At 62.9% G+C, this 80,963-nt stretch carries 66 protein-coding genes, 3 tRNA genes, 1 pseudogene and 1 riboswitch; of the genes and pseudogenes, 31 read left to right on the top strand and 39 right to left on the bottom strand.

Annotated elements, in window-relative coordinates:
- Window positions 1-353, top strand: a 353-nt coding sequence (locus BN1121_RS20110; RefSeq protein WP_231552980.1) for a hypothetical protein, incomplete at its 5' end; no start/stop codon positions are given.
- On the opposite strand, the gene BN1121_RS01050 is transcribed toward BN1121_RS20110, so the two are convergent.
- Window positions 350-910 carry a single-stranded DNA-binding protein gene (locus BN1121_RS01050; protein ID WP_005350835.1) on the bottom strand — a complete coding sequence of 187 codons (561 nt, stop codon included), beginning with the start codon at window positions 908-910 and terminating at the stop codon, window positions 350-352. The two genes, BN1121_RS20110 and BN1121_RS01050, sit on opposite strands and share 4 nt — an antisense overlap.
- 119 nt (window positions 911-1,029) lie before the next feature.
- Complete coding sequence (locus BN1121_RS01045; protein ID WP_005350833.1) at window positions 1,030-1,764, bottom strand: substrate-binding periplasmic protein; 735 nt, start codon at window positions 1,762-1,764, stop codon at window positions 1,030-1,032.
- Window positions 1,765-1,880: 116 nt separating this feature from the next.
- Between BN1121_RS01045 and BN1121_RS01040 the strand changes: the two genes are divergently transcribed.
- Window positions 1,881-4,163 (top strand): zinc/cadmium/mercury/lead-transporting ATPase, encoded by a 2,283-nt coding sequence (locus tag BN1121_RS01040; RefSeq protein ID WP_043157330.1) that lies wholly within the window; start codon window positions 1,881-1,883, stop codon window positions 4,161-4,163.
- Window positions 4,164-4,212: 49 nt separating this feature from the next.
- Here BN1121_RS01040 and metF read toward each other — a convergent pair whose 3' ends face one another.
- Window positions 4,213-5,106 (bottom strand): methylenetetrahydrofolate reductase, encoded by an 894-nt coding sequence (gene metF / locus BN1121_RS01035; protein WP_005350828.1) that lies wholly within the window; start codon window positions 5,104-5,106, stop codon window positions 4,213-4,215.
- Between the two features lie 322 nt (window positions 5,107-5,428).
- Here metF and BN1121_RS01030 point away from each other — a divergent pair, with 322 nt between their 5' ends.
- Entirely contained in the window at window positions 5,429-6,220 is a 792-nt protein-coding gene (locus BN1121_RS01030) for a GNAT family N-acetyltransferase (RefSeq protein ID WP_005350827.1), read from the top strand.
- Window positions 6,221-6,258: 38 nt separating this feature from the next.
- Here BN1121_RS01030 and BN1121_RS01025 read toward each other — a convergent pair whose 3' ends face one another.
- The 3 genes from BN1121_RS01025 to BN1121_RS01015 form a co-directional block, all read right to left on the bottom strand.
- Window positions 6,259-7,689 (bottom strand): ABC transporter substrate-binding protein, encoded by a 1,431-nt coding sequence (locus tag BN1121_RS01025; protein WP_005350826.1) that lies wholly within the window; start codon window positions 7,687-7,689, stop codon window positions 6,259-6,261.
- Between the two features lie 8 nt (window positions 7,690-7,697).
- A complete protein-coding gene (locus tag BN1121_RS01020) occupies window positions 7,698-9,665 on the bottom strand; it encodes a methyl-accepting chemotaxis protein (RefSeq protein ID WP_005350825.1) in 1,968 nt (655 codons plus the stop codon).
- A 175-nt stretch (window positions 9,666-9,840) separates the two neighbouring features.
- On the bottom strand, window positions 9,841-11,676 hold the full coding sequence (locus BN1121_RS01015) for a M3 family metallopeptidase (RefSeq protein ID WP_005350824.1): 1,836 nt from the start codon (window positions 11,674-11,676) through the stop codon (window positions 9,841-9,843).
- A gap of 203 nt (window positions 11,677-11,879) precedes the next feature.
- Between BN1121_RS01015 and BN1121_RS01010 the strand changes: the two genes are divergently transcribed.
- On the top strand, window positions 11,880-13,493 hold the full coding sequence (locus BN1121_RS01010; RefSeq protein ID WP_005350823.1) for a methyl-accepting chemotaxis protein: 1,614 nt from the start codon (window positions 11,880-11,882) through the stop codon (window positions 13,491-13,493).
- Window positions 13,494-13,561: 68 nt separating this feature from the next.
- Here BN1121_RS01010 and BN1121_RS01005 read toward each other — a convergent pair whose 3' ends face one another.
- The gene (locus BN1121_RS01005; RefSeq protein ID WP_005350822.1) at window positions 13,562-14,470 is read right to left on the bottom strand and encodes a 1,4-dihydroxy-2-naphthoate polyprenyltransferase; all 909 of its coding nucleotides are present in this window, start codon (window positions 14,468-14,470) and stop codon (window positions 13,562-13,564) included.
- A 174-nt stretch (window positions 14,471-14,644) separates the two neighbouring features.
- On the opposite strand from BN1121_RS01005, the gene BN1121_RS01000 reads away from it, so the two are divergent.
- The 10 genes and pseudogenes from BN1121_RS01000 (at window position 14,645) to BN1121_RS00955 (ending at window position 27,016) form a co-directional block, all read left to right on the top strand.
- On the top strand, window positions 14,645-15,961 hold the full coding sequence (locus BN1121_RS01000) for an isochorismate synthase (protein ID WP_005350821.1): 1,317 nt from the start codon (window positions 14,645-14,647) through the stop codon (window positions 15,959-15,961).
- Window positions 15,962-15,975: 14 nt separating this feature from the next.
- Entirely contained in the window at window positions 15,976-17,676 is a 1,701-nt protein-coding gene (menD, locus tag BN1121_RS00995; RefSeq protein ID WP_005350820.1) for a 2-succinyl-5-enolpyruvyl-6-hydroxy-3-cyclohexene-1-carboxylic-acid synthase, read from the top strand.
- Window positions 17,669-18,421: a 2-succinyl-6-hydroxy-2,4-cyclohexadiene-1-carboxylate synthase gene (gene menH / locus BN1121_RS00990; RefSeq protein ID WP_005350819.1), complete on the top strand. Its 753-nt coding sequence runs from the start codon at window positions 17,669-17,671 to the stop codon at window positions 18,419-18,421. Before menD ends, menH begins: the two co-directional genes overlap by 8 nt.
- Entirely contained in the window at window positions 18,414-19,274 is an 861-nt protein-coding gene (menB, locus tag BN1121_RS00985; protein WP_005350818.1) for a 1,4-dihydroxy-2-naphthoyl-CoA synthase, read from the top strand. The genes menH and menB overlap by 8 nt, the downstream gene beginning before the upstream one ends.
- Window positions 19,274-20,203 (top strand): o-succinylbenzoate synthase, encoded by a 930-nt coding sequence (gene menC, locus BN1121_RS00980; RefSeq protein ID WP_005350817.1) that lies wholly within the window; start codon window positions 19,274-19,276, stop codon window positions 20,201-20,203. The genes menB and menC overlap by 1 nt, the downstream gene beginning before the upstream one ends.
- Complete coding sequence (menE, locus tag BN1121_RS00975) at window positions 20,196-21,575, top strand: o-succinylbenzoate--CoA ligase (RefSeq protein ID WP_005350815.1); 1,380 nt, start codon at window positions 20,196-20,198, stop codon at window positions 21,573-21,575. Before menC ends, menE begins: the two co-directional genes overlap by 8 nt.
- A gap of 171 nt (window positions 21,576-21,746) precedes the next feature.
- Window positions 21,747-24,497, top strand: coding sequence for a collagenase (locus tag BN1121_RS00970; RefSeq protein WP_407921478.1), 2,751 nt, complete (start codon window positions 21,747-21,749; stop codon window positions 24,495-24,497).
- A 102-nt stretch (window positions 24,498-24,599) separates the two neighbouring features.
- Window positions 24,600-25,298 (top strand): annotated as a pseudogene (locus BN1121_RS00965) (SanA/YdcF family protein); the annotation flags it as partial.
- Between the two features lie 135 nt (window positions 25,299-25,433).
- Complete coding sequence (locus BN1121_RS00960; protein WP_005350808.1) at window positions 25,434-26,339, top strand: lipase family alpha/beta hydrolase; 906 nt, start codon at window positions 25,434-25,436, stop codon at window positions 26,337-26,339.
- Window positions 26,336-27,016: a lipase secretion chaperone gene (locus tag BN1121_RS00955; protein WP_005350806.1), complete on the top strand. Its 681-nt coding sequence runs from the start codon at window positions 26,336-26,338 to the stop codon at window positions 27,014-27,016. Before BN1121_RS00960 ends, BN1121_RS00955 begins: the two co-directional genes overlap by 4 nt.
- 25 nt (window positions 27,017-27,041) lie before the next feature.
- Here the strand turns inward: BN1121_RS00955 and BN1121_RS00950 are convergent, their stop codons facing one another.
- From BN1121_RS00950 to BN1121_RS00925, 6 genes are all read right to left on the bottom strand, one after another.
- On the bottom strand, window positions 27,042-27,734 hold the full coding sequence (locus BN1121_RS00950) for a hypothetical protein (protein WP_005350804.1): 693 nt from the start codon (window positions 27,732-27,734) through the stop codon (window positions 27,042-27,044).
- Complete coding sequence (locus tag BN1121_RS00945) at window positions 27,731-28,132, bottom strand: acyl-CoA thioesterase (protein WP_005350802.1); 402 nt, start codon at window positions 28,130-28,132, stop codon at window positions 27,731-27,733. Before BN1121_RS00945 ends, BN1121_RS00950 begins: the two co-directional genes overlap by 4 nt.
- 132 nt (window positions 28,133-28,264) lie before the next feature.
- Window positions 28,265-28,891 carry an outer membrane protein OmpW gene (ompW, locus tag BN1121_RS00940; protein WP_005350800.1) on the bottom strand — a complete coding sequence of 209 codons (627 nt, stop codon included), beginning with the start codon at window positions 28,889-28,891 and terminating at the stop codon, window positions 28,265-28,267.
- 182 nt (window positions 28,892-29,073) lie between these two features.
- Window positions 29,074-30,750 (bottom strand): GGDEF domain-containing protein, encoded by a 1,677-nt coding sequence (locus BN1121_RS00935; RefSeq protein ID WP_005350794.1) that lies wholly within the window; start codon window positions 30,748-30,750, stop codon window positions 29,074-29,076.
- 120 nt (window positions 30,751-30,870) lie between these two features.
- Window positions 30,871-33,696, bottom strand: coding sequence for an excinuclease ABC subunit UvrA (gene uvrA / locus BN1121_RS00930; protein WP_005350793.1), 2,826 nt, complete (start codon window positions 33,694-33,696; stop codon window positions 30,871-30,873).
- A gap of 248 nt (window positions 33,697-33,944) precedes the next feature.
- Window positions 33,945-34,736, bottom strand: coding sequence for a LuxR family transcriptional regulator (locus BN1121_RS00925; RefSeq protein ID WP_005350782.1), 792 nt, complete (start codon window positions 34,734-34,736; stop codon window positions 33,945-33,947).
- Window positions 34,737-34,798: 62 nt separating this feature from the next.
- Between BN1121_RS00925 and BN1121_RS00920 the strand changes: the two genes are divergently transcribed.
- Together BN1121_RS00920 and BN1121_RS00915 are read left to right on the top strand one after the other, a co-directional pair.
- On the top strand, window positions 34,799-35,455 hold the full coding sequence (locus BN1121_RS00920) for an acyl-homoserine-lactone synthase (RefSeq protein ID WP_005350779.1): 657 nt from the start codon (window positions 34,799-34,801) through the stop codon (window positions 35,453-35,455).
- Window positions 35,456-35,727: 272 nt separating this feature from the next.
- Window positions 35,728-36,285, top strand: coding sequence for a metal-independent carbonic anhydrase family protein (locus BN1121_RS00915; RefSeq protein ID WP_005350776.1), 558 nt, complete (start codon window positions 35,728-35,730; stop codon window positions 36,283-36,285).
- A gap of 109 nt (window positions 36,286-36,394) precedes the next feature.
- Here the strand turns inward: BN1121_RS00915 and BN1121_RS00910 are convergent, their stop codons facing one another.
- From BN1121_RS00910 to rpsU, 8 genes are all read right to left on the bottom strand, one after another.
- Entirely contained in the window at window positions 36,395-37,837 is a 1,443-nt protein-coding gene (locus BN1121_RS00910) for a chitinase (protein ID WP_005350772.1), read from the bottom strand.
- Between the two features lie 239 nt (window positions 37,838-38,076).
- Window positions 38,077-39,465: an ATP-dependent RNA helicase DbpA gene (gene dbpA, locus BN1121_RS00905; RefSeq protein WP_152424651.1), complete on the bottom strand. Its 1,389-nt coding sequence runs from the start codon at window positions 39,463-39,465 to the stop codon at window positions 38,077-38,079.
- Between the two features lie 134 nt (window positions 39,466-39,599).
- Window positions 39,600-40,100 (bottom strand): hypothetical protein, encoded by a 501-nt coding sequence (locus tag BN1121_RS00900; protein WP_005350767.1) that lies wholly within the window; start codon window positions 40,098-40,100, stop codon window positions 39,600-39,602.
- Window positions 40,101-40,691: 591 nt separating this feature from the next.
- A tRNA-Ile gene (locus tag BN1121_RS00895) sits at window positions 40,692-40,767 on the bottom strand.
- A 136-nt stretch (window positions 40,768-40,903) separates the two neighbouring features.
- Complete coding sequence (gene rpoD, locus BN1121_RS00890) at window positions 40,904-42,772, bottom strand: RNA polymerase sigma factor RpoD (RefSeq protein ID WP_268744116.1); 1,869 nt, start codon at window positions 42,770-42,772, stop codon at window positions 40,904-40,906.
- A gap of 217 nt (window positions 42,773-42,989) precedes the next feature.
- Window positions 42,990-44,777: a DNA primase gene (gene dnaG / locus BN1121_RS00885; RefSeq protein ID WP_005350760.1), complete on the bottom strand. Its 1,788-nt coding sequence runs from the start codon at window positions 44,775-44,777 to the stop codon at window positions 42,990-42,992.
- A 75-nt stretch (window positions 44,778-44,852) separates the two neighbouring features.
- Complete coding sequence (locus tag BN1121_RS00880; RefSeq protein WP_005350758.1) at window positions 44,853-45,296, bottom strand: GatB/YqeY domain-containing protein; 444 nt, start codon at window positions 45,294-45,296, stop codon at window positions 44,853-44,855.
- Window positions 45,297-45,311: 15 nt separating this feature from the next.
- Window positions 45,312-45,527: a 30S ribosomal protein S21 gene (gene rpsU / locus BN1121_RS00875; protein ID WP_005350755.1), complete on the bottom strand. Its 216-nt coding sequence runs from the start codon at window positions 45,525-45,527 to the stop codon at window positions 45,312-45,314.
- Between the two features lie 180 nt (window positions 45,528-45,707).
- Between rpsU and tsaD the strand changes: the two genes are divergently transcribed.
- From tsaD to BN1121_RS00860, 3 genes are all read left to right on the top strand, one after another.
- Window positions 45,708-46,721, top strand: a complete 1,014-nt coding sequence (tsaD, locus tag BN1121_RS00870) for a tRNA (adenosine(37)-N6)-threonylcarbamoyltransferase complex transferase subunit TsaD (protein ID WP_005350751.1) — start codon at window positions 45,708-45,710, stop codon at window positions 46,719-46,721.
- Window positions 46,722-46,923: 202 nt separating this feature from the next.
- Window positions 46,924-46,999, top strand: a tRNA-Phe gene (locus tag BN1121_RS00865).
- Between the two features lie 7 nt (window positions 47,000-47,006).
- Window positions 47,007-47,082, top strand: a tRNA-Asn gene (locus BN1121_RS00860).
- A 157-nt stretch (window positions 47,083-47,239) separates the two neighbouring features.
- On the opposite strand, the gene BN1121_RS00855 is transcribed toward BN1121_RS00860, so the two are convergent.
- Entirely contained in the window at window positions 47,240-47,773 is a 534-nt protein-coding gene (locus BN1121_RS00855; RefSeq protein WP_005350748.1) for a TIGR00645 family protein, read from the bottom strand.
- 134 nt (window positions 47,774-47,907) lie between these two features.
- Here BN1121_RS00855 and BN1121_RS00850 point away from each other — a divergent pair, with 134 nt between their 5' ends.
- Both BN1121_RS00850 and BN1121_RS00845 read left to right on the top strand, forming a co-directional pair.
- Window positions 47,908-49,173 (top strand): alpha/beta fold hydrolase, encoded by a 1,266-nt coding sequence (locus BN1121_RS00850; RefSeq protein ID WP_005350745.1) that lies wholly within the window; start codon window positions 47,908-47,910, stop codon window positions 49,171-49,173.
- Between the two features lie 76 nt (window positions 49,174-49,249).
- Window positions 49,250-52,822: an ATP-binding cassette domain-containing protein gene (locus BN1121_RS00845; RefSeq protein ID WP_005350742.1), complete on the top strand. Its 3,573-nt coding sequence runs from the start codon at window positions 49,250-49,252 to the stop codon at window positions 52,820-52,822.
- On the opposite strand, the gene BN1121_RS00840 is transcribed toward BN1121_RS00845, so the two are convergent.
- The 5 genes from BN1121_RS00840 to trmB all read right to left on the bottom strand — a co-directional run bounded on the left by BN1121_RS00840 (window position 52,819) and on the right by trmB (window position 57,980).
- Window positions 52,819-54,426 carry a methyl-accepting chemotaxis protein gene (locus tag BN1121_RS00840; RefSeq protein WP_005350739.1) on the bottom strand — a complete coding sequence of 536 codons (1,608 nt, stop codon included), beginning with the start codon at window positions 54,424-54,426 and terminating at the stop codon, window positions 52,819-52,821. The two genes, BN1121_RS00845 and BN1121_RS00840, sit on opposite strands and share 4 nt — an antisense overlap.
- Before the next feature lie 183 nt (window positions 54,427-54,609).
- Window positions 54,610-55,908 (bottom strand): rhodanese-like domain-containing protein, encoded by a 1,299-nt coding sequence (locus tag BN1121_RS00835; protein WP_043157331.1) that lies wholly within the window; start codon window positions 55,906-55,908, stop codon window positions 54,610-54,612.
- A gap of 28 nt (window positions 55,909-55,936) precedes the next feature.
- Window positions 55,937-56,851: a glutaminase B gene (glsB, locus tag BN1121_RS00830; RefSeq protein WP_005350736.1), complete on the bottom strand. Its 915-nt coding sequence runs from the start codon at window positions 56,849-56,851 to the stop codon at window positions 55,937-55,939.
- Window positions 56,852-56,916: 65 nt separating this feature from the next.
- On the bottom strand, window positions 56,917-57,249 hold the full coding sequence (locus BN1121_RS00825; protein WP_005350734.1) for a YggL family protein: 333 nt from the start codon (window positions 57,247-57,249) through the stop codon (window positions 56,917-56,919).
- A gap of 17 nt (window positions 57,250-57,266) precedes the next feature.
- Window positions 57,267-57,980: a tRNA (guanosine(46)-N7)-methyltransferase TrmB gene (trmB, locus tag BN1121_RS00820; protein WP_005350733.1), complete on the bottom strand. Its 714-nt coding sequence runs from the start codon at window positions 57,978-57,980 to the stop codon at window positions 57,267-57,269.
- A 345-nt stretch (window positions 57,981-58,325) separates the two neighbouring features.
- Here trmB and BN1121_RS00815 point away from each other — a divergent pair, with 345 nt between their 5' ends.
- Both BN1121_RS00815 and BN1121_RS00810 read left to right on the top strand, forming a co-directional pair.
- On the top strand, window positions 58,326-59,396 hold the full coding sequence (locus BN1121_RS00815) for a M28 family metallopeptidase (protein ID WP_005350732.1): 1,071 nt from the start codon (window positions 58,326-58,328) through the stop codon (window positions 59,394-59,396).
- 170 nt (window positions 59,397-59,566) lie between these two features.
- Window positions 59,567-60,748: an aminotransferase-like domain-containing protein gene (locus BN1121_RS00810; protein WP_005350731.1), complete on the top strand. Its 1,182-nt coding sequence runs from the start codon at window positions 59,567-59,569 to the stop codon at window positions 60,746-60,748.
- 61 nt (window positions 60,749-60,809) lie between these two features.
- Here BN1121_RS00810 and ilvN read toward each other — a convergent pair whose 3' ends face one another.
- The 6 genes from ilvN to BN1121_RS00785 form a co-directional block, all read right to left on the bottom strand.
- Window positions 60,810-61,304, bottom strand: coding sequence for an acetolactate synthase small subunit (gene ilvN, locus BN1121_RS00805; protein ID WP_005350730.1), 495 nt, complete (start codon window positions 61,302-61,304; stop codon window positions 60,810-60,812).
- Entirely contained in the window at window positions 61,304-63,022 is a 1,719-nt protein-coding gene (locus BN1121_RS00800) for an acetolactate synthase 3 large subunit (protein WP_005350728.1), read from the bottom strand. The genes ilvN and BN1121_RS00800 overlap by 1 nt, the downstream gene beginning before the upstream one ends.
- A 358-nt stretch (window positions 63,023-63,380) precedes the next feature.
- Complete coding sequence (locus BN1121_RS19640; RefSeq protein WP_005350725.1) at window positions 63,381-63,542, bottom strand: hypothetical protein; 162 nt, start codon at window positions 63,540-63,542, stop codon at window positions 63,381-63,383.
- Window positions 63,543-63,584: 42 nt separating this feature from the next.
- Window positions 63,585-64,691, bottom strand: coding sequence for an MJ1255/VC2487 family glycosyltransferase (locus BN1121_RS00795; RefSeq protein ID WP_005350721.1), 1,107 nt, complete (start codon window positions 64,689-64,691; stop codon window positions 63,585-63,587).
- Window positions 64,691-65,191, bottom strand: a complete 501-nt coding sequence (locus tag BN1121_RS00790; protein WP_005350719.1) for a phosphatase PAP2 family protein — start codon at window positions 65,189-65,191, stop codon at window positions 64,691-64,693. Before BN1121_RS00790 ends, BN1121_RS00795 begins: the two co-directional genes overlap by 1 nt.
- Window positions 65,192-65,301: 110 nt before the next feature.
- Window positions 65,302-65,928 (bottom strand): TetR/AcrR family transcriptional regulator, encoded by a 627-nt coding sequence (locus BN1121_RS00785; RefSeq protein ID WP_005350718.1) that lies wholly within the window; start codon window positions 65,926-65,928, stop codon window positions 65,302-65,304.
- 408 nt (window positions 65,929-66,336) lie between these two features.
- Here BN1121_RS00785 and leuA point away from each other — a divergent pair, with 408 nt between their 5' ends.
- Genes leuA through BN1121_RS00760 form a run of 5 tightly spaced genes read left to right on the top strand, consistent with a single transcriptional unit; the run spans window position 66,337 to window position 72,010 of the window.
- Window positions 66,337-67,899, top strand: coding sequence for a 2-isopropylmalate synthase (gene leuA, locus BN1121_RS00780; RefSeq protein WP_005350717.1), 1,563 nt, complete (start codon window positions 66,337-66,339; stop codon window positions 67,897-67,899).
- Window positions 67,900-67,901: 2 nt separating this feature from the next.
- Window positions 67,902-68,987 (top strand): 3-isopropylmalate dehydrogenase, encoded by a 1,086-nt coding sequence (gene leuB / locus BN1121_RS00775; RefSeq protein ID WP_005350716.1) that lies wholly within the window; start codon window positions 67,902-67,904, stop codon window positions 68,985-68,987.
- A 30-nt stretch (window positions 68,988-69,017) separates the two neighbouring features.
- On the top strand, window positions 69,018-70,415 hold the full coding sequence (leuC, locus tag BN1121_RS00770) for a 3-isopropylmalate dehydratase large subunit (RefSeq protein WP_005350715.1): 1,398 nt from the start codon (window positions 69,018-69,020) through the stop codon (window positions 70,413-70,415).
- Between the two features lie 10 nt (window positions 70,416-70,425).
- Entirely contained in the window at window positions 70,426-71,025 is a 600-nt protein-coding gene (leuD, locus tag BN1121_RS00765) for a 3-isopropylmalate dehydratase small subunit (protein ID WP_005350713.1), read from the top strand.
- Window positions 71,026-71,080: 55 nt separating this feature from the next.
- Complete coding sequence (locus BN1121_RS00760) at window positions 71,081-72,010, top strand: hypothetical protein (protein WP_005350711.1); 930 nt, start codon at window positions 71,081-71,083, stop codon at window positions 72,008-72,010.
- Here BN1121_RS00760 and BN1121_RS00755 read toward each other — a convergent pair.
- Window positions 71,974-72,264 carry a PilZ domain-containing protein gene (locus tag BN1121_RS00755; protein ID WP_043157328.1) on the bottom strand — a complete coding sequence of 97 codons (291 nt, stop codon included), beginning with the start codon at window positions 72,262-72,264 and terminating at the stop codon, window positions 71,974-71,976. The genes BN1121_RS00760 and BN1121_RS00755 overlap by 37 nt on opposite strands.
- Window positions 72,265-72,320: 56 nt before the next feature.
- Window positions 72,321-72,411: riboswitch (TPP riboswitch) on the top strand.
- A 43-nt stretch (window positions 72,412-72,454) separates the two neighbouring features.
- On the opposite strand from BN1121_RS00755, the gene thiB reads away from it, so the two are divergent.
- From thiB to thiQ, 3 genes are read left to right on the top strand one after another with little or no spacing between them, the layout of a single operon-like run.
- Window positions 72,455-73,432 (top strand): thiamine ABC transporter substrate binding subunit, encoded by a 978-nt coding sequence (gene thiB / locus BN1121_RS00750; protein WP_005350707.1) that lies wholly within the window; start codon window positions 72,455-72,457, stop codon window positions 73,430-73,432.
- Window positions 73,432-75,030, top strand: coding sequence for a thiamine/thiamine pyrophosphate ABC transporter permease (thiP, locus tag BN1121_RS00745; RefSeq protein WP_043157326.1), 1,599 nt, complete (start codon window positions 73,432-73,434; stop codon window positions 75,028-75,030). The genes thiB and thiP overlap by 1 nt, the downstream gene beginning before the upstream one ends.
- Window positions 75,014-75,715: a thiamine ABC transporter ATP-binding protein gene (gene thiQ, locus BN1121_RS00740; RefSeq protein WP_005350704.1), complete on the top strand. Its 702-nt coding sequence runs from the start codon at window positions 75,014-75,016 to the stop codon at window positions 75,713-75,715. Before thiP ends, thiQ begins: the two co-directional genes overlap by 17 nt.
- A gap of 50 nt (window positions 75,716-75,765) precedes the next feature.
- On the opposite strand, the gene BN1121_RS00735 is transcribed toward thiQ, so the two are convergent.
- The 5 genes from BN1121_RS00735 to BN1121_RS20105 all read right to left on the bottom strand — a co-directional run.
- Entirely contained in the window at window positions 75,766-77,136 is a 1,371-nt protein-coding gene (locus BN1121_RS00735; RefSeq protein ID WP_005350702.1) for a PhoH family protein, read from the bottom strand.
- A gap of 147 nt (window positions 77,137-77,283) precedes the next feature.
- Window positions 77,284-77,910, bottom strand: coding sequence for a TSCPD domain-containing protein (locus tag BN1121_RS00730; RefSeq protein ID WP_005350697.1), 627 nt, complete (start codon window positions 77,908-77,910; stop codon window positions 77,284-77,286).
- 10 nt (window positions 77,911-77,920) lie between these two features.
- A complete protein-coding gene (locus tag BN1121_RS00725) occupies window positions 77,921-80,041 on the bottom strand; it encodes an adenosylcobalamin-dependent ribonucleoside-diphosphate reductase (RefSeq protein ID WP_043157325.1) in 2,121 nt (706 codons plus the stop codon).
- Window positions 80,042-80,177: 136 nt separating this feature from the next.
- A complete protein-coding gene (locus tag BN1121_RS00720; RefSeq protein WP_043596972.1) occupies window positions 80,178-80,621 on the bottom strand; it encodes an early set domain-containing protein in 444 nt (147 codons plus the stop codon).
- A gap of 113 nt (window positions 80,622-80,734) precedes the next feature.
- Window positions 80,735-80,963 (bottom strand): hypothetical protein (locus tag BN1121_RS20105; RefSeq protein WP_231552979.1); only part of this gene is annotated, 229 nt, incomplete at its 5' end.

Raw genomic sequence — 80,963 nt, 5'->3', positions numbered from 1 at the left:
GATTCAATTTGTTAAAGAACAGTGCGATTTGCATCGCAACGGGAGTGGCATTCTACGCTTCCCGCTTGATGAGTCAAGCCTTATTTTTCAAGGCTTTTTCTCACATCGACCGGCTCGCTGCTGTGGCGGCGTTGCCCTGTCGATGGAGGCGCATTATAGGGACCCTGCGAATTCTAGCAAGCGCTAAATCGAGAAAAAGTACCATTTTTGGTGCGTTCGACCAAACACAAAGCAAAGACACAGATTATCACCAGAATTATCCACAGAAGTGGCTCGTGAAAGCCCGAGAAAAGGCATATATAAAGAAAAAGCCTCGCGATGCGAGGCTTTTGTCGGTCTTCGTCAGGACTTAGAACGGAATGTCATCGTCGAAGTCCATCGGGGGTTCGTTGTAAACCGGCGGGGCGGACTGGGGCTGCGGCGCCGGGCGGCTGTAACCACCCTGCTGTTGCATGCCTTGGCTCGGTGCCGGGCGGCTGGCTTGCTGCATGGGCTGCTGAGGTTGACCCCAGGCCTGCTGGCCACCGCTTTGATTCATGGGCTGACCGGCCCCTTGCGGGCGACCACCCAGCATCTGCATCACGCCGGTGAAGCTGTCGACCAACACCTCGGTGGTGTACCGCTCTTGGCCACTCTGGTCCTGCCACTTACGAGTTTGCAGTTTACCTTCCACATAGACCTGCGAACCTTTACGCAGATACTCCCCTGCGACTTCGGCCAACTTGCCCATGAACACAACGCGGTGCCATTCGGTACGCTCTTTCTGTTCACCGGTCTGCTTGTCGCGCCAAGTCTCGGAGGTGGCCAGGGTAATGTTGGTCACCGCTCCGCCGCTAGGCATGTAACGTACCTCGGGGTCTTGCCCAAGGTTACCGATCAGGATCACTTTATTGATGCCGCGACTGGCCATAATTATCTCTCACTCTATCGCTATGCCAGGCTCGACCTGGACTCAATCTTTGCCTTGGTGGACATTCACCCTGTGTAGGGGAAATAGTCTGCCACAATCTGCCCCATCTTGGTAATGTGCTATTCGGCGGAGGCAAATCCCTCACGGAGTATCCGATCGTAACGGCCATCCGCACGCAGTGAGGCTAACGCCGTATTAAAGCGCTCTATAAAGGTGGCGGCATCGGGATAACTGCGCGACATGATGAGATAGAAAGAGTCTGTCTGTGGATAGAAAGGAAGCCGCTGCAGGCACTCTCTGTGTCGGTACCCCTGCATACAGGCTTCGGCAATGACTCTCTCGTTCATCGCGATCAGATCGGCACGCCCCACCATCATGAGCTCAAGACAACGCTCCAGCTCGAGGGGCTGCTCCAGCTTGAGGCTATAACGTTCCATCGCCTCCTTGGCATGAGCCGTATTCCACCCCTTGGGAATGCACAGGCGCATCCCCTGCCACTGACCGTCTGCCGCCTTCTTGTCATCCTTACGGCTGAACCAGACCAGATGGTCGAAATGCAAGGGTGCACTGTAGAGGAAGAGATCAGAGCGCTCCTTGCCCCAAGCATACGGAAAGGTGGCCGCCACTATGCCCAGGCGTGTCTGCTTATAACCACGACCCCATGGCATGAATGCTATCTTGGGCTCTTCCCATCCAGCCTCGGCAAAGACGGCTCTCACCAGGCGAGTCGAGAGGCCGCCTTGGGGCAGGGACTTACCCGTATAGGGTGCAAACTTCCCTGTCACCAGGGTCAGCGGTGCGGCCAGACCCCACATGGGAAGCAAGACTCCCAACATCCACAGGCGACTCTTCATATATTCCCTCCCGCGCCACTCAAAGCAAGTATAGGTCGCACTGATCCGCTCTTGACCTTTGACTATGGTCAAAGGTTTACAGTCGCCTTGAGAATCGATCCACAAGGAGCACACCCATGAGCCACTCCTGCTGCTCGGGCCACTCAACCCCGATCAAGGCCATCAAGCCCAACGAAGGGCATCAACACGGCAGCCACTGCTGTGACGCCGTCACGGCATCTTCCCCCCTTGCGAGTCACGAACAGCACGAAGGGTGCGGCGGTCACGACACACCAGGCGCCGATGACGATCCCCCCCGGCGCCTTTCCGACCCAACCCAAGGCAGCCGGCGCCACAGCTGGCAAGTGAGCGGAATGGACTGCCCCAGCTGCGCCCGCAAGATTGAGACTGCGGTTGGTCGCCTCGACGGCGTCAGCCAGGCACGCGTCCTGTTTGCCACCGAACGCCTGGTGGTGGACGCCGCCCCGAGCCTCTCCCCCCTCTCCATCATGGAGGCCGTGAGCGCCGCCGGGTTCACACTGAGCGATAGCATAGCGACAGCGGCCCCTGCATCTGAGGGGTGGCTGCGCGGCCATCTCAATATCCTCTCCCTCGCAGCCCTGATGGCGCTGGCCACCCTGATCGGCCAGTTCTCCCCCGCCCAAGGGAAGCTGCTGTTTACCCTGGCCACCCTGTGGGGACTGTGGCCGGTCGCCCGCAAGGCGTGGCAACTGGCTCGCAGCGGCACCCCCTTCGCCATCGAAACCCTGATGAGTGTGGCGGCCGCTGGTGCTCTGTATCTCGGCGAGACCGCCGAGGCAGCCATGGTGCTGCTGCTCTTCATGCTCGGCGAGAAGCTCGAGTCCTACGCTGCCGGGCGCGCCCGGGCCGGTGTGACCGCCCTGATGGGGCTGGTGCCGGAACGGGCTGTGCGGGTGCGCGGCGAGATCCGTGAGGAGGTGGAAGCCGGCGATCTGATGCCGGGCGACATCATCGAGGTGGCCCCCGGTGCCCGACTGCCAGCCGACGCCGAGCTACTCGATGCGCTGGCCGCCTTCGACGAGAGCGCCCTCACCGGCGAGTCGATCCCGGTCGAGCGCCGCAGCGGTGAGAAGATCGCCGCCGGCTCCCTGTGCGTGGATCGGCTGATCCGGCTGCGCGTCGTCTCGGAGCCGGGCCACAACGCCATCGACCGCATCCTGCAGCTCATCGAAGAGGCCGAGTCACAGCGTGCGCCCATCGAACGCTTCATCGACCGCTTCAGCCGCTGGTATACCCCGGCCATGATGCTGGTCGCTCTCGCCGTCATTCTGATCCCGCCCCTGGCCATGGGGGCCGACTGGGAGACCTGGACCTACCGCGGGCTGGCGCTGCTGCTCATCGGTTGCCCCTGCGCCCTGGTCATCTCGACGCCAGCGGCCGTCACCTCGGCGCTGGCAGCGGCCACCCGCCAGGGCGCCCTGATCAAAGGTGGGGCGGCGCTGGAGCGATTGGCCAGTGTCGATCTGATCGCCTTCGACAAGACCGGCACTCTGACCCTCGGCAAGCCTGCGGTCACCGAGATGGAAGCGCTGGACAACATCCACTCGGCCGCGCAGCTGTTGGCCATGGCCGCAGCTATCGAGCAAGGCTCCCACCATCCGCTGGCCCAGGCCGTGGTGGCGCACGCCGGAGCGCAAGGGGTAACACCGGCCACGGCGCGCGAGGTGCGGGCCCTGCCCGGCATGGGGGTCGAAGGTTCGATCGACGGTGAAGTCTGGAGCCTGCTGGCCCCCTCCCATCAACAGGATCTCGACCAGGCAGCCCAGGCGCGGATTCAGGCGCTGGAGCTGGGCGGCAAGACGGTGATCGTGCTGGCCCAGGCGGGCACGCCGCGCGCCCTGCTGGCGCTGCAAGATCGCCTGCGTCCCGACGCCCGTGACGCCCTGGCCGAGCTGAAGGGGCTCGGGATCGACGGCGTCATGCTGACCGGTGACAACCCGAGAGCCGCCGCCGCCATTGCCGCCGCGCTCACCCTCGATTATCGGGCGGGCTTGCTCCCGGCCGACAAGGTCGAGGCGATTGCGTCCCTCGGAGCGGGACGCGCCGTGGCCATGGTGGGGGATGGCATCAACGATGCCCCGGCCATGAAGCGGGCCAGCATTGGCATCGCCATGGGCTCGGGCACCGACGTGGCGCTGGAGACCGCCGATGCGGCCCTGACCACCAGCCAGCTGCATGGGCTGCCGGCCATGATCCGCCTGTCGCGGGCGGCGCTGGCCAACATCCGGCAGAACATAGCCCTGGCGCTCGGGCTCAAGGCCGTGTTCCTGGTCACCAGCCTGCTCGGTCTGACCGGGCTCTGGTTGGCGGTCTTGGCCGACACCGGCGCCACCGCCCTGGTCACCGCCAACGCTCTGCGCCTGCTGCGAAAGCGCTGAGCACAACCATAAAAAAAGCCCCGCACTGGCGGGGCTTTTATGTTTGGGATCAGGCGACCTTGGGGCGCACACCCAGGGTGTGGCAGATGGCGTAGGTGAGCTCGGAGCGGTTGAGGGTGTAGAAGTGGAAGTCCTTCACCCCTTCCTGGCTCAGCACCCGTACCTGATCGATGGCGATGCTGGCCCCCACCAGATTGCGAGTGGCCTGATCGTTGTCGAGCCCCTCGAAGCGCTGGTGCATCCAGCGCGGGATCTTCACGTTGGTGAAGCCAGCAAACTTGGTCAGGGTCTGGTAGTTGGAGACCGGCAGTATGCCCGGCACGATTTCGGCATCGATGCCGATGGCCGCGCAGCGATCGCGAAAACGCAGGTAGGTCTCGACGTCGAAGAAGAACTGGGTGATGGCCCGATCGGCCCCCGCATCGATCTTGCGCTTGAGGCTGAGCAGATCGGACTGGGCGCTGCGCGCCTCCGGATGTACCTCGGGGTAGGCCGCCACCGAGATGTCGAAGTCGGCCTCGGCCTTGAGCAGGGCCACCAGATCGGCGGCATACATGTCCGGCTTGTCCACCCCCTGGGGCAGGTCACCACGCAGGGCAACGATGTGACGGATGCCACTGTTCCAGTAGTCGCGGGCGATGGTGCGCAGCTCGTCGCGGCTGGCGTCGATACAGGTCAGATGCGGCGCGGCGATGAGACCGGTGCGCTCCTTGATGTCTTTGATCACCTTGTGGGTGCGATCTCGGGTACCGGAGTTGGCGCCATAGGTGACGGAGACGAACTTGGGCTCGAGCACCTTGAGGCGCTCGATGGATTGCCACAGGGTCTGCTCCATGCTCTCGCTGTTGGGCGGGAAGAACTCGAAGCTGACCGATATGTCGCCGCCCAGATCGGCGATGCTCTGGTTGAGGGCCTCAACCTGGCGTGCGCTGTGAAATCCCATCTGTTCTCTCCCTGTACGACACGATTTAACAATGGATGTTTAGACGTCCAAACGTCTTTCTATCCTGCCCTGTTTCCTGGGGATGTCAACCTATCTGTCATCTTTTCTCACCAAACTAGCGAACAAAACGAAAGAAAATTTTTGCGTTATCTGATTGAACCCCATCCCCAAGCCTATTGAATCCAGTTATGATGTGCGCAGAACGTTATGCGTTCTGAATCTGCGTGTGATTGTTTGGCCGGAGTCTCTCCGGCCCTTCTTTTATGCAGAGCCTTCACTCCCTGCCGATAACCAGATTGGTTCAAGACTGCGAGGAGTACCCATGGAGACCCATCCCGCCATATCCACCGATCTGCTGTTTGACAGCTATCAGGGTCTCATTCAGCGTCTGCCCGACTGTTGGGCCATCTCAACACCCGACACCCCGGATTACTACTTCGGTAACTATCTGTTGCTGCCCACTCCCCCCGACGACCGGGACAAGGGATGGCTCGAGCAGACCTTCGATCGTCTCATCGGACAGGATCCCCGCATTCGCCACCGCACCTTCCTGTGGCCACTCGGCGAGGGGCAAAACCGCTATCCGGGCGCCTTTATCGCCTGTGGTTACCACTACATGGAGTGCCTCGCCCTCTCCCTGCGCCTCGACCGGCTGATCCCCCCCGCAGGCTTATCCCCCCTCACGGTTCGTGCCTTTACTCCGGATGACTGGCCCGCATGGATCGAACTGGAGCTCACCGAGCGCAACCCGGCCCATGAGGCAGACCACTACCACCAATTTCTCGGGTCACGGGAACGCCTCTATCGCGCCATGATTGAGGATGGACTGGGGCAGTGGTGGGGAATGTGGGACGGCGGAGAACTGGTCGCCAGCTGTGGACTCTTCTTCACCGAGACCCTGGGGCGATTTCAATGGGTACGAACCCGGGAGGGGTGGCGTAATCGAGGCCTCTGCCGCCATCTGCTCCATCAGGTTGCCCTGGCCGGGCTGGAGCGGGTGAAGGAGCTCATCATAGTGGCCGACAGCGACTACCATGCCCAGGGCGTCTATCGCAGACTCGGCTTCGAACCGGTCGCCCGTACCGGTAGCCTCTGCCGTTGGGAAGCCCCCTGAAACAGTCGCGGGAAGGCATAGCCTCCCCGCTGGTACGGTTACTGCTGAGGAAGCGGTGCTGCGCTGCGCTCGAGTTCTTGAGAGAGGGCCTCCTCCGCCGCCGCAGGCACCGGGGCCGGCTCTGCAGGTGGAGTGACGGTCGCCGGCTCAGGAACAAGCGGCTGAGTCGTAGAGGCGGCCGCTGGCGCGACGGCAGAGCAGTCACAGTCGGTTGCGGCCTCTCGCTGACCACGCGCCTTCTGCTGCGGGACATACCAACCGGTCAGTCCCTTTTGCAGCTGTTGCGCCGCCTGCTCCGGGCTTTCCTTACCCAGCAGTACAGCCTGGCTCAGCTCGGCCAGCTGATCCCCAAGCTTGGGGGTGCCGCGCGAGAGGATCTGGGTCGCCACCCGAATGGTGGAGTCACACTGGTCACGCCACTCCATCATGGCCTTGGCGGCCGGGTTGCTCACCTCAAAGAAGTGGTTGGAGAGCGAGAAGAAACCAGGCAGGGCGTTGGTGTAGAGCTCGGCAAACTCCGGCGTGGTGAGCCACTGCAGGAACTGCATCGCCTCTTCTTTGTTCTTGCTCGCCGCATTCATCCCCATGCCGATATCGGTATGATCGGTGAAGAAGCAGCTATCCCCACTCTTGGCGACCGGCGGGCGTAGCACCCCGAAGTCCACCTTGCCGGTGAAGGGGGCTATCTCCCAGGAACCGGCCACGTACATGGCCGCCTTGCCCGAGGTGAACAGCTGGTTGCTGGTCGCGTAGTCGCGACTCTCGCCCCCCTCGCCCAGATAGGCTCGCCAGCGGGCCAGCTCCTCGAACACCTTGACGAAGGGGCGGGCGTCCATCCGTTCAGTGCCATTGATGAGAGCCAGCCGGCCATCCTCCCCCTTCCAATAGTTGGGGCCTATGTTCTGAAAACCGAGTTCGGAGGCAACCCAGCTCTCGCTCCCGCTCATGGCGAGCGGTAGGTAGCGCCCGTCTGCCTTCACCTTGTCGAGGGCCGCAAAGAAGGCATCCCGGGTCTCGGGGGGCGCGATGCCGAGTTCCTTGAAGATCCCCTTGTTATAGAAGAAGCCATGGATCACCGATGCCATGGGCACGCAGAAGGTCTGGGCTCCGGAATCGGTCTGCCAGGGCGACTGGGCGAAGCTCGGGAAGTTCTCCATCCCTGCCATCTCGGTCACCTCGGCCAAATAGCCCGCCTTGAACAGCGCCAGGGAGTCATCGAAGGGCCGGCAGGTGATGAGATCTCCCGCCTTACCTCCCTTGAGGTTCTCCACCAGGGTCGGCATGTAGTTCACGTTCTGCACCGGATGGAAACGCACCTTGACCCCGGGGTGAGTCGCCTCGAAGGCGGGGATTATCTTCTGTTCCCACAGCGCCTGATCATCGGTCCGCCAGCTCTCGATCACCAGCTCACCGGCCATGAGCGGGGCGGCGCACATGAGGCCCAGCAGCCCCAACCATTTATTCGACATAGGGCCTCCTAGACCTTGAAGTGAGCAATCAGTTGTTGTTGTTGCGAGGCGAGATCGGCCAGCACCTCGCTGCTGTCGGCCGATTGGCGCGCCTCACGCTCAGCTTCAAACGCAACCTCAGCGATGCCGGATATGTGGCGGGCAACCCCCTGACTCACGGATATTTGTTCGGTGGCGGCATGGGCCACCTGATCGGCCAGCTCCTTGATGGTGCTCATGCGCCCGGCAATGCCCTGCAAGGCCGCATCCAGCTCCCGAGTCTGATCCACACAATCTTGAGTCTGATCCTGGCTACGCCCCATCACCTCCACCACGTGGCGGCTGGAGGCTTGCAGGTTCTCGATCATCGCCTGGATCTCTTCGGTACTGGTCTGGGTCCGGGTCGCCAGCGCCCTGACCTCGTCGGCCACCACGGCAAAGCCACGACCGGCATCACCGGCACGGGCCGCCTCGATGGCGGCATTCAGCGCCAGCAGGTTGGTCTGCTCGGCGATGGCGCGGATCACGTCGAGTATGCTGCCGATGTTGTTGCTGAACTCACCCAGCTTGTGGGTGATGCCAACCGCCTCCTCCATCGCCTGCGCCAGGGACTCGGTAATGCGCCGGGTATCGGCCACCTTGCGGCGCCCCGCTTGGGTCTCATCGTTGGCCAGCCCCACCTCATGCTTGGTGTTGTCGGTGGTTCGCGCCACCTCGCTGGCACTCACTTCCAGCTCGGTAATGGCGGCCGCCACCTGATCGGTCTGGCTCTTTTGCTCTTGCACCCGGGCCATGGAGCGTTCGCTGATCTCGGCGGCACGGGAGGCCTCATCCACCAGGTGACGGGAGCCTGCATTGATCTGGGAGAGCAGATCGCCGGTCTTGCTCGCCAGCATGTCGATGGAGCGAGAGAGAGCGCCAAATTCGCAGCCGCTGCGATAGTTGATACGGCGAGTCATGTCGCCGGCGGCCATGGCATCGAGCTCGCGATTGATCATCTGTAACGGCCGCTGGATGCTGCGCGCCGTGGTGTAACCGATCACCAGAGCGACCAGGGCCGACAGCGCGGCCACCGTGATGATCCAGAAGCTGGCACTGCTGACCGCACTGTCGGCGCTGCTCCGGCTGCTCGAGGCGAGCTCACCGGCGCTGGCGCTGAAGTCATCGAGCTGGCTCAGCACCTGGGCCATAGAGGCGTCGAGACGGCGATTAAGCTCGCCCAGCGAGGTATCGAGCTGCTGCTTGTTACGCATACTGGCGAGCAACCCCTGCGGGCCGAGGGCCAGCTCTTCGAGCTTGCCAAGGTTGGCCAGATAACGGGCTTTGACATCCTCGGCCACGGCAACCCGCTCCAGGCGCTTGCGGGCCATGGTGATATCGGTGGTGAGCACCTTCTCCAGCTTGGCAAGATCGGTCTGCCGGTCGGCACGGCGGATGTTCTTCAGATCACGGGCGATCCCGGAGGTGATGAGTTCGGCCTTGTTGCGCATAGAGCGCTGACCGGAGGCTTGTTGCAACAACAGATCGGCGGCCCACTGGTAGGTGTCCTCCAATCGGATGAAGCCCTTGTTCAGCTCGGCCAGGCGACGCTGGGCTTCAACCGAGCGACGATGCTGCTCGAGCACCTGGTCGGCCACAGTGAAAAACTGATCCGCACTCTGCTCTATCTGACCCAGGCGCCCACCGTCGTCGTGACGCTGCAACGCCTCGCGACTCTGGGTGAAACGCTGGCGCTGCGCCTCGTAACGACCGCTCAGATCACTCAGGGCATTGGCATCCTGACTGGTTCGGAACTCCAACACCCAGCGGTTGGCATCCTGCAAGTTGCCCTTGATGGTCGCTGCCGCCACCAGCAAGGGGGTAGAGCGCTCGGTCACATCCGTCAGGCCCGCGTTGATGCCGCGGATCTTTAATGCACTGACGGTGCCAAGCAGGATCAGCAAGAGGAGCATCAACACGAAACCGGCAATGATCCTTTGCACAATGGAGAGACTCATAAAGCTGTCCTCAATATGGGGGTATGTGTTCAACATAGTGCTTATCGACCACCCATAGTGAAACTGGAGTCGAGCCGACGCTTACTCCATTGATCTAGAACACATTTTCGAGGAGCTTCGGTAACGAAGTGTAAAAACATGGCTCCTGCCAACAGGGCAGGAGCCAAGAGAGCCTTTAATGGCGGGCGGGGTAGTGATTGGCAATCCAGGATTCAAATTGGTCGATCATCGCCTCTTCGGAGGCGCCGTTATCAGCGATCTGTTCATTCCCATGGACGACCCGGATCACGGCATTGAGGGGCGTTCCCTTGCCAGGATTCGGGCGGGCTGCCGCGGCAGCCATGCAGGCCTGGGCCTCCTGCCACACCTGCTCCACCGTCTGGTTGCACGCGTCGGCCAGGTAGCGGGCATTGAACCCCTCTCCGGTGAGGCTCTGCAGGGTCTCGTCATGGCTCTTGCCGTTGCCGGGCGCCCAGTAGTGGGCGGCCAGATCCGGCCCGATCTTCGGGTTGTCGGTCAGGTAGCCATCGCGGCGCAGGAAGAAGGCGCGGGTCTGCTCGACCGCCATCTGCGCCAGCAGATAGCCGTGATAGGCGCAGGCCGACTCCTGGTTGAGCAGGTGCGGGATGGCCAGCAGGGGGCGCGGGCTCTCGACCCCCAGGATGCGGCGCTCCCACTCCCGCGCCAGGGTGATGACCCCTTCGCCAGTCAGGGCGTCGTCTTCCAAGCGGTAGAGATCCCACTCGAAGTAGGCCACCAGGGCGATCTGGCGCTCGTTGAAGGCGCGCATCGGCTGGCTGGTCTCGATCAGACGGTGGATCAGCGCGTCCGGGATCGCTTCGCCGGCGGCGTTGCGGGCATAGCGCTTGAGCCAGTCGGCATCCCCCAGCAGGCTGTCGCAGAACATAGACTGGGTCTCGGCGTAGGCCATGGAGGTGGGCGAGAACTCCTGAGAGAAGCAAGGGGAGTTGCCGGTCACGTTGGCAAAGTGCGCCGCGTGCCCGCCTTCGTGGAACAGGGTGTTGAGCCCGCTCCAGCCGCTGCCCACCTGATCCGGCTGGGCCAGACTGGTGAAATTGACCGTGGCCGGCACCCAGGTATCCCCCTGCCAGTGACTCGGTATCGGGCCGTGGCAGAAGCCGTTCTCGTACTTGCCGCTGCGCTCCAGCAGATCCAGGGTCAGGGTTGCATCGCGGAACTGGATGCCGAGGCGGCGGAAACTTTCGACCCAGTCACGCAGGGCGCGGGAGAAGGGAACATAGGCGTCGAGCTCCCGGATCACATCCCCTCTGGAGAAGTAACGCAGGTTATGGGGCAGCAGCGCGGCCTCCCCCTTGTTTTGCTTGAGCTCTGAAAGGCTGGCAAAGCAGCGCTCGTCGGTGCGCGCGATAAAGTCGTCGAGCACGGCAAAGAGCTGCTCCGGGCTCATCTGCTCGTTCTTGTGCACCTTGTAGTCGAAGTAGTTGCGATAGCCCATGGTCCGGGCGAAGCGGTTACGCAGACGCACTATGTCGAGAAAACCGTGGTCGACCACCCACTGCTCCAGGGTGCGGAACAGGGTCAGGGCACTCTGGCGCGACGCTTCGCTTGGGCTGGTACCGATCAGGGTGGAAGCGGCCGGCAAAGAGCCTGGCAGCGTCTCTCCCTGCTCGCCCACCAGAGTCAGAGCCAGCTCGCGACGGGCGGCAAACAGTTGCGACTCGGCGGCCACCAGCTCGTCCATCAGACGGGCGGCCACCTCGTCCTCAATCACGTTGCACTCGAAGAAGGCGAGCCAGCCCTTCAGGCCGGCCAGCAGCTGCGGGTCGTCACCCGCCTGCTCGATGGCCGCCCTCAGTTCGGGTAGCCGCACCGGGTTGGCGCAAAACCCCTTGTAGGCCTGTTCGGCCGCGGTGAAACCGGCGTGATCGTCGCTGGTGCCCATATAGGTGGACCAGAAGAGATCCTCCTTGCGTCTGTGTACCGCAAGATAATCCCGGTTCAGTTGATCGAAGTAATTCCTGGCAGACATCAATTCCCTCTTTATATCTGTAGTAATGAGACCCTCGACCAGGGGGTGACACGCGATCCCCCTATCTCTGCCCAAGATGTGATCCCGATCTCATATCCAATTGGACACCTGGTCGGACCGCCATCAAGACTTAGACTCATAAGGGCAATAATTACCCGGCAATATCGTCGGTGTTGCTAACGATACCCAGTCAAGGAGGAGCTATGTTAAGGCTTGGGAATATTGCCGTCAGCCACAAATTGTGGCTGATGCTGGCGCTGGCCATGCTCGGCTTTCTGGCCATGCTGACACTCTCGGCTAACAGTTTGCATAAAAATCTGTTGGCAGAGCGTCAGGCCAAACTCACGGCCGTGCTCGAACTGGCCCACTCCCGCATAGCCCAGCTGGCAGCCACCTTGCCCAAGGCGGACGCCCAGCGAGAGGCCAAGGCGATGATCGACAGCATGCGCTTCGATGGGGACAACTATCTCTTCGTCATCGATGAGCAGCGCCATCTGCTGGCCCACCCCCTCAAACCTGAATTGGTGGGACAACAGATGGGCAGTGGTGCCACTCAGGGAGAACACTGGGAGCGCATGATCGAGCTGGCCAAAGGGGGCCGCTCCGGTACGCTGGAATACCTCTGGTCCTCCCCCACCGGCGAATCCCTGCCCAAGATGAGTCGGGTCACCGGCTTCCCCGAATGGGGATGGGTGCTGGGATCCGGCATCCTGATCCACGACATCCAGTCCACCCTGTGGCACGAGTTCCTGCAGATGGCCGGCGCCGCGCTGATCATCGCCCTGTTGATGGGTTTACTCGGCCATGGCATCAGCCGCTCCATCGTCAATCCGCTGGCCGCGATCAATCAGGCGATGGCGCGGGTTGCCAGAGGCGACCTGGTGGTGACAGTGCCGGTACAGGGGAGCGATGAGCTGGGACAACTGGCCACCTGCACCAATCAGAGCCTGAAGGCCATCCGTGACGCCCTGCTGGAAGCCAGTCAGGGGGCACGCGAGGTGGCGGATGCCGCCATACGGATCGCCTCCTCCGCCGAGCAGACCAGCCAGGCGGTGACCAGCCAGCGCGACCAACTCTCGCAACTGGCCACCGCCATGAACGAGATGAGTGCCACCATCGCCGATGTCGCGGGTCATGCCGAGAGTACCGCGCACGATACCAGAGAGGCCACCGACGAGGCGGGCCTGGGCAACCGGGACGTGAATGCCAGCGTGCACGGCATCCAGAGCCTGGCGCTGGAGGTAGAGCAAGCCAGCGCCCAGGTCAACCAGCTCAAGGAGGGGGTGATGCAGATTAGCGAGGTGACCTCTGTCATCAGCGCCATCTCGGATCAGACCAACCTGTTGGCCCTCAACGCCGCCATCGAAGCCGCCCGCGCCGGTGAGCAGGGACGCGGCTTTGCCGTGGTGGCCGACGAGGTGCGCCAGCTCGCCGGACGCACCCGCCATTCGACCGAGGAGATCCAGAGTACCATCAGCGATCTGCAACAGCGGGCCTTGAGTGCCGCCCAGGCGATGGAGACCAGCCGAACCCTGGCCGAGAGCAGCGTCAATCAATCCGAGAAGGCGGGGGGAGACCTGGACCTCATCGTGAATCACATTCACCACGTCAACGACATGGCAACCCAGATAGCCACCGCGGCCGAAGAGCAGAGCGCCGTGGCCGAAGAGATGAATCGCAACGTCCTCGGCATCAACGACTCGGCTCAGGAGATGGCGCAGTCGGCCAATCACCTGGCCGAAGAGAGCGAGCGGCTGGCCAGCCTCTCGCGCAATCTGGACCAGCGCCTCTCCACATTCCGCCTGCATGAGGCATAGCCCACCGTCCCGTCACGGGCTAAGCCATGGATACAAAAAAGCCGTCACACCGTGACGGCTTTTTCATCTCAGGAGCCGAGGGCCAATCCGATGGAGAGCAGCAGGCTAAAGAAGAATGCCCCCATGGCCGTGCGCTTCAGGGCGCCGGTCAGCACCTCGCCATCCCGGCTCAGGGAGAGGGTGCACGCCGCATCGGTCAAAGGCTTGAGCGCCGGCACGAAGATCCAGGGCCAGGGGCCGCCATCGTGTAGCACCAGGAAGGCAAAGGTCAGCAACAGAGCCGCCCCCAGCAACACCCAGTGATAGGCGATCGCCTTGTCGCGTCCGAGGCGGACCGCCAGGGTGATCTTGCCGCTTGCGGCGTCACTCTCGATGTCGCGCACGTTATTAACGTTGAGCACGGCGGTGGCCAGCAGGCCGCAGGCGGCGGCGGGCAGCAACAAGGCCCACTCCAGGCTGTGGGTGAACAGATAGAAGGAGCCGAGCACGCCGAGCAGACCGAAGAAGAGAAAGACGGAGATATCGCCAAAACCCCGGTAGCCATAAGGCGTTTTGCCCACCGTGTAGGTGATGGCGGCCAGGATGGCGAAGCCCCCCAGCGCCACAAACAGCAGCACATCGAGCCAGTTGTGGCCAAAGGCGGTGATCAGCAGACCCAGCCCGCTGACCACAGCGCCGAGGGCCACCAGCACCATGGCACGCACCATCTCACCCCGGGTGATGAGCCCCGAGACCACGGCACGCTGTGGGCCGATACGAGCCTCGTTGTCGGCCCCGGACACGGCATCGCCGTAGTCATTGGCCAGGTTGGAGAGCACTTGCAGCAAGATGGCCGTCAGCAGGGCCAGTCCCATGATGGCCCCATCGAAGCTACCACGGCTGGCCGCCAGGCCGCTGCCGAGCAGGATCGATGAACAGGCCAGGGGAAGGGTTCGCAGGCGAGCCGCCATCACCCAGGCATTGATTTTTTTACTCATATTCGATGGCCAAACGACCGGTTCTTGATCCCGTCGGTATTCAGGTGCATGCCCCTTGCCTATACTGGGGACGCTCAGGATCAGATGTCCGGACAATTTACATGGAAGAATGGGCAGTTAATATATAGGAAATGTCCGCCTTTTGGCACAAAGTAGGCCCTCTAATCGCTATCCATGTTGGCACCCACTCATCTCATGCAACAGCTGGACGCCTTGCGTCATGAGGCGACCTGCGGTTTCGTGCGGTTGCGCGTGCCGACTCGCGTAGACTCATTCCTCGGCTGGCTCTCGTCCCAACCCCTCTATCCCCGCATCTACTGGCACGCGCGTGGCGACGATCGCCCCGAGTACGCCGCACTGGGGTGTATTCACGAGATCCGCGATCCGGCCAGACTGCACGCCCTCTGTGACCAGACGGCACTGCCCGGGGCCGATTCTCCCCGTTACTTCGGTGGACTCGCCTTCGATCCCGACGGTGAGGGATGGCCCGGTTTCGGCCCCTGCCGCCTGATCCTGCCGCGTATCGAACTGGTGCGACGTGGTGAGGAGGTGAGCCTGTGCCTCAATCTGTTGCTATGTGAAGACGAGCGGGAGCAGGAGATCGCCCGCGCCGAGGCGGCGCTGCAGATGCTCTGCCCGGAGCGGCCACTGCCTCCCCTGGCAGGGGGCGGTTATCGGCGCAGCGACACCCCGGACTTCGCCACCTGGCGCTCTCTGGTGGAGCGGGTCACCGATACCGACTTCCAGACCCACACCCCCAAGGTCGTGCTCTCCCGCGCCAGCCGCCTCGAGACAGCCCGCCCCGTCGGTCCCTGGCAGATGCTGGAGTCCTGGCGAGCCCGGGCCCAGGACTGCTTCCACTTCGGTTTTCAGTTTGACCCGGCGCAGGCTTTTATCTCCTGCTCACCCGAGCGCCTCTATCGGCGCGAGGGGGACCACCTCTTCACCGAGGCGCTCGCCGGCACCATACGCCGCAGCGGCGACGAGGCGACGGATAGCGCCCTTGCGCGCGAACTGCTCAGTGATGACAAGAATCGGTTGGAGAATCGCCTGGTCCACGCCGATATCCTGAGCCGCCTCGCCCCCCTGGCCAAGCAGACCAGCCTGACCGAACCGCGCATCCTCAAGCTGCGCCTGTTGCAACACATCAAGTGCGACATCGAAGCCGAGCTGCACGCCGGGGTGAACGATTGGCAACTGCTGGCCGCCCTGCACCCGACACCGGCCGTCGGCGGCGCGCCCCGCGAGGCGGCCATCGACTTTATTCGCCGACACGAGCCCTACCGGCGCGGCTGGTATGCGGGGGCCTGCGGCATGCTCAGCCGAGACACCAGCGAGTTCTCGGTCGCCATTCGCAGCGCCCTGCTCGATGCGGATTCGGTCACCCTGTTTGCCGGAGCTGGCATAGTCGCCGGCTCCGAGCCCTCGGCCGAGTGGGCGGAACTCGATAACAAGATAGGCAATGTCCTCTCCCTGCTGGCGCAGGATTAACCCCGGAAATCATCATGTTCGCTCCCTGTCACGCCACCTTTAACCATGTCTGGGCCGCTCTGCTGCTGGAGGAGCTCTATCGCCTCGGTGTCCGTGACGTGGCCCTGGCCCCCGGCTCGCGCAGCACTCCCCTGACCATGGCGGCGGCCACTCACCCCGGCCTTCGCACTCACCTCCACTTCGACGAGCGGGGCCTGGGTTTCTTCGCCCTCGGACTGGCCAAGGGGAGCGCGCGTCCGGTCGCCGTCATCACCACCTCGGGCACTGCCGTCGCCAACCTGTGGCCGGCGGTGGCCGAGGCGCAGCTGACCGGGGCCCCCCTGGTTATCCTGTCGGCAGACCGGCCGGTCGAGCTCATCGACAACGGAGCAAACCAGGCGATCGATCAGCAGGGGATCTTCGCCCGCTACCCCGTCTATCAGCTCAACCTGCCGAGCCCCTGCGCCACCATTACTCCCGCCTTCGTGCTGAGCGCGGTGGATCAGGCCATCGCCACCCAGCGGCGCACCCCGGGCGTGGTGCACCTCAACTGCATGTATCCCGAGCCTCTCTATCCGGACGGGGCTGAGCGGGACTATGGCAGCTACCTGGCCCCCCTCGGTGAATGGCTCAGTAGCGAGACCCCCTGGAGCCCCTGGCAGCAGAGCGCCTCCCGAACCGACACCCAACCGGACTGGGACCGGTTTGCCGGCAAGCGGGGAGTCGTCATCGCCGGGCGCATCGAAGACCCCGCCGAGGCCAGCGCCGTGGCCGCACTGGCGAAACGGCTCGGCTGGCCCCTCATCGCGGATCTCCAGAGCCAGCTGCGCTTCCACCCCCAGAGCCTGCTGCACACCGATCTCGCCCTGCACGATCCCCACTTTCGCGCGGAACTGGGGCGGGCCCAGGTGCTGCTCCAGTTTGGGGCTCGCCTCATCTCCAAGCGCCTCGGCCACTTCGTGCGCGATCACGCCTGGCAGGATTACTGGCTGATAGATCCCAAGCCGGCCCGCCTCGACCCCGACTATCGGGTGCGCCGCCGCCTGCACGGCACCCCATCGGACTTTGTCGCCAGCCATCCGCTGGCCGCCCCATGCCCGCGCTGGGACACGCTGGACGCGCCCCTGACGCGCGCCGCCACCCTGATCGAGGAGGCCTGTGCCCATTTCTCCGAACTCGGGGTGTGTCACCAAATCAACCGGCTCATCGAGGGACAGCTCTTCGTCGGCAACAGCATGCCAGCCCGACTGATGGACATGCTGGGCACCCCTGGACGGGGACCGCAGCGGGTGATGACCAATCGGGGGGCCTCCGGTATCGACGGCCTGATCGCCACCGCCTGCGGCTTCGCCGAGAGTGTTGACGGACCGACCACCCTGCTCATCGGCGATCTCAGCGCCCTGCACGATCTCAATAGCCTGGCCCTGCTCACCAAGCGCACCGCCCCCTTGGTGGTGATCCTGCTCAACAACGACGGTGGCAGCATCTTCAACATGCTGCCGGTCCCGACCGAGGCCGGACTGCGCGACACTTACTACCGCCTGCCCCACGGGCTCGACTTTGCCCACGCCGCCGCCATGTTTGGTCTCACCTATCGCGCCCCCGATTCCCTGGCAGGCTTCGAGCAGGAGTACCGGGCGGCGCTGCAAGCGGGCGTCACCATCATAGAGATCAAGGTGCCCAGCGATCAGGTGAGCGAGGATCTCAAGGCGCTGGGGAGCCGATTGCGTGGCTGAGGCGACCACGGTTCTGTTGCACGGCCTGCTGGGCCATGGCGGCGACTGGTCTGGCGTCACCGCCGCCCTGCCCGGCCCTGTGCTGACCCTCGACCTGCCGGGGCACGGCACGAACCGGGCGCTGCGAGTAGCCAGCTTTGCCGAGTTCGACGATTGGCTGCGCCAGCGCCTGCAAGAGGCCCGTATCGAACGCTACCGGCTGGTCGGCTACTCCCTCGGGGGGCGCCTCGCCCTCTATCATGCCAGCCGTGAGCCGGCGGGACTGGAAGCCCTCTGGCTCGAGAATTGTCACCCCGGGCTCCCCGAGGAGAAGCGGGCGGCACGCCGGGCCCACGACGAGCGCTGGGCGCAGCGCTTCGAGCGCGAGCCCCTGCCGACCGTGCTGGACGACTGGTACCGCCAGGGGGTGTTCGCCGATCTGGATGAAGCGGCTCGCTCGGCCCAGATAGCCCGGCGCCTCGATAACGACGGGCCGGCGGTCGCCGCCATGCTGCGCGCCACCTCCCTGGGCCTTCAGCCAGATCTGCGCCCTTGGCTGCTCGGTACCTCCCTGCCGGTGACCTATCTCTCGGGGCGGCGGGATCACAAATTCCATACCCTGGCTTGCCAGCTGGCAGGGCCGGGCTCCACAATCGACCATCGGACTCTGGAAGGCGGGCACAACCTGCACGCCACCCTGCCCGAATCTTACGCCCGCGAGCTGACTCGCTGGGCTTCACCACCAGAAGAGAAGAGCCATGATTGAAGGTCTGACCGAAGCGCAACTCTACGCCCCCGTCGAGTGGCAGGACTGCTCCAGCGGTTATGAGGACATCCTCTACCACAAGTCCAGCGAGGGGATCGCCAAGATCACCATCAACCGTCCCCAGGTACGCAACGCGTTTCGTCCGCAGACGGTGAAGGAGATGATTCAGGCTCTGAGCGACGCGCGCTACGATGACCACGTGGGCGCCATCATACTCACCGGCTTCGGCGACAAGGCTTTCTGCGCCGGCGGCGATCAGAAGATCCGCGGCGACTACGGTGGCTATCGCGACGACACCGGCGTGCACCACCTCAACGTGCTCGACTTCCAGCGCGACATCCGCACCTGCCCGAAACCCGTGGTGGCCATGGTGGCCGGCTACGCCGTCGGTGGTGGCCATGTGCTGCACATGATGTGCGATCTCACCATCGCCGCCGATAACGCCATGTTCGGCCAGACCGGTCCCAAGGTCGGCTCGTTCGACGGTGGCTGGGGTGCCTCCTACATGGCCCGCATCGTCGGCCAGAAGAAGGCCCGCGAGATCTGGTTCCTGTGCCGGCTCTATGACGCGGCGTCGGCCCTCGACATGGGCCTGGTCAACACTGTCGTCCCCCTGCCCGAGCTGGAGCGCGAGACGGTGCGCTGGTGCCGCGAGATGCTGCAACACAGCCCCATGGCCCTGCGTTGCCTGAAGGCGGCTCTCAACGCCGACTGCGACGGCCAGTCCGGCCTGCAGGAGCTGGCGGGCAACGCCACCATGATGTTCTACATGACCGAAGAGGGTCAGGAGGGACGCAACGCCTTCAACCAGAAGCGCCGCCCCGATTTCTCCAAATTCAAACGGAATCCGTGATGAAACTGGCCCTGTACCGCTATCAGCTCGCATTTACCCAACCCCTGACATTTCACGGCCGGGTCGAGACGGCACGTCAGGGTCTGCTGGTCAACATCAACGGCGGCTGGGGGGAGATTGCCCCCCTGCCCGGCTTCTCGCGCGAGACCCTGGAGGAGGCCGAGGCCCAGGCCCTGGTCTGCCTCAAGGGCATGGCCCGCGGCGAGACGGTGACCGCCACCCTCCCCTCGGTGCAGTTCGGTCTCGACTGTGCACGGCGCAGTTGGCCCGATATTGAACAGCCCCTGCCAGCGCCCTATCCGCTGATCCAGGGCTCGCCGCAGGAGCTGCTCAAACACTGGAAGGAGTGGCTGCACAATACGCCGGACAAGGCCAAGCTCAAGGTCGCCCGTTACCCCATGCGCGACGAGCTGGCCCTGATCCATCTGCTGCTCGATCGCCGCCCGGATCTCAAACTGATCCTCGATGCCAACCAGGGGTGGAGCCGGGAAGAGGCCTGGGCCTTCTGCCAGCATCTCGATCCCGCTCGCATCGAGTATCTGGAAGACCCTTGCAGCGACTTCGATGACATCCGTTTCGTCGCCGCCCACACCAATATGCCGGTCGCCCTCGACGAGCTGTTGGCTCAGGGCAAGCCGTGGGAACCCATCCCCCAGCTGCGCGCCCTGGTGCTCAAACCGACGCTGCTCGGCTCCCTCTGCCGCTGTGAGGCGCTGGTCAGCCGGGCCAACGAGCTGCGGCTCAGGGTGGTCGTCTCCTCCTGCTTCGAGTCCGGCCTGGGCCTCGCCCAACTGGCCCGCCTCGGCCAGCAGTGGGCACCGCAGCAGGCCCCCGGCCTCGATACCCGACGCTGGCTGGCCGAAGACCTGCTGGCCTCCGACGGCACGCCCGATCCGACCAGGTTGACCCCGGTCTGGCAGCATGGCTGAGTATTGTCCGGTGCGCCGCTGGGCTCAGGCACGCCCGGCGCAGCCGGCAATCCTGGGTCCAGCCCCCCTCGACTACCGACACCTCGATCGCCGCCTCAACGCCCTCTGCACGCAACTGAACGCGCAGGGCATGCACAGAGGCATGCGCCTCGCGGCCCCGGTGCGCGCCACCCTGGAAGGGGTGCTGCTGGCCTGGGCCTGCGTGCGTCTCGGCCTGATCTTCTGCCCTCTCAATCCCGCCTTCCCCCCCCTCCGCCAGCTGGCGTTGGCCGAGCGACTGCGCGTCGACGGCGTCTGGGGTGTCGACATGGCGGGCCCATGGCATACGCTTCGGCTCGACTTCGAAACCGAGCGGGAGGAGAGCGGCGACCAACCTCTCGATCCCGAGCAGCCGAACAACCTGATCCTCACCTCGGGATCCAGCGGCGAGCCCAAGGCGGTGCTGCACCGCCTCGCCAACCATCTCGCCTCGGCCCGCGGCTCGAGCCGGCTCATCCCCCTCGATCACGACTGCGGTTGGCTGCTCTCACTGCCCCTGTTCCACGTGGGCGGCTACGCCATCCTGTTCCGGGTCTTCCTGGCCGGCGCCACCCTGGTGCTGGACGATCGTGACAGCCCCCTGAAGACGCGCCTTGAGGGCCAACCCATCACCCACCTCTCCCTGGTGCCGACCCAGCTGTGGCGACTGCTGACCGAGGGGTTCGAACCGGGGCGCAGCCGGCTGCGCGAGTTGCTGCTGGGAGGGGCCGCCATCCCGGCACCGCTGGTGGCGCGCCTGCAAGCCCTCGGGCTCACCCCCAAGGTGAGCTACGGTCTCTCCGAGATGGGCAGCCAGGTCTGCACCGCCAGCCCCACCGGTCCCGGCCTGGTGGGGCGCCCGCTGCCGGGGCGCGAGGTGAAGGTGGAGGGCGGCGAGATCTGCGTGCGCGGCGAGACTCTGTTTCTCGGTTACGACACCCCCTATGGGCTCGAGCCGGCGCGCGATGACGAGGGGTGGTTCCACACCCGTGACCGGGGTTACCTGACCGACAACGGCGAGCTGGTGGTCGAGGGGCGACTAGACAACCTCTTCGTCTCGGGGGGGGAGAACATCCAGCCCGAGACCATAGAGCAGCGACTGGTAGACCATCCGGCGGTGGCACAGGCCCTGGTGGTGCCGGTACCGAGCGAGGAGTGGGGCGAGCGTCCCGCCTGCTTTATCGACTGGCGAGAGGCACCTCTCCCCCATGGGGAGCTGGAGGCCTGGCTGCGCGATCAGCTACCCGGCTTTATGGTACCGGACCACTGGCTTCCCTGGCCGGAGCAAGGGGGGGTACTCAAACCCTCACGCACCGGGCTAAGAGAGATAGCCAGGCGCTTGCTCCAGCACTGACACGACCTTTCCGTTTCCGCCCTGCTTCCCTCCCCGAATGGGGGGGAAGCCCCAACACTCCGCCTTCCGCGGTGATACCGACGATAAGCGCTCAGAAGCAACACTTCCGCCTTGCCCTTCCCCTTGCCGAATCAGAAGGTACTCAATAGAGTTCCGCTCTTCCCTTATGTCATTTCAACGAGGCGTACCATGCGTACTCTTATCGGTGGCGTCTGCCTGCTCGCAGCGCCCCTGGCCGGAGCCTATAGCCCGGCCGACTGGAACCAATATGGTTCCAGCGCCCCCGAAACCCGACAGTTCGGTCCAACCCAGGCCACCCAGCTGTTTCGACTCACCGCCGCTACCCCTGCCGCCCAATGGCAGGAGATGCACGTCTATCGCACCTATCGCTGGCAACCCGAGCGACTTAAGCCCCAGGCCGAGCGCAAGTGCGGTGATGAACAGACCCGTATCGAAGATGGCTGGCGGGTAAAGGTTCAGCAGTGCGAGCTGAACCTCAAGGCCGGCACGCTCATCCGCGTCGAGAGCCAGGACTTCGGCTATGGTCTCTCGTCATCAGGCTGGGGCGCACTCCCCAATACGCCCACCGGGTGGCGTCGCGATCGCCTCGCCCTGCCGCGAGCCTTAACTCTGGGACAGGAAGAGGTAGAGCTGGATCGCTGCCAGCTGGATGCCCAGGGTCGCTGCCCGGCCGACGAGTGGCACTACGATCCCAAGCAATGGGAGCAGCTGCAGGTGATGGAAGAGACGCCGAGTGAGCGCGATGGCCGCCTCGATCACGTCTTCTATCGCCTCGTGCCCAAGGAACAGAGTGCCGCCGCCAGCGCAGTGCGCGAACTGCACGTCTGGCGCCAGCATCAGTGGCAACCGGATCCGGCACAGGCCATTCAAGAGTGCGCCGAGCCGAGGACCCGCGAAGAGATGGGGAATACCATCACCTTCCGAACCTGCCGCCAACTGCTGCCCATCGGCAGCCGGGTCACCGTCACCCTGCACGACACCGGCTATATGATGCCGGCCGAGCAGAACGAGTGGCAGCCTCTGCCACAGACCGACAGCTGGCAGGAGGTCAAGACCCTGAATCAGCCGCTGGTGCTGGCCACCACGGAGGAGCAGCTCGACTGCCGCAAGGCCAACGGGCGCCCCTGCGCCGAACCCACAGAGCCGGACCTCGACCTCCTCGACGCCGAGGCCGCACGACTGGTTGCCGACGTGAGCGGCGCCGACAAGCCCGCTTGGGAAGCGGGTTATGGCCACGACGATGCCAAACTGATGGCCGCCGTGCAGGGGATGCAGGCCCTGCTGGACGCCAACCAGCCGACTCACCCCGCCATGGACAAGCTGCTCTACTATGTGCGCGCCCACAACTACTTCGGTGGCGTCACCAAGGAGAGCGACGAGAGCGCCAAGGCACTGGCTCGGGTGATGATCGCCCTGCTCAACCACCCCGCCCTGCTGGGGAGTGAGCCACAGGATCAGGCCGGCACAGTGCTGGAAGCCTGGAGTGTCGCCGCCCAGGGACAGCTCGAGCAAAGCGCCTTCCGTCAGGCCGCCACGCCCATGCTGGCGCAACTGGTCAAGGCCCTTGACTACGCCGTGCAGCATGCTGCCACCATCAACGGCCACAAGCCGTGGGCCGACGGCCTGTTTGAGCTGCTCAACCTGGTCGATTACGCCAGCTACCAGTCGCGCGATGCCGACTTCGGTCCTGTCCTCGTCGGGCAAGAGCGCGCGCTGCGCCGCGCCATGCTGGCGCTGGGTGAAAGCGAGTTGGCCCTGTGGAAGAGTCACAATGGTCAGGCCGATCTGTTTGTGTTCAATAACATACTCGACGCCTATACCCGCCTCTACCGCATGATGCAGGACCAGGACGCCAGCGGCAGTGAGGCCTATCGCGACGGTCTGGATCGGGATGTGATCGCCCTGCTGAACCGACACGGCCTGGTGCCCGGCGGCGCCCAGAGTGCCCGCCTGCTGGAAGAGGTCTCGCTCACCCTCTCGACCTACTACCTGCGTCACACCGATCGCAGCGCCGCGGCGTGCAGCGAAGGCCCCTTGGCCGGCTACTGCACTCCCATCCGGGTCGAGGAGATATTGCCGTTCAGCCACACCTGCTCGCCGACCCTCTCACTGCGCGCCCAGGATCTGGATCAGGCACAGGCCGAGCAGATCTGCCGCGAGCTGGGTGATGAGGAACAGCGTTTCCATCGGGTGATGGAGACAGGTTGGCAACCGGTTGCCGACGATAACAACCGCTCCCTCGAGCTGGTAATCTTCGACTCTTCCGATGATTGGAACCGTTACGGCGGTGCCCTGTTTGATGGGGTGTCGACGGACAATGGCGGCATCTATATCGAGGGGGAGCCGGCCCGTCAGGACAACCAGGCCCGCTTCTTCGCCTATGAGGCGCAGTGGAAGCGCCCCGCCTTCCAAGTGTGGAACCTGCGCCACGAGTACGTCCACTATCTGGATGGCCGCTTCAACCAGTACGGCAGTTTCGGTCATTACCCGCTCAACCGCTCCACCTGGTGGGCCGAGGGGCTGGCTGAGTACATAGCCCATGGCCAGTGCTTCGCACGCGGCCTCAACGCCGTCGCCCAGAGTCAGGCCGGACAGCGCCCGTCGCTGCAATCCATCCTGCACCTCGACTACGAGAGTGGCAGCGAGATGGTCTACTCCTGGTCCTATACGGTGCACCGCTTCCTCAATGAGACCGGACGCCGCGACAGCTGGCTGGCAATGGCCCAGGCTCTGCGTCAGGCCGATCGGAGCAAGGCGATGGCCGACTACGAGCGGGTGATGAACCAGCTGATTGCCAACGACAGCCAGGCCTACCGCGACTGGGTCGATGGGCAGCTCATCCCCTGGTGGGAGGCGAATCGCAATAGCCCTGAGTGCCAGTCAAACGACTCGGCTCACTAAGCGAGAGGCGGCCACGGGCCGCCTCTTCTTTTCCCGTCGCTGACGCTGGCGGACAGTTGTAATAGAATGCCCACCTGTCGTTTCGTAACCGATCGGTCGCACATGAAGAAGTTTGCCCTGATCCTGCTCGCCACTCTCTGCCTGCTGCTGGCTCTCAGCCTGCTGCTGCTGACCTATGGCGAGTGGCGGGTATCCAAGACAGGGCACCTCACCTATGACAGGGTGGACGATGTCCCCTACAACCGGGTGGCCGTCGTATTGGGGACCTCCAAGTATCTGGTGGGCGGAGGACGTAACCCCTACTTCAGCAACCGCATCAGGGCCGCCGCCCAGCTCTATAACAACGGTAAGGTGGACTACCTGATCGTCTCCGGTGACAACGCCACCGTGCAATACAACGAGCCGCGTCTGATGCGTCGCGCCCTGATCCGGGCCGGCATTCCCGCCTCGGCCATCTACATGGACTTCGCCGGTTTTCGCACCCTCGACTCCGTGGTCCGCGCCAAAGAGGTCTTTGGCCAGAGCAGCTACACCATAGTTTCCCAGAAATTCCACAACGAGCGGGCCATCTTCATCGCCCGCCGCTTCGGCATCGACGCCATCGGCTTCAACGCCTCGGATGTGGCCCCCAACGAGGGGATCAAGACCCGGGTGCGGGAGATCTTCGCCCGCTTCATGAGCCTGCTCGACCTCTATGTGCTGGACAAGGAGCCCAAATTCCTCGGCGAGCCCATCGCGATCGGCGCCGCCCCCCCCTGCCAGCCCCTTAGCACAGTCGGCACCCTGCAGCCCTGCCTTCAGCACAAATCTTGACCGTTTGGGGGGCCTAGGCCCGGGCAGCACCAAACGGTGATCCAGAACACAGCCTCTTTCCGATCGGAGCCTTCATACTGGTCTGACCCCATGACGGGGTCAAATGAACGCAAGGAGGTGTCCATGATCCGTCAACTGGTAGTACTGCTATTCTTGCTGGCCGGCCCGGCACTGGCCGACAGCCACACCCGCTATCCCATCATCTTGGTCCACGGCCTGTTTGGCTTCGACAAGCTAATGGGGGTCGACTACTTCTATGGCATTCCCCAGGCGCTGACCCGGGACGGTGCCACTGTCTACGTGGCTCAGGTCTCGGCCACCAACAGCTCCGAGGCACGCGGGGAACAACTGCTGACCCAGGTACAGCAAGTGCTGGCCATCACGGGGGCCGAAAAGGTCAACCTGATTGGTCACTCCCACGGCGGCCCGACCGTTCGCTACGTCGCCTCGGTCGCCCCCGAGCTGGTTGCCTCCGCCACCAGCGTGGGCGGGGTGAACCAGGGCTCCGCCATCGCCGATCTGGTGCGGGTCAATGCCCCTCCCGGTTCCGCCGCCGAGACACTGGCATCGAGCGCGGCCCAGGCCCTCTCCGGTGTCATCTCACTGCTCTCCGGTGGCGGCAAGCTGCCCCAGGATCCCATCAAGGCGCTCGACGCCCTCACCAGCGCCGGCGCCACCGAGTTCAATCGCCACTACCCCGAGGGGCTGCCCACCACGCCCTGTGGTGAGGGGCCGATGCGGGCGGACAACGGCGTCCACTACTTCTCCTGGAGTGGCCGGGGCAACCTCACCAACATCCTCGATCCGGTCGATCCGGCTCTGGTCCTGACCGGTCTCTTCTTCGATGAGCCCAACGACGGTCTGGTGGGGGTCTGCAGCAGTCATCTGGGTAAGGTGATCGGGACCGGCTACAAGATGAACCACCTGGACGAGGTGAATCACTCGTTTGGCATTCGCCACCTGTTCGAAACCGATCCCGTGTCTCTCTATGTGCAACATGCTCGCCGTCTCAAGGATCTGGGGCTGTGAGACGTCTGCTCTGGCTCACGCCGCTTGGCCTCGCGGCGCTGGTCTGGTGGTTCTGGCCGGCGCCCAGGGCGCTTCCCCCGGCACCGGCCGTCGTATCGGTGGCCAGCCGTGATGCCCCGGTGAACGAACGCTACCGGGTCTTTCGCGAGGAGGAGGCACGCCTGACCATACCCACAGGCACCGACATGGCCAGCCTGGAGCCGTTGTTCGAGCAGCGGGAGCAACTGCGCCGGCAGCGCTTCTCTCCCGCCGAGCAGGAGCGGCTGTTCGCCGACGAGCGCCGCCAGGAGCAGTGGACCCTGAGGCGCAAGGCGTTGCAGGAAGCCCCGGCCGATGAGCAACCCCAGTTGCAGCAGGCCCTGGAGATCTGGCTGGCCGAACAACCGGAATGGTTCCGACGCTCGGTGGAGAATGGGCGCCTGCTGGAGCAGCTGCGCCAGCATCAGGGTGACAGGCAATGGCAGTTGGAACAGCTTGGTCCCGAGGCGGCAGACCGGCTCGATGAGCTGAAACAGAGCCAGTTGGCCTTCGAGAGCCAGTTGCAGGGCTACCTGAAGGAACGAGCCACTCTGGATGAGGAGCAGCGGCTTGCCCAGGGGCAGAGCCTGCTCGAACGCTGGTTTCCCGAGAGTCAGTGGCGGCGGGTCGAAGCCTTGACCCGGATCAGGCAGGAATGAGAGCGGGGCCCCAGGGCCCCGCTGCTTATGACGGCTTGGATACGTGCCAGGTGAGACTAACCACCCGGTAGCCCTGCACCTTGCACTCCATATCGAGATCCTGCCAGCCCCCCGGAGTCAGTATGCGGACCGGCCCCTTCACGGCCGTGTCGGTGGCGCTGACGTGCCCCGCCACCACCTTATCGGCCGCCGTCAGTGACTGAAGACGCTCACTGCAGAGCCATTGGCTGCGTTCGATAGCGCGGGGCTCGATGGCGGGATCCTTGGCCTCTGTGCGTCGCTCCGCCGCGCTAGGCTCAAACAAGCGCTGGAGCTGGGCGGCTCGCCGCTTCATCCATTGCTCGCGTTGCTGCATGCTCACCTTGCTGATGTAGGCCTGCGGCTTGCCGGTCTCGTCGAGCCAGGCGACCAGCTTCCCCTTTTCGAAGCCGAAGCGGGACTCCGGCTCGCGCACGCCGAATAGCTCGCCCCCCTTGAAGAAGTAACGACTCTCACCCTGATCCTGCCCTTTCTCGTCGAGGCGCGGCACCGCGATGATGACCGGCATGTCGCCATCCAGCCAGCCAGTCACCGTCACCCCGTCGAGGGTGAACTGACGCGTATCGAGGGCAGTGCTGGCCCCCTTCTCCATCAGATCAAATTGCTGATCCAGGGTCATCAGGGGTAACGCCATCACGGGCAGTGTGGTCATCAGGGGTAACAGGGCAGACAGCTTCACTCACTCTCCTCCAGAAGCCAGCGTCCCAGCCCATCCCTCTGCTCATGGGTGAGGGGGAGAGCCTTGCGGGACTGATAATCGAAATGGATCAGGGTGGTTTCGGCGGTCACCGCCAACTCACCCCCTTGCCAGGCTTCCTGCCAGACGGTGAAGGAGCTGCTGCCGATCCGCTTGACCCCGGTCTTCAGGGTCACCCCCTCACCGTAGAAGAGCTCCCGCTTGAACTGCACCGTGTAACCCGCCAGGATCAGGCGCCAATCGCGCACATCCAGATCCGGGGTGAAAACACGGAACAGGGGATCCCGCGCCGACTCAAACCAGACCGCCGGCACAGTGTTGTTAATATGGCCGAGGGCATCGGTCTCCTGAAAGCGGGGGTGGATCTGCATCTCCAGCATGATTGCATCCTTGTTATCAAACCGGGCTCAGGCTACAGCGCCGCCAGGGCCGACTCAAGCCACCGGAAAAGAAAAAGGCCCGAACCAGTCGGGCCAAGGAGCGTGCGGGGCCAGAGGCCCATTCACCAATGCTTAGAAGCGATAACCGACACCGACCATAAAGGCCATGGGGTCGATATGGGTCTTGAAGGTACCCACATGCTGGCCACCCACGTCGACGTTGACGTCGGTGTCGATGTCCATGATCCAGGCGGAGCCGTTGACGAACCAGCGGTCATTGATGGCCATGTCGATACCGACCTGACCGGCCAGGCCCCAAGAGTCGTCCAGGCTGACATTGGCACCGTCGAGAGCGCCGACGCCTTTCTCGCTGAAGAAGGTGGTGTAGTTAACGCCTACGCCCACATAGGGACGCACCTTGCTCTGGGCGTTGCCGAAGTAGTACTGGGCCATCAGGGTCGGCGGCAGGTGCTTCACCTTGGCGATCTCACCCAGGTCGCGCGTGCTCACCCTGTGGGCGAAGGGGGTGGCCGCCAGCAACTCGACGCCCCAGTTGTCGGTGATCATATAACCCAGGGTCAGGCCCAATTGTTGATTACTGTTGATCTCGAACTCACCGGTCTTCAGAACGTCATCGCTGCTCTCTTGGGGAGAAACGATGGCCAGACCACCGCGGGCAAGGATGTCACCGGCCTGATGGGCCATGGCGAAGGGGGAGGCGAGGGCGCCGGCAATCAGCAGAGGAAGCACTTTGTTCATCGTTGTAATCCCTTTTTGTTTTCAATTGGTGCTGTAAGCGGAGCCCACTTTAAGGGATAGTAAACGGCGAGTTATTGACCTGGCTCAATTGTTGCCGAGTTTTGAGCCATATGTACCATGCATCTTTACGCGCGCTTCCTGCTGCCATCCCCCCTGTTTGCACCCCGCATAAGGCGCATCCATCACACCTCTTTACGAGGAGGCTCAATCAGGGAGAGGGCCCCCTGCCGCAACAGGTCATCAGGGTTCAGTGAAGGAAGCACCCCACCATGACGAGCGACCAGACCGGTCCAGGTGTTACGTCCGCGCGCCTTGGCGTTATAGAGCGCCATATCGGCCAACTTGAGACTGAGACGCCAACCGGCCTCGTGGCGCTCCTCCCCCAGCGGATAAAGGGCGAAGCCAATAGAGGCCGTCATGGCGAACGAGGCCTGATCCTCCCCGAAGGGAAGCTGGGCCACCACGCACCTCAGCCGTTCGGCCAGTGCGCTGGCCTGGGCTGCTTCGGTGCATTCGGACACCACCAAAAACTCCTCGCCACCAACCCGCACCAGCAGCTCATCGTGACGCAGATTGCGGCGCAACCGCTCCGCAAACTGGATCAGCACGCGATCCCCCATGTCGTGGCCATGGGTGTCGTTGACTCGTTTGAAGTGGTCGAGATCGATGGCCAGCACGGCCAGGTGCAGTGCCGAGGGCTCCAGCATCTCGAGCCAGGCATCCAGATAGCGGCGATTGAAGCAGCCGGTCAGGGGATCCCGGTTGGCCACCTCCTCCATACGCTGGCTATGGGCTTGGGCCGCCTTGTGTTGCAGGCTGAGGCGCGCCGCCATCTCACGGAAGCGACGGGTCAGGATCCGCATCTCGCGACTCGACTCGATCACCGGCAGGGCTGCCGAATCGCCATCCCGCTCGTAGCGCTGCACTCCCTTGATCAATATGCCCAATGGCTGCAGCACCATCACCTGCAGACGATAGAAGGCAAACAGACCGCACACCAGACAGATAAGCAGGGTCCCCGCCAGGGTGTACAGCAGAACCCGCCCTCCCCCCAACATCAGCTCGCGCTGGGACTCAAGGCGCAGCAGCAGGCCGGGTTGACCCACGCTGTCGAGCATCATGATCTCCCCCCACTGGGTATGCAGACCGCTGTACCCCATACGGTAGAGGTAACCCTGCTGCAGTGGCTGATACTGGGTCAGATCCGACACCCCGTGTAACCCCCGCATCGTGATGGGCATGGCCACCCGATGGGAGAGCTCGCTCAGGTAGCTTGCATCGATCCAGCGTGCAGCCAGTAGATAGCCCCTGGCCGCATGCCTGCGCTGGGAGTCGGTGATGGGGTGAAATGCGAAGAGCAGCGGACCCCACTGGGAGTCCTGCATCCCCTGAATGCCGTGCTCTCCGACACGCTTCAGCAACACTTGCTCCAGCCGCTCCATGAAGAGGGGGTAGCTGATGAAATGACTCTGCTGGATATCGGGCAGGCGGGAGCGGCTCCATATCTCGTTGCCCCGCAGATCCATGAAGCTGAGCAGATGGAGATCGAAATCGTCCATGGGGGTTGAAGAGACCAGATTGCCATCGATGAAGGCGCGGGTCCCCTTGCCGGCGATAAAGTCATAGGCATCATCCCACTCCCCCCAGTCACGGGCGAAGGCACGCATCCGCTTGAGATCGGCCTGCACCAGGCTGATGGCTCGAACCAGGTGCTCGCGCATCTGCCGCTGCTCCACATGGCGAATCTCGGGAACCAGCGTCAATAGCAGCATGGCAACCAGCAACCCCATGGCAACCAGCCAGACCAAGGCCATGGAGAAGGCAACCTGATAGTTGATGGTGCGATCCGAACGATGCATGAAGATAGTTCCTGATGACTCGTCTCAAGTATGGTGAATCACGAAGCGCAAGAGGGCAGATTGTGTCATGGCAGGGGGAAAAAGCGAGGGGGCCTAAGCCCCCTTCTTGATGCAGATCGCCTACCGGCGCAGTATGGAACCTAAGAAGCGCGCCGTATGGGACTCCTGATTCTCACAGATCGCCTCCGGCGTCCCCGTTACCAGGATGCGGCCACCACCGGCGCCCCCCTCGGGCCCCAGATCGACGATCCAGTCGGCGGTTTTGATGACGTCCAGGTTGTGCTCGATGATGACGATGGTGTTGCCGCGATCCCGCAGCTGGTGCAGTACCTTGAGCAGCTGCTGGATGTCGTGGAAGTGCAGTCCTGTGGTCGGCTCGTCCAGGATGTAGAGGGTCTGCCCGGTATCCCGCTTGGAGAGCTCGCGCGCCAGCTTGACCCGCTGCGCCTCGCCCCCCGACAGGGTGGTGGCCGACTGGCCGAGGCGGATGTAGGAGAGGCCCACGTCCATCAGGGTCTGCAGCTTGCGCGCCACCGCCGGCACCGGATCGAAGAAGGCGCGGGCATCTTCCACCGTCATCTCGAGGATCTCGTGGATGTTCTTGCCCTTGTACTTCACCTCCAGGGTCTCGCGGTTGTAGCGCTTGCCCTTGCAGACGTCGCACGGCACGTAGACGTCCGGCAGGAAGTGCATCTCCACCTTGATGACCCCATCCCCCTGGCACGCCTCGCAGCGCCCCCCCTTCACGTTGAAGGAGAAGCGGCCCGGCTGATAGCCGCGCGAGCGCGCCTCCTGGGTGCCGGAGAGCAGCTCTCGGATCGGGGTGAACAGGCCGGTGTAAGTGGCCGGGTTGGAGCGCGGGGTGCGGCCGATGGGGCTCTGGTCGATGTCCACCACCTTGTCCAGGTGCTCCAGCCCCTCAATGCTGCGATAGGGGGCCGGGGTGGACTCGGTCGCCTTGTTCAGCTCGCGGTGAGCGATGCGAAACAGGGTGTCGTTGATGAGGGTCGACTTGCCGGAGCCGGAGACGCCGGTGACACAGGTCATCACCCCGATCGGCAGATCCAGGTTGACGTTACGCAGGTTGTTGCCGCTCGCCCCCTTCAATTTCAGCCACTTGCCGGTGAGCGGGGTGCGCTCGGCCGGGATGGCGATCTGCTTGCGACCGGAGAGGTAGTCACCGGTCAGCGACTCGGGGTTGGCGATGATCTCTTCCGGCGTCCCTTGGGCGACGATGGCGCCGCCGTGCACCCCGGCCCCCGGGCCTATGTCGAGCACATGGTCGGCGAGGCGAATGGCATCCTCGTCGTGCTCCACCACGATGACGGTGTTGCCGAGATCGCGCAGGTGAGTCAGGGTCCCCAGCAGCCGCTCGTTGTCGCGCTGGTGCAGGCCGATGGAAGGTTCATCCAGCACATACATGACCCCCACCAGACCGGCACCGATCTGGCTGGCCAGCCGGATCCGCTGCGCCTCGCCGCCGGAGAGGGTCTCGGCACTGCGCGACAGGCTCAGATAGTTGAGGCCGACGTTCACCAGGAAGCCGAGGCGCTCGACGATCTCTTTCAAGATCTTCTCGGCGATCTGGGCGCGCTGGCCGGTCAGGGTCAGGCCGGCGAAGAAGGTGAGGGCGTCGCCGATGGAATCCTCGGCGATGGCCGGCAGGTTGCGGTTCTCGATGAAGACGTGGCGCGCCTCTTCCCGCAGCCGGCTGCCGCCGCAGCTGGCGCAGGGCTTGTTGGCGATGTATTTGGAGAGCTCTTCGCGCACCGAGTTGGATTCGGTCTCCCGGTAGCGGCGCTCCATGTTGTGCAGGATCCCCTCGAACGGGTGCTTGCGCACCACCACATCGCCGCGGTCGTTCATGTAGCGAAACTCCACGTCGCCGCGGCCGGAGCCGCGCAGGATCACCTCCTGCACCTTGAACGGCAGTTCTTCCCAGGGCGCCTCCAGGTCGAAGTCGTAATGCTCGGCCAGGGATTTGAGCATCTGGAAGTAGTAGAAGCTGCGCTTGTCCCAACCGCGGATGGCGCCACCGGCCAGGCTCTGGCCCGGATCGTGGATCACCTTGTCCGGATCGAAGTACTGCTGCACCCCGAGACCGTCACAGGTGGGGCAGGCACCGGCCGGATTGTTGAAGGAGAAGATGCGCGGCTCCAGCTCCGAGACCGAGTGGCCACACTCGGGGCAGGCGAAGTTGGCCGAGAAGGTCAGGGTCTCCCCCTCATCTCCGTCCATGGGCGCCACCAGGACGATGCCGCCGGAGAGAGTCAGCGCCGTCTCGAACGACTCGGCGAGGCGCTGCTGCAAATCATCACGCACCTTGAAACGGTCCACCACCACCTCGATGGTGTGCTTCTTCTGCAGCTCCAGGGTCGGGGGATCCGAAAGATCGCACACCTCCCCGTCGATGCGGGCACGGATATAACCCTGGGCCGCCAGGTTCTCCAGCAGCTTGACGTGCTCCCCCTTGCGGTTGCGCACAACGGGGGCCAGCAGCATCAGCCTGGTGCCTTCCGGCTGGGCCAGCACCTGGTCCACCATTTGGCTGATGGTCTGGGCGGTGAGCGGGATGCCGTGGGTCGGGCAGCGCGGCTCGCCGACCCGGGCAAACAGCAGGCGCAGGTAGTCGTAAATCTCGGTGATGGTGCCAACGGTCGAGCGCGGGTTGTGGGAGGTGGACTTCTGCTCGATGGAGATGGCCGGTGACAGCCCCTCGATGTGGTCCACGTCCGGCTTCTCCATCAGGGAAAGAAACTGGCGGGCATAGGCGGAGAGCGACTCCACGTAGCGGCGCTGCCCCTCGGCATAGAGGGTATCGAACGCCAGGGAGGATTTGCCCGAGCCGGAGAGGCCGGTGACCACGATCAGCTTGTCGCGGGGCAGGGTCAGGTTGATGTTTTTGAGGTTGTGGGTGCGGGCACCCCGGACCACGATCTTTTCCATCTTGCACACGCTCGGTTTCGACACATCAGACGCTGAAGTATCGCACAGAGCATACTGGATGAATAGACAGTTATTTAGCCGCCAAGGCAGGCCCCACATCGCGATATTCCATCGCGGCGCCATGCGCTTATGAAGCTGGACGGGTGGGACTCGTAGACCATTCCACTATTAAGCCGCAACCCCCTGTCAATTGCAGGATCTATCAATTGTTGGTCGACTTCCACTGACCAAAAATGGCGCACTGTCCCTTATTGCAGCAACACACTTGACGAGTAGCTGGTCACACTCACCAACTCGAGATTGGGTCGAATAAGGCCCTGATTCACCCCTTTGGCAATGGCCTGGTAGCGGTTCATGGTGCCTGTCTTGCGAGTCACCTGATTGAGATGAAAGTTCACCGTACGTTCGGCAATGCCCAGGATGCAGGCAATCTCCGCCGAGGTCTTGCCCTCGCTAGCCCAGAACAAACATTGGGTTTCCCGTTCAGTGAGGCTCTCCTCTTTTTCTGCGCCGGAGCACAACTCACCACGCACCACGCGAATGGCGGCATCAAAAATGTAGTTGGCCATCCAGGAGAGCAAGGGGGAACTCCCCAACAACAGGTCTGTCGAGGCCGCCTCCCGAGTAATGAAAGAGAGAATCCCATTCTCTCCGCGAGCCCCGTGCAAGGGAATAGATACCCCATTACGCAAACCGAACTCAGCTGCCATGTTCATCACGTCCAGACAGCCCTGTTGCAGAAACCGCGCTCGCTCATCAAGACGATTCCAAAAAATCGGCAGATTCTGGTTACGCGCCAACGCGATCACCGGATCCCGGGCCACCAAATTGGTCGTGGTGTAGAGCTCCACCCAAGAGTCAGGACATTGATTAAAGATGACCACCTTGGGGCGCTGCATCGACATCGGGATGATCACGGTGAACCCGAAATAGTCATATCCCATCTCTCGGGCAAACCGTCCAACCAAGGCCGACAGCGCTTCGCCACTCACAACTCCAGAGAAGGCCTCCAGATACTCGAGCGTACTCTCCTGATCCATTTCGCCACTCCAGCCTTGTTTCAGGGGAGGAATTATAACCACCAAACACGGAGAAGAGCAGTATGTATGTTTTCCAAGGCACCCTGGCTGAGCACCCAAATCCCAATATGGCCAAGCAGCTCTACCAGCTAAGAAAGCGTGTCTTTGCTGATCGGCTTGGTTGGGATGTAGAACCCAACGGCGATATGGAGCAGGACCAGTACGACAGGGCCGATACCCGCTGGGTACTCATCGAGGATGACCAGGGTCTCTGTGCCTGTGTTCGCCTACTTTCCTGCGACCGCCCCTATATGATGCCCGATATCTTCCCTACGACGCTGGCCGGTGAGCCAGCACCTCGCTCCGCTGATAGCTGGGAGATGACACGGCTGGCGATAGATGCAGACCGGGCTCCACGCTTTGATAACGGCGTCAGTGAGTTGACTCTGATACTGTTTCGCGAAGCCAACCGCTACGCCATGGCACACGGAGTGCGAGAACTGATCGGCGTGGCCAGCACCCCGGTAGAGCGAATCTATCGTCGTATGGGACTTCCTATCACTCGGCTTGGTCACGGAAAACCGGTCGATCTCGGCGTAGTACGGGGCCTGGGGATTCGCCTCTTGGTCGGAGAGCCGCTGGATCAGGCCCTCGCCCTTCCCCTGCAGGGCCACTATGAACGACTCTCTCCTCGCGAGCGCCCTCTCTTGCCTCAACCAGCACGAGAGATGGTGCTATGACCCCCGAATGAATAGACGGTTTCCGGCCCTGTAGATAAGGCTCATACGAGAGACAGCCATAACCGGAAACCTTCTTTGCTCATCACGCCTCTCACACAGGCGTGCACCACCAACAAGCTCACAATCACCCGAGTTATGAAGCGATACCCTGCCAGCAAAAGTGGAGGGGCGGACCTCTTTAGAGCATTCTGCCAATTTGCTGAATAGCCCTTTCAATCCTGATTCAGCCGTGGCCGGCATACTGCGACGCATCCCATATAGCAGGAGGCTACATGACATCATCCCACCGCCAGTACATCCTCGCCCTCGCTTTGTTTGGTGCCAGCACCGGCCTGAGTGCGGCCCAGATAAGCGACCGTAATATCACGGCCGAAGAGGTTGAAGCTGCCCAACAGGCCTGGGGCAAAGCCCTGGTCCGTATCAGCGATGATTACGCCAACGGCGGCATCGAGAAAGCCAGGCAGAGTGCCAGTCAGGTGATCGATGGCGCCTACGCCTACCAGTCGGGTCCTGTGCTGTTCAAGCCAACCCTGGCCAGCGGCGACCAGACCTTCCGTCTCACCCGGGAGGGAGCCCTCTCCTACTTCGTCGGCAACAATCCCGACTTTCCCATCGACAAAGGCTTTGCCCTCAAGGGGTGGAAGAGTTACCGGATGGAGAATGCCGCTATTCAGATCGACGGCGACCGCGCCTACACCATGGGCAAGGTACACCTGACCGACGCCAAGGGGCAGGTGACGACGGTCGACAAGACCTGGGGTTTTCGCAAGGGTGACGATGGCAAGGTTCGCATCACCCTGCATCACTCCTCCCTCCCCTACGCCCCTTAGCAAGCCGGCAACAGCAAGGATGCCAACCCAGTGGCGGCCATCGGCCGCCTTTTTTCGTTGCCCCAAGAAAAGAGGGGGCCCTTGGGCCCCCCTCTCACGATCTCGAGACTTACTGCACCGGGGCCCAGGGACCCCCCTTGGTCGGATCGTCCCCCTGGGTCCACCACTTGGCCTGATAGATGACCCCTTTGTAGCTCACCTTGTTGCCACCCGTGTAGACCTTGCTGGCCTCCCAGGCAGGCACCCCACCCACAGGCGGTGTCGTCGGGTCGGTCGGGGCCGGGTCGAGCTTGTCCACCACCCGCACCTTGGGCCAGCTGGCGTGAGAGCCGTAGAAGTTGGTCACGCACTTCTCGTAATCCCCCGCCACCAGGGCCGAATAGGCGGTCTGGAAGCCGACCAACTCACACTCGAAGGAGTAGCCGCCCGGGCGGTCGGCGTAGTACTTCCAGTTGCCGTCCCAGTTGGTGTAGAGCACATCGGTGGCACCGTTGAGGTTGAGACTGCCATACGGGGTCTGCTGCCAGCAGGTGTTCTTTTCGTCGGGTAGCAGCGGAATGCCATAGTGGGCGGCCAGCCCCTCCCAGTAGCGGATGCGGTTGACCGGCTGCCCCTTGTCCTTGTTGTGGGCGCCGCATTCGATACCGCCGTTGATGATGTTGATGGTGGTGCCAAAGCCGTAACCGATGCCGGCATCCAGCTCGCGCTGGGAGGGCTTCCAGGTGCGATCCACCACGTGCAGCATGGAGGGCTTGGGCGCCTGGGGGGTAAGGAAGAACCAGATGGCCGAGGCAAGGTTGAGCCAGGAGTCGGCGACCCGGCCCGGGTCGTTGAGCAGCACGGTGGCATTGCCGTCAAACATGGCCTCGGAGAAGGCACCGTAGTTGAAATGGTAAGAGAGCTGCTTGGCTCCACGTCCGAAGTAGCCCTGTCCAGTGGCACAGGGCCACTTCTTGTTCTGCCAGTCATTCTGACCACAGCCCGTGGTGTAGCCACTCTGCCCTTCCGACCAGCCCATCTCACGCACGTGCACCAACGCCTGCTGCCACTCCTCGAGCCCCTGCGGGTTGTCCGAGACGTTCTCCTTGGCGATGTGACCACCGGTCTCCTGGGCGAAGTGAGCGAACATGGTGACGATGGATTTTTTGCAGATGGCGTCGGCATTGCGCCCGTCCGTATAGTCACCGCAGAAGGCCGGGAACTTGCCCACGGCACGCAGGAAGCGCACATAGGTGTACTCAGGTGCCGCCATCTGGGTCAGGAACTCCCACTCAGAGGCAGGGAAGACCCGCTCGGCCCGCTTCACGTTGACTGGGTTGGAAGCCAATCCGGGTTCGATGGCATCGACTACGGCGTTGGCCCGGGTCTCGAGTGCCTTGGCCCAGATGGCGTACATGGGGCTGGCAGTCTTGCTCTGCTCCGCCGCCTTGAGGTCGGTCGACGCGACAACATATCCCCCCGGGTTCTGAGGATCAGGCTGGATATTCATGGCGTGAACAGGCAGGGTGCAGGCGGCCGCAACCAGCCAGGCACAGCGGCTAGGTTTGATCATGAAAGATTCCTTGTCGTTATTGTCTTGGCACACCGAGCATAGGCCGGGCGCAAGCTAAATTCACGACGAGAATTAAGCCTTGTGCCGATTTTGTGAGCACCCTCACCCACAAATTAAACAACGAACAGGATTTCAGGTTATCCGATTGAAAATACAAGAAAATTACATCTTAGCTAACCTTGTCATGAGCCAAAAAAAGGGCTGACCTCAACGGCCAGCCCCGCTCTTCACCGGATCGCTCAACCCAGGATACGAACCCGGTAGCTCTTGCCCTTTATCTTGCCATCGCTCAGACGCTTGAGTGCCGCCTTGGCCTGGGCGCGGCGCACCGCCACGTAAGAGAACTGATCCTGCACCTGGATCTTGCCCACCTGATCGCCCGAGAGGCCGTTCTCACCGGTCAGGGCACCGAGGATGTCGCCCGGGCGCAGCTTGTGCTTGCGACCACCGCCGATGGATAGGGTGGCAAACTCGGGCGCCACCGGGTGCAACTCGCTGCCGATCGCCGCAAGATCGCCCTGTGGCAAAGAGCTGCCGAGGTACTCCTCGATCAGGGTCACACGCTGGGCTTCGTTCGGCTGATACAAGGAGAGCGCCAGCCCCTGCTGACCGGCACGACCGGTGCGGCCGATGCGGTGCACATGCACCTCTGGGTCATAGGTGAGTTCGTAGTTGATGACGGCGCCGAGTTCCTTGATATCGAGGCCACGGGCCGCCACGTCGGTCGCCACCAGAATGGCGGCGCTGCCATTGGCAAAGCGCACCAGCACCTGGTCGCGCTCGCGCTGCTCGAGATCGCCGTTGAGGGTCAGGGCCGAGAAGCCGCGGCTCACCAGGTAGTCGCTCACCTCGCCGCAGGCGCGCTTAGTGTTACAGAACACCACGCAGGAGGCGGGGCGGAAGTGGCTGAGCAGGCGAGCCAGCACCTCGGGGCGAGTGCCCGGAGCCACCTCGAACAGCTGTTGGGCGATGGCGGCGTCCTGGTGGATGGCCTCGACGCTCACCTCGACCGGGCTGCGCTGCACACCGCGGCTCATGTTGGCGATCTCGTCCGGATAGGTGGCGGAGAAGAGCAGGGTCTGACGCTCGCGCGGGGCGAAGCGGATCACCTTGTGGATGTCTTCGCCAAAGCCCATGTCGAGCATACGGTCCGCCTCATCCAGCACCAGGGTAGTGAGGGACTCCAGACGCAGAGTGCCTTGTTCAAGATGCTTGAGCACCCGACCCGGGGTACCGACGGCGATATGGGCGCCAAAACCCAGGGTGGCGGACTGGGGCGCGGTCGGTACGCCGCCGCACAGGGTCACCAGCTTGACGTTGGGCATGGCACGCGCGAGACGGCGCAGCTCGGTGGCCACCTGATCGGCCAGTTCGCGGGTCGGGCAGAGTACCAGGGATTGCACCGACAGCTGGCTCACATCAAGCGCCGCCAACAGACCCAGCCCAAAGGCGGCAGTTTTGCCACTACCGGTCTTGGCCTTGGCGAGCACGTCCCTGCCGGCCAGCACCAGCGGTAGGCTCTGAGCCTGGATCGGGGTCATCTCCTTGTAACCGAGGGCGTCAAGGTTCTCTTGCAGGGCGGCGGGCAACCCCAGTTGGGCAAAGTCGGTGTGGTTCACGGCAGGCATCTCGCTGGACAAAAAATAGGAGGGGCGCGGAGCATAGCAGAGTTGCTGCAAAAACACGCCATTTTCTGGTCGTTCGAGATAGAGAGAAGGTTCGCACGAGGTCGGCATCCGCCTGGATACCGATCCCGCCAGACTCATCGGGCGTTGGCCGAGACCCAGTTTACAAAGTCATCCAAGGAGCGGATAGAAGGATCCAGCGTCAGCTTCTTATCATTGATGACACCGATCTGGGCCCCCATCGCCACCCCGATTTGCTTAAGCCCCAAAATCTCGAGGGTGGTCAGATCCTCCACCTTCTCCATCGGCTGGATGATGGCGGCGGCGATGGGGCAGAGCAGGCTATGGCCGCACAGCCGACTGACGATGAGTTTCAGCAGGTGCTCGGCGGCATAGTGATCGCCGATGAGAGAACGAGGGTGCGAAAAGGGATTGATAATATCGCCCGCCTCAGTGTTGCCGGTGACGGCATTGCCAAAGGCCACAACCCGGGCCACCTTTGCCCCTCTCATCTCAACCTTGAGCAGAGGTCTTTCATCGAAGGAGCGCTGGGCCTTAAGGTCGACAACCCTGATGCGGTTCTCCCAAATCTGAACGTAAATAGTGGTACCAAACCAACGAGCGTAGATGCGAAACATCGACCCTATCCTCCATGACATCCGCCTGAGTCAAATCACAGTACCCATATCGCCAGAGGTGGCGAGCACCACTCATGACCCGGAGCACACCATGTCGTAACACAGGGTCATCCAGGCCATGGGATACGGTGATCTTTTATTTATCAATAACCTAGATTAAACACTCCAAGTGGCAACACCCTATCAGACAACAATGAGACCAACAAGCGACGCCTCAATGAATCCCGACTCGTCTCTGGCATCGCTTCGTTTTGGCAGAGGCACCTCCTTTTTGAGGCACCTCGCATGCGGCCGTGGGCATCAATCCCGTCGGCATAGCATTAGAACCGCCATGCACCTGTGGCACATCCCCCTGGCGAAATACCCCAGACCTCATCAGCACGCACCGCGAGCTGGCAACCAGGGAGTGATGGAATTTGCCTGTCTGGATCAGGCATGGCGATAACCGTCTCGCGTAAGCGGAGCGGCAACAGCGAGATGGGTGCTTGTGAGGATCTGTGGGCTGAGAGACAAGTGCGCCGACTGTCACGCCACCGAGTGGCAGATAGAATAAAGGGTTAGCGGATATTCTCACGCTAACCCTCTGGAATGTGGTGGCCCCTCCCAGACTTGAACTGGGGACCAAGCGATTATGAGTCGCCTGCTCTGACCACTGAGCTAAGGGGCCGAAACTCTTGCGAGTGGCGGCGATTATAGGGGAATCACCAAGACCAGTCCATAGGCATATCAATCACTTGTGCAAGGATTAGCCAGCAAGAGGGCAATAAAAAAGGCCTCGCTAGAGGCCTTTTTGTCTCGACGGCTTAGTCGTCCAGGAAGCTTCTTAGCACCTCTGAGCGGCTCGGATGGCGCAGCTTGCGCAGCGCCTTGGCCTCGATCTGACGGATACGCTCACGGGTAACGTCGAACTGCTTGCCCACTTCCTCTAGGGTGTGGTCGGTGTTCATGTCGATACCGAAACGCATGCGCAGTACCTTGGCTTCACGAGCGGTCAGACCGGCCAGCACTTCGCGGGTCGCGTTGCGCAGGCTCTCGCTGGTGGCCGCATCGGCCGGCAGGGCGAGGGTGGTATCCTCGATGAAGTCACCCAAGTGGGAGTCTTCGTCATCACCGATGGGGGTCTCCATCGAGATGGGCTCCTTGGCGATCTTCAGCACCTTGCGGATCTTGTCTTCCGGCATGCCCATGCGCATCGCCAGCTCTTCCGGGCTCGGTTCACGGCCCATCTCCTGCAGCATCTGGCGAGAGATACGGTTGAGCTTGTTGATGGTCTCGATCATGTGCACCGGGATACGGATGGTACGGGCCTGATCCGCGATGGAGCGGGTGATGGCCTGACGGATCCACCAGGTGGCATAGGTCGAGAACTTGTAGCCGCGACGGTATTCGAACTTGTCGACCGCCTTCATCAGGCCGATGTTGCCCTCCTGGATCAGATCCAGGAACTGCAGGCCGCGGTTGGTGTACTTCTTGGCGATCGAGATAACCAGACGCAGGTTGGCCTCAACCATCTCTTTCTTGGCACGGCGAGCCTTGGCTTCACCGATACTCATGCGACGGTTGATGTCCTTGATCTGGGCGATGGAGAGACCTGTCTCTTCTTCGATCTGCTGCAGCTTGCCGATGGAGCGCAGTACCTCATCTTCCATGGCAGCGAGCGGAGCCGACCAGGCCTTACCGGCCTGCTTCTGGTACTCGAACCAGGCGGTCTCGCACTCGTTGTTGGTGAAGGCGGAGACGAAGGTCTTCTTCGGCATCTTGGCCTGCTCGACGCACATCTTCAGGATGAGGCGCTCTTGCACGCGCACGCGCTCCATCATTTCGCGCATGTTGTTGACCAGGCGATCGAACTGCTTGGGCATCAGACGGAATTGACGGAACACGTCGGCCAGCTGGGCAATGGCAGCCTGAGTCTCTTCGTGAGCACGACCATTAGAACGGATCGACTGACGGGTGATCTCGTACTGGGCGCGCAACTCGGCAAACTTCTCGCGAGCCACCTCAGGATCCGGGCCACCGTCACCGTCGTCGTCGTTACCGTCACCCTCTTCGTCCTCATCCTCCTCCTCTTCATCGGAGCTGTCCTCGTCGGCGAGGTCATCCTCACCCAGTTCGGAGCCGATGTGAGTGGCGGTGGGACCCATCTCGTCCGCCTCGTCAGGATTGACGAAACCGGAGATGATGTCGGAGAGACGAAGCTGCTCGGCCTCGAACTTGTCGTACTGCTCGAGCAGATAGGTGATCGCTTCCGGGTATTCGGCCACGGAGCTCTGCACCTGGTTGATACCGTCTTCGATCCGTTTGGCGATGTCGATTTCGCCTTCACGGGTCAACAGTTCGACGGTACCCATTTCACGCATGTACATGCGGACCGGATCGGTGGTACGGCCAATCTCGGATTCAACAGATGCCAGCGCCTGGGCTGCCGCTTCGGCAGCATCCTCGTCGGCGGTGGCGTCGGACATGATCAGGTCGTCGGCATCGGGGGCGTTTTCCACCACCTGGATACCCATGTCGTTGATCATCTGAATGATGTCTTCGATCTGATCGGAGTCGACAATGTCCTGCGGGAGGTGATCATTCACCTCGGCATAGGTCAGGTAGCCCTGTTCTTTACCTTTGGCGACAAGGAGTTTAAGCTGCGACTGCGGGGTTTGCTCCATAGAACTCATCCGGTTGGTGATGCTAGGTTGCGCGATTCAATGCGCTGACGCGCAAATAGCCAATTCTAATAGAAAACCGCCAGACATGCTATGCCCGGTGGCTACGTAGCGGTGAGAAACCCCTGCCCTCGCTCTGCTCAGGGCCAGGTGGTCATTGTTCATATTGCTTCTTTTCATCCCGTCAATTCGGGCAACAGCACTGGTATAGGGGCTCGCCCTGTAAATATCAAGCCCCGTTGTCACTTCTTTTTTCAAGCGAAACTTCCTTGAGCAGCAACAGCAGCTCTCGGGTCTCTTCTGGTGTCAGCCCCTCTTGGCCCACCTTCCCCTGCAGCTCTTCGATACGCTGCTTGAGAAAGAGGTTGATGAAGCCGACCAAGGTATCTTCCAACTCCTGCTGGACCGCCGCCTCTTCGATCTCCATCCCTTCGTAGAGATCATGCATGGCAAGCTGGGCCAGGATCTCTCCCTCCTTGGTACCTCGCCAGTGCTCGAGCAAGATGGCGGTGGTCACATCGGGCCACTCGCAGATCTGGCTGTGCAGCTGCAGCAGGAAGGAGATACCCGCCACCTTGAGGCCCGACAGTTCCGGCATCACGGGCAGTTCAGCGGCCAGGGTCGGATACTGCACCATCAGCGCCAACGCCCGACGCAGCGGGGTCAGCTTGCCCTTCTGGGGGCGTGACGCCTCGGCCTTGGGTTGGCTGTGACGGGCAAACAACTCGTCGATACGCTGTTTGTTCTCACCCCAGCGCATCATACGCGACAGCCGGGTGATCAAGCCCTCTCGAGTAAAGCCTTCCGGCACTCGACGGATCAGCTCAGCCGCCTTGTTGGCGACCTCGAACTTGCCCGCCTCTCCCGAGAGGGCGGCATCCCGCTCGAGGCGCTCGAACATGAATTCGGCGAAAGGCTGGGCCTGCTCGAGCAGGGTCTCAAACTCTTCTTTGCCAATCTGGCGCACCAGAGAATCGGGATCCTCGCCGTCCGGCAGGAAGACAAACTTAAGCTCGCGCCCGTCCTGCAGGTGGGGCAAGGCGTTATCGAGCGCCCGCCATGCGGCTTCCCGCCCGGCGTTATCCCCGTCGTAACAACAGACCACCTCGGCCGTGGTGCGAAACAGGGTGTGGATATGATCGCTGGTGGTCGCGGTACCGAGCGCAGCTACCGCATAATCGATGCCGTACTGAGCCAGGGCCACCACATCCATGTACCCTTCGACCACCAGGATCCGGCGCAGATCCTTGTGGGCCTGCCGCACCTCATAGAGGCCGAACAGCTCGCGTCCCTTGTGGAAGATGGGGGTCTCGGGAGAGTTCAGATACTTGGGCGTTCCGTCACCCAGCACCCGACCGCCGAAGCCGATAACCCTGCCCCGTTTGTCACGGATCGGGAACATGATGCGATCGCGGAAGCGATCATAGCTGCCCGTGCCGTTGTCACGCAGGATCAGCATGCCACCGGTGATGAGCTGCTGCTCCTGCTCACTGCCTGCACCGAAACGACGTCGTACCTGATCCCACTCATTGGGGGCATAGCCGATGGCAAACTTCTTCACCACCTCGCCGGTGAGCCCCCGTCCCTTGAGGTACTCCACCGCCTGGGGAGCCGCCTTGAGGTTGGACTCGTAGAAGCGGGCGATCTGGGCCATCAGCTCGAACAGATCCTTACTCACGGCAGGCTGGGATCCATAGGATCCACCGCCACCACTCTGCTCACGCGGCACCGTCATGCCATGCAGGCTGGCCAGCTCCTCGATGGCATCGGGAAACTCGAGCCCGTCGTACTCCATCAGGAAGCCGACGGCGGTGCCATGGGCACCACAACCGAAGCAGTGATAGAACTGTTTCTCGGGGCTGACCGAGAAAGAGGGGCTCTTCTCGTTATGGAAAGGGCAGCACGCCTGGTAGTTCTTACCGGCTTTCTTGAGACGCACCCGGCTGTCGATCAACTCGACGATGTCGGTGCGGGCCAGAAGGTCATCGATAAAGGATTGGGGGATCCTGCCTGCCATGGTTGCCCTTTTTCAGAGAATAAAAAAGCCGCGCATCCGGGGAAGCACGGCTTCTTTTGACTAACGCGGTCTACCTTATGCCAGACGGGCTTTTACCTGTGCGCTGACAGCGCCAACGTCGGCACGTCCCTGGATCTTCGGCTTGAGAACACCCATCACCTTGCCCATGTCCGCCATGGCGGCGGCGCCGGTATCGGCGACGGCTTGCTCAATCAGAGCAGCGATCTCTTCGGCGGTCAGTTGTTGCGGCAGGAATTCCTGCAGCACCGCGATCTCGGCGGATTCAACATCGGCGAGATCCTGACGGCCGGCGGCCTCGAACTGAGCGATGGAATCCCGGCGCTGTTTGACCATCTTGGTCACCACAGCCAGGATCTCCTCGTCACCCAGTTCGGTGCGAGTGTCTACTTCGCGCTGCTTGATCTCGGCCATCAACAGACGAATAGTGCCAAGGCGGGCCTTTTGTTTGGCCAACATGGCAGCTTTCTGTTGATCCTTGAGCAGATCCTTCAGAGACACGGCAGTCAATCCGGATTAGTACAGACGGATACGACGTGCGTTTTCGCGAGCCAGCTTCTTGGCGTGACGCTTAACAGCGGAAGCCTTGGCGCGCTTGCGGATGGTGGTCGGCTTTTCGTAGAACTCACGGCTACGAACTTCGGACAGGATACCGGCCTTTTCGCAAGAACGCTTGAAGCGACGCAGAGCTACGTCAAACGGCTCGTTTTCACGGACTTTAATTACGGGCATGTGCCTTTCACCTCGGTGATAAATGGGTTGCTGGGCGCAAGGCGCGAACAGCATGACTTAAAATGGTGCGAAATTATACTCAGTTTCGGGAATGAAAGTAAACCCGGCAGAGATCGCTGGTCTAAAAAACCCGCGAAGGGTACCATAGCCGCCTCATTTTAGCAGTGAAAATTTAAAGCAATGCGAGTATTGGGAATCGAGACGTCCTGTGACGAAACCGGGATCGCGATCTTCGACGATCAACGTGGGATCCTCTCCCACCAGCTCTACAGCCAGGTCAAGCTCCACGCGGATTACGGCGGTGTCGTACCCGAGCTGGCGAGCCGCGATCATGTGCGTAAGACGATCCCCTTGATCCAGGCCGCATTGAAAGAAGCCGGCCTCGGAAAAGAGGATATCGACGGCATCGCCTACACCGCCGGTCCCGGCCTGGTTGGCGCCCTGCTGGTCGGAGCGACCATAGGCCGCTCCCTGGCCATGGCCTGGGGCAAACCCGCCGTGGCGGTACACCATATGGAAGGGCACCTGCTCGCCCCCATGCTGGAAGAGAGTGCCCCCGAGTTTCCTTTTGTTGCCCTGCTGGTCTCCGGTGGTCACTCCATGCTGGTACGGGTCGATGGCATCGGCCGCTATCAGGTACTCGGCGAATCGATCGATGATGCCGCCGGCGAGGCCTTCGACAAGACCGCCAAGCTGATGGGGCTCGACTATCCCGGCGGCCCGCTGCTGTCGCGTCTGGCCGAGAAGGGCACCCCGAGCCGCTTCGTTTTCCCCCGTCCCATGACCGATCGCCCCGGGCTCGACATGAGCTTCTCCGGTCTCAAAACCTTCGCGGCCAACACCATAGCCGCAGAGGGTAGCGACGAACAGACCCGCGCCGACATAGCCCACGCCTTCCAGGCGGCCGTGGTCGACACCCTCGCCATCAAGTGCCGCCGCGCCCTCAAGGAAACCGGCCTCAAGCGCCTGGTGGTGGCGGGCGGCGTCAGTGCCAACCACTACCTGCGTGCCCAGCTGGCCGAGATGATGCAAGATCTCGGCGGCGAAGTGTTCTATCCGCGCACCGAGTACTGCACCGACAACGGCGCCATGATCGCCTACGCCGGCATGCAACGCCTCAAGGCCGGCGTGTTCGAGACGCTCGAGGTCAAGGCCGTGCCGCGCTGGCCGCTGGACACTCTGGATCCGGTCTGATCTTAAGGATCCCACTCAATACCAAGATGCCAGTCGCCCGACTGGCATCTTGGTTTCTGCCCCACGACAAACACCTGCCGACTCGATATCGGCCCGGTTTCTAGACTATCAGGGCAAAAAAACAGCGAACAAACCAAAAAGATGAGAAAAGTGCATCTCGCGGTTGACACAAAAAGGCATACAGGGTTTAATGCGCGCCGTTGCCCAGATAGCTCAGTCGGTAGAGCAGGGGATTGAAAATCCCCGTGTCGGCGGTTCGATTCCGTCTCTGGGCACCAAGACTCTTCCTCCGTAGTTCAGTCGGTAGAACGGCGGACTGTTAATCCGTATGTCACTGGTTCGAGTCCAGTCGGAGGAGCCAAATTTGAAAAGCCCGCTCAACAGAGCGGGCTTTTTGTTTTTCCGGCGCCGAGCACCATGAACAAGGCCCGCCAAGCGGGCCTCTTCTCTGAGTTCAGGGATAACGGCGTCTCGCCCCCCTCCCCTTTCCTCATTACCTTGGCTCTGCGCCTGAAGAGTCAGTGCTCCTGATTCTGCATCAACAACTTGTCGGTAAAGGCGATGGCCGCCGCCGACAGCAAGAAGGCCAGGTGAATGAAGAGCTGCCACTTGATGGTGTGCTCGTCGAGCCGGCTGGCGTTGATAAAGGTCTGTAGCAGGTGGATCGACGAGATGCTGATGATGGCCATGGAGAGCTTCACCTTGAGCACCGAGGCGTTGACGTGGCCGAGCCACTCGGGCTGATCCGGGTGATTCTGGATGCGCAGGCGCGACACGAAGGTCTCGTAGCCCCCCACGGTCACCATCAGCAGCAGGTTGGCGATCATCACCACATCGATCAACGCCAGCACCGAGAGCATGATTTCGGTCTCGGTCAGCCGGGTCAGGTTCTGCAACAGCACCCACAGGGAGGCGAGAAACTTCCAGGCATAGACCCCCTGCACCACGATCAGCCCCAGATAGATGGGCAGCTGTAACCAACGGCTCCAGAAGATCAGCCGCCCCAAACGGCTTCCCTGCATGACTGCACCAGCCCCTTCTTCTCTCTTCATCACCTAGCTCCCGCTTGAATCAGTCGTCCCTAGATGGGGGTGCCCCCTAACCCATTCAAGGGTTTGTTAACAATCCGGTGACCCTGCCTGAGCCTCCCGCTATCATGGCGCTTTCTCCTTGCCAGGACGCATCCATGACTCCCTACCAGCTCGACGGCATGTACTGCCAGCCCATGACCCTTGAGGTTCCCCTCGACCACGCCAAGCCGGACGGGGCGCAGATCACCCTGTTCGCCCGCACCCTGGTCGACGCGCAGCGGCGCGACGAGGATCTGCCCTGGCTGCTGTTCCTGCAAGGGGGTCCTGGCTTCGGTGCGCCGCGCCCGACCGCACGCAGCGGCTGGATCAAGCGGGCGTTGCAGGAGTTTCGGGTGGTGCTGCTCGATCAGCGCGGCACCGGCAGCTCCACGGCGGTGAGCGCCCGGGGGCTCGCCCACCTCAGCGCAGAAGAGCAGGCCGAGTACCTGGCTCATTTTCGCGCCGACAGCATAGTGCGCGACGCCGAATGGCTGCGCGCACGGCTCAGCCCCGCACGCCCCTGGAGCCTGCTCGGCCAGAGCTTCGGTGGCTTTTGCTGCCTCACCTACCTCTCCCTCTTCCCCGAGGCCCTGCACGAGGTCTACATCACGGGCGGCATCCCGCCGGTGGGGCGCAGCGCCGATGAAGTCTACGAGGCGACCGTGCGCCGGGTGGCCGACAAGCAGGCGGCCCTGTGCGCGCGCTTCCCGGCCATGCAGGGGATGCTGGACCGCCTCGCCGACCACCTCCATCACCACGACGTGCGCCTGCCGAACGGCCAGCGCCTGACGGTGGAGCAGTTCCAGCAGCAGGGGCTGGATCTCGGCGCCAGCGGCGGCCCCGAGTCCCTCTACTTCCTGCTCGAGGGGGCCTTCGACGGGGAGCGCCTCGGCGATGCCTTCCTCTACCAGCTGCAGGGGATGCAGCCGTTCAACGGCCACCCCATCTTCGCCATCCTGCACGAGTCCATCTACGCCGAAGGGGTCGCCACCGGCTGGGCCGCCGAGCGGGTGCGCGGCCGTCATCCCGAGCTCGACTGGGCGCCGGGCAAGCCGCTGCACTTCACCGGCGAGATGATCTACCCCTGGATGTTCGAGCAGTTCCGCGAGCTGTTGCCCCTGCGCGCGGCGGCCCAGCGGCTCGCAAAGAAGAGCGACTGGGGCCCCCTCTACGACAGGGCACGCCTGGCCGCCAACCGGGTGCCGGTCGCCTGCGCCGTCTACGCCGACGACATGTACGTGGAGTTCGACTACAGCCGCGACACCCTCAAGGGGCTCGGCAACAGCCGCGCCTGGATCACCAACGAGTACGAGCACAACGGCATCCGCGCCGACGGTGAGCGCATCCTGGATCGCCTCATCACACTCAATCGTGACCGTTGATCGGGAGCCAGAAAGCCCCGATAGTAGAAGGCCGCCCACGGAAGAGGCGGCCCAAGACAACGAAAAGGAAGCAAACGTGAACCATCCGGAACGCTCGGCCTCCTGGCTGAGCCGCCTGCTCTATCGCTGGGCGCACCCCCTGGTGAAAAAGGGCTATCAGCCCGGCGCCGTCGGCCAGGACGATCTCTACCCCCTGCTCCCACAGGACCGCCGCGGCCACCACGCCGACGACTTTCTCGCCCTCACCGCCCATCCCGGCACCAGCGCCTGGGGTCTGTGCCGTTTCGCCCTCGCCACGGTGCGCCGCCGACTCCTGCTCGGCACCCTGCTGCAAGCGCTGGCCGTGCTGGCCAGCCTCGCCAGCCCTTGGCTGCTGAACCGGGCCATGACGGGCCTTGGCGGCGCGGCCCCCCTGTGGGAGAAGCTAGGGCTCGCCCTGGCACTCACCCTGAGCGTGCTGGCGAGCGGTCTGCTGGCCGAGCACACCCTGCAGCTCTCACTCAAGTCCCACATTCCGCTGCGCCGCCTCTTCACCGAGGCCCTGCTGGCCAAGGTGCTGCGCATCGGCGGCAAGGCGTTCGACGATCGCGCCGGCGGCCGGGTGCAGAACCTCATCAACAAGGACGTATGGGACATCTCCTGGATGCTGGCCGAGCCGCTCAGCCTGCTGTTTATCCTGCTCCAGCTGGCCGGCACCGTCGCCCTGCTGGTGTGGCAGGTGGGCGAGGCCGGATTGGTCGGCTGCGCCGTGCTGGCCCTGCTGCTCGGACTCTCCTCCGAGCTGGTACGCCGCATGAACCGTGAGGAGACGGTGCTCAAACTCCGCCAGGACGAGCGCAATGGCATCTTGGCCGAGTACATCAAGAAGCTGCGGTTGGTGCGCCAGAACGGCCTCGGCCCCTTCTTCATCCGCCGCGCCGAGGCGCGCCGTGCCGAGGAGCTCACCGCCCTGCGCCGCATCCTGCGCCTGGGTGCCGTCCACGGCATCCTGAGCCACGGCGCCGCCCTGCTGGTGACCCTGGCCACCTTCGCCACCTACCTGCTGGCAGGGCAATCTCTCACCATGCCCCAGGTGTTCACCACCATCGCCCTGTTCGTCGTGCTACGCATGCCCATGATGCGCCTGCCCCACCTGGTGCGCCTGGCGATCAACTTCAACACCGCCATCCGCCGCGTCACCGATTTTCTCGACACCCCGGAGCAGCACAGGGTGCTCGATGACCCCGCCCTGCCCGCCGGGGCCCTGGTGCTTGAAGGGGTCGGGGTGCGCCACCAGGATCGCACCGTACTTCAGGACGTTAACCTGCGGGTCACCCCGGGAGAAGTCATTGGCATCACGGGAGAAACCGGCAGCGGCAAGAGCTGTCTGCTGCACCTCATCGCCGGCTTCGACGACGACTTCTCCGGCGCCCTGCGCCGCGCCGGCCAGGTCGGACTGCTGGGGCACAAGCCCTGGCTGATGAACGACACCCTGCGCAACAACATACTGTTCGGCCAACCCTGGGACGAGGCGCGCTACCAGTGGGTGCTGGGGGCCAGCGCCCTCGAGACCGATCTCGCCCTGCTCGCCCACGGCGACCAGACCCTGGTGGGCGAACTCGGCACCCGCCTCTCGGGCGGCCAGCAGCAGCGGGTGGCCCTGGCCCGCGCCCTCTACACCCGGGCCGACATCCTGCTGCTCGACAACCCCCTGTCGGCCCTCGACCCCCTGGTAGCCGAACAGGTACTGGCGCGCGGTCTCACCTTCCGCCCCGGCCCGACCCGGCTGCTGGTGAGCCACGACCCCAGGGTGCTGGCCCGCTGCGATCGGGTCTTCGCGGTGCGCGGTTGTGCCCTGGTTCCGCTGCCCCGCGAGCAGGTGGACGAACTCCCCCTGCCGCCCCCCCTGCCCCCGGCGGCCCGAGCCGACGAGGCGGAGCAGTTCAGCGACGAGACGGTGGCACAGGGGGGCGTCGACTGGGGGCTGCTCGGCTTCCTTTGGCGCCAGGTAACGGCCCCGGCCATGGTGATCGGGATGGTGCTGCTCACCGTGCTGCAAGAGGGGCTGCGCATCGGCTCGGATCTCTGGCTCGGTAGCCAGGGCGCCCGTGACGCCACGACCCTGCTGACCGGCTACGCCCTGCTCGGCGGTGGTGCCTTGCTGGCATTGGCCCTGGGCCGGGTGCTCGACTACCGGCTCGCCCTGACCCTGGCCTGGCGCCTGTTCCAGGGCATGCTGGGACGGCTGTCGCGCGCCCCCATGGCCTTCTTCGACAAGGTGCCCCAGGGGCGCATTCTGAATCGCTTCGATCACGATCTCGGGGAAGCCCAGGAGATCCTCATCGCCTTGATGACGGCCCTGCTCGCCATGGGGGTGACCATACTGCTGCAGATGGGGGTGATCGGCAGCCAGATGCCCCTGCTGCTGCCCCTGTTTGTCCTGCTGGCCCTGGCTCTGTACCGGTTGCAGCGTGGCTATCGCCGGGTTCAGCTCAAGCTGCGCCGCTACTCGTCGGTGCTGCGCTCCCCCCTCTACGTGGCCATCGGCGAGACCATCCGCGGCGCCCCTTCACTGCGTCTGGCGGGGGCCGAGCGCTTCGCCCTGGACCAGGTCCTGACCCACTTCGACCGCAACCTGCAGAGCTGGTACACCACCACCTCCATCAACCGCTGGCTCGGTATCCACCAGACCCTGGTCTCGGCCGGCCTGGTAGGCAGCGTGGCACTGCTGGTCGCCTTCGGCGCCAGCCCCCTCATCGGTGGCCTCGCCATCACCTATGCCTTCACCAGCTCGAGCATGCTCAATGGCCTGATCCGTACCCTGGCGGAAGTGGAGCAGGTGATGAACGCGGTGGAGCGGGTGCGCGAGTACAGCGAGATCGAGACCGAGCGGGAGGGCGGCGAGCCCCTCGCCGATCCCCATCCTGTGGTGCGCTTCGAGGCGGTGGGGCTGCGCTACCCCGAGGCGCCCCAGTGGGCCCTGCGCGAGGTGAGTTTCACCCTGGGACGCGGGGAGAAAGTGGGCGTGTGCGGGCGCACCGGCGCCGGCAAGAGCTCTCTGCTCGGCCTGCTGCAGGCCATGTACCCGGCGGCCGAGGGGGAGATACTGTTCGCCGGCCAGCCCTTGTCACGACTCGACCCTGAGGCGGTACGCACCCTGTTCGACACCGTCTCCCAGACCCCGTTCACCTTCTTCGGCACCCTGCGCGAGAACCTGGCCCCCCTCGGCGGCCAAAGTGAAGCAGCCATGCTGGCGGCACTGGAGCGGGCCGGTCTGGCCGAGCGTTGTCAGGGCCAGCTGGACCAGCCCCTCGACGCCCTGCAGCTGTCGGCCGGTGAGACCCAACTGCTGGTACTGGCGCGCATTCTGCTCTCGCGCCGGCCTCTCATCGTGCTCGACGAGGCCACCTCGGATCTCGATCCCCAGGCCATGGCGCGCGCCGCCGAGCTGCTCTACCGCTGGCGCGGCGAGGCAAGCATCCTGGTGATCGCCCACCACCTGGCCCCCCTGCTGGCCATGGACAGGGTCATCGTCATGGAAGCGGGCCGGGTGGTGGAGCAGGGCTCGCCGGTGGCCCTGCTGGCCAACCCCGCCTCGCGCTTCGCCCGCCTGTTTGCCAGCCAGCAGGAGGCGGCGACCGCCGCCCTGCCGACCGAGCGCGCCAGCTAACAGCGGAACTGGCCGACCTTGGCCTTGAGCCCGGCGGCCAGATTCTCCAGCTCCCGGCTACGCCCCATCAGGGTGTCGGCCGAGGCGCTGGTGGTGCCGGCGATGTGGGAGATGTTGGAGACGTTGCGCGAGATCTCCTCGGCGACCTTGCTCTGCTCCTCGGCTGCCGTGGCGATATGGGTGTTCATCTCGCTGATGAGATCGACCGTCCCGACGCTCTCCTCGAGGGAGGTACCGCACTGGCGCACTATGTCGGTGGTGCGATCCACCTGCTCGAGCCCCTGTTGCATGCTCTCGGCGGCCTGGCTCGCCCCCTGCTGCAGCTTGTCGATGGTCTGGGCGATCTCGCTGGTGGAGTTTTGGGTGCGCTGGGCCAGGGTGCGCACCTCGTCTGCCACCACCGCGAAGCCACGCCCCTGATCCCCGGCGCGGGCCGCCTCGATGGCGGCATTGAGGGCCAGCAGGTTGGTCTGCTCGGCGATGCCGCGGATCACGTCCATCACGCTGCTGATATCGCGGCTGTCCTGAGAAAGCTGGGTGATCATGCCGGCGGTGCCGCGGATCTGCTCGGCCAGTGCCTCGCTGCCGCGCATGGCGTCACGCACCACACTCTGGCCACGGCGGGCGCTCTGATCGGCGCGGGTGGCGGCGTCGGCGGCGTTGCTCGAGCTGTGGGCGACCTCGGAGACGGTGGCGCTCATCTGGTTCATGGCGGCGGCGCTCTGCTCGGTCTCGTGCTGCTGCTCGGTCATCTGGCTGCGGCTCTCGGTGGCGATGGTGGAGAGCTGCCCGGCGGCCAGGCTCAGCTGTTCGGCCATCCCCGAGATCTCGCCGATCATGGCGCGAAACTGCTGGGTTACCCCGTTCAGAGCCATGCCCAACCGTCCCATCTCGTCACTGCGCAGCACCGGCACGTCCTGACTCAGATCCAGCTCCCGGCGCATCGCCTCGAGTACCCGCCCCATGTGGCCGAGGGGCACACTGACGCTGCTGCCAACCCAGAGTCCCACCAACACCAGCAGCACCGAGGCCACCACGCCGACCCCGATCAGGGTCCCCAGCATGGAGCCCTTCATGGCATTGAGCCGCTCCATGCTGTGCTCGGCCGAAGAGAGCTGATAGTCCACCAGCTCGCTCACCGCGGTGCTCAAGGGATCCACCTTGCCATAAAGGGCCAGGATCTGGCTGCTCAAGGTACCGGGGGCGCTCGTCTCCAGCAGGGGCAGCAGGCGGTCGACCTCAGCATCGGCCGGCGGGAAGAGGTGCTCCACCGTATCGGCCAGCCGCCTCTCCTGCTCCGACATGGGGTAGGTGCGGTAGCTACGCCAGATCTCCTGGGTCTGCCGACGCGCCGCCAGCATCCCCTGGCGCGCCTCGGCTGCCGTCATGCCACCGGCGTTGGTCTTGTTGGCCGCGTCTATGATGTTGACCGCGTAGAGATCGGCGATCTGCTTGAGCTCCTTGAGCTGCACCACCTCTCCCTGGTACATGGCGTTCATGCCATCCATCATACGGTTGGCCAGTTGGACCGTCCCCATCAGCAGGGCGGCCAATACCAGCAGGGGCAGGACGATCCCCAGCCCCAGTTTCTGCCTGATCGACATGTTGCGCTCCTTGCGACAACCCGGTTCCGAAAGGAGAACGGTGCATATTGCACGCCACCCCACTTCGGGGGCGGGTGCGGCACACTCGGCAACCCCCTGGTGCAATCTGCGTCGCAAAATGGGGACGAGGCGCTGAGACGCATGCAAAAAAAGAGGCCGGACTATGGTCCGGCCTCTGGTCGCTTACCCGGGTTTGCGCTCCCCGGTCACGATGGGATTCTTGGGATCGGCACTCCATTCGTACCAGCCGCCGTCGTAGACACTGATCCGCTTCCAATCCATCAGCCAGGCATAGAAGAAGGCCTCGGAGGCACGCCAGCCGGTGCCGCAGTAGAAGGCGGCCTGCTTGTCGGCCGTGATCCCCCACTGTTGCCACATGGCCTGGATCTGGGTGGCATCCTTCATGGTGCCGTCGGGGTTGTGGTAGTCGCTCATGTCGTTGGCATCGACTCCGGCATGACCCCACTTGGAGCCGGGGATCTCGCCCTTGGGTTCGATATAGCTGTAGCCGGAGGTCTCGCCGGTAAACTCGGGCCAGCTGCGCACACTGACCAGGGCCCCGTCCTTGGCGGCCAGCACCTGCTTGGCACCGGGCACATCGGTCAGGTATTCGGGATGCTGGGGGATCTTGACCCCGAACTCCTTGGCCGCCGGATACTCATGAGGCAGACCCGTCTCGGTCGGCAGCATCCGCATGTATTGATTGGTCCAGGCACCGAATCCACCGTCGAGCAGACGCACGTCCTTGACCCCGGCGTAGAGCATCAGATGCGCCGCCCTGGCCGCCGCCATGGTGTTGCGGCCATAGAGGATGACGGTAGTGTCATGACGGATCCCCTTCTCCAGCAACAGCTTCTCAAGCTGCTCGTCGGACACCTTGTTCCACAGGGGCTCGGCCTCGAGACCGTTGGTATCGATGTAACCGGCGCCGGGAATGTGGCCGATGAGGAACGCCTTGGGGGCACCCCAGTCCACTTCAAACAGACGCCACTCGCCCTTGGGGGCCGCGGCGACCGGCTCCCCCTTGCGCAGGGCCTCCAGCCAGTGAGGGTAGACCAGCTGTTGCCAGCGGGGCAGACGCTCAAGCGGGGCCTGTTGCCACTCTTTCAGCTCATAGAGCTGGGTGAAGCCGTGCTGCTTCTCCAGCATCATGGCGACTTCGGCCACCTGACGCTTCTCCCCATAGAGGGCGACCGGCTTGTTCTTGTCGAGCCCCTTCTCGGCCAGCAGTCGGGGCCACTGATCCTCGGCTATTTTCCAATCGCCGGAGAGGTTGACAGCCCCCTGTACGTGGCCCCCCACCTGCTCACCCGGCGCAGGCCACCCTTGATAGAGGTTACTGGGACGCACATCGACGATACCGGCCCCCTTGGCCTGCGCCTCTTGATAACTCAGGGTGAGCAGCTCACCGGCCAGGGCGCCGGCACTCCAGGCCAGACCGGCGCAGAGCAGGGTGGTCAAACGAACTAGGTTTCTCTTCATCATGCAGTTTCCGTTGAATGACGTTAAATCAGAAAATGGAGCGCCCCAGCCGCTCGGCCAGCAGCTCCAGGGCGGCCGTGCCGGCCAGGGAGTTACCCGCCTTGTTCAGCTCGGGCGACCAGACACAGACCGACAGCTCCCCCGGGATCACGGCGACGATGCCGCCACCGACCCCAGACTTACCCGGCATACCCACCCGATAGGCAAAATCCCCGGCTTCGTCGTAGAGACCGCAGGTCGCCAGCAGGGCGTTGACCTGCTTGGTCGTGCGCGGTGCCAACAGGGGCTGGCCATCGAGGGGGGTTCCCCGGTTGGCCAGGTAAACGAAGGCGCGCGCCAGATCGGCACAACTCATGCGGATCGCACAGGCATTGAAGTAGCTCTGCAGCACCTTGTCCACCTCGTTGTGGAAGTTACCGTAGGCCTTCATCAGATAGGCGATGGCCGCGTTGCGGGCAGAATGCTGGTATTCGGAGCGGGAGACCACGGCATCGGCCATGATGGCGGGATTGCCGGCCAGGCGGCGGGCCAGCTCCAGGGTGCGCTGACGCGGGGCAGTGAGACGGGTTTCGAGCAGATCGCTCACGACCAGGGCGCCGGCGTTGATGAAGGGGTTACGGGGTATCCCCTGTTCAAACTCGAGCTGCACCAGAGAGTTGAACGGCTGGCCGGAGGGCTCCTTGCCAACCCGGCTCCAGATCTCCTCTTCTTCATAGAGGGTCAGGGCCAGCGTCAGGCTGAGCACTTTCGAGATACTCTGGATCGAGAAGGGTTCGGTGGCGTCTCCGGCTGTGTAGAGGGTGCCGTCCACGGTACAGACCGCGATGCCGAGACGATCGGCCGGTACCAGCGCCAGGGCAGGAATATAGTCGGCCACCTTGCCCTCACCGAGCAGGGGACGCACCTCGTTCAATATGCTCTCGAGCAGGGAATCTGACAGCATGGAATCTCCCTTTCTTACCAGACAAAAATCCCGCCAATGGCGGGATTTTTCAGGGCGATGACGGCTTAGGCCGGTTCGCCATACCAGAGGTCAAACAGGGAAGAGGCGGCGACTTGCTCCATCCCCTTGCCCTTGAGCCAGCCTTCGACGATCTGGCGATCTTCCTCGCTGCACTTGCCGATGGCCTGGGTGCAGATCATCCCTTCCCAGGAGAGGTGGCCGGAGCCCGCGAAGGCCAGCTTGCGCGGCTCGATCACCTCGTCGATGAAGGCGTCGACCAGGGCATCGATCTGCGCTTCGGTCGTGCCGGCCGGGAATGCCCAGTTGAGGTCAAAGCCCAGCTCCTGGAACTCGTCTACACGCAGTTTCTTGCGCAGACGACGGCTACGATTGGCCATGAGAGATCTCCTGCTAGTTAGTTGATACGTTTGAAAATCAGATCCCAGACACCGTGGCCAAGGCGATGGCCACGCTGCTCGAACTTGGTCAGCGGACGCCACTCGGGGCGCTCCACCCAGTTGCCGGTGGCAGAGGTGTTCTCATACCCCTCGGCGGCGCTCATCACCTCGAGCATGTGCTCGGCATAGTTTTCCCAGTCGGTGGCCATGTGGAAGACGCCACCCACGGCGATCTTCTGGCGGATCTTCTGGGCGAACTCGGGCTGCACGATGCGGCGCTTGTGGTGACGCTTCTTGTGCCAGGGATCCGGGAAGAAGAGTTGCAGACAGGCGAGAGACGCGTCCGGGATCATCAGATCCAGCACTTCGATGGCGTCGTGGCAGAAGACGCGCAGGTTGGTGACGCCCGCCTCTTCGGCGGCGCTCAGGCAGGCGCCGACACCCGGGGTATGCACCTCGATGCCGATGAAGTTCTTCTCCGGGGCATGCTTGGCCATCTCGACCAGGGAGGCCCCCATGCCGAAGCCTATCTCCAGTACCACGGGAGCCTCGCGGCCAAACAGGGCGGTCAGATCCAGCTTGGCCGGGGCGAAGTCGACCCCCATGACGGGCCACAGATCGGCCAGAGCCTTCTCCTGACCCTTGGTCAGGCGGCCTTCACGACGGACAAAGCTGCGTATCTTACGCATGAATTTGCCGTCTTCGTTGAATTCGTCTTGGGTTACTGACATAGGGGAACTCTTCGCTTTGGATTAACACAGTCAAACAGGGTAGCGAATTATCCCAAGAAAGCTTGGGAGTGCAACTGTTTCGCATACTTTCTCCGCACGCTTTTCGACCCCTTTCCCCCTTGCATATTCTTCCAGCGCCCCGACGGCCGACCCGAAGGGGAAGCCCCCCCAGCCCCCACAAAAGACTAAAACAACAATCGCATTGAATTTATATGCAACAATGACGTACTCTCCTTCCGTCAAAAAGGCGAAAACAGCGACTCGATCACATATATATGATTGATTTGTAGGCAATGTGTCGATGTTTTACCCAGCACTCCTCAATAATAAAGAAAGGACGCAAAAATGAATAAAACCGCGCTAGCACTGCTCCTCTCCACCCTGCTACTGGGGTGTAACCAATCGACCAATGACTCCCAACCCCCTGCCCCAGGCGTCAAGGCCTATGACTATCTGATCGAACTGAGCTCGGGCAGCCAGGGAATTGGGGCTCGCCTGACCGGCAGCGAGGGGGAGAAGCGGGCCGCCAACTGGCTCGCCGACAAGCTGACCGGCTGGGGCTATGATGTGACCCGCCAACCCTTTACTTACCAGGACAAGAAAGGGGCCACCATGAGCTCGGAAAACCTCTCGGTGGTGATCCCGGGCAAGAGCGACCGGATCATCGTCGTCGGTGCCCACTACGACAGCACCGGGGTCAGCAAGGGATCGGAAGGGGCCACCGACAATGGCGCCGGCGTCACCGCCCTGCTGGCGGCCGCCGAGGCACTCAAGGGGCAGACCCTGCCCTACACGGTGCGCGTCCTCTTCTTTGGTGCCGAGGAGAACGGTCTCAACGGCTCCAAGGCCTATGTGGCCGCCCTGAGCGCCGATGAGGTGAGCCACATCAAGGCCATGGTCAACTACGACACCATAGCCGGTGGCGACATCCTCTACGTCCACTCCGCTCACTCCGACGTGGCCGAATATGAGTGCACCGATCCGGGCCGCTACACCTTTGATCCCAAGGTGCGCGATCGCCTGCTGGCCCTCTCAGCGACCGGCGGCATGGATGCCTACCAGCTGCACCCGGCCTTCCCCGGCTACCCGGAGGGAGAGACGGGGGGATGGTCTGATCACGCCGGCTTTGCCTGCCTCGGCATCCCGGTCGCTTATGTGGAGGCCACCAACTTCACCATCGACGGGCATGATGGCTATGACGGCTACTCCCAGACCACCAACCCGGCCCTGTGGGATTGCTACGACCCTGCCACCAAGAGCGCCTGTGACCGCAACAGCGAGACCCAGTGGGGCAAGATCTGGCATACCCAGTACGATCGCCTCGACAAGATGGATGAACTGTTCCCCGGTCGGGTGCAGAAACAGATAACGGATGGCACCGAGCTGCTGTTGCGCTATCTCAAAGCACCGGAATAACCGTAAGGAAAAAGCGACAAATGACGCCCTAACGGGCATAAAATTCGGGCAGGATTTCTCCTGCCCGTTTTTATTCTCACCGCTTGCCGGTTGCCTCATTTTTTAAATCTGCTACAAACGGATAACCTGGTGGCCAAATGGAGTGGCCACCTCCTGCAGAGAGAAACCCAATGCAACCGTTTTTTGCCCAACGCTTCGAGAAGGTCGAGCCCTCCTTCATCCGCGAGATCCTCAAAGTCGCCACCCGCCCCGAGATCATCTCGTTTGCCGGCGGCCTGCCCAACCCGCACCTGTTTCCCGTCAAGGAGATAGAGGAGGCCTGCCAGGCCGTTCTGCAAGAGCAGGGGGCAGCGGCCCTGCAGTATGCCACCACCGAGGGGTTCGCCCCCCTGCGCCACTACATCGCCGGGCGCTACCTGAGCCGTCATGGCATGGAGATCGATCCGGACAACATCCTCATCACCAGCGGCTCTCAGCAGGCCTTGGATCTGCTTGGCAAGGTACTGGTCGACGAGGGGCAGGATCTCATCATCGAAGAGCCGGGCTACCTTGGTGCCATTCAGGCTTTCTCTGTCTACCAACCCGAGTTCCGTCCCATCACCCTGGGTGAAGAGGGGCTGGATCTCGCTGCCCTGGATGCCCTGCTGGCGAGCGGTACCTCGGCCCGTATCCTCTATGGCGTGCCCAACTTCCAGAACCCGTCCGGCGTGAGCTACAGCGCCGCCAACCGGATTGCCGTCGCCGAGCGCCTGGTGCGCCACGATCTGCTGATGGTCGAGGACGACCCCTACGGCGAGCTGCGCTTCGAAGGTGAACCGCTCGATCCCATCGCCAAGCTGGCTCCGGACAATACGGTGCTGCTCGGTTCCTTCTCCAAGACGGTCGTCCCCGCCTTCCGCCTCGGCTGGATGGTGGTACCGACCTGGCTGCGCAAGAAGGTCACCATCGCCAAACAGGCCACCGATCTGCACAGCAACGCCTTCAGCCAGCAGGTGCTGCATCGCTTCCTCACCACTCACTCCCTCGATGCCCACCTCGAGAAGATCAAGGCCGTCTATGGCCGCCAACGCGCCGCCATGGAGGCCGCCCTGGCACGCCACTGCCCGCCGGGCGTACGCTGGACCCGTCCGGAGGGGGGCATGTTCCTGTGGTTGACGCTGCCGGAGTCGGTCTGTGCCATGGAGCTGTTCGATCTGGCTATCGAGGAGAAGGTCGCCTTCGTACCGGGAGCCCCCTTCTACGTGCGCCCCGAGATCAAGAATACCCTGCGTCTGAGCTTCTCCTGCGTGGATGAAGCGGCCATCGAGGAAGGGGTTCAACGTTTGGCCCGCGCCCTGCGAAAGGTGCTGTAACGCCGAGTGAAATGAGAGAGGGGGCCAGTGGCCCCCTCTTCTATTTCGACCTGCCTGGCAGTCAGGCCCGTAACGCCTTCTCCGCACGGGCGATGCCACACACCCCGGAGCGCACCACCTCGACGATCTCGTTGGTCTGGGCCGCCGTCTTGATGAAGGCGTCCAGCTTCTCACTGGTGCCCACCAGCTGCACCGTGTAGAGCTCGGGGGTCACGTCCACGATCTGGCCGCGGAAGATGTCGGCCAGGCGCTTGAGCTCGTCGCGAGCGGCGCCGGTGGCGCGCGCCTTGATGAGCGCCAGCTCCCGCTCGATGTGCTCCCCTTCGGTGATGTCGGAGACCTTGAGCACATCCACCAGCTTGTGCAGCTGCTTGCTGATCTGCTCGAGCACCCGCTCATCCCCCTGGGTCACTATGGTCATGCGCGACAGGGTGGGATCCTCGGTCGGCGCCACGGTCAGGGTCTCGATGTTGTAGCCACGCTGGGAGAAGAGGCCCACCACCCGGCTCAGGGCGCCGGATTCGTTCTCCAGCAGTACCGATACGATGTGTCTCATCAGGTTCTCTCCGTCTTGCTCAGCCACATCTCGTCCATGGCGCCAAATTTGATCTGCATGGGATAGACATGCTCATCCGGGTCGACCGAGATATCCATAAACACCAGGCGATCCTTCATGGCAAAGGCGCGTTCCATGGCGCTCTCGAGCTCGGCCGGATCGCTCACTGCGATGCCCACATGGCCATAGGCCTCGGCCAGCTTGACGAAGTCCGGCAGCGACTCCATGTAGGAGTGGCTGTGGCGACCGCCGTAGAACATCTTCTGCCACTGTTTCACCATGCCCAGTGCTCGGTTGTTGATGGAGATGATCTTGATCGGCACCCCGTACTGCAAGCAGGTGGAGAGCTCCTGAATGTTCATCTGCACCGAGCCGTCGCCGGTCACGCAGCAGACCACCGCATCCGGATTGGCAAACTGGGCCCCCATGGCGGCCGGCAGGCCGAAACCCATGGTGCCGAGCCCGCCTGAGTTGATCCACTGGCGCGGCTTGGCAAACGGATAGTAGAGGGCGGCGAACATCTGGTGCTGGCCCACATCGGAGGCGACAAAGGCCTCACCCCTGGTCACCTTGTAGAGGGTCTCGATCACCTGCTGCGGCTTGATCAGGGAGCCGCTACGCTGGTAGCTCAGACAGTGACGCTCGCGCCACTGGTTGATCTGACTCCACCACTCATCCAGCGCCTGCTTGTCGTTGTCAAAGCCATTCTCGGCGATGACGTCCAGCATCTGCTCGAGCACCGTCTCCACCGAGCCGACGATGGGGATGTGCGCCTGCACCGTCTTGGAGATGGAGGTGGGATCGATGTCGATGTGCACCACGGTGGCGTGCGGGCAGAACTTGGCCACGTTGTTGGTCACCCGATCGTCGAAGCGAGCGCCCACCGCCAGGATCAGGTCCGAGTGGTGCATGGTCTTGTTCGCTTCGAAGGTGCCGTGCATCCCCAGCATGCCGATGAACTGCGGATGGGTACCGGGGAAGGCACCTAGCCCCATCAAGGTGGTGGTCACCGGCAGGTTGAACAGCTCGGCCAGCTGGGTCACCAACCCCTCGGCGTTGGCCGCGATGGCCCCACCGCCCACGTACATGACCGGACGGGTCGCCTCGGCCAGGGCCTTGGCGGCACGCTTGATCTGCCCCTTGTGCCCCGCCTTGGTGGGGTTATAGGAGCGCAGATAGACCGACTCGGGATACTGGTAGGGGAACTTCTCCTTGGGGTTCTGCACGTCCTTGGGGAGATCCACCACCACAGGCCCCGGGCGGCCGCTGGCGGCGATGTAATAGGCCTTCTTGATGGCGTCGGGAATATCGGTCGCCTTCTTGCACAGGAAGCTGTGCTTCACCACAGGGCGGGAGATACCGATCATATCGGTCTCTTGGAAGGCATCTTCGCCGATCATGCCGGTCGGCACCTGGCCAGAGAGGATCACCAGGGGAATGGAGTCCATGTAGGCGGTGGCGATGCCGGTGATGCAGTTGGTCGCTCCCGGGCCCGAGGTGACCAGCACGGTCCCCACCTGGCCGGTAGAGCGCGCATAACCGTCCGCCATGTGCACGGCCGCCTGCTCATGGCGCACCAGCACGTGTTCGATCTTGCTGTTCTCGAAAAGAGCGTCATAGATGTCGAGCACCGAGCCACCGGGGTAGCCGAATATGTGCTCAACCCCCTGATCCTCCAGCGCACGAACCACCATCTGGGCGCCTGATAACATCTCCATGATAAAGCCCTCCAGGCTTTGCTCCGTTTTAGCAATGAATACCGGCCCTGCTGCTTCCCGGCACGCTCCCTTCCCGCTCCACGGGAAAGAAACGAGTACAGGGGTGCGGTACTCTCTTTTCAATTCTGTTCACACCCTCTTAAAGGGGTTGAAAAACCAAATTAACCCGCCGACCGGGCCTTGTCCATGAGTTTATGGCGGTGGCGGCAGTCAGATCTGTTGGCGATTGCCACTATTTCAGAGAGCAAATGGGATGGTTTGCGGTGAAACTGCCACTTTAATGAAGGGTGTCAGCATTTATCTCTAAGGCGGGGAGGTAAAATGATGCGCCCGGCGATGCCGGGCGCAGGGGAGATGCCTATTTCTGCCGGTCCTGCTCGTCAGGTTCGGCCAGCCAGACCTGCTGCTCCGGGTCAGTCTCTTCACTGACCGAGATGCTAATACCCATGTCCAGCAGCTCCTTCAGGGTGAGGCTGTCGGCCAGGTTCATGGACTCGCCGTTTTCGTTGGTAAAGCGCATGGTTGTCACTCCTTGATTGCCGCCGTGGCCTATCAAGTCTAGTCAAAGGCCCCGCTCGGTTGCCAGCCAGGCGGCTCCACTTCCCTCTTGCGCCCCCAGATCACACAACCGTTCACTCACCTCTTCGGGAAACTGGGTCTGCTGCCACAGACGCCGGGAGAGGCTCTCGAGGGGCTCATCGGCGCCCGCAACCAACCACTGGGCCAGAGCCTGAGCCACATTGGGCCAGGTGACTCGACCGGGCCCCTCTTCGTCGAGCCAGCGCCGCAGGGCGTTGGCATCCAGGCTGTCCATCAGGGTGGCCAATCCCATCAACTCCAGGCTGCGCCCATTGGTCAGCTGCTCGAACTGCCCATACAGGGGCTTGACCAAGAGCTTCTTGCCCAGGGAAAGCGCCTCGCTGGCCAGCTCGAAGCCGGCGTTGCTGATGACACCGCGACACCCCCGCAGGACATCGATGAATCCCGTGCGCGAGGGAGGACGAAACTCGATGTTGCGCCACTGATATGGCTCCTGCACGTCGGGGTGAAAACAGACGAAGCGATGCAGGGTGAAGCGGGAGAGGAGATCCTGGATCTGCGCCCTCCCCTCGAAGGGGAGGTAAACCAACATGGCGCCGTTATCTGCCAGGCCCTGCAGCGGATCTATGATGGGCGGCAGCAGCGGCGCCCCGAAGTGGAACCAGTGCAACCCTATCTGGCGCTGCACGGGGGCAAAGTGCCGCATCAGCCAGCGGTTGAAACCACTCTCGCCCCAACGGGGCACCGGCCACTCGAAGCTGGCCTGATGGCTGATCCCGAGACTCGGACAACCGGCCCGCTTGGCCGCATAGGCGGTCAGGGGTTCGAAGTCGCTCACCACCAGATCGTAGCCACGGCAGTCGATGGCCGAGAGATCGCGCCAGAAGGCCACGGGGTGGCTGGCGGCCAGGGTCCGCAGGGTAGAGACGCTGCCGTTATGGCTGGCGAAGGTGAGACCGGCGAAGGCACGGTAGTCGCCGAAGGCTTCCATGTCGAAATAGCCGCCCGGATCGCGGCCGCTCAAGATGTAGTCCACCTGTACACCCGATCCCGCCAAGGCTCGCGCCAGCGTGCGAGAGCGCGCGATATGCCCGTTCCCCGTTCCCTGCACCCCGAACAGAATACGCATCATGCCCACTCCAGTGCGAGACGCGCGCAACCGCTACCGAGCAAGGCACCGGCCAGCAGATCGCTCGGGTAGTGCACCCCCAGCAGCAGCCGCGAGGCACCGACTAATGCCGCCCACACCAGCAGGGGGAGCAGCAGGGAGGAGTAGAGACTCCCCAGTACCACGGCCACCAGGAAGGCGGCGGCGGTATGGCCTGAAGGCAGGCTGTAACGATCAGAGGGGGTGATGAAGACGGGCAGGCCTGCCGGGCGCCGGCGCCGGATCAGGTTCTTGAGGAGCAGATAGCAGGGCAGTTCGAGGGCGAAGGCGAGCAGCAGCACCCGTACCCAATGCCAGTGGCTCTCAGCGTCGCTCCACAGCGCCGCGGCCGCCACCAGGGCATAGAGAGGACCATCACCGGTGTGCGACACCAGCCGACTGATCCGGGCCTGGACCCGGTTGTAGGAGTGAGTGAGACAGAGGCGACTCACCCGCTCGTCCCAGCGTTGTACCCGGTTCATATCCAGCCCTCCCTGTCGACGATGAGAGCAGCATGACGAGCGCAGATGACAGTTCGTTGAAGAGGGGATAACAGAATGATGAAAGGGCCCGCAGGCCCTTTCATGGAGACTCAGTGAGCGGCGCCGCCGCGCAACCCGGACGAGATGAGGCGACAGTTGTGCTGTGCCAGACGGGACATGAACCCCTCATCCATGGTGACCCCAAACACCTTCTCGTACATCTCGCGCATCATCAGCGGCTGCCACATCAGGTTGAGGAAGGAGAGTCGCAGCAGGACCGGATCCAGGGACTGATCCAGCTCACCCTTGGCCTCCATCTGCTCGATAAGCTGGTCGAACTGGGGCAGCTGGCGGCTGATCAGCTGGTTGAGCACAAACTCCCGGCCCGGGCTGCTCTCGGCCGCGAGGGCGCTGGTCAGTGTGGTATTGAGCTCCCCTTCCGGCCCCATCACCTGATAGTGGGTAGCGACCAGCTCTTCGAGGCTGCGCTGGGTGCATTCATCGCGCCATACCTGATCGAGCGGCTCGGTCAGTTCGCCCAGCACGGCCTGATAGAGCCCTTCCTTGCTGCCGAAGTAGTAGTGGATCATGGCCAGATTGGAGCCCGCCAGCTCGGCGATCTCACGAGTAGTCACCTTGCTGTAGGGCTGATGACGAAAGCACTCGCGAGCGGCAGAAAGCAACTTATCGCGGATGTCAGAACGTCCGACCGGACGACCAGGTCTGCGTTTTTCCATCGTGGAACCTCAATTTTCTGGATATGGGCCGCCAGTCGATCTCGTTACAAGATCCCCGGAAGGCAGCAGGAATGGCCGCATAATCGTGGTAACAGCGAGGATGGAACAAGGAAATTTGCACTCCTTTACAATTCGATTAAATAACTGCCCCCGTTCACACCACCGGATAGCGGTTGACACAGACCCATATTCTCGATATTGCTAAAAGCGTTTTCGACCAAGGATTGAATCCGTGATGCGTATTGCCACCCCGCTACTACTACTTTCCCTAATCGCGTTCATTCGCGCGGGATCCTTGTAGCCGGGCCTCAGGCATAACCGGAATTTACAAAAACCCGTGCGTCCCGCACGGGTTTTTTTATCGCCGCAGCAGGACGCACACACCAGCCAAAGGAAGAGGTAAGCGACATGTCTAATCGGGTCATCATCTTCGACACCACACTGCGTGACGGTGAGCAGGCCCTGGCGGCCAGCCTGACGGTCAAGGAGAAGCTGCAAATCGCCCAGGCCCTGGAACGCCTCGGCGTCGACGTGATGGAAGTGGGCTTCCCGGTCTCCTCCCCCGGTGATTTCCAGTCAGTGCAGACCATAGCCCGTCACATCAAGAACAGCCGCGTCTGCGCCCTGGCCCGCGCCCTGCCCAACGACATCGACGCCGCCGGCGAGGCCCTCAGGGTGGCCGAGGCCTTCCGCATCCACACCTTCATCTCCACCTCTTCCATCCACGTGGAGAGCAAGCTCAAGAAGCGTTTCGAAGACGTGCTGGAGATGGGCGTCGGGGCCATCAAGCATGCCCTGCGCTACACCGATGACGTGGAGTTCTCCTGCGAAGACGCAGGCCGCACCCCGATCGACAACCTCTGCCGCATGGTCGAGGCCGCCATCAAGGCCGGCGCCCGCACCATCAACATTCCCGACACCGTCGGCTACACGGTCCCGACCGAGTTTTCCGGCATCATCCAGACCCTGTTCAACCGGGTGCCCAACATCGACCAGGCCATCATCTCGGTGCACTGCCACGACGATCTGGGGCTGTCGGTGGCCAACTCCATCGGTGCCGTGCAGATGGGGGCCCGCCAGATCGAGTGCACCATCAACGGCATCGGCGAGCGGGCCGGCAACTGCTCACTGGAAGAGGTGGCAATGATCCTCAAGACCCGCGCCGACATCCTGGGGCTCGAGACCAACATCCGCCACGGCGAGATCCATCGCACCAGCACCCTCGTCAGCCAGCTGTGCAACATGCCGGTGCAGCCCAACAAGGCCATCGTCGGGGCCAACGCCTTCTCCCACAGCTCCGGCATTCATCAGGACGGCGTGCTCAAGGCGAAAAACACCTATGAGATCATCACCCCGGAGAGCATCGGCCTCACCCAGAACAACCTCAACATGACCTCGCGCTCCGGCCGCCACGTCATCAAACACCGCATGGAGCAGATGGGCTACGACGAGAGCAGCTACAGCCTCGACGATCTCTACGCCAAGTTCCTCATCCTGGCCGACAAGAAGGGGCAGGTGTTCGATTACGACCTGGAGGCACTCGCCTTCTTCAGCCAGATCCACGAGGAGCCCGAGCACTTCAAGCTGGAGTATCTGGGCGTACAGAGCGGCAGCTCTGTGATGGCCACTGCCTCGGTCAAACTCAGGGTGGGTGACGAGCTGGTGAGTGAAGCCGCCACCGGCAACGGCCCGGTCGACGCCGTCTACCAGTGCATCAACCGCATCACCGGCTACGAGATCCACATCGACAAGTACGCCCTCAAAGCTAAGGGCGAGGGGGAAGACGCCCTCGGCCAGGTCGACATCGTCGCCGAGTACAAGGGACGCAAGTTCCACGGCATGGGCCTGGCCACCGACATCATAGAGTCGTCGGCCCACGCCCTGCTCCACGTCATCAACAGCATCTGGCGCGCCGATCAGGTGGCCGAGCAGATGGAACGCAACAACAAGATCAAGACGGAGACTGTGTAAACATGACGAGCTATCGGATCGCGGTATTACCGGGGGACGGCATTGGCCCCGAGGTGATGGCCGAAGCCATCAAGGTGTTGGAGAAGGTTCAGGCCAGGTTTGGTTTCCGCCTGGAGTACAGCTGGCACGACGTGGGCGGCATCGCCATCGACAACCACGGCACCCCGCTGCCCCACGGCACCATAGCCGGCTGCGAGGCGGCCGACGCCGTGCTGTTTGGCTCGGTGGGTGGCCCCAAGTGGGAGCATCTTCCCCCCAACGATCAGCCGGAGCGCGGCGCCCTGTTGCCCCTGCGCGCCCACTTCAAGCTCTTCTCCAACCTGCGTCCGGCCCGTCTCTACACCGGCCTCGAGCACTTCTCACCCCTGCGCGCCGACATCTCGGATCGCGGCTTTGACATCCTCTGCGTGCGCGAGCTGACCGGCGGCATCTACTTCGGTCAGCCCAAGGGCCGCGAGGGAGAAGGCGCCACCGAGAAGGCCTTCGACACCGAGGTCTACCACCGCTTCGAGATCGAGCGCATCGCCCGCCTCGCCTTCAACGCCGCCCGAGGCCGCCGTGGCAAGGTGACCTCCATCGACAAGGCCAATGTGCTGGCTTCCTCCGTGCTGTGGCGCGAGGTGGTCAACCAGGTGGCCAAGGAGTTCCCGGACGTGGCGGTGAGCCACATGTACATCGACAACGCCACCATGCAGCTCATCAAGGACCCGGCCCAGTTTGACGTGCTGCTCTGCTCCAACCTGTTTGGCGACATCCTCTCCGACGAGTGCGCCATGATCACCGGCTCCATGGGGCTGCTCCCCTCCGCCAGCATGAGCGAGTCGGGCTTCGGCCTCTACGAGCCGGCCGGTGGCTCGGCGCCGGACATCGCCGGCAAGGGCATCGCCAACCCCATCGCCCAGATCCTCTCTGCCGCCCTGTTGCTGCGCCACAGCCTGGGACAACGCGAGGCGGCCGACGCCATCGAGCAGGCGGTCGCCCAGACCCTGGCCGACGGCTGGTTCACCGGCGATCTGCACAGCGACAGCGCCAGTCACCCGGTGCAGAGCACGGCCGAGATGGGCAGCCGCATCGCCGCCAACATCTGAGCGCAGACCACATAACAAGGACACAGAGCAATGGCCAAAACCCTTTACCAGAAAGTCTTCGACGCCCACGTGGTGCGCGAGGCGGACGGCGAAACGCCCCTCATCTACATCGACCGCCACCTGGTGCACGAGGTGACCAGCCCGCAGGCCTTCGACGGTCTGCGCGCCATGAACCGTCCGCTGCGTCGCCCGGATCTCACCTGGGCCACCATGGATCACAACGTCTCCACCACCACCAAGGACATCGCCGCCTCCGGCGAGATGGCCCGCATCCAGATGGAAACCTTGGCCGCCAACTGCAAGGAGTTCGGGGTTCGCCTCTACGATCTCAACCACCAGTACCAGGGCATAGTCCATGTGATGGGGCCCGAGCTCGGCATCACCCTTCCCGGCACCACCATCGTCTGCGGTGACTCCCACACCGCCACCCACGGTGCCTTCGGGGCCCTGGCCTTTGGCATCGGCACCTCCGAGGTGGAACACGTGATGGCCACCCAGACCCTGAAACAGGGCCGTGCCAAGACCATGCGCATCACGGTGCGTGGCCAGCTGGCCGAGGGCATCAGCGCCAAGGACGTGGTGCTGGCCATCATCGGCAAGGTCGGCCATGCCGGCGGTACCGGCTATGTGGTGGAATTCGCCGGTGAGGCCATCGAAGGGCTCACCATGGAAGGGCGCATGACGGTCTGCAACATGGCCATCGAGCTCGGCGCCAAGGCCGGCATGATAGCCCCCGACCAGACCACCATCGACTACATTCGCGGCAAGGTGTTCGCCCCCCAGGGCGAGGCACTGGAGCAGGCCATCCACTACTGGCAGAGCCTCAAGAGCGATGCCGATGCCACCTTCGATGCCGAAGTGGTATTGGACGCGGCCGACATAGCGCCGCAGGTGACCTGGGGCACCAACCCGGGCCAGGTGATCGACGTCAACGCCCCGATCCCTTCCCCCGATAGCTTTGACGATCTCATCGAGCAGCAGTCTGCCCGCAAGGCGCTGGAATACATGGGGCTGAGCGCCGGCCAGAGACTCACCGAGGTGGCCATCGACAAGGTGTTTATCGGCTCTTGCACCAACAGCCGCATCGAGGATCTGCGTGCCGCCGCCGCCATCGCCCGTGGGCGCAAGGTCGCCGCCGGAGTACAAGCCCTGGTGGTCCCCGGCTCGGAGCAGGTGAAGGCCCAGGCGGAGGCCGAGGGCCTCGACGCCATCTTCCTCGAGGCCGGTTTCGAGTGGCGTCTGCCGGGGTGTTCCATGTGCCTGGCCATGAACAACGACCGCCTGCAACCGGGCGAGCGCTGCGCCTCCACCAGCAACCGTAACTTCGAAGGGCGCCAAGGGCGTGCCGGCCGCACTCATCTGGTCAGCCCGGCCATGGCCGCCGCGGCCGCCGTGACCGGCCACTTCACCGATATCCGCACCCTGTAAGGAGAGAGCGATGACTGGATTTACCCAACACACGGGTCTCGCCGCGCCCCTGGACCACGCCAACGTGGACACCGACGCCATCATCCCCAAGCAGTTCCTGCAGAAGGTGAACCGCACCGGTTTTGGCAAGCACCTGTTCCACGACTGGCGCTTCCTCGATGACGCCGGGCAGCAGCCCAACCCCGAGTTCGTGCTGAACCAACCCCGTTTCGCCGGTGCCAGCATACTGTTGGCGCGCGAGAACTTCGGCTGTGGCTCGAGCCGCGAACACGCGCCCTGGGCGTTGGCGGACTTCGGCTTCAAGGCGATGATAGCCCCGAGCTTTGCCGACATCTTCTACGGCAACGCCATCAACAACGGCATGGTGCCGGTACGCCTGAAGGAGGAGGAGGTCGACGCCCTGTTCCAGCTGGTCGCCGCCCACCCGGGCCAGACCATTACGGTGGATCTGGAAACCTGCCAGGTGCGCGCCGGGGATCTCTGCTTTGGCTTCGAGATCGACCCCTTCCGCCGCCACTGCCTGCTCAACGGCCTGGACAGTATCGGTCTGACCCTGCAACACGACGACGCCATCAGGGCATACGAGGCCAAACAGCCCGCCTGGCTCTGAGACCGGCCGACACACTAGAATGGGAGCGTTTGCTCCCATTTTTTATGGATGACCCATGCGCCTGCTCCCCCTGCTTTGCCTCTTGCCCCTGCTCGCCACGGCCAAACAACTCTCCTTCACCCGCCAGGGGGAAGAGGTGCGGGTGCGCTGGGAGCAAGGCCAGGAGGCAAAGAGCCTGAGCTACCAGCTGGCCCCGGGCAAGATCCCCCCCCTCATCGCCTTCCCCCCCGAGCGGTTTCGCCGCGAGATACTGCAGAGCCTGCTACAACAGGGGCAGACCCGGTTTCCTACCGTCTCGTTTCGGCTGGGGCGGGACGGGGAGCTCAACCTGTCGGCTCGCAGCCAGGAGGGTGTCAACCAGGCGATGGACTGGCTCAACAAGACTCGCCCCGAGCTCGAGCAGGCCTGGCTCACCCGTTACTACTTTCAGCCCTTCACCGATCCGGCCGGCGCCGAGGCGGTCAAACAGGATCATGTGCGCATCGCCCTGGAGAGCCGCGACGAGCTGGCCCCCCTCGCGAGCCAGCTCAAGCAGGAGGGGGGCGATGAGATGGCGGCCAGGCGCAAGAGTGCCGAGACGGTGCTCGCCTTCGTTCAGGCCATCCCCTATGCCCTGCTCGACAACAATGGCGTACGCGGCGGCCGCGGCTTCTTGAGCCCGCGTCAGGTGCTGCTACAAAACCGCGGTGACTGTGACAGCAAGGTGACCCTGATGGCCGCCCTGCTCGGCCAGATCCACCCAGAACTCAAACAGTTGATGATCTTTACGCCGGATCACGCCCTGCTGGGCCTGGCCCTGCCTGCGGGTGCCGGGGAGCAGAAGCTGGAATGGGAGGGAGAGAGTTATCTGCTGATGGAGCCGACAGGCCCGGCCGAGCTGCCCATCGGGCAGTTGGCACGGACCAGCCAGGTGATGGTAGAGAGCGGGCAATTTCGTGCCCAGCCGGTTCAGGCGACGGTGACGAACTCCACCGCCAGTCGGTAGCCCCCCTCTTCGTCTGTGATACGGATGATACGCGCCTCCGCTGCGAAGGGGGGCAGCAGATTACTTGAGGTCGCGAGGTTGACCCTGACGGGCTCGTCGGGATTTATCTGATCCGTCTCGATAAAGATCCCCATGCCGTTGGCGCTCAGATCCCGGCAGATGCCGGTCAGGTGTTGCGCCCCCTGGTGCAAGGACACTGGCGCATTGATGACCATACGCTGAAATGCCCTTCTCTCCCTGCTCGAATCGATCACGCTCACTCCTCCATTTGTTCTGGCTCACCCCATCAAACGTTAATACAATGTGCCGCGTCGCTCAAACGGGGTGCAGTCACCTGCTGAGATTATACCCGTCGACCTGATCCAGATAATGCTGGCGGAGGAATTTGAGGCACGGCGCTCACTTTGCGCCCCCATCCGTCGGCTCCTGACAAGGAGTTTCCCCATGATTCGTTCTGCCCTGGCCGCTCTGGCCCTACTCTCGACCCCTCTCATGGCCGAGACCCTGACCGTCTACACCTACGACTCCTTCACCGCCGACTGGGGGCCGGGCCCCAAGATCAAGCAGGCGTTCGAGAAGGAGTGCGGCTGTACCCTCAACTTCGTGGCGCTGGAAGACGGGGTGGCCATCCTCAACCGGCTTCGCCTCGAGGGGAAACACGGCAAGGCCGACCTGGTGCTGGGGCTCGACGATGGCCTCATCGCCGAGGCGCGCCAGAGTGGCCTGTTCGCGCCACACCAGGCCGATCTCACCCCGCTGACCCTGCCTGGCGGCTGGCAGGATGATACCTTCCTCCCCTACGACTACGGCTGGTTCGCCTTCGTCTACGACGGTAGCAAGCTCAAGAACCCGCCGACCAGCATGAAGGCCCTGCTCGAGCGGGACGATCTCAAGGTGATCTACCAGGATCCGCGCACCTCTACCCCGGGCCAGGGGCTGATGCTCTGGATGAAGTCCCTCTACGGGGATCAGGCCGCCAGCCAGTGGCAGAAACTGGCCGCCAAGACGGTCACCGTCACCAAGGGGTGGTCAGAGGCCTATGGCATGTTCCTCAAGGGAGAGGCTGACATGGTGCTCTCCTACACCAGCTCACCGGCCTATCACCGCATCGCCGAGAACCAGCAGCAATACCACGCCGCCATGTTCGACGAGGGACACTACCGCCAGGTGGAAGTGGTAGCCCGGCTGGCCAGCAGCCAGCAGCCTGAGCTGGCGAAGCGCTTCCTCAACTTCGTGCTGACGCCGGCCTTCCAGGAGGCGGTGGCCACCGGTAACTGGATGTACCCGGTGACCCAGGCCACCCTGCCAGGGCCCTTCGCCACCCTGCCTACCCCGGCCAACACCCTCAGCATAGCCCCGGCCAAGGTAGCCGAGGAGCGCAAGGGATGGATCCGTGAGTGGTTGCAGGCCGTCACCCGCTGATGCGCCGTCTCTGGTGGCTGCCGGGGAGCCTCTCCGGTAGTCTGATCCTGTTGCTGGGTTTGGCCCCTCTCGGGGCCCTCTTGTGGCAGGCGGGGGAGCTCACTCCCCTGGCGCTGCTGCAAGACCCTTACCTGCGCCATGTGCTGATCTTCAGTCTGAGTCAGGCGGCCCTCTCTACCGTGCTCAGCCTGGGGCTGGCCATCCCCCTGGCTCGCGCCCTGTCGCGCCGCCACTTTCCGGGGCGGCACCTGCTCATCAAGCTGTTTGGCCTCTCGCTGGTGCTGCCCGTCATCATCGCCATCTTCGGCATAGTGACGGTACACGGCCAGCAGGGCTGGATCGCCTCGCTGCTGCGCCACGCCGGCATCGAGGTGGGCAACTACCTCTACGGCCTCACCGGCATACTGCTGGCTCACGTCTTCTTCAATATGCCCCTGGCGGCGCGCCTGTTGCTGCAGGCCATCGAGGGGATCCCCGACTCGAGCTGGCGGCTGGCCAGCCAGCTGGGACTGAACTCGGGCCAGCTGCTTCGGGTACTGGAGTGGCCCGTGATGCGCGCCCATCTACCCGGGCTCGCCAGCCTCATCTTCATGCTCTGCTTCACCAGCTTCACGACCGTGCTGGCCCTCGGCGGTGGACCCAAGTCGACTACGCTGGAGGTGGCCATCTATCAGGCCCTGCGCCTCGACTTCGATCTGGCGACGGCGGGCTCCCTGGCCCTGCTGCAACTGATCCTGAGCGGCCTGATCCTGTGGGGTCAGCACAAGCTGCAACGCTCGACACCGAGCCGGATCGCGCCGGGTCGCCGGGCCGAGCGCCCGGATCGCCACCACTGGCAGACCCGGCTCTGCGACACCCTGACCCTGGCCCTGGCCATCGGGATCTTTCTGCCCCCCTTGCTCGCCATCATAGGTGCCGGGTTGAACCCTGAGCTGCTGACGTCGCTCGCCAGCGAGCGCCTCTGGCAGGCAACCCTCCTCTCTTTGCAGATCGCCTTGCTGGCCGGCCTGCTGGCGCTGCTGCTGGGGGGCGGTTTGCTGCTCACCAGCCGCCACCTGAAGCTGCGTCGTCGCGAGCGCCGTCATGCGGCCCTGTGGGAGGCGAGCGGTTCGCTGATCCTGATGCTGCCGGCCGTGGTGATGAGCACAGGTCTCTTCATCCTGTTCATGCCCTGGGTCGATGTCTTCGCCATCGCCCCCTGGCTGGTGATCCTGGTCAATGCCCTGATGGCGCTCCCCTATGTGATCCGCACCCTGTCCGGCCCCATGCAGCTGGTGGCGCGCCAGTACGATCGCCTGGGCGACAGCCTGGGTGTGCTCGGCTGGTCACGCCTGCGCCTCATCGAGTGGCCCCTGCTGCGCCGTCCAATGGCCCTGGCGTTGGCCCTGGCCATGACCCTCTCCCTCGGGGATCTCGGGGCCATCGCCCTGTTTGGCAGCAGCGAGATGGCGACCCTGCCCTGGCTGCTCTATCAGCAGCTCGGCAGCTATCAGCTGGGGCCTGCCGCCGCCACGGCCCTGCTGCTGCTGCTCCTGTGCCTGGCCCTGTTTGTGCTGACCGAGCGCGTTCTTGGAGGTAAAGATGCTCATTCTGGATAACCTGACGGCCCGCTACCCGGACTGGAGCGTCACCTTCTCCACCCGGCTTGAGGCCGGAGAGATAGTCGCCCTGATAGGGCGCAGCGGCGCCGGCAAGTCGACCCTGCTCGGTATGCTGGCGGGCTTTGTGCCTGTCACCGCCGGGCAGTTCACCTTCGCCGGCCGCGACCTCTTGCCTCTGACACCGGCCGAACGTCCCGTGACCACCCTGTTCCAGGATCACAACCTGTTCTTGCACCTGACGGTGCACGACAACATCGCCATCGGCCTGCACCCGGGTCTGCGCCTGAGCGCAGAGCAGCGAGAGCAGGTCACCCGAGCCGCCGCACGAGTGGGGCTTGAAGCCATGCTGGACCGCCTGCCCGAGCAGCTCTCCGGTGGCCAGCAGCAGCGCGTCGCCCTGGCCCGTGCTCTGGTGCGTGATCGCCCTCTGCTGCTGCTCGACGAGCCCTTCTCGGCCCTGGACCCAGCCCTGCGCCGGGAAATGCTGGGGGAGGTTGTGCAGCTGGCTCGCAGCCGTGGCACCACTGTGCTGATGGTCTCTCACAACCCGGAGGATGCCGAGCTTATCGCCGACCGTCTGCTCTTCATCGATGAGGGACGTATCGCCTTCGACGGTACGCCCCGGGCCCTGACCACCCCCCCCCTGCCTGCCCTGGCCGCCTATCTGGGCAAACACCCATAGAGAAGGGGAGCCTGGGCTCCCCTTCTCGCTCACCGTCAGGTGGTCGCGCTTTACAGATTCTCTTCGGCGAAAGAGGCGAGGCGACTTCGCACCACGCCGTTGAGGTAGACGTTGGCACTCCCCTCGAAGTCTTTGAATCGCTCGACGATATAGGTGAGACCCGAGGTAACCGGACTGAGGTAACTGGAATCGATCTGCGCCAGGTTACCCGAGCAGACGATCTTGGTCCCCTCACCACAGCGGGTGATGATGGTCTTGATCTGGGAGGCGGTCAGGTTCTGGCACTCGTCCAGCAGCACGAAGGTGTTCTGGATGCTGCGCCCACGCATGAAGTTGACCGATTTGAACTGGATATTAGCCTTCTCCATGATGTAGCTGAGCGATCCGCTCATGTTCTCATCCTGCTTGTGCAGCACCTCCAGAGTGTCCGTGATGGCCGCCAACCAGGGCATCATCTTCTCTTCCTCGGTACCGGGCAGGAAGCCGATGCTCTCGGCGATCTCGGGAGTATTACGGGTGACGATGATCTTGTCGTAGATCCCCTTCTCGATGACCAGCTCGAGCGCCGCCGCCATCGCCAGCAGGGTCTTGCCGCAGCCGGCAGGCCCGGTCAGGATCACCAGATCGATATGGGGATCGAGCAGGGCATCGAGGGCCATCCCCTGATAGACGTTCTTGGGGTGTACTCCCCAGGCCTTGCGCGACATCAGACGGTCACGGCTGATATCCCGCAGGCGAATCTTGCCCCCTTCATGGCTGAGCACGCGCGCCGCGAAGAACTGCTCTTCGTCGACAAGATACTGATTCACATGCACCGGCTCGAGCAGATGCTCATCAATGACGTGCACCGTCTCACGGCCATGGGTCTCGCTCTCGCACTCTCCGACCCGCTCCCAGAAGCTGCCAGACACCACCTGAAAGCCCTTGGCCAGCAGGCGAATATCGTCGATCAACTGGTCGCTGCGATAGTCCTCCACATGAGCCAGCCCCGCCCCCTTGGCCTTGAGGCGCATGTTGATGTCCTTGGTCACCAACACCACCTGGCGTTTGTGCTCATGCTTTTGCAGGTAGAGAGCCGCATTGATGATGCGGTTGTCGGCCTCCTTGTTGGTGAAGAGCTCCTCATCCTGCGGCAGATGGTGATCGCTGAAGATAGAGATACTCCCCGTCGCCTCTCCCGCCAGCGCCACCCCTTGGGCAATCTGCTCGGGCGTGGCACTGCGGAACACATCCTCCAGCGCCCGGATGGCGACGCGGGCATCCCGGCTGACATCCTTGTGGCGGTCCTTGATGTTGTCGAGCTCTTCGAGCACCGTCATGGGGATGAGCACGTCGTGCTCTTTGAAGGAGTAGATAGAAAGGGGTTCGTGCAAGAGTACGTTGGTGTCCAGGATAAACAGCTTCCGGTCGGTGTTATCCATAAGCATCCTCCTTGGCCAAGAGGCCATGCGGTATAGTCCAGATGACATTAAAACCACACCGGCATGACACTTCTATTACCCCTCACGCTACGCCCGATTTAACCGTGGTGCAACATGGCGGTGCTCAGGCGTTCGAGAAACGCGCATTCAGCCACACTTTGAATCACCACAATTGAGGCAGGTCATGCAGCCATCTTGCAGCACGAGCGCCTGGTAATGGCACTTGGGGCAGAGGCTGGCCGAGGGGGGAAACCCTGTAGCGGCATCATACTTTTCAGCCAGATATGCCTTCTGAGCCGAGTCCGTCTCGGGAGACGCCAGCATACCAATCTCGATCAGATGGGTTTCGATCACGTTGCCAATACCGGCGATCAGGGAGGGAACGTAACGACCGTGATCCCAGTATCCGCCCTTGGGATCGAAGACGCTGCGCAGCTCTTCGACCAGAAAAGTCACATCACCCCCCTTGCGAAAAACCGCCGAGATGATGCGGGTAAGGGCCACGATCCACTGGTGATGCTCGAGACTCTTGGTGTTGATAAAGATCTCGAAGGGGCGCCGGATCTCGTGCTCGCTCCCCTCGTTGAGCACCATGTCGTTGATAGTGATAAAGAGGGAGTGCTCGCAGACGTGTTGCGGGGTCTTGAGCTTGTAGGTGGTGCCGGTCAGACGCTCGGGACGTATTACTGTCTCGTGCATCTGGATGGGGGCCGGAGCGCTCTCGGGCGGCACGACCCGATAGGCCACTATCTTGCTGTCGATCTTCCTTGCCATCGAGCCCTCCTTAAAGCTTGCCGTAGTAGCCCTCTTTCAGGGCATCAAACAAATTGGCCGCCGTATGCAGCTCACCGTCGTACTCCAGCTCCTCGTTACCCTGGACGGTAACCAGCGAGCCATCCTCCAGGGTGAATTCATAACGGGTCGCCGCGAGATCCGCCTCCCGCACCAGCACTCCCTGAAACGCCGCCGGATTGAATCGAAAGGTGGTACACCCCTTGAGCCCGGCCTCCACCGCCTCGAGGTAGATGGCCTTGAAGGCGTCGAAGGGGTAATCCGTCGGCACATTGGCGGTCTTGGAGATGGAGGAGTCGACCCAGCGCTGGGCCGCGGCCTGCATCCTTACATGCTGCGTCGGCGTGACCTGTTCGGCTGTCACGAACCAGTCGGGCAGACCTGATTCGGGTGTGGCATTCGAATCGACCAGAGCACGGTAAGCCAGCAGTTCGAAGGAGTAGACGTCGACGCTCTCCTTGCTCTTGCGCCCGGGTCGGATCAGGTTGCGCCGGTAGTGATGGGCAAAGCTCGGCTCTATGCCATTACTGGCGTTGTTGGCCAGCGAAAGGGAGATGGTCCCCGTCGGCGCTATGCTGCTGTGATGGGTAAAGCGCCCTCCCACCCTCGCCAGTTCATCGACGAGCTCGGGCTCCACACTGGCCAGCTGCTGCATGTAGCGGCTGTAACGGGCGTGCAGCACCTTCCCCTTCACCCTGTCGCCGACCTTGAGTCCATCTTTCGCCATCTCTGGTCTAAGCCTCAGCAGTCGGGGTGTTACCTCAAACTCCTCCTCCATCACGGGTGCAGGGCCCTTCTCTTTGGCCAGCTCCAGCGCCGCCTTCCAACCGGTCAGCGCCAACACGTACGCCACCCGCTCGGTGAAGGCGATGGCATCGGGGGATCCGTAGGCCAGCCGTAATTGGGCCAGGGCGGAGCCCAGGCCAAGAAATCCCATACCATGACGCCGTTTGCGCCGCAGCTCTTCGCGCTGCTCGGGCAGCGGCAAACCACTGATCTCCACTACGTTGTCGAGCATGCGGGTAAAGAGTGCGATCACACGGGTAAACCGATCCCAGTCGAACCGAGCCTGCTGGCCGAAAGAGCCCAGCACGAAGCCCGTCAAATTGATGGAGCCCAGCAGGCAAGCGCCATAAGGGGGAAGAGGCTGCTCCCCACAGGGATTGGTAGCCCGGATCGATTCGCAGAACCAGTTGTTGTTCATCTCGTTGACCCGATCGATCAGAATGAACCCAGGCTCACCATAGTCGTAGGTAGAAGCCATGATGAGATCCCACACACGACGAGCCGGCAGGGTACGATAGACACGGCACGCCACCTTCCCCTCCTCGTTGTGAACGCCTTCCCGCGTTGGCCAGTCGGTCCACACCACCTGAGCGGCGTCTTCCAAAGCGACCCCCTCACTCTTCAGCTGAGCCTCAGACCAAGGGAAGATCAGCGCCCACTCCCGATCCTCTCGCACCGCGTCGATAAACGCCTCTGTGATCAGCAAGGAGAGGTTGAACTGACGCAGCCGCCCATCCTCACGCTTGGCCCGGATGAAGTCGATCACATCGGGATGACGCACGTCCATCACCCCCATCTGGGCTCCGCGTCGCCCACCCGCCGAGGAGATGGTCGAGCACATCTTGTCGAAGATATCCATGAATGAGAGAGGGCCCGAGGTAGCGGCCCCGGCGTCCGAAACGGGGGCGCCTTTGGGCCTCAGGGTCGAGAAGTCATAACCGATGCCACAACCGGCCTTGAGAGTAAGGCCGGCCTCTCGCACCTTGGCCAGGATGTCATCCATCGAATCTTCTATGGTGCCGGAGACGGTGCAGTTAATGGTGGAGGTGGCCGGCTTGTAGGCCAGCGCATCGGCATTGGAGAGGATCCTTCCTGCCGGTATGGCCCCCTGGCGCAATGCCCAGAGAAACTCGGGATACCACTGCTCACTGCGACTCTCTAAAGCGGCCAGGGTTCGGGCAACCCGCTTCAGGGTGTCGTCCGGCGTCTCGTCGATCGGTCTGCCTCCACCATCATGCAGACGATACTTGCTGCGCCAGATATCGAGAGAGGTGGGCTGCAGCGGCAACACCAGCGAGTCGCCATCCGATCGGAGCCTTGTCGTCATACCTGCCTCAACACAAGATGTTGTGCCAATAATAAAAACATAACACAAAATGATGAGTTAACCGGAGGATGCATCACATCCATAAAAAACAAACCCCCGACACAAGGGCCGGGGGTATCAATGTCATCCGCCGCGATCAGGGCTTCTTGACGTAAACGGTGGGCTGCTCACCATTAAGGTCGAGATAGAACTCGTAGACGCCGTCAGCCTCCGGAGAGAACTTCATGTCCTCATACTTGGAGCAAGGGTTTGCCGGAACCGGGGCCCCCCCCAGAGAGGCGACACCATCACTCGGGCTGGCATAACCATAGTTGGTACCGCAGCTCCAGTTTGCATCGGCAAACTTGAACTTGTAGGGAGCCCACTCTTTTTTCAGCGTCCCCTTGGCCATGTAGACTTTGTCGCTGACTTGGACAACCTTGCTCTCATCGAGCGCCTGCCAGTCGTTCATCTCACCGCGCAGGAAAATAGCCTTGCCGCCGAAGTCACCCGTATCGGCAGCCTGATCGCCGTTAGATGCACAACCACCCAATACCAGGGTTCCCGCCGCCAGTATCATCGTTACTGTTTTCTTGAACATCAGTCCTTTCCTCGGATCCTAATTGTTGTTCCTGCCGCTCATATAGCGGTCATGCTATTTAAGCAGAGCCTCACAACATAGAAGGTTAGCGGGGTCACACTCCCTCAACCTCGTTACGGCAGAACAAAAAAGAAACCGATTTCAGACACCTCGGCACTGAAAAGGCCATAAGAAACAGCCCGGTCTTTCGACTGGGCTTCTCTATTCAGTGGCGGAGTGGCAACCGCGCCAGTGGCTGATGTGGAGGGCGCAGCCCGACCTCCTTCAGCCGTCCGGCGCCACCATGTCGCTAAATGAACCAATGCAAAAAGGCCTTCCCGCGTGGGAAGGCCTTCGAAATTA

Source organism: Aeromonas diversa CDC 2478-85 (assembly GCF_000819805.1).
Taxonomy (GTDB): domain Bacteria; phylum Pseudomonadota; class Gammaproteobacteria; order Enterobacterales; family Aeromonadaceae; genus Aeromonas; species Aeromonas diversa.
This window is presented reverse-complemented; position numbering and strand designations above follow the sequence as displayed.

Coding starts and splice junctions, on each gene's coding strand:
- BN1121_RS01050 (WP_005350835.1), bottom strand. CDS start 910: ATGGCCAGTCGCGGCATCAATAAAGTGATCCTGATCGGTAACCTTGGG.
- BN1121_RS01045 (WP_005350833.1), bottom strand. CDS start 1,764: ATGAAGAGTCGCCTGTGGATGTTGGGAGTCTTGCTTCCCATGTGGGGT.
- BN1121_RS01040 (WP_043157330.1), top strand. CDS start 1,881: ATGAGCCACTCCTGCTGCTCGGGCCACTCAACCCCGATCAAGGCCATC.
- metF (WP_005350828.1), bottom strand. CDS start 5,106: ATGGGATTTCACAGCGCACGCCAGGTTGAGGCCCTCAACCAGAGCATC.
- BN1121_RS01030 (WP_005350827.1), top strand. CDS start 5,429: ATGGAGACCCATCCCGCCATATCCACCGATCTGCTGTTTGACAGCTAT.
- BN1121_RS01025 (WP_005350826.1), bottom strand. CDS start 7,689: ATGTCGAATAAATGGTTGGGGCTGCTGGGCCTCATGTGCGCCGCCCCG.
- BN1121_RS01020 (WP_005350825.1), bottom strand. CDS start 9,665: ATGAGTCTCTCCATTGTGCAAAGGATCATTGCCGGTTTCGTGTTGATG.
- BN1121_RS01015 (WP_005350824.1), bottom strand. CDS start 11,676: ATGTCTGCCAGGAATTACTTCGATCAACTGAACCGGGATTATCTTGCG.
- BN1121_RS01010 (WP_005350823.1), top strand. CDS start 11,880: ATGTTAAGGCTTGGGAATATTGCCGTCAGCCACAAATTGTGGCTGATG.
- BN1121_RS01005 (WP_005350822.1), bottom strand. CDS start 14,470: ATGAGTAAAAAAATCAATGCCTGGGTGATGGCGGCTCGCCTGCGAACC.
- BN1121_RS01000 (WP_005350821.1), top strand. CDS start 14,645: ATGTTGGCACCCACTCATCTCATGCAACAGCTGGACGCCTTGCGTCAT.
- menD (WP_005350820.1), top strand. CDS start 15,976: ATGTTCGCTCCCTGTCACGCCACCTTTAACCATGTCTGGGCCGCTCTG.
- menB (WP_005350818.1), top strand. CDS start 18,414: ATGATTGAAGGTCTGACCGAAGCGCAACTCTACGCCCCCGTCGAGTGG.
- menC (WP_005350817.1), top strand. CDS start 19,274: ATGAAACTGGCCCTGTACCGCTATCAGCTCGCATTTACCCAACCCCTG.
- menE (WP_005350815.1), top strand. CDS start 20,196: ATGGCTGAGTATTGTCCGGTGCGCCGCTGGGCTCAGGCACGCCCGGCG.
- BN1121_RS00960 (WP_005350808.1), top strand. CDS start 25,434: ATGATCCGTCAACTGGTAGTACTGCTATTCTTGCTGGCCGGCCCGGCA.
- BN1121_RS00945 (WP_005350802.1), bottom strand. CDS start 28,132: ATGCTGGAGATGCAGATCCACCCCCGCTTTCAGGAGACCGATGCCCTC.
- ompW (WP_005350800.1), bottom strand. CDS start 28,891: ATGAACAAAGTGCTTCCTCTGCTGATTGCCGGCGCCCTCGCCTCCCCC.
- BN1121_RS00935 (WP_005350794.1), bottom strand. CDS start 30,750: ATGCATCGTTCGGATCGCACCATCAACTATCAGGTTGCCTTCTCCATG.
- uvrA (WP_005350793.1), bottom strand. CDS start 33,696: ATGGAAAAGATCGTGGTCCGGGGTGCCCGCACCCACAACCTCAAAAAC.
- BN1121_RS00925 (WP_005350782.1), bottom strand. CDS start 34,736: ATGGATCAGGAGAGTACGCTCGAGTATCTGGAGGCCTTCTCTGGAGTT.
- BN1121_RS00920 (WP_005350779.1), top strand. CDS start 34,799: ATGTATGTTTTCCAAGGCACCCTGGCTGAGCACCCAAATCCCAATATG.
- BN1121_RS00915 (WP_005350776.1), top strand. CDS start 35,728: ATGACATCATCCCACCGCCAGTACATCCTCGCCCTCGCTTTGTTTGGT.
- BN1121_RS00910 (WP_005350772.1), bottom strand. CDS start 37,837: ATGATCAAACCTAGCCGCTGTGCCTGGCTGGTTGCGGCCGCCTGCACC.
- dbpA (WP_152424651.1), bottom strand. CDS start 39,465: ATGCCTGCCGTGAACCACACCGACTTTGCCCAACTGGGGTTGCCCGCC.
- BN1121_RS00900 (WP_005350767.1), bottom strand. CDS start 40,100: ATGTTTCGCATCTACGCTCGTTGGTTTGGTACCACTATTTACGTTCAG.
- rpoD (WP_268744116.1), bottom strand. CDS start 42,772: ATGAGTTCTATGGAGCAAACCCCGCAGTCGCAGCTTAAACTCCTTGTC.
- dnaG (WP_005350760.1), bottom strand. CDS start 44,777: ATGGCAGGCAGGATCCCCCAATCCTTTATCGATGACCTTCTGGCCCGC.
- rpsU (WP_005350755.1), bottom strand. CDS start 45,527: ATGCCCGTAATTAAAGTCCGTGAAAACGAGCCGTTTGACGTAGCTCTG.
- tsaD (WP_005350751.1), top strand. CDS start 45,708: ATGCGAGTATTGGGAATCGAGACGTCCTGTGACGAAACCGGGATCGCG.
- BN1121_RS00855 (WP_005350748.1), bottom strand. CDS start 47,773: ATGAAGAGAGAAGAAGGGGCTGGTGCAGTCATGCAGGGAAGCCGTTTG.
- BN1121_RS00850 (WP_005350745.1), top strand. CDS start 47,908: ATGACTCCCTACCAGCTCGACGGCATGTACTGCCAGCCCATGACCCTT.
- BN1121_RS00840 (WP_005350739.1), bottom strand. CDS start 54,426: ATGTCGATCAGGCAGAAACTGGGGCTGGGGATCGTCCTGCCCCTGCTG.
- BN1121_RS00835 (WP_043157331.1), bottom strand. CDS start 55,908: ATGAAGAGAAACCTAGTTCGTTTGACCACCCTGCTCTGCGCCGGTCTG.
- glsB (WP_005350736.1), bottom strand. CDS start 56,851: ATGCTGTCAGATTCCCTGCTCGAGAGCATATTGAACGAGGTGCGTCCC.
- BN1121_RS00825 (WP_005350734.1), bottom strand. CDS start 57,249: ATGGCCAATCGTAGCCGTCGTCTGCGCAAGAAACTGCGTGTAGACGAG.
- trmB (WP_005350733.1), bottom strand. CDS start 57,980: ATGTCAGTAACCCAAGACGAATTCAACGAAGACGGCAAATTCATGCGT.
- BN1121_RS00815 (WP_005350732.1), top strand. CDS start 58,326: ATGAATAAAACCGCGCTAGCACTGCTCCTCTCCACCCTGCTACTGGGG.
- BN1121_RS00810 (WP_005350731.1), top strand. CDS start 59,567: ATGCAACCGTTTTTTGCCCAACGCTTCGAGAAGGTCGAGCCCTCCTTC.
- ilvN (WP_005350730.1), bottom strand. CDS start 61,304: ATGAGACACATCGTATCGGTACTGCTGGAGAACGAATCCGGCGCCCTG.
- BN1121_RS00800 (WP_005350728.1), bottom strand. CDS start 63,022: ATGGAGATGTTATCAGGCGCCCAGATGGTGGTTCGTGCGCTGGAGGAT.
- BN1121_RS19640 (WP_005350725.1), bottom strand. CDS start 63,542: ATGCGCTTTACCAACGAAAACGGCGAGTCCATGAACCTGGCCGACAGC.
- BN1121_RS00795 (WP_005350721.1), bottom strand. CDS start 64,691: ATGCGTATTCTGTTCGGGGTGCAGGGAACGGGGAACGGGCATATCGCG.
- BN1121_RS00790 (WP_005350719.1), bottom strand. CDS start 65,191: ATGAACCGGGTACAACGCTGGGACGAGCGGGTGAGTCGCCTCTGTCTC.
- BN1121_RS00785 (WP_005350718.1), bottom strand. CDS start 65,928: ATGGAAAAACGCAGACCTGGTCGTCCGGTCGGACGTTCTGACATCCGC.
- leuA (WP_005350717.1), top strand. CDS start 66,337: ATGTCTAATCGGGTCATCATCTTCGACACCACACTGCGTGACGGTGAG.
- leuB (WP_005350716.1), top strand. CDS start 67,902: ATGACGAGCTATCGGATCGCGGTATTACCGGGGGACGGCATTGGCCCC.
- leuC (WP_005350715.1), top strand. CDS start 69,018: ATGGCCAAAACCCTTTACCAGAAAGTCTTCGACGCCCACGTGGTGCGC.
- leuD (WP_005350713.1), top strand. CDS start 70,426: ATGACTGGATTTACCCAACACACGGGTCTCGCCGCGCCCCTGGACCAC.
- BN1121_RS00760 (WP_005350711.1), top strand. CDS start 71,081: ATGCGCCTGCTCCCCCTGCTTTGCCTCTTGCCCCTGCTCGCCACGGCC.
- thiB (WP_005350707.1), top strand. CDS start 72,455: ATGATTCGTTCTGCCCTGGCCGCTCTGGCCCTACTCTCGACCCCTCTC.
- thiP (WP_043157326.1), top strand. CDS start 73,432: ATGCGCCGTCTCTGGTGGCTGCCGGGGAGCCTCTCCGGTAGTCTGATC.
- thiQ (WP_005350704.1), top strand. CDS start 75,014: ATGCTCATTCTGGATAACCTGACGGCCCGCTACCCGGACTGGAGCGTC.
- BN1121_RS00735 (WP_005350702.1), bottom strand. CDS start 77,136: ATGGATAACACCGACCGGAAGCTGTTTATCCTGGACACCAACGTACTC.
- BN1121_RS00730 (WP_005350697.1), bottom strand. CDS start 77,910: ATGGCAAGGAAGATCGACAGCAAGATAGTGGCCTATCGGGTCGTGCCG.
- BN1121_RS00725 (WP_043157325.1), bottom strand. CDS start 80,041: ATGACGACAAGGCTCCGATCGGATGGCGACTCGCTGGTGTTGCCGCTG.
- BN1121_RS00720 (WP_043596972.1), bottom strand. CDS start 80,621: ATGTTCAAGAAAACAGTAACGATGATACTGGCGGCGGGAACCCTGGTA.